Origin of the sequence: Aquincola agrisoli (assembly GCF_036621135.1) — a bacterium.
GTDB lineage: Bacteria > Pseudomonadota > Gammaproteobacteria > Burkholderiales > Burkholderiaceae_C > Aquincola > Aquincola agrisoli.
Genome location: NZ_JAZIBG010000028.1, coordinates 1 through 111,427, shown reverse-complemented (window position 1 = coordinate 111,427; position 111,427 = coordinate 1). Strand labels below are relative to the sequence as shown.

Below are 111,427 nucleotides of genomic sequence, written 5' to 3'. Positions count from 1 at the left end.
CCAGACGCCGAAGCCGATCGGCCCGCCGCCGGTGGCGGCCAGCGCGGGCTCGAGCCGCCGGCATTCGGCGGCCTCGACGAGCGACTGCTCGCAGCCCCAGTCGCGCTGCCAGGCGAGCTGGCGCTGCACCGCGGCGCGGGCCTCCGGCTTGCGATAGATGACCAGCTTGCCCGGGCGCGCGTGCAGCGTCTCGGCGGCGCCGCCCGGCACCGCCGCCAGCCAGCGGTGGAGGGTGCGCCGGCTTTCCGCGGCGAGCGACAGCAGCGACTCGCTCGTGCTGCGCACCGTGCGCCAGCGGCAGGCGGTGATGAAGTCGGCCAGCCAGCGCACGTGGCTCCAGCGGGGCTGTGGGTGCCAGCGCAGGGGGCTGTCGGCCGAGAGCAGCCAGCGCGGCAGCGCGCGCAGCGCATCGGGCGTGGCCAGCGGCTCGACGTAGCTGTAGCTGAGCTGCGCACCGTTGCCCAGGCTCTCGCCCTGTCCGGGATGGCCGTGCGCGTCGACCAGCGTGACCTGCCAGCCGCGCTCGGCCAGCGCCTGGGCGGTGGCGGCACCGACGATGCCGGCGCCGATCACGCAGGCGCGGCGGTGCGGCGCGGGGGCCGCGGGAGAAGCGTGCATAGGGGTCCTCAGGCCGCCAGCGGGGCGCGCTGCGCGAGCGACCAGGCCACCGCACGGCGCGCCAGCGCGCCGGTGGCGTCGATCACGGGCAGCGGCGCGCTGTCGGCGTCGATGACAAGGGGGATCTCGGTGCAGCCCAGCAGCAGCGCCTGCGCGCCGCGCCGGGCCAGCGCGTCCGCGGCCTGGCCGAGCAGCGCGCGGCCTGTCGGCAGGTCGCCCGCCTTGACCGCGGCGATGCCCGGCATCACGTGCTGCAGCATCTCGCCGGCCGTGGGCAGCAGCCACTGCAGCCCGCTGCCCGGCGGCGTGCGGTTGGGGTAGAGGCCCGAGGCGATGGTGGCATCGGTGGCCAGCAGGCCGACCCGCGCGCCGGCGCCCGCCCGGTCGACCACCTCGGCCAAAGCGGCATCCACCAGGTGCAGCATCGGCAGGCCGAGCGCGGGGCCGAGCTCGTCCCACCACAGGTGCGCGGTGTTGCAGGGCATCACTACCAGGCCCGCGCCGGCCTCGACCAGCCGGCGGCCGCTGGCCACCATCGCGGCCAGCGGCGAGGCGCCCTCGCCGCGGAAGGCGGCGGTGCGGTCGGCCACCTGCGGGATGGAGCTCACGACCACCGGCACGTGCTCCTGGTCGGAGGCTGCCGGCGTCGCCTTCAGCATCTTGTGCATGAAGTCGATCGTGGCGAGCGGCCCCATGCCGCCGAGCACGCCCACCACCCCCAGGCCTTCGCCGTGCTGCATGGCCGTTCAGAGCGCCGGCTTGTCGGAGAGCGCCTTGATGTTGTCCGCGAGCTCCTTGCTCAGCGGCGCGCCCAGGTTGATGCCCTTGGGCGGGATCGGCGACTCGAACCACTTGCGGTACAGCGTCTCGAACTCGCCGCTCTTCATCATGCCGGCCAGCGTGTCGTCGACCAGCTTCTTGAACGGCGCATCGTCCTTGCGCACCATGATCGCGTAGGGCTCGACCTGCAGCGCCTCGCCCACGACCGCCAGCGCCGCCGGGTTCTGCGCGCCGGCCCGCAGGCCGTACAGCAGGATGTCGTCCATGCCGAAGGCATCGGCGCGGCCTGTCTGCACCATCAGGGCGGATTCCGCGTGGTCCTTCGCGCCCAGCAGCTCAAAGCCGAGGTTCTGCTCGGTGTTGAGCTTGCGCAGCAGCTGGAAGTTGGTGGTGCCCGTGGTCGAGACCACCTTCTTGCCCTTCAGGTCGGCCAGCGACTTGATGCCCGAGTCGGCCTTCACCAGGAAGCGCGTGCCGGTATAGAAGTAGTTGATCGCGAACGACACCTGCTTGCCGCGGTCGCTGTTGTTCGTGGTGGAGCCGCACTCGATGTCGATGGTGCCGTTCTGCAGCAGCGGGATGCGGTTGGCCGAGGTCACGGCCTGCGTGGCGACCTTCAGGTCCGCGCGGCCGGTCGCCTTCTTCACCTCGCCCACCACGCGCTGGCAGATCTCCCAGCCGAAGCCCACGGGCTGCCCTTCGCCGCCCAGGTAGGAGAAGGGCACGGAGGAATCGCGGTAGGCCACGGTCATCGAGCCGCTGGCCTTGACCTTGTCGAGCGTGAGCGGCGTCTGGGCGCCTGCGGAGCCGCAGAGCACGGCGGCGGCGAGGGTGAAGACCAGGCGGGACGGGGTGTGCATGCGGGAGGTCCTTTCGGTGCCGGCAGCCGGCAAGGTGGAACAGGAGGCCTCATCCTAGGGATGCGCACGCGGGTGTGTCATCGTGATTTGCCCCGTCCCCATAAGGCTCGCTTATGGAGGCCGCCAGGCTGCCGGGCGGTCAGGGCTGCCGCGGCGTGCGGAGTTTCTGCAGCTTCGCCGACGGCTGGGTGATGCGGGCGTCGAACGGGTGGGCCGGCATGCCGGCCAGGCCCAGCACGCGGCGCACGTAGGCGCGTGTCTCGTTGTACGGTGGTACGCCCTGGAAGCGCTCGACCGTGCCTTCGCCGGCGTTGTAGGCGGCCGCCACCAGGCTGACGTCGCCTTCGAAATAGGCGAGCAGCCAGCGCAGGTAGGCCAGGCCGCCGCGGATGTTCTGCCGCGCGTCGAAAGGATTCTTCACCGCGAAGCGCTCGGCCGTCTCGGGGATGAGCTGCATCAGGCCCATCGCGTTCTTCGGGGAGAGGGCCTGGGTGTCGAAGTTGGACTCGGCCTTGATGATCGCCAGGGCCAAGCCCGGGTGGACGTCGAATTCCGGCGCCAGCTTCATCACCATGTCGACGATGGGCTTGGGCGCCGTGGCCTTCAGCCGCTCGGCGGCCTCCGCGGCCGCGGCGGCGGCGTCGGCCACCGCCAGCGCCGCGGGATCGGCCGGCCGCGAGGGCTCGCGCAGGCAGTCGGGCTGCTCGGGGGACGCGCCCCCCAGCAAGCGCAGCATGTTGGGCGCCTGCGGCACGCCCTGCGCCGCGGCGGCCTCGAAGAAGTAGGCGGCCCAGCCGTCGTGGCGCTCGACGCCTCGGGCGTTGGCGTACATCCAGCCGAGGTGGAATTGCGACTCGGCATCGCCGAGCTTGGCGGCCCGGCAGTAGAGGGCCGCGGCGAAGGCCGGATCCCGCGCGACGCCGTTGCCGATTTCGTGGCGCTGCGCGTCGCTGCGCAGCATCGCCGTCATCTCGGCATGGCCACCGGCCGCCGGCGCCTGTTGCACCACCGCGCCGGCCGTGGCCGCCGTCATCGCGGCAGCGGCCAGCCCCGCATGCAGGGTGCGGCGCAAGGTGGTCGGGCGGCAGGGCGTGGGAAGCGGCACGGCGGGAGGAACGAGTCGACGGGCCGGGTATTCGATGCCCATCCCCCGACCCTGTCGACCCCGACCTCCGGGGGATGGCGGGCTTGACGGGCGCGCCGGGACATCCTTCACGCCGGCACTGCAGCGCCGGCGCCACGCCCTACACCACGCTGCGGTGCCGGGCGATGCAGGTGTCCAGCACCTCTTCGCCGGGCCGCTGCCACCAGTCCTGCTCCGAAAAGATCTCTACTTCGCTGAATCCGGCGTAACCTGCGTCTTCCACCCAGCCACGCAGTTTTTTCAACTCGATCACCCCGTCGCCCATCATCCCGCGGTCGTTGAGCAGGTCCCGCGTGGGTGTGAGCCAGTCGCACACATGGAAAGCGAGCAGCCGCTCGCGGCCGGCACGGGCGATCTGCTGCTGCAGCTTCGGATCCCACCAGACGTGGTACGCGTCCAGCGCGACGCCGAGCGCGCCGCTGCGCGCGGGGTCGAGCTCGTCGCAGACGTCCAGCGCCTGCTCCAGCGTGTTGATGCAGGCGCGCTCGGCGGCCTGCATCGGGTGCAACGGCTCGATTGCGAGCGGCATCCCGGCGGCGCGTGCATGTTCGAGCGACGCGGCGATGCCGTCGCGCACCTCGCCGCGCGCGCGGGCGAGGTCGGTGTAGTGCGCTCGGCCGTCGAGCGCGCCCGGCAGGGAGCCGACGACCAGCACCAGGCAGGGCGCGCCGAGCGTCTTCGCCTCGTCGATCGCCCGGCGGTTGTCGTCCAGCGCGGCGCGCAGCCCGGCGGCGTCGGGCGCAGGGTAGAAGCCGCCGCGGCAGTAGCCCGACAGGCCGATGCCGTGCTCGCGCAGTTGCCGCGCCACGCGCTCGAGGCCGGTGGCCGCCACCTGGTCGCGCCAGGGGCTGATCGCGCGGATGCCGCGCCGGGCGCACTCGTCGATGATGCGGTCGAGCGCCCACTGCCTGCGCACCGTGGCGGTGTTGATCGACAGCCAGGCGTGGTCGTTGGAGAAGTCGCGCATGCCCTCAGCCCTCGATGCCGTGCAGGGCCAGCAGCGTCTTCATGCGCTGCACGGCCAGGTCGGGCTGCCCCAGCAGGTTGGCGGCGTCGGCGAGCCGGAACAGCTCGGCGAGGTGCTGCAGCGAGCGGGTGCTCTGCTGGCCGCCGACCATCGTGAAATGGCTCTGGTGGCCGTTGAGCCAGGCCATGAACACCACGCCCGTCTTGTAGAAGCGCGTGGGCGCCGCGAAGATGTGGCGCGACAGCGGCACCGTCGGCCCCAGGATGGCGTGGAAGCGCGCCTCGTCGCCTTCGGCCAGCGCGCCCAGCGCGGCGCTGGCGGCCGGCGCGATGGCGTCGAAGATCCCGAGCAGCGCGTCGCTGCGGCCGTGCACCGGCGCGCTGCCGAAGCCGTCGCCGGCGATCAGCTCGGCGTAGTTGAAGTCGTCGCCGGTGTACATGCGCACGCCCCGGCCGTCGGCGCCGCCGGTGGCGGGCAGGCGGCGGCGCATCGCGATCTCCTTGTCCTTGTCGAGCAGCGAGATCTTGATGCCGTCGACCTTGTCCGGGTGGGCGGCGATGATGCCGAGCGCGGTGTCCATGGCCGCGGCGACGTCGGCCGTGCCCCAGTAGCCGGCCAGCGCCGGGTCGAACATGTCGCCCAGCCAGTGCAGCACCACCGGCTGGCGCGCCTGGGACAGGATGCGGTCGTACACGCGCTCGTAATCGGCCGGGCCCTTCGCGACGCGGGCCAGCGCGCGGCTGGCCATCACGATCAGCCGGCCGCCCAGCGCCTCGATGGCCGCCATCTGCTCCTCGTAGCCGCGGATCACGTCGTCGACGCTCTTCACCTCGTCGAGCGCCAGGTGGTCGGTGCCGCAGCCCGACGCCACCAGCGCGCCGGGGTGGTCCTTCGCGGCGTCGAGGCTGCGGCGGATCAGCTCCAGCGAGGTGGGCCAGTCGAGCCCCATGCCCCGCTGCGCGGTGTCCATCGCCTCGGCCACCCCGAGGCCGAGCGACCACAGCCGCTGGCGGTAGGCGATGGTGGCGTCCCAGTCGACGGCGCATTGCAGCCAGGGGTCGATGGACGCGAGCGGATCGGCCACGACGTGCGCCGCGGAATAGGCGATGCGGTTGAAGGAGGTGCCACGTGCGGGGTGCACCGGGGCCGTGCCGCGCAGCGCATAGGGCTGCGGCGCGCCCGACGCGGTGGGCAGCCGCAGGGTCAGGGCTGCCATGTCAGAGGTCCAGCGCGGGCACGTCGACCCAGCGGCGGTCCTTCCAGCTCTTGAGCGCGGCCTCCACGAGCTGCACGCCCTTGGCGCCTTCGGGCAGCGTCCACTGGTAGGGCGCGTCCTCCACCACGTGGCGGATGAAGTGCTCCCACTGGATCTTGAAGCCGTTGTCGTAGACCTGCGTGTCGGGCACCTCCTGCCACTGGTCGAAGAACGGCATGGTCTGCTTCACGTCGGGGTTCCACACCGGCCGCGGCGTGTTCACGCGCGACTGGGCGCGGCAGTCGGTGAGGCCGGCCACCGCCGAGCCGTGCGTGCCGTCGACATGGAAGGTCACCAGGTCGTCGCGGCGCACACGGGTGGCCCAGCTCATCGTGAGCTGCGCGATCACCGGCTCGCCATTGTGGCCGACCAGCTCCGCGGTGCCGTAGGCGGCGTCGTCGGCCGTCGCGTCGTACGGCTTGCCGGCCTCGTCCCAGCGCGTGGGGATGTGCGTGGCGCCGATGCACGAGATGCTCTTCACCTGGCCGAACAGGTTGTCCAGCACGTAGCGCCAGTGGCACATCATGTCGAGGATCATCCCGCCGCCGTCTTCCTTGCGGTAGTTCCAGCTCGGGCGCTGGATGGGCTGCAGGTCGCCCTCGAACACCCAGTAGCCGAAGTCCAGCCGCACGTTCAGCATGCGCCCGAAGAAGCCGGCGCGGCGCAGCATGTCGAGCTTGCGCAGGCCGGGCAGGAAGAGCTTGTCCTGCACCGCGCCGTGCTTCAGGCCCGAGGCCTGCGCCGTCCGGGCGATCTCCAGCGCCTCGCCGAGCGTGGTGGCGATGGGCTTCTCGCAGTACACGTGCTTGCCCGCGCGCAGCGCCTGCGCGAGCAGCTGCGGGCGCATCTGCGTGGTGCCGGCGTCGAAGAACACGGTGTCGTTCCGGTCGGCCAGCGCGGCGTCGAGGTTGGTGCCCCAGCGGCCGATGCCGTGGGCCCGGGCCAGCGCCTCGATCTTCTCGGCGTTGCGGCCGATCAGGATCGGGTCGGGCATCACCTTGTCGCCGTTGGAGAGGGTGACGCCGCCTTGCTGGCGGATCGCGACGATCGAACGGATCAGGTGCTGGTTCATGCCCATGCGTCCGGTGACGCCGTGCATGACGATGCCGAGCCTGTGAGTGGCCATGGAAGGGATCTCCTGTCTGGGAAGGTGTGCGGTCGGGGGCGCAGGCCTACTGCGGCGAGAGGCCGGCGGCCTTGACGAGCCTGGCGTTGCTCGCGATCTCGTCCTTGATGTAGGCGTCGAACTGCTCGGGCTGCAGCGTCCAGGCGTCGGCACCGAGCTTGGCGAAGCGGTCCTTCACCTCGGGCGACGCGAGCGCCTTGACGACCTCGTCGTGCAGGCGCTGGACGATGTCGCGCGGGGTCTTGGCCGGGACCATCATCCCGATCCAGAAGTTGAACTCGGAGCCCGGCACGCCGGCCTCGGCGGTGGTGGGCACGTCGGGCAGCGCGGCGGAGCGCTTGGGCGAGCCCACGGCGAGCGCCAGCAGCTGGCCCTCCTTGATCTGGCCGATCACCGGCGAGATGGGCGAGAAGTAGTAGTCGACGCGGCCGCCCAGCACCTCGGTGACCGCCTCGGCGGAGCCCTTGAACGGGATGTTGGTGGCTTCGATCTTCGCGGCGAGCTTGAACTTCTCGGCGTTGAGGTGCGTGGCACTTCCCTGGCCCGCCGAGGCGAAGTTGAAGCTGCCGGGCTTGGCGCGTGCCGCCGCCAGCAACTCGGGCAGCGAGCGGATGTTCTTCTGCGGCGAGATCACCATCACGTTGGCCAGCGACGCGATCGGCGTGATGCCGGCGAAGTCGGAGACCGTGTCGAACGGCAGCTTCGCGAAGGTCCAGGGGCTGACGGTGTGCGACGAGGAATGCAGCAGGATCGTGTAGCCGTCGGGTGCCGCCTGCGCCACCAGCGCCTGGCCGATCGTGCCGCTGGCGCCGCCGCGGTTGTCGACGATGAGCTGCTGGCCCAGGCTGGCGCCCATCTTGTCGGTGATCGCCCTGGCGATGATGTCCGTCGTGCTGCCGGCTGCGAATGGCACGACGACGCGGATCGGCTTGCTGGGGTAGCCGTTCTGCGCAGCCGCGGGCAGGGCGGCGAGCAGGCCGAGCGAAAGCGCCAGGGCGGCGCGGCGGGCAGGGTTCATCGGAGTCTCCATGCAATCTAATTCACTGATTGGTGAATTGATTCTAGTGACGGCTTTTGTGCCTGTCGCGGGTCGGCGCGTCGGTAGTTACCCGGGACCTTGCGGCGCAGCGCCTGCTCAAGCGCGCGGCGATGCTGCCGATAGGGGGGCATGAGCTTCGATCTGTTGCCGATTCCGCCGTGGCTTGTCCACGCCTGGCAGGCTGTGCCGCCGTCCGTGCTGGCGCTGCTGGCCGGGGCGGGGGTGCTCGCGGTCTGGGGACTGTGCCTGGGACGCTCCGCGAAGTCCCGCCGCGCGCCGCCCGCCGCTGCGCAGCGCGGGGCCATGGTGCCGCCGGCCGCGCGCCCGGCGGCCGATGCCGCCGCCGTCGAAGCGGCCCCGCCGGTGGCGCCGCCCGCACCGCCCCGCCCGGCCCTCGCCACCGCGCGGCGCCCCGCGCTGATGCTGGTCGACGACTCGGCGGTCGTGCGTGCCAAGCTGCGCAAGCTCTTCGAGGGCGCGGGCTACCGCGTGCTGCTCGCCTGCGACGGGCAGGAGGCGCTGCCGGCGGTCCGCGGCGGCGCCTTCGACCTGGTGATCACCGACCTGGAGATGCCGCGCATGGGCGGCCTGGAGCTCGCCGAACGCCTGAAGGGCGACCGCAAGACCGCGGCCATCCCGGTCATCGCCATCACCGGCAACGACGAGCTGCGGGCAGACCTCGACGCGGCCCGCCTCGGGCTTGCGGACATCTTCCGCAAGCCCTGGGTCGACCACGAGCTGGTGGCCCGCGCCGCGCTGCTGATCGCCGCCCGGTCCTCAGTCGGCCAGCACGTAGCCCAGGATCACGTCGCACATGTGTGAGAGGCGCTGCTGATGCGCCTTGGGCGTCATCAGGTCGCGGCCGAAGATCGCGGACAGCGTGTAGTTGTTGGACAGGTAGAAATACGCCATCCCCGCGATCGACACGTACAGCTGCAGCGGATCGACGCCGCCGCGCAGGCTGCCTTCGCGCCGGCCCCGTTCCAGGATCTCGCCCAGCGTGGCGATCAGCGGCGAGTTCAGCTCGCGCGCGCGCTGCGAGTCCGCCAGGTGCCGGGCGCGGTGCAGGTTGGCGCTGTTGAGCAGCGTCAGGAACTCGGGGTGCGCGAGGTAGTAGTCCCAGGTGAACTCCACCAGCCGGCGCACGGCGTCGGCCGGCGCCAGGTCGAGCAGGTGCAGCTGCTTCTCCTCCTCGCGGATGTCCCGGTAGGCCTGCTCCAGCACCGCCTGGAAGAGGCGCTCCTTGTCGACGAAGTAGTAGTAGATCAGCCGCTTGTTGAGCCCGGCGCGTTCGGCGATGCGGTCCACGCGCGCGCCGCCCAGGCCGTACTCGGCGAACTCGTCGCGCGCCGCCACGAGGATCGTGGCCTGCGAGCGTTCCGCGTCGCGCAGGCGTTCGTCGGCGGGGACGGGGGTTGCTGGCTTCATGGCTCTCAATTAACTGTAATGTTAATTGACGGGTGTCGACTAGTGGGGGCCTGCCATGTGCTGCACGCGCAGCAGGCTGAGCGCGCTGGCCACCGCCGCGAACACGGCCGCCAGCACCAGCGCCGCCACGGGGCCCCGGCCGTCGTGCGCGCTGAACAGGCTGAAGATCACCGCCAGCAGCACGGCGCCGAGCGTCTGCCCGGTGAGCCGTGCGGTGCCCAGCATGCCGCTGGCCGCGCCGGAGCGCTGCGGCGGCGCCGAGGTCACGATGGTGTGGTTGTTCGGCGACTGGAACAGCGCGAAGCCGGCGCCGCACAGCAGCATCCGCCACACGATGTCGGCGTTGCCCGGGTCGTCGGGCAGCAGCGCGAGCAGCACCAGGCCGGCGGCCATCAGCGCCAGGCCCAGGCCGCCGAGCAGGCCGTTGTGGAAGCGGCCGATCAGCCGGCCTGCGATGGGCGCGACCACCACGATGGCCAGCGGCCACGCGGTGATCAGCAAGCCGGCCTGCAGGTGCGAGCGGCCGTAGGTCTCGAGCAGCAGGAAGGGCAGCGAGATGAACGCCAGCATCTGCGCGGCGAAGGCCGTGACCGAGGTGCCGATGGACAGCCGGAACAGCGGGATGCGCATCAGGTCGATCGGCAGCAGCGGCATCGGCTGCGCCCACTGCCGGCGCACGTAGAACGCACCGACCGCGATGCCGGCCGCCAGCAGCAGCGCGCCGGCGGCCCAGGGGCCCGGCGCGTCGCCGTGCCGCACGCCGAGCAGGTCCGCTCCCAGGAAGACGAGGCTGAACATCGCCACGTTGAGCAGCACGTCGGCCGGCGACAGCGGCGCGAGGGGCGGGGCGCCGGGCGGGCGCGCCGGGTTGTGCGGCAGCGCGCGGTAGCCCAGCGCCAGCACCAGGGCCCCCAGCGGCAGGTTGAGCACGAAGAGCCAGGGCCAGGGCGCGACGGAGAGGATCGCCGCGGCCACCGTGGGCCCGGCCACCGAGGCGGCCGCGACGGTGAGCGAGTTGATGGCCACGCCGCGGCCGAGCATCGCGCGGGGGTAGATCAGTCGCACCAGCGCGGTGTTCACGCTCATGATGCCGGCGGCGCCCATGCCCTGCACGGCGCGCGCCGCGGCCAGCGCCGGCAGCGTGGTGGCGAGCAGGCAGGCCAGCGAGGCCGCCATGAACAGCGCCAGCCCGCCGAAGTAGACGCGGCGGTAGCCGATGCGGTCGCCCAGCGTGGCCAGCGGCAGCAGCAGCGCCAGCGTGGCGAGCTGGTAGCCGTTGACGACCCAGACCGACTGCGCGGCGCTCGCGTTCAGGTCGCGGGCGATGCTGGGCAGCGCGAGGTTGACGATGGTGCCGTCCAGCACGGCCAGCACGAGGCCGAGGACGATCGCGGACATGGCGTGTTGGCGCGCCGGCGCGGGCAGGCCGTCATCGGTCATGGGCGGGCATTGGATAAGAACACGGGGTGTAAAGTGCTTGCGGGGGCGCATCGTAGCGGCGATGCCGTACCGCAAGGGTGTGGTGGTCATGCAAGGATGCGCAGATGAGTTCCAACCGCGGGCGTACCGTCGTCGCCGTCGACGGCCTCGACAAGACCTATTACCTGGGCAGCGTGCCCGTGGCCGGGCTGCGCGACGTCACCATGCGCATCGAGGCCGATACCTTCACGGTGCTGAGCGGCCCGTCGGGCAGCGGCAAGACGAGCCTGCTGAACCTGATCGGCTGCATCGACCGGCCGGACAAGGGGCGCATCCGCGTCGGCGCCACCGACGTGGGCACGCTCGATGACGACGCGCTGTCGGATTTCCGCGCGCGCTACATCGGCCACATCTTCCAGACCTTCAACCTGATCCCCGTGCTCAGCGCCTACGAGAACGTCGAGTACCCGCTGCGGCTGCGCAACGTGCCGCCCGGCAAGCGCCGCCGGCGGGTGATGGACCTGCTCGATGCCGTCGGCCTGGCCGACAAGGCGAAGAACCGCCCGGGGGAGATGTCGGGCGGCCAGCGCCAGCGCGTGGCCATCGCCCGCGCGCTGGCGCCGCGGCCGCGCCTGGTGCTGGCCGACGAGCCCACGGCCAACCTCGACAGCCGCACCGGCGACGCGATCATCGAGCTGATGCGGCGCATGCAGCGCGAGCGGCAGGTGTCGTTCATCTTCTCGTCGCACGACCACCGCGTGCTGGCCGCCGCGGACCGCGTCATCCACATCCACGACGGCCGCATCGCCGGCGTGCCGCCCGCGGCCGACAGCGATCCGGGCATGGTCTCCGGCACCGGGGAGGACGACGACGAATGAGCCCGACGCTCGATTTCCGCCTCGCGCTGCGCAACCTGCTGCGCAACCGCCGGCGCTCGATCACCACCCTGCTGGCGCTGATCGTCGGCGTGTGCGCCATCCTGCTGTTCGGCGGCTACAGCAAGGACATCACCTACGGACTGCAGACCGACTTCGTCCAGCGCAGCGGCCACCTGCAGATCCAGCGCCAGGGCTATTTCCTGCGCGGCAGCGGCAACTCCTCGGCCTACGGCATCCCGGACTACGACGCCCTGATCGCGCGCGTGCGGCAGGATCCGCAGCTGGCGCCGATGCTCGTCGTCGTCACGCCGACGCTGCAGCTCGGCGGCATCGCCGGCAACTTCCCCGCGGGCATCTCGCGCACAGTGATGGTCCACGGCATGCAGGCGCAGGAGCAGTCGCGCATGCGGCTGTGGAACGACTACGGCTTCCCCGTCCAACCCAAGCCGGTGGCGCTGGCCGGCACGCCCGAGAACGCCATCGTCGTCGGCCAGGGCGTGGCGCGGGTGCTGCACCTGTGCGAGGCGCTCAAGGTGCCGGACTGCGACGACGGCGAGGCCGCGCCCGCCGCGGCGGCTTCCGCGCCCGGCGGCGAGACGCCCGACGACATCGCGGCGCTGACGCAGCTCGAGGCCGCCGCAGCGCCCCAGGCGGCGGCGGGCGGCACGCAGATCGAGATCCTGGCGGCCAGCACGCACGGCGCGCCCAACGTCGGCAGCTTCAACGTCGCCAGCGCCGAGTTGCAGGGCGTCAAGGAGCTGGACGACGTGCATGTGGCGATGCACCTGCCGCGTGCGCAGCGCCTGGTCTACGGCAGCGAACGGCCCCAGGTCACCGCGATCCTGGTCCAGCTGAAGCACACCTCGCAGATGCCCGCCGCGCAGGCGAGGCTGCGCGAGCTGCTGGACGCCTCGCCGGGCGGCCGCCAGCTCGAGATCCTTGACTTCGCGACGCTGAACCCGTTCTACGAGCAGACCAACCGCATGTTCGGCGCGATCTTCGGTTTCGTCTTCGTGCTGATCGGCGTCATCGTGCTGTTCATCGTCAGCAACACGATGAGCATGTCCATCGTCGAGCGCACGATCGAGATCGGCACGCTGCGTGCGATCGGCACCCGCCGCGCGGGCATCCAGGGCCTGTTCCTGTGCGAGGGGCTGCTGCTGGGCCTGGCGGGCGCGGCGCTGGGCGTGCTGGTGGCGCTGGCCGTGGGCTGGGTCATCAACCGCAGCGGGCTCACCTGGATGCCGCCGGCGCGGGTCGACGCCGTGCCGCTGACCGTGCGCGTGTGGGGCGAGTGGGCGCAGATCGCCGGCGCCTTCGCGGGGCTGGTGCTGGTGGCCGCGGTGTCCGCGTGGCTGCCCGCACGGCGCGCCGCGCGCATGCACATCGTCGATGCCCTCCGCCATGCCTGAGCCGAAAGACCTGCCATGAACCCGAACCGAGCCCGATTCCTGAGAACCTCCCTGCGCCTGGCGGGCACGGCGCTGCTGCTCGGCCCGGCGATGCGCCTGGCCCATGCCGCGCCCGATCCCCAGGAGCTGCTGCGCACGAGCGACGCGATCCGCAACCCGGTCAACTCGTTCTCGCTGACCAGCACGCTGACCGAGTACCGCGGCGGCAAGCGCGTGGACAGCAGCACGCTGGCGATCTACTCCAAGCCCGACAAGGCCAGCGGCCTGTACGGCACGCTGATCCGCTTCCTGGCGCCGGCGCGCGACCAGGGCAAGCTGATGCTGAAGAACGGCAACGAGCTGTGGTTCTACGACCCGGCCAACCGGGCCGGCATCCGCATCTCGCCCGAGCAGCGCCTGCTCGGCCAGGCCGCCAACGGCGACGTGGCCACCGTCAACCTGGCGCGCGACTACAAGGCGCAGCTCGTCGGCGAGGAGGACACCGCCGACGGCGAGCGCAAGCAGCGCCGCTGCCACAAGCTGCTGCTCGACGCCGCGGCGCCCGACGTGACCTACCGCCGCATCGAGATGTGGCTCGACGTGGCCGACGCCCGGCCGGTCAAGGCCCGCTTCTTCGCCGACGGCGACCGCCTGCTGAAGACGGCCTACTACCGCCGCTTCCAGCAGGAGCTGGGGGCCGAGCGCCCCACCGAGATCGTCATCATCGACGGCATCGACACCGGCTGGGTCACCGTCATGCGCTACAGCGACTACGCCTGGCGGGACGTGCCCGACGCCTGGATGCAGCGCGACTACCTTCCCCGCTTCCGACCCGAATGACACTGCCCATGCCGCTCCACGCCCTGCGCCGCCTCGCCGCCGCCTGCCTGCTGGCCCTGCCCGCCGCCGCGCTGCAGGCCGCCAACGATGGCATCGACGCCGCCCTCGACCTGGCCGACGAGGCGCCAGCGCCCGCGTCGCCCGCCGCGGCGCCCGTGGCGGCCAAGCCGTGGGCGCTGCAGATCGAGGCGTCCGCCCTCGACACCACCCGCCGCGACGACGGCCGCTCGCCCCACAGCCTGCTGGCGCTCGACTTCAGCCTCGACCAGTCGCTGGCCCGCGACTGGCGCGGCGTGCTCGCCTGGCGGGCCGACGTCTCCGACCCGCTGGCCGACCGCCGCAGCACGGCCTCCACGCTGAAGGAGGCCTACGTCCGCTGGCAGCCGCAGCCCCAGGCGCTGCTCGAGCTGGGCCGCGTCAACCTGCGCAACGGCTCGGCCTACGGCTGGAACCCGACCGACTTCTTCAAGACGCAATCGGTGCGCAGCCTGGTCTCGGCGGAGCCGGAAAGCCTGCGCAAGAACCGCTTCGGCAGCGTGATGCTGCGCGGCCAGGTGCTGTGGACCGGCGGCTCGGCGAGCCTGGCCCTGTCGCCGCGCCTCGCGGGCAGGCGTCCGGACGGCAGCCTGCCGACCAGCGACCTCGCCGGCCGCTCGCTCGACGACGATTCGCTGGCGCGCACCAACGGCAGCGACCGCTGGCTGCTCACCGCCAGCCACCAGCTTGGCGAGCGCTCGCAGGTCCAGGGCCTGCTGTTCGGCGGCGAAGGCCAGTCGGTGCAGGCCGGCATCGACTTCAGCGCGCTGGTCGGGCAGGCGACCACCGTGCATGCCGAATGGGCCGGCGGCCGCCTGGAGCCGCTGCTCGACCGTGCGCTCGCCACCGATGGCGGCCGGCGGTTCCGTTCGCGGGCCGCGCTCGGGCTGACGCACACCTTCCCGATCGACCTCTCGGTCACCGTCGAGGCCTACTACAACGAGGCGGCACCGAGCCGCGGCCAATGGCGTGCGCTCGGCGCCGCCTCGCCCTCGGCACTGGGCCATGCGCTGCTGTGGTCGTGGGCGCAGCAGGAGCAGCCCAGCCGCGAGGCCGTGTTCGTGCATGCGATCTGGCGCAACGTGGTCCGCCACCGGCTGGACCTCTCCGGCTTCGTCCAGGCCGACACGGATGCCGGCGGCCGGCAATACTGGCTCGAGGCCCGCCAGCGCTTCGACGCGTGGGACCTCGCGCTGCGTTGGCAGCAGCAGACCGGCCCGGCCTGGACGCGTTTCGGCGCCGTCCCCGAGCGCCGGACGGTGCAACTGCTCGCGGCCTTCTACTACTGAACCTCCAGGAGCCTGTGCACACCATGACCCTCGTCACCCACGCCACCCGGCCCTTCGAAGGCCAGAAGCCCGGGACCTCCGGCCTGCGCAAGAAGGTCACGGTGTTCCAGCAGCCCGGCTACCTCGAGAACTTCGTCCAGGCGCTGTTCGACGGGCTGGAAGGCTCGCAGGGCCAGACGCTGGTGCTCGGCGGCGACGGCCGCTTCCACAACCGCGCGGCGGTGCAGACCATCCTGCGCATGGCGGCGGCGCACGGCTTCGGGCGGGTGCTGCTCGGCCGCGGAGGCATCCTGTCGACACCGGCCGCGAGCTGCGTGATCCGCGCGCGCGGCGCGTACGGCGGCATCGTGCTGTCGGCGAGCCACAACCCCGGCGGGCCCGACGGCGACTTCGGCATCAAGTACAACGTCGGCAACGGCGGGCCGGCGCCCGAGAGGGTGACCGACGGCATCCACGCGCGCACGCAGGCGATCACCGCGTACCGCATCAGCGATGCCGGGCCCGTCGACCTCGACACGCTCGGCGAGCAGCGCATCGAGCAGATGGTGGTCGAGGTCATCGACCCGGTGGCCGACTACGCCGCGCTGATGGCGCGGTGCTTCGATTTCGACGCGATCCGCAAGCTCTTCGCTGGCGGCTTCCGCATGCGCTACGACGCGATGTGGGCGGTCGGGGGCCCCTACGCCAAGGCGCTGATCGAAGGTGAACTCGGTGCGCCGGCCGGCACCGTGGTGAACGCCGAGCCGAAGGAGGATTTCGGCGGCCTGCATCCCGATCCCAATCCGGTCAACGCCGAGGACCTGATCGCCCACATGGCCGCCGCCGACGCGCCCGACTTCGGCGCCGCCTCCGACGGCGACGCCGACCGCAACATGATCGTCGGCCGGGGCTTCCCGGTCGCGCCGTCCGACAGCCTCGCGCTGCTGGCCGCGCATGCACGCGTCGCACCGCGCTACGCGGGCGGCATCGCCGGCATCGCGCGCTCGATGCCGACCTCGATGGCTGCCGACCGCGTCGCCGCCGCCCTGGGCGTGCCCTGCTACGAAACGCCCACCGGCTGGAAGTTCTTCGGCAACCTGCTCGACGCCGGCAAGGTCACGCTGTGCGGCGAGGAAAGCTACGGCACCGGCTCCGACCACGTGCGCGAGAAGGACGGCCTGTGGGCCGTGCTCTTCTGGCTCAACGTGCTCGCCGCCACCGGCCAGTCGGTCGAGGAGCTGGTGCGCTCGCACTGGGCGCGGTACGGCCGCAACTACTACTCGCGCCACGACTACGAGGGCATCGACACCGCGGCCGCCGACACCCTGATGAGCGGCCTGCGCGCGCAGCTCCCGACGCTGGCGGGCCAGGTGCTCGAAGGCCGTCGCGTCAAGCAGGCCGACGACTTCGGCTACGTCGATCCCGTCGACGGCGCCAAGTCCGCGAAGCAGGGTGTGCGCATCCTGTTCGACGACGGCTCGCGGGTGGTGTTCCGCCTGTCCGGCACGGGTACCGAAGGCGCCACGCTGCGGGTGTACCTGGAGCGCTACGAGGCCGACGTGGCCCGGCAGTCGGAGGACACGCAGGCCGCGCTGGCGCCGCTGATCGCGGCGGCCGGCCGCGTGGCGCGCATCGCCGAGCTGACGGGCCGCAAGGCGCCGACCGTGGTGACCTGAGCCGCGCGGCTCAGCGGGCCGCGGGGGGGCCGGCCTGGGGCATCGTGGCGGCCGCATCCGCTACCAGCAGCCGGTGGTAGAAGCCCACCAGTTCCGCGAGGTTCGCCGTCGAGATGCGCTCGTTGGTGCCGTGGAAGCGCGGCAGGTCTTCGCTGCGGGCGCGCACCGGCGAGAAGCGGTAGACCTGGTCCGCGATGGGCAGCATGTGGCGGGAGTCGGTGGCGGCGATCATCAGCCCCGGCGCCACCACCGTGCCGGGGAACAGCTCGCGCACCGTGCGGGCGATCAGCCGGTAGGAGGCCGAGTCGCTCGGCGACACCGGCGAGGCCTCCGCGCGCGGGCCGGACGCCTGCGCCACCGCGACGCCGGCATCGCCGATCGCCCGGTGGGCATGGGCGGCAGCGGCCTCGGCCGTGTCGCCCGGCAGCAGCCGCACGTTGACATGCGCCTGGGCCTGGCCCGGCAGCACGTTGACCTTGTTGCCGCCGGCCACCATCGTCAGTGCCGCGGTGCTGCGCAGCATCGCGTTGGTGCTCGTGCCCTGCTCGAGCTGGCGGCGCACCAGCGGGCCGAAGAGCCACAGGTTGGACAACAGCACGCGCGGGCCGGGCTGCATCTCCGGTGCGATCGCGGCGAACATCTCGGCCGATACGCCGTCGATCTGCGCCGGCATCGGCCGGGCCTCGAGCCGTGCCAGCGCGCGGGCCAGCGTGCCGATGGCGGTGTCGCGCGGCGGCATCGAGGCGTGGCCCGGCGTGCCGTGCGCGGTGAGCGAGAGGTTGACGTAACCCTTCTCGGCGACGCCGATCAGCGCCAGCGGCGCATCCAGCCCCTTGAGCACGCCCTCGGTGATCAGCAGGCCCTCGTCGAGCACGAACTCCAGCCGCACGCCGCGCGAGGCCAGCAGCGCCGCGATCGCCTTGGCGCCGCGCTCGCCGCCGGTCTCCTCGTCGTGCCCGAAGGCGAGGTAGACGGTGCGGCGCGGCCGGAAGCCCTCGCGCGCCAGCAGTTCCACCGCCTCCATCATCGCGACCAGGTTGCCCTTGTCGTCCCAGGCGCCGCGGCCCCAGACGAAGCCGTCGTGCACCGTGCCGGCGAAGGGCCCGGCCTGCCAGTCGCCCTCGGTGCCTGGCGCCACGGGCACCACGTCCTGGTGGGCCATCAGCATGATCGGCGGGGCCGACCGGTCTGCACCCTCCCAGGTGTAGAGCAGGCTCAGGCCGCCGACCTGCTCGCGCCGCAGCGCCGCATGGGCCTGCGGGTACGCGCGTTCGAGCCAGGCGTGCAGTTGCCGGAAGGCCTCCGCGGAAGCGTCGGGCCGGCCGTCGTGCGACACGGTGGGGAAGCGCACCGCCGCCGACAGGCGCTGTGCGGTGGCGGCGGCGTCCACCGCCACCGGCGCCACGGCCGGCACGTCGATCTGCCGCGAGCCCTGGCGCACCGTGTTCGCGGCCACGGCCGCGGCCAGCAGCACGAGCACCGCCAGCGCGCCCCACAGCAGCCTGCGCAGGCCCTGCCGTCTCCGCGTCGCCATGCCGGGGCTCAGCGCGGCGCCGCGAGGGCCGGCGGCGCCGAGGCCGCCACCGGCGGCGGACCGGCGCGCTCGAGGTAGCGGTCGATCAGCGCGAAGAACCGCTCGTAGAAGCTGCCGTCGGCGATCGTCTCGCTCGCGACCTTGACCATCGAATCGTCGCTGGCCGAGAACGGCAGCGACAGCGAGCCGATGGCACCCACCCCCAGGCTGGCCGAGCTGCTGCTCTTCTTCAGCGTGTAGCGGTCCTGCAGCGCGCTGACGAACACCACGGCCGTCTCGCCCTGGTCGCCCTCCCGCGCGCAGACCACGCGCAGGTCGATCTCGACGTGCGTCTCGCGCTCGGGCTGGAAGTTCTTGCGGCCGTTGACGAAGTCCGTCCTCGCCGTACCGACGAGGTAGCCCTGGCTCAGCAGCGCACGCCGCGCGGCCTCGCAGGCCTGTGCATCGGTGGCGTCGTACTGGCGGGCATGGGTGTCGTCGGACTGGAAGGTCTCGTAGGTGGTGTTGTGCGGCTTGCGCAGGCCGGCGCAGCCGGCGAGCACCAGGCACGACGCCAGGGCGAGGACGATGGGGAAGGGCTGCATGCCGAAATGCTAGTCCAAAGTGGTAAACGCCACGTTGCGCCGGCGCACGGCGGCCTTCAGCGCGGCGTGCGGGCCGCCTGCGCCCGCAGTGCGGACGGGGTCGACGTCTCGTGGCGGTCCCACTGGGCGCGCAGGGCCTGGACGCTGCCGAAGCCGCAGCGCTCGGCGATGCGCTCGAGCGGCAGGGCGGTGTCGACCACGAGCCGCCGCGCCAGGTCCATGCGCAGCGCGGTCTGGTAGCGCTTCATCGTGATGCCGGTCTCCGCGCGGAATAGCCGCGCCAGGTGCCGGTCGCTGAGGCCGAAGGCGGCGGCCAGCGCGGCGCAGGAGTCGCCGGCGGCGAGGCCGGTCGCCATGGCGTCCTGGACCCGGTGCACGAGGTCGTTGCCGTGCGACCGGTGGTCCATGCGGGCACTCAGTGCCGGGTCGCCGCCGAAGCGGCGCAACGGCACGACGTTCTCGCGCGCCACCTGGATCGCCGCGTCTTCCCCGTGGCGCTCGGCCACCATGCGCAGCGCCAGGTCGATGCCGGAGGCCACGCCTGCCGATGTCCAGATGGGCCCATCGTTCACGCACAGGCGGTTGTCGGCCACATGGGCCTGCGGGCAGCGCCGGCGCAGCATGTCGGTGAACCGGTGGTGCGTGGTGCACAGCCGCCCGTCCAGCAGCCCGGCATCGGCCAGCACGAAGGCGCCGGTGCACACGCCCGCGATCCGCACGCCGCCCGGCGGCTGCACCTTCAGCTCGCGCAGCCAATCGACCGCCTCGCGCCAGGGCCGCGAGGCCATCAGGCGCTCGTCGAGCTTGCTGCCGATCACGAACAACAGGTCGCCGCCGGCCAGGCGGGCCGGCAAAGGTTGAACCTGGCGCAGCAGCAGGTGCTGGAAGGCCGGCACGGCCTCCTGCGGCCCGATGCATTGCACGGCCAGCGGCGCGATGCCGAGCTCCTGCACCGTCGCCATGACCTGCAGCGGGCCCGCCAGGTCCAGTATGTGCAGATGGGGCAGCACCAGGAAATGGACGTGGTTGGTCACGGGTCGATCCGGCGGCAAATGTTTGTCGTGGCCCGGTTGTAACCCAGCTGACCATGGTGTCGGAGGCGATGTCCGATTTTTTGTCCCTGCCGCACGTTTCGTTGCTAGGCAGCCGAGGTAGGGCTGGCTAGGCTGTCACTGATGCAAGAACTGCCGTTTCAGTGCTCCGGATATGACATCTCTCCAACCTGACGTGACGCTGCGCTGGGTCACCGAGTTCGATGCGGCGACGTCCGCGTCGGTCGTCGCGCTGGTCGACTGCGCCGCCGCGGGCGACCGCGGCACCTTGGGTTATGCCAGCAGCATGACCGCGGGGCAGGCGCAGGACTTCATCGCAGGCCTGCAGCGGCGGGTGGCAGCGGGCGACGCGCATGCGCTGTACGGCCAGGTCGGGGGCATGCCTGCGATGTCCGGCGTCATGGCGTTGACGGCGATGCCCAATTGCCGCCACCGGGCGGAGTTGAGCAAAGGCGTGATCCGGCCGGAGTTCCGCGGCCTGCGCTACCTCCAAATGGGGTTGCGTGAGATGGTGCGGCGCGCCGAGCGACTGGGCGTCGAGCAGTTCGTGCTCGACGTGCGCGAAGGCAGCCGTGCACAGGCCCTGTGGAAGCGGCTGGGCTTTCGCACCTACGGCATCCTCGACGACTACGCGCGTGTCGGCGGCGTCCGCTACAACGGCCACTTCATGGTGCAGGAGGTCGCGTCGCTGCGCGCGCGGCTGATGGCCGGCGATGCGACGCCGGTGCGCCGCCAGGGGTGCCTCCATGCTTGAAGAGAGGGCCTTCAAGGAGGAGCTGCGCCAGGTACTGCATCGGCACCTCACCCTGTCGCACCCGATCTTCCGGGAACTGCTGGACCCGAGCGGCGGCCGCATCGACCTGCTGCGCCAGGTGACGCTGCAGGGCTACCAGCTGACGAAGCATTTCCTCGACTACGTCGAGCACCTCTTCTTCCACTGCCCGCTGCCGCGGTTCAAGCGGGCGCTGCTGATCAACGTCTACGAGGAGGAGACCGGCCGGCTGTCGAAGACCGACAACCACGTCGTGCTGATGCAGAACTTCATCCGCGCGCTCGGCATCCCCGACGGGGTGCGCGACGCCGCGACGCCGCTGCCGGCGACACGCGCCCTGATCGACTACCGCCTGGCCGCCGTGCGGGATCCGGCCCGCTACCACATCGGCGCGGCCGCGGTGATGATCGCCAGCGAAGGCCAGAACCTCGAGACCCACGCCGGCGAGGCCCGGCACGAACTGCTGGGCAAGGTCTATGGGCTGTCCGAGGCCGACCTGCTCTTCTTCTCGGTGCACCAGCAGGAGGACGTGGGCCATGTCGAGCAGGGGCTGAACCTGGTCAGCGAGCTGTGCAGCTCGGCCACGATGCAGTACGAGGCGCTCGACGCCGTCGACCACACCTGCCGGCTGTTCTACGCCATGTACGACAACATGCACCGCGAGTTCTGCGGCGCGGGCGGGCCGGGCGGCGCCGTGCGGAGGGGCGCATGAACCGGGGCGTGGTCTACCGGCTCGTGGCGCTCGGCTTCGCGGCGATGTTCGTCTCGACGGCGATCAAGAGCGTCTACCAGGTCTACTTCGTCGAGATCGCCGGCCACTTCGGCCGGGGGCGCGCCGACTTCGCCTTCGCCGGCGCGCTGTTCATGCTGGCGACGGGCCTGATGTCGCCCGTCGTCGGCCGGCTGAGCGACCGGCTGGGCCCACTGCGCACCGTTGCCCTCGGCGCGCTGGCCGCCGGTGCGGCGCTGCTGTGCGTGGCGCTGGGCAGCACGTCGCTGGCCGTGTTCGTGCTCGCCTACGGCGTGGGCGCCGCCTTCGGCTTGGCGGCCATGACCTACGTGCCGATGGGCGTGCTGGTGGATCGCCTCTTCGACAGCCGCAGGAAGGGCCTCGCCTACGCGGTCGTCACCAACGGCACCGCCATCGGCTTCATCGTGCTGTCGCCGCTGTGGATCGTGCTGCAGCCGCAGTTCGCGTGGACCACCACCTTCCTGGTGACCGGCCTGCTCTTCGCTGGGCCGGTGGCGCTGCTCGCCTGGCTGGCCGCACGGTCGGCCGATGCCGCCGGCCTGGGCGGCCGGGCTCCTTCGCCCCAGCCGGGGCAGGGCGTGTGGGCCCAGGTCCGCAAGGATCCCGTCTTCTTCGTGCTGGCGCTCGGCTTCTTCGGCTGCGGGGCGACGATGGCCTTCATCGACGTGCACCTCGTCGCCTTCTGGCAGGACGCCGGCATCTCGCGCGCGCGCATGGGCCTGAGCCTGAGCCTGCTCGGCGTGCTGGAACTCGTCAGCGGCCTGGCCACCGGCTGGCTGGCCATGCGCTTCGGCAAGCACGGCCTGCTCGCGCTGTTCTACCTGCTGCGATCGGCGGCGATGCTGATGCTGCTCGGCACCGGGGTGGCGGGCATGGAGTCGCTGGGCTTCGCGGCGGTGTTCGGCGCCAGCTACCTCGGTACGGTGGTGCTCACGTCGATGTACTGCTTCGAGCGATTCGGCGCCGCGGTCAAGGGCCAGGTGTTCGGCATGCTGTTCCTCGTCCACCAGCTCGGCGCATTCGCCTCGGTGCAGTTCGGCGCCATGGCCTACGACGCGTTCGGCAGCTACCGGCCCGTCGTGCTCGCGCTGTCAGCCCTCACCGTGGCCGCCGCCGTGCTGAGCTGGGTCGGCCTGCGGGGCGCCGGCAGCCCCGCCCCGCGCGGCGCACGCCCGGCCCCGGCCGCTGGCAACGTGGCGGTCGGCGAATGAGGGGCGCCGACCGCCGGGTGCCGGGGGCCTCGACCCTCGCAGTGCGCGTGGGCCGGCAGCAGGACCTGACCGACGTGCATTGCGAGCCCATTGCGCTGACGTCCGCGTACGTCTTCGCCTCCGCGGCGGAGGCGGCGGCCCGCTTCAGCGGTGCCTCGCCGGGCAACGTGTACTCGCGCTTCACCAACCCGACCGTGCGCGCCTTCGAGCAGCGGCTCGCCGCGATGGAGGGTGCCGAGGACGGCGTTGCCTTCGCGTCGGGCATGGCGGCGATCGCGGCCATCGGGCATGCGTGGCTGCAGGCGGGGCGCAACGTCGTCTGCTCGCGCGACGTGTTCGGCACGACGCTCGGCGCGTTCCGCCGCTACTTCGGTAAGTTCGGCGTCGGCGTGCGCCTGGTGGACCTGACCAGCCTGCCGCAGTGGCAGGCGGCGATCGACGAGCGCACGGCGCTCGTGTTCGTCGAGTCGCCGTCCAACCCGGTGCAGCGGGTGGGCGACATCGCCCGCATTGCGCGGCTGGCGCATGCGCACGGCGCGCTGCTGGTCGTCGACAACACGATGCTGACGCCGATCCACCAGCTGCCGCTCGGCCTGGGGGCCGACCTCGTGCTGCACTCCGCCGGCAAGTACCTCGACGGCCAGGGCCGCTGCGTGGCCGGCATCGTCGTGGGCCGCGAGTCCCTGATGGATGAGCTGCGCGGCGTCCTGCGCACGATGGGCGCGAGCCTGAGCCCGATGAACGCGTGGCTGTTGCTCAAGAGCCTTGAGACCCTGCGATTGCGCGTCGACGCCATCCACCGGGCCGCCGGCCAGCTGGCGCAGTGGCTACAGGCGCACCCGCGGGTCGGCCAGGTGCACTACACCGGCCTGCCCACGCACCCGCAGCACGAACTGGCCTTGCGGCAGCAGGCGGGGCATGGCGGCGTCGTCAGCTTCGACGTGGGCCGCTGCCAGGCCGATGCCTGGCGGATGATGGATGCGCTCAAGGTGGTCGCGATCGCGACGAACATCGGCGAGACGCGCACGATGGTCACCCACCCGGCGTCGACCACCCACGGCAAGCTGTCGGTGCAGGATCGGCTGGAAGCGGGCATCGGTGCCCAGCTGGTGCGCATCTCGGTCGGGCTCGAAGACCCGGCCGACCTGATGGCGGACCTCGATGCCGCGCTGGCCAGCGCGCCGGTGGCCGGCCTGCCCGTGCCGCAGGGCACGCCCGCGTGAGGCCCGCGATGCCGGCCGCGCAGGTTCTTCAGCTGCTGCTGGTCGCCGCCTGCATCGCCCCGTTCGTCGCGCAGGCGCTCAGCGGGCGCCGAAGGGCCTGGCCGTGGTGGATCGGCGTGCTGCTCGCGGCAGCGGTGGCGGCGCAGGGGGATCCGCTCGCGCTGGCCCTGCAGCGTGTCGACGGCCGCCTGCTGGGCGGCTGGTGCGGCTAGCGCGGCCGGGGCGGGCCCCGGTCGCTCAGCCGTTCGGGGCGCGGTCGTTCCAGCCGCCGCCCAGCACGCGGTAGAGCGTCAGCCGGTTGGTCTGCTCTGCCAGCCGCAGCGTGATCAGCGTCTGCTGCGCCGCGTAGAGCGAGCGCTGCGCATCGAGCACCTCCAGGTAGCTGTCGGCGCCGCTGCGAAAGCGCGCCTGCGACAGCTCCAGGGTCCTGCCCGTGGCGTCGGCCAGCGACTGCTGCGCGGCCAGCCGCTCGCCCAGCGTGCTGCGCTGCGCGAGCGCGTCCGCCACTTCGCGGAACGCGGTCTGCAGGGTCTTCTCGTAGGTCGCGAGCTGGATGTCGCGCTGCACCTCGGCCACGCGCAGATTGGCCTCGTTGCTGCCGGCGTTGAAGATCGGCAGCGTGATGCTCGGGACGAAGCTCCACGCGCCGTTGCCGCCGTCGAACAGCGCCGACAGCCCGTTGCTCGCGACACCGGCGGCGGCCGTCAGCGTGATGCGCGGGAAGAAGGCCGCCCGGGCCGCGCCGATGCTGGCATGGCTGCCCTGCAGCTGGTGCTCGGCGGCGATCACGTCGGGCCGCTGCTGCAGCACGGTGGAGGGCAGGTCGGGCGGCACCTCGATCAGCGCGGCCACCGGGGCGATGGGGCCGCCGGGCAGCAGCTCGGCCGGCACCGGCGCGCCGGCCAGCAGGTTCAGCGCGTTGCGGCTTTGCTGCACCTGGGCGGTGTAGGCCGCCACGTCGACGCGCGCGGTGTCCACCGTGGTCTGCGCCTGGATCAGCGTCAGCCCCGATTGGCCGCCGAGCTCGTAGGCGCGGCGCGTCAGTCCGTAGCTGTCCTCGCGCGCCTTGAGCGTCTGCTGGGCGAGCGCGAGCCGCTGCTGGTCGGCGGCCAGCGTGAGCCAGGCCGCGGCCGTGTCGGCGACGAGGCTGATCTGCGTGCTGCGGCGGGTCGATTCGCTGGCGAAGAAGCTCTGCAGCGCCGCCTCGCTCAGGTTGCGCACCCGGCCGAAGACGTCGATCTCGTAGCTGGCCAGCGCGAGCTGCGCGCTGTACTGGCCGGTGGTCCGTGCCTGTCCGGTGCTGGAGACGCTGGCCGGCTGGTGCTGCCGCGTGGCGCTGCCGGTGGCGTTGACGGCGGGCAGCTCCGCGGCCGCCTGGATGCGGTACTGCGCCCTGGCGCGCTCGATGTTCAGCGCGGCCACGCGCAGGTCGCGGTTCTGCACGAGCGTCAGCTCGATGAGCCGGCGCAGGCGGTCGTCGATGAAGAAGTCGCGCCAGCCCAGCTCGGCCGCCGCGGCGCCCGGCACGACGGCGGTGCCCGGGGCGGCCGGCGACGCCGCGGGCAGGGCGGGCCAGGCTGCGGGCACCGGTGCCTCGGGGCGTGTGTAGCCGGGCGCCAGGTTGGCGCAGCCGGCCGCCAGCACGGCGGCCAGGGCGATGGCGGCGAGCGCAAGGTGCCTCATGTCTGCCCCTCGCCCGCCGGGTACGTCGGTCGATCCCCCGGGGGGATGCGGGCCGGCTGGGGAGCGGCCCGGTGCTCGGCCCGCGTATGGATGGACACAGGGGGTCTCATGCGGCGCTCCCTTCCAATGCGGCCGGCGGCGTGGGCGGGCCGGCCGGCGCCTTCTTCTTCGAGAAGAAACTGCGGATCAGCACGAAGAAGAGGGGCACGAAGAAGAGGCCGAGCGAGGTGCCCATGATCATGCCGCCCAGCACCGCGGTGCCGATCGCGTGCCGTCCGCCCGCGCCGGCACCGGTGCCGATCGCCAGCGGCAGCACGCCGAAGCCGAAGGCCAGCGAGGTCATCAGGATCGGCCGCAGCCGCAGGCGCACCGCGGCCATCGTGGCATCGATGACGCTGCGCCCCTGCTCCTGCAGCTGCTTGGCGAATTCCACGATCAGGATCGCGTTCTTGCTCGCCAGGCCCACGGTGGTCAGCAGCCCGACCTGGAAGTACACGTCGTTCGACAGCCCGCGCAGCGTGGTGAACAGCACCGCGCCCAGGATGCCCAGCGGCACCACCAGGATCACCGAGAAGGGCACCGACCAGCTCTCGTACAGCGCCGCCAGGCACAGGAACACGAAGAGGATCGAGATCGCGTAGAGCAGCGGCGCCTGCGAGCCCGACAGCCGCTCCTGGTACGAGGCGCCGGTCCATTCGTGCGCCAGCCCCGGCGGCATCTGCTGCATCAGCCGCTCGATGGTGTCCATCGCGGTGCCCGAGCTGACGCCCGGCGCGGCATCGCCCACCATCTCGTCGGCGGGGCTGCCGTTGTAGCGCTGCAGCTGCGGCGAACCGAAGCCCCAGCGGTTGCTCGAGAAGTTGGAGAAGCGGACCATGTCGCCGTCGTTGTTGCGCACGCTCCAGCGGTCGATGTCGGCAGGCAGCATGCGGAACGGCGCATCGCCCTGCATGTACACCCGCTTCACGCGGCCGTTGTTCAGGAAGTCGTTGATGTAGGTGCCGCCCATCGCGCTGGTCAGCGTGCTGTTGATGTTGGCGGTCGACAGGCCGAGCGCGCCGGCCTTGCGGTCGTCGATGTCGACCAGGAACTCGGGCGTGTCCTCCAGGCCGTTGGTGCGGGTGCGCGACAGCGAGGGCTCCTGGCTGGCCAGCTCGACGAACTGCCGCCGCGCCGCCATCAGCGCGTCGTGGCCGAGGCCGCCCACGTCCTTCAGGAAGAAGTTGAAGCCCGCGTTCGAGCCCAGGCCGCGCACCGCGGGCGGCATCATCACGAAGATCTGCGCGTCGCGGATGCCCGACAGCTCCTGCGTCGCGCGCCGGGCGATCGCCGAGGCGGTCTGCTCGGGCCGGGTGCGCTCGCTCCAGTCCTTGAGCCGGATGAACGCGCGGGCCGAGGCCTGGTCGCCGTCGGCGCCGCTGATGGAGCCGAAGGTGATCACGTCCTCCTGCTTGGCGAAATAGGCCTCCACCTGCTGCAGCACCGCCTGCGCGCGCCCCGCGGTGGCGCCCGGGGGCAGCTTGACCTGCGCCATCAGGATGCCCTGGTCCTCGTCGGGCAGGAAGGAGGTCGGCAGGCGCAGGAAGAGCAGCGCCATGCCAGCGCCGATCAGCACGTAGACCAGCAGCGTGCGCCGGGGGCGGCGGATGATGCCGCCGACGGTGCGCTGGTAGCGGTCGGCGTTGCGCTCGAAGCCGGCGTTGAAGCGCATGAAGAAGCGGTCGACCAGGCCCAGCAGGCCGCGGCGCGGCGCGCCTTCGCCGTGCTCGCCGTGCGGATGGGGCTTGAGGATCGTCGCGCACAGCGCGGGCGTGAGCGTCAGCGCGACCAGCACCGACAGCACCATCGACGAGACGATGGTGATCGAGAACTGCCGGTAGATGACACCGGTGGAGCCGCCGAAGAAGGCCATCGGGATGAACACCGCCGACAGCACCAGCGCGATGCCCACCAGCGCCGGCGTGATCTCGGCCATCGACTTGCGCGTGGCCTCCAGCGCCGGCAGGCGTTCCTCGCGCATCACCCGCTCGACGTTCTCGACCACGACGATCGCGTCGTCCACCAGCAGGCCGATGGCGAGCACCAGCCCGAACATCGTCAGCGTGTTGATCGAGTAGCCGAAGACCGCCAGCACGCCGAAGGTGCCCAGCAGCACCACCGGCACCGCGATCGCCGGGATCAGCGTCGCGCGGAAGTTCTGCAGGAACACGTACATGACCAGCACGACGAGGATCATGGCCTCGAACAAGGCCTTGACCACCTCCTCGATGGAGGCGCTGACGAAGGGCGTGGTGTCGTAGCTCACCACCGGCGTCAGGCCCGGCGGGAAGAACGGCTGCATCTCGGCCACCTTGGCCTGCACCGCCTCGGCGACCTTCAGCGCATTGGCGCCGTTGGCCAGCATGATGCCGAGGCCGGCCCCCGGCTGGCCGTTGAGCCGCGAGGTGATCGAGAGGTTCTCGGCGCCCATCTCGACGCGCGCCACGTCCTTCATGCGCACCAGTGCGCCGTCGGGCGTCGACTTGAGCACCACGTTCTCGAACTGCTCCACCGTCTGCAGCTTGCTGCGCGCGGTGATGCTCGCGTTGAGCTGCTGGCCGGTGACCGCCGGCAGCGCGCCGAGCTGGCCCGCCGACACCTGGGCGTTCTGCGCGTTGATGGCGGTGCTGATGTCCGAGGGCATCAGCGCGTACTTCTCCATCTTGGCCGGGTCGAGCCACAGCCGCATCGCGTAGCCGGTGCCCAGCGTGCGCGCCTCGCCGACGCCGTCGAGCCGGCTCACCACGTCCAGCAGGTTGCTGGTGATGTAGTCGCCGATGTCGATGTTCGACATGCTGCCGTCGGCCGAGATGAAGGTGATGATGATCAGGTAGTCGTTGCCCGCCTTGGTCACCGTCACGCCCTGGCTCTGCACCGCCTGCGGCAGGCGCGACATGGCCTGCTGCAGCTTGTTCTGCACCTGCATCTGGGCCACGTCGGCGTCGGTGCCGGCGTTGAAGGTCAGCGTGGTGCGCGAGGTGCCGTTGGAGCTGCTCGACGACTGCATGTAGGTGAGGTTGTCCAGCCCCTTGAGCTGCTGCTCGATCACCTGGGTGACCGAATCCTCCACCGTCTTGGCCGAGGCGCCGGTGTACGTCGCGTTGATCGAGATGCGCGGCGGCGCGATGTCGGGGTACTGCTCCAGCGGCAGCGTGCGGATCGACATCGCGCCGGCCAGCATGATGACGATCGCGATGACCCACGCGAAGATCGGGCGGTCGATGAAAAAGCGGGCCATGGCGAGGCCTCCTTCAGCGGGCTGCGGCGGCGGGCAGGGTGGCGGCGGCCGCCGCCGCGGCGGCGCTGCTGCTGCCGGCGGCGGACGCGGCGCCGCCCGGGCTGCGCGGTGCCTGGCCGCCTTCGGCCATCGCGACCGCGCGCACGGTGTCGCCGACCTTGACGCGCTGCGAGCCTTCGACGATCACGCGGTCGCCGGCCTGCAGGCCGCCCGTCACCTGCCAGCGGTTGCCCACCGCGCGGTCGACCGTCAGGGTGCGGCGGGCGACCTTGTTGTCGGGCTCCACCACCAGCGCCGAGGCCGAGCCGTTGGCATTGCGCGTCACCGCCTGCTGCGGCACCAGCAGGGCGTCGTCCTGCACGCCCTCCTGCAGCTGCGCGCGCACATACATGCCGGGCATCAACAGGCCCTGCGGGTTGGGCACCAGCGCGCGCAGCGTGATGCTGCCGGTGCCGGGGTCGACGTTGACGCCGCTGAAGGCCAGCCGGCCCTCGTGCGTATAGCGGCTGCCGTCCTCGAGCACCAGGCGGATGCGGGCCTCGCCCTCGCCGCCGCGCTGCAGCCGGCCTTCGGCGAGGTCGCGCTTCAGGCGCAGCAGCTCGGTGCTGGATTGCGTCACGTCGACGTGGATGGGGTCGAGCTGCTGCACGGTGGTCAACGCGGTGGCCTGGTTGGCGGTGACCAGCGCCCCCGGCGTGACCGTCGACAGGCCCACCCGCCCGGCGATGGGCGCGGTGATGCGGGTGAAGCCGAGGTTGATGCGTGCCGTCTCGAGCGCCGCGCGCGCGATGCCCAGGTCGGCCTGCGCCTGCTGGAGCGAGGCCTGCGACTGCTCGTTCACCTGCTGGCTGATCGCGTCGATCTTCACCAGCTCGGCGTTGCGCTGGGCGGTGCTCTGCGCCACCGCGACGGTGGCCTCGGCCTTGCGGACCGTGGCCTGCGCGCTGGCGAAGGTGGCCTGGAAGGTGGAGGGGTCGATCTGGTAGAGCACCTCGCCGGCCTTGACCAGCGCGCCTTCCGTGAAGAGCCGCTTCTGCACGATGCCGCCGACCTGCGGCCGGATCTCGGCCACCATGCGCGCCGTCGTGCGGCCGGGCAGTTCGGTGGTCTGGGCCAGGCGCTGCACCTGCAGCGTCACCACGCCGACCTCCTTCGGCCCCGCGGGCGCGGCGGCGGGCTTGTCTTTGCTGCCGGAGCAGGCGGCCAGCGCCAGCGCGGCGCACAGCACGGCGGCCGGCCACAGGCGGCCGGAAGGGGGGCAATGGCACTTCATGCGGGCATGCTGTCGTGAGAATGTGGAGGGAGTTTGAAGAGCCGTTATCGGCACCGGCATCACCTTGCCGCAGGCGCCGGAACGCGGTTTCATTGCCGCATCGTCCGTCTCGACAGCATGAAGATCAGCATCACCGCCCGATTGTTCCTGGCCGTGCTGGCCACCGCCGCCTTCGCCGTGCTGGCGATGGGCGTCGCAGCGCACTGGAGCTATACGCGGGGCTTCATCGGCTACCTCAACGAACAGGCCTTGCTGCGCATGGACGCCGCGGTGCCGCGGCTGGCCGAAGCGTACCGCGTCCACGGCGGGTGGGATTTCCTGCGCGGCAACCGGTCGGAGTGGTTCCGGGTGCTGCGCACCTCGGCCGATGCAGCTTCCGTGCCCGCCAGCGGGCCGAGCCGGCCGCCGGCCTCGGTATCGGACCTCACCGGGGCACTCCTGCGCTTCTCGTTGCTCGACGCAGGGCAGGCGCTGCTGGTCGGCTACCCGGAGGTGCATGACGACTCGGTGCGCAGGGAGATCGTCGTCGGCGGCGAGCGGGTGGGCTGGCTGCTGATGGCGCCGTTCCAGACCGTCAGCGGCGGCGGCGACGTGCGCTTCGAGCGCCACCAGGTCCGCGCCAGCTGGATGATCGGCGCGGTGTGCGTGCTGCTGGCCGCGGTGATCGCGCTGTGGGTCGCGCGCCGGCTGCTGCGGCCGGTGCGCCGCGTGGCCGATGCGACGCACCGGCTGGCGGCGGGCGAGTACGCGAGCCGTGTCGCGGTCGATTCCGACGACGAGGTCGGCCAGCTCGCGCGGGATTTCAACACCCTGGCCGACACGCTGCAGCGCAACGAGCGCATGCGGCGGGACTTCCTGGCCGACGTGTCGCACGAGCTGCGCACGCCGCTGGGGGTGCTGCACGGCGAGCTGGAGGCCATCGAGGACGGCGTCCACACCCTCAGCGCCGCGACGGTGAAGTCGCTGCAGGCCGAGGTGGCCACGATGAACAAGCTGGTCAGCGACCTCTACGACCTGTCGCTGGCCGACGTCGGTGCGCTCGCCTACCGCAAGGAGCCCATCGACGTGGTGGAACTGCTGCACACCACGGTCGACGCCTTCGCGGGCCGGCTCGCCGAGGCCGGCCTGGCGCTGGAGGAGGGCGAGCTGTCGGAGCGGCTGACGGTGCTGGCCGACGAGCGCCGGCTGCAGCAGCTCTTCAACAACCTGATGGAGAACAGCCTGCGCTACACCGACCGCGGCGGTGCGCTGCGGGTGCGGGCCCGGCCCGATCCGGCGGGCGGCGTGGAGGTCGTCTTCGAGGATTCGGCGCCCGGCGTGCCGGCCAGCCGCCTGCCGCGGCTGTTCGACCGCTTCTACCGGGTGGAGGCCTCGCGCAACCGTGCCAGCGGCGGGGCGGGCCTGGGCCTGGCGATCTGCCGCAGCATCGTGCAGGCGCACGGCGGGCGCATCGAGGCGATGCCCTCCGCGCTGGGCGGGCTGGCGATCCGGCTGCACCTGCCCGCCGCGCCGGCGGACTGGTCGAGGACGCTGCCATGACGGCCGACGCCGCCGCCGCGGTGCGGCCTGCTCGCATCCTGGTCGTCGAGGACGAGCCCAAGATGGCGTCGCTGATCAGCGACTACCTGCGCGCCGAGGGCCATGCGCCGCAGTGGATCGTCGACGGCCGCGAGGTGCTGCCGGCGATGGCCGCCGAGCCGGCCGACCTGGTGCTGCTGGACATCATGCTGCCGGGGCTGGACGGCCTGTCGGTGTGCCGCGCGCTGCGCGCGGCCAGCGACGTGCCGATCGTGATGCTGACGGCCCGTGTCGAGGAGGCCGACCGGCTGCTGGGCCTCGACCTGGGCGCCGACGACTACATCTGCAAGACCCCGTTCAGCCCCCGCGAGATCATGGCGCGGGTGCGGGCGATCCTGCGCCGCACGCGCCGCGGGGCGGTGCCGGCGCCCAACTGGCTGCAGATCGACGAGGCCGCCTGGCGCGCCAGCTACCGCGGCGTGCCGCTGGAGCTGACGCCGGTGGAGTTCCGGCTGCTGCGGGCGCTGGCGGCGGCGCCCGGGCGCGTCTTTGCGCGCGACAGCCTGCTCGACCGGCTGCACGGCGACGGCCGTGCCGTGACCGACCGCGCGATCGACAGCCACGTCAAGAACCTGCGGCGCAAGCTGGAGGCCGCCGCGCCGGGGCACGATCCGATCCGCTCGATCTACGGCGTGGGCTACAAGCTCGAGCTCTGAAGCATCGGCGCCCGGGCAGTTTCAAGCGGCGGGCGCTTGCAACTAGGGAGGGCTTTTCCGGACCGTGCCCGCTATGCTCCGCGCCCGGCGAGCCGCTATGCTCGGCACTGCTGTTTCTATCAGTTGTTTCAGAGCCCGCGAGGTGCCATCCTGCCGCCTCGTGCCCTTCCTCCGGCCCCATTCCGCTTTCGATGTCTCCGCAGGACTCCAGCTTCACGCTCGATCCCGCCGAACTGCTCCAGCGCAAGGCGGACAACGCGCGCCGCGTGCATGCGCTGCAGATCCCGCTGATCCGCCTGCTCGGCTTCGTCATCCTGAGCGTGATGGGCTTGCTGCACCCGCTGGACGGCCGCTCGCCGGCCGGCCTGGCGCTGCCGCTGCTCGTGGCCGCGAATCTCGGCTACGCGCTGCTCAGCTGGGCCGTGCTGTGGCGCTGGTACGGCCGCAGCGGCCGGCTCGACCTGAGCAGCCTCTTCATGCACCTCGACGTGCTGATGTGGTTGCTGACGTTGCAGCGCCTGGAGCAGACGCACCTGTTCTTCGGCTACCTGCTGCTGGTGCGCGTCGGCGACCACATCGGCTACGGCTTCCGCAGCGCGTTCTACTTCAGCAACGTCGTCGTCGCGGTCTACCTCGGTTACACGGCGCTGCTGACCGTGCTCGACCCTGGTGGGGCGCGGTGGCAGGAGCGGCTGGTGATCGCCGCGGTGATGTACATGATCGGCGGCTACCTGGCATTCACCGGCTTCGTGACCGAGCGGCTGCGCAACCGCACCCGGGCCGCGGTGCGCACCGCACGGCAGCTCGTCGACTCGCTCGAAACCAAGACCGGCGAGCTGGAGGCGCAGGCCCAGGAGCTTCGGCTGGCGCGCCGGCTGGCGGAGCAGGCCAGCGTCGCCAAGTCGCGGTTCCTCGCGATGATGAGCCACGAGATCCGCACGCCGATGAACGGCGTGCTCGGCGCGACGGAGCTGCTGCTCGGCACGCCGCTCAAGAGCGACCAGCGTGCCTTCGCCGAGACGGCCCGGCAGTCGGGCCAGGTGCTGCTGTCGATCCTCGACAACGTACTCGACCTCTCGCGCATCGAGGCCGGCCGCCTCGACGTCGTGGCCGAGCCGGTGCACCTGCGCTCGCTGCTGGGTGAATCGCTCGCGGTGGTGCAGCCGGCGGCGCTGGCCAAGGGGATCGCGCTCGATGTGCGCATCGCCGCCGACGTGCCGCCCCACGTGGTGGCCGATGCGCTGCGCCTGCGCCAGGTGCTGCTGAACCTGCTGGCCAACGCGGTGAAGTTCACCGAGCGCGGCGCCGTCACCGTCAGCGTGGGCCGGATGCGCGAGGCGGCCGCGGACGGCAGGCTCATGTTGCGGTTCGAGGTGGCCGATACCGGCATAGGTATCCCGGAATATCAGATCTCTCATCTCTTCGAGCCCTTCATGCAGGCAGATTCCTCCACCACACGGCAGCACGGCGGCAGCGGGCTGGGGCTCGCCATCGTGCGCCAGCTGACGCGGCTGATGGGCGGCGAGGTGCAGGTCCGCAGCGAGCCGGGCCGGGGCACCTGCTTCAGCGTCACCGCGCCGGTCGGCGAGGCGGCCGCGCCTGCGCCGGGGCCTCGGCCGGACGCACCGGCCGAGGTCCCGGTGGTCCCACCCAGCCATGTGCTGCTGGCCGAGGACAACCTCGTCAACCAGCTCGTGCTGCAGGAGATGCTGTCGCGCCTGGGCTGCAGCGTCGACGTGGTCGCCGACGGCGACGCCGCCTTCGATGCCGTCTCGCGCCGGCGCTACGACGTGGTGTTCATGGATTGCCACATGCCGATGACCGACGGCTTCGAGGCGACGCGGCGCATCCGCGCCGGCGAGCCCGCCGGCGGCAGCCGCCTGCCGATCATCGCGTTGACGGCCGCGACGATGCCCGAGGACGAGGCGGCCTGCCGCAGCGCCGGGATGGACGATTTCGTCAGCAAGCCGGTGACGATGGCGCAGCTGGCCGGCACGCTGTCGCGCTGGCTGCCCGGTGCCGGCTGAAGCCGCTCACTGGCGGCGCGTCAGCGCTCCGCCAGGTAGTGCTGCATGGTCACCGCCTCGCCGGGTGCGAGGAACGAGCGCACCCGTGTCTCCACCTGGTGGTCGGCCTGCGTCGCGCGGGAGCGCTGGTGCAGGTAGTCGGCCCACGAGGTGACGATGAAGCGCTCCACGTAGCGCGCCGGGTCCGAGAGGTCGCGGTACACGCGCCAGAACGTGGCGCCGTCACGGCGGCGCGGCCCGCGCAGGCCGGTGATGGCGTCGAGGAAGGCGGGCGCCGATTCGGGCAGGATGCGGTAGCCGATCTCCACCGCGACCGGGCCGGCGTCGGGGGCCGGCTCGTTGGCCAGCGACAGCACGTCGCTGACGGTGGCGGGCGTCACGTCGGGCCGCTCGCCCATGCGCAGCGGGAAGGGGCGCGCCAGCAGCACGCCCGCGGCCATGCAGCCGGCGGCCAGCGTCAGGGTGAACGGCAGGCCGAACAGGTCCGACAGCGCACCCCACAACGCCGAGCCGATCGCGAACGAGCCCAGCGCGCTCACGGTGTGCAGTGCCATCGCGCGGGCCCGCACCCAGGGCGGCGCGCTGGTCTGCGTGGCCGTGTTGAAGGTCGACATCGCCGCCATCCAGCAGGCGCCGCCGACCACCAGCGCCGCATAGACCACCGGCGGCCAGCGCACGAAGGCGGCGACGAGCATGACGAGGCCGTAGACGATGCAGCCGCCGTTGACGATCTTCTCCAGCCCCAGCGCGGCGCGCAGGCGGCCGATCGCCAGGCCGATGGCCACCGCGCCGCCGCCCAGGCAGCCCATCAGCAGACCGTAGCCTTCGGCGCCCAGGCCGAGCTGGCGCTGGCCGATGGTGGGCAGCAGCGCCCACAGCGCCGACCCCACGCCGCTGTAGGCGACCGTGCGCACCAGCTGCGCGAACACCGGGTGCGAATGGCGCGCGAAGCGCAGCGCGCTCAGCATGCCGCCCCACAGCCGCTCCGCCGGCAGCCGCGACGGCGGATGCGGCCGCGGCGGGTGGCGCAGTACGATGCCCAGCATCACCAGCACCGTGAGCACCGCGAGCGCGAAGTTCCACGAACCGCCCACCTGCGCGAAGACCAGGCCCGCCAGCGCCGGCCCCAGCGCCCGCGCGGCATTGAAGGCGATCGACACGCAGGTGATGGCCTGCGGCATCTCCTCGCGCGGGATGGCGTCGTTGATCGTGGAGTTCCAGGCCGGCGACAACAGCGCGGTGCAGCAGCCGGCCACGAAGATCAGCATCAGCATCGTGGCCGGGCCGGCCCAGCCGGCCAGCAGCAGCGCGGCCAGCACGCTGCCGGTGACGGCCTGCGTGATCAGCGCGCCGACGATCAGGCGGCGGCGGTCGGTGATGTCGGCCAGCACGCCGGCCGGCAGCGCGAGCAGGAACATCGGCAGGAACACGGCCGTCTGCACCAGCGCGGCGAGGAACGACGAGCCGGTGAGCTCGACCATCATCCAGGCGGCGGCCATCGTCTGCATGGCGTTGCCGATGAAGTAGAGCCCCCCGGTCAGCCAGAGCGCCCTGAACGTGTCGTGGCGCAGCGTGGTCCAGATCGAAGCGGGGGCCGTCATGTCGGGCGCGATTGTCTTCGCATTGATTGGAAATAGCTGCGGCACTGGTCATTCCGTTGCCACCTAAGACAAATCGGGATAATTGGCATCCACCCATTGGTGGATGCCTGTCGATTCCAACAACCTGACGTTGCCCATGACCAAGACCTACGCGCAATTGAAAAAGCAGATCGCGGCCCTTTCGCAACAGGCCGAGACCCTCCGGCGCAAGGAAATCGCCGATGTCGTGGCGCGCATCAAGGAAGCGATCGAAGCCTACGGGCTGACCGCGGAGGACCTGGGCCTGCAGGCCGGTCCGCGCCGGGCCGGACGCAAGACGGCGGCGGCGAAGCGCAAGACCGGCCGCTCGCGCGCCGCGGCGGCCCAGCCGCGCTACCGCGACGGTTCGGGCAATGTGTGGGGCGGCCGGGGCCCGCGCCCCCGCTGGCTGCGCGAGGCGATCGCCGCGGGCCACTCGCTGGAAGAGTTCGCGGTCTGAAGCGGTCGGCCGCCGGCGCGGGCGATCAGTACGTCACGCGGAAGCGGTAGGTGCGGTAGCGCAGCACGGCCGATTTGAGCGCGATCTGTTCCAGCACCAGGTCGGGCGCGAGCACGTCCTTTTCTCGGAACACCTGGCCGTTGACGATCAGCATGCGGTTGGCCGGGGATTCGGAATACATCGCGCCGCCCATCGTGAGCGCCGGCAGTCCGCGGCGCGCTTCTTCGGGCAGCGCCTGCATGCTGTCGTAGATGCGGGTTTCCGGCGCTTCGGCGGGGGCTGCGGCCGTCGCCGGCGGCGGCGGGGCCGCCAGCGTCTCGGCAGCCGGTGAGGGCTGCGCCGCCGGCCGCGGCGCAGGCGGCGGAACAGGTGCCCGGGGAGCGGCCGGGGGCGCGGGGGCCCGGGCGACGGTCGGGGGGGGCGCCGGCACGGCGGCAGGCGCCACCGGCGACGGCACCGCGGCCGGCGGGGGGGCGGCCGCCACGGCGGGCGACTCGCGGCGCATCGCCTGCCATCCCAGCGCCGTTGCCGCGATGACCGCCACGCCCGCGACGCTCCAGGCCACGACGGCCGGCCGATGCCGTTCGGGCAGCGGGGCGGCCGGCAGCTGGCGCGCGTTCAGGTCGGGCACGGCCGTGCGTTCGCGCTCCCGCTCGGCGTCTGCTTTCTTGAGGGCTTCGAGCACCAGCGACATCGTCTATTTCCCGCGGGCCAGGCGCGGCTCCTCGACGCCGGTGGCGCGGTTGAGCTGCATGATCGTCATGGGGCCGGCAACGCCGTCGGCCCGCAGGCCCTGGGCGCGCTGGAAGGTCTGCACACGTTCGCGCAGCGTGGCGTCGGAGGCGCGCGCCGGACCCTGCGCGGCATCGAGCCGGTGCGCCAGCGCCGCGGCCTGGGCGGCAGCACCGCCTTCGGCGGGCGGCACGCGCCACAGCGTCGAGAACTCGCCCGTCCAGGCTTCAGCGAGCGCGCCCAGCGGGACGGCGGTGACGGCATCGCCCACCCGCAGCTCGGCGCGGTCCGCCGTCAGGCCCGTCAGCAGCGCGTAGGCGGTGGTGCCCCGGCCGTCGGCCAGCGTGAGCAGGCCGGGGCGGTCGAGCAGGCGCACCTGCGCAAGGTTTGCGGTGCCGCGGAAGCACTGCACCTGCTGCTGCGCCCAGGCGGTGCACGGCTGCGCCGCATCGGCCGGCAGCGCCCACGCGGGCGCGAGCAGCCGCCAGGCGGCCTTCTCATCCTGGGGCAGCGACGCGAGCAGCCCGGCCATGTCGAAGGCCGCGGCAGCCGACGCCGCTGCCGCAGCGGCCGGGGGGCTGGCTGCGGGCGACGGCCCGATGGCGGCCACCACCGGCCCCAGCGCCCGGCGCAGCGGTCCCTCGCCCAGCACCAGCACGCCCCCCGCAGCGGCCGCCGTCGCGGCGAGGCCCAGGCCCCACGCCCAGCGGTGGCGGTGCACGCCGCGCGTCGCCACGGGCGGGCCGAACACCTCGCGCGCGGCCTGGTCGATCAGCGCGCGGTCCACGCGCGTGCTGCCGCGGGCATAGGCGCCCAGCAGCGCCCGGTCGCACAGCAGGTTGATGCGGCGCGGCACGCCCCGCGTGCGGCGGTGGATTTGCGCCAGTGCACGGCGGTCGAAGGGCAGCGCCGTCGCGAGCCCGGCCACCGCGAGGCGGTGCGCCACGTACTGCTCGGTCTCGGCAAGCGACAGCGCCTCGAGGTGGAAGCGGGCGACGACCCGTTGTGCCAGCTGCTCCAGCGAGGGGCTGGCGAGCATGGTGCGCAGCTCGGGCTGGCCGATCAGCACGATCTGCAGCAGCTTGCGCTCGTGGGTCTCGAGGTTGGTCAGCAGGCGCAGCTGCTCTAGCACGTCGGCCGAGAGGTTCTGCGCCTCGTCGATCACCAGCACGCTGTTGCGGCCCGCCGCATGTGCCTGCAGCAGGAAGGCGTTGAGCCGGTCGACGTAGTCCTTCACCGAAGCCGCGGGCGATGCCTCGGCCGGGGCCTCGATGCCGAACTCGTCGCACACCGTCTTCAGCAGCTCCACCACGGTGAGCTTGGGGTTGAAGATGTAGGCGACGCTGCAGTGTGCGGGGATCTGCTCCAGGAAGCAGCGGCACACGGTGGTCTTGCCGGCGCCGATCTCGCCGGTCAGCAGCACGAAGCCGCCGCCGCCGCCGAGGCCGTACAGCAGGTGGGCCAGCGCCTCGCGGTGGCGCTCGCTCATGAAGAGGTAGTGCGGGTCCGGCGCGATCGAGAACGGCGCCTGCTTCAGCCCGAAGAACTTCTCGTACATGGCAGCGGGGCGTCCGGGGTCAGGGGCCGGGCACCATCGGCGCGCGCGCGGCATCCGCGTCGCGGCGGCGGAAGCGCGCGGCGCGTGCCAGCAGCAGGCTGGTGATCGGCGCGGTGATCGACAGCAGGATCGGGATCAGCCACGCCGCGAGCACCGGCCGCGACTCCAGCGCCGAAAAGTACAGCACCGAGGCGAGCGACACGCACCAGCTGCCGAGCGTGATCGCCAGGGCCGGCGGGTGCAGCCGGTCGAAGAAGTCCTGCAGGCGCAGCAGGCCCAGCGCGCCGGCCAGCGCCAGCACGCCGCCGGTCACCAGCAGCACGGCCACGGGCCATTCGATCCACCAGGGAAGGGCATTCATTCGATGATCTCGCCGCGCAGGAGGAAGCGCGCCAGCGCCATGGAGGTGATGAACCCGAGCATCGCGACCAGCAGCGCCGCCTCGAAGTACATGCTGCTGTGGTGCCGCATGCCGAGCACCAGCATCAGCAGCAGCGCGTTGACGGTCAGGTAGTCGAGGGCGAGCACGCGGTCCTGGGCCGACGGCCCCTTGAACAGGCGCAGCATGGTCAGCAGCATCGCCAGCGCAAAGCAGCCGAAGGCGATGAGCATCGCCGTCCAGAGCACGGGCGTCATTCGAAGATCTCCATCAGCGGTTGTTCGTAGCGCTCGTGGATCTGGGTGACCAGCGCGGCCTCGTCCTCCAGGTCGAAGACGTGCAGCAGCAGCTCGGTCCCGTCGGGCGACAGCCGGCACCACACGGTGCCCGGCACCACCGCGAGGATGATCGCGAGCGACGCCAGCGCATGCGGGTCGCGCAGCGTGATGGGCACGCGCACGAAACCGGAATTCGGCGGGCGTCCGCCGGGAGGCACCGCCCGCAGCACGCCGCGCAGCACGTCGAAGTTGGAGCGCAGCACGTCGCCGCCCACGCGCAACACCAGCGCCAGCAGCACGCCGGGCCGGCGGATGCGCACCGCCTCCGGCCGCAGCGTCGCGGTCAGCAGCGGCATGCCCACGGCGACCGCGGCGCCCAGCAGCCACTGGCCGGCGCCCAGCGAATCGGCCAGCAGCAGCCACAGCACCAGCAGGGCCGCCGACAGCAGCGGCGAAGGCAGCAGCCGCCGCATCATCGCGGCACCTCCGGCAGGCTGCGCGGATCGGTCGGGCTGGGCAGCGGCTGGGTCGACATCACCGCCTCGATGTAGAGCGACGGCGTCTGCAGCGCCTCGGTCGTCGCGCGGGTGTAGCGCAGCACGGCCTCGGCGTGCACCGTCAGCAGCACGCAGGCCAGCAGCAGGCCGGCGATCGGCAGGCATTCGATGACCTTCAGCCGCGGTGCCGGCCGGTGCAGCGGCGTCCAGAAGTAGCGCACGCCGGCGCCGGTGAGCGCCACGAGCGACAGCAGGCCGGAGCCGATCAGCAGGCCCAGCACCAGCCAGGCATGGCGCGACGTGGCCTGCCAGTCGAAGCCGCCCAGTCCCAGCGGATTGGCCAGCGCCGACAGCAGACTGAACTTGGCCACGAAGCCCGACAGCGGTGGCATGCCCGCCACCAGCAGCGTGCAGGCGATGAAGCTGACGCCGAGGAAGGCCATCGCCGCCGGGATGGCGCGGCCGGTGATCGCCTCGCCCTGCGCGTCGAGTTCGGAAGGTTCGAGGTCCTCGACCGGGAAGTGCACCCGGTGCGCCTCGGCGTGCTCGGTCTCGGTGTCGATCTGGCGCGAGCGCTCGATCAGCTCGGCGAGCAGGAACAGCGCCGACAGCGCGAGCGTGGAGCTGACGAGGTAGAACAGGGCCCCCGCGGTGACGGCCGGTTGCGCGAAGCTGACGACGGCCATCAGCGTGCCGGAGGACACCACCACGGCCAGCGCCGCGAGCCGGTCGACCTTCTGCGACGCCAGCATGCTCAGCGCGGCCACCGACAGCGTCAGGATGCCGCCCACCAGCAGCCACCGGCCGCCGAAGAAGGCCGACACGCCGGCGGTGGCTGGGAACATCAGCGACCACAGCCGAAGCACCGTGTAGATGCCGACCTTCGTCATGATCGCGAACAGTGCCCCGACCGGTGCGCTCGCCGCGGTGTAGGCCGGCACCAGCCAGAAGTTGAGCGGCCACATCGCGGCCTTGGTGAGGAATGCGATCGCGAGGATGGCCGCGCCCGCATGCAGCAGCCCGCGGTCTTCCGGCGCGACCAGGGCGATGCGCTGCGCCATGTCGGCCATGTTCAGCGTGCCCGTCACACCGTAGAGCATCGACACGCCGACGAGGAACAGCGCCGAGGCCGCGAGGTTGATCACCAGGTAGTGCAGCCCCGCGCGCACCCGCCAGCGCCCCGAGCCGTGCAGCAGCAGCCCGTAGGAGGCCGACAGCATCACCTCGAAGAACACGAAGAGGTTGAAGAGGTCGGCGGTCAGGAACACGCCGTTCAGCCCCATCAACTGGAGCTGGAAGAGCGGGTGGAAGTACACCCCCGCGCGGTCCCAGCGGGCGATGGCGAAGACCAGCGCCGCCAGCGCGACGCCGGAGGTCAGCACCAGCATCAGCGCCGAGAGCCGGTCGGCCACCAGCACGATGCCGAAGGGCACGTTCCAGTTGCCCGGCAGGTAGACGCCGACGGCGCCCGGCGCATCGTTGTGCTTGACCCAGTGCAGCAGCATCAGCGCGAGGGCCATGCCGCCGGCGGTGGCGGCGAGGTTGATGGCCAGGTGCCAGCGGCGGCGGTGCTGGGCGGCCAGCATCAGCACCGCCGCGATCATCGGCAGCAGGACCGGGGCGATCAGCAGCGGCGTCACGGCGTGCTCCCCGGGGATTCCTCGCCGTCGACGTGGTCGGTGCCGTTGAGCCCGCGCGAGGCGAGCAGCACCACCAGCAGCAGCGCCGTCATCGCGAAGCCGATGACGATGGCGGTGAGCACCAGCGCCTGGGGCAGCGGGTCGTCGTAGTGCAGCAGGTCGAGCGGCACGCCCGGCTGCACGATCGGCTCCTTGTCGATCGACAGCCGGCCCATTCCGAAGATGAACAGGTTGACCGCGTAGGACAGCAGCGCCAGGCCCATCACGACCTGGAAGGTGCGGGGCCGCAGCAGCAGCCACACGCCCGAAGCGGTGAGCACGCCGATGGCGATGGCGAGGGTGGCTTCCATCAGGAGGTCCTCCGCGTCATCGCTTGCGGCCGTCGGCCAGCGGGCCGGTCAGCGGTTCGCGCGCGGCACGGTGGCTGCGCAGCGACTGGTGGGCAAGGGCGATCAGTATCAGCATCGTGGCGCCGACCACCAGCGAGAACACGCCGATGTCGAAGAAGAGGGCGCTGGCCACGTGCATCTCGCCGACGATCGGCAGGTGCAGGTGCGCGGTGTGGGTGGTCAGGAAGGGGTAGCCGAGCGCCAGCGCGCCCAGCCCGGTGAGCCAGGCCATGCCCAGGCCGGTGGCGATCCAGCGCTGCGGGCGCAGCCAGAAGTGCGTCTCGACCCACTGGGTGCCGGCGACCATGTACTGCAGCACCAGCGCCGAGGCGACGACCAGCCCGGCGACGAAGCCGCCGCCCGGCTGGTTGTGGCCGCGCAGGAAGAGGTGCACCGCGAACACCATCGCGATCGGCAGCAGCAGCCGCGCCAGCACCGCGGGCACCAGCATGTAGCCGAAGGCGAGCGGCGACCCGGCTGTCTGTGCGTCGGTGGGCGGCGCGAGCAGGTCGGTGGCGCCGGGTTCGGTGGGCAGGTCGCGCTGCTGGGGCGGCAGCTCGATGCTTTCCGCCGCGGGGCGGAACCGGCGCAGCAGCGCGTACACCGTGAGCGCGACGATGCCCAGCACGGTGATCTCGCCCAGCGTGTCGAAACCGCGGAAGTCCACCAGCAGCACGTTGACGACGTTGGTGCCGCCACCTTGCGGCAGCGCGCGCTCCAGGAAGTACGGCGAGATGCTCTGGGGGAAGGGGCGGGTCATCACCGCGTAGGCGAGCCCCGCCATGCCGGTGCCGGCCGCGGCCGCCAGCAGCAGGTCGCGCGAGCGGCGCAGGCGGATGCGCAGGCGGGGGCCCTGCGCCGCGTCCGGCTCGATGCGCCGCGGCAGCCAGCGCAGCCCCAGCAGCAGCAGCACGGTCGTGACGATCTCCACCGACAGCTGCGTCAGCGCGAGGTCGGGGGCCGAGAACCAGACGAAGGTCAGGCAGGTCACGAGCCCGGCGCCTGCGGCCAGGATGAGGGCGACCAGGCGGTGGTACTTGGCCTGCCACGCGGTGCCCACCGCGCAGGCGCAGCCCACCAACCACATCAGCACGAAGGTGGCCGCGGGCGGCAGGGTGGCGCGGTCGCCCCAGTCGATGCCCAGCGGCGCGACGGCGAGCGCGGCCGCCAGCACGGCGACCCCGAACAGCCACAGCATCTGCGGCTGCAGCCGGCGCGTGCCGAAGCTGCGGGTGCCCCAGCGGGCGAACCAGGCCAGGCGCGTCAGCACGCGCTCGAAGACCTCCTTGCCGTGCAGGCCGCCCGTCATCGGGGTGCGGGCCAGGCGGCCGCGCTGGAACTGCCGGCGCAGCGTCAGGTACAGCAGCGCGCCGCCCACCAGCGCCACCAGGCTCATCAGCATCGGTGCATTGAAGCCGTGCCACACGGCCAGGCTGTAGACGGGCAGCGTGCCCCCCACGACCGGCGCGGCCGCGGCCGCCAGGAAGGCGCCCACCGAGATCGACGGGAACATGCCCACGACCACGCAGGCCAGCACCAGCAGCTCGACCGGCACGCGCATCCAGTGCGGCGGCTCGTGGGGCGTGCGCGGCAGGTCCGCCGTCGGCGGGCCGAAGAAGATGTCGTAGGAGAAGCGCAGCGAATAGGCCACGCTGAACACGCCGGCCAGCGTCGCGACCACCGGCAGCCCGATCTCGACCCAGGGCAGCGAGCTGATGTAGACCGTCTCCGCGAAGAACATCTCCTTCGACAGGAAGCCGTTGAGCAGCGGCACGCCGGCCATCGATGCGCTGGCCACCATTGCCAGCGTGCCGGTGATCGGCATCGCCTTGAACAGGCCGTTGAGCCGGCCGATGTCGCGCGTGCCGGTCTCGTGGTCGATGATGCCGGCCGCCATGAACAGCGAGGCCTTGAAGGTCGCGTGGTTCATGATGTGGAACACCGCCGCCACCGCGGCCAGCGGGCTGTTCAGGCCCAGCAGCAGGGTGATGAGGCCGAGGTGGCTGATCGTGGAATAGGCGAGCAGGCCCTTCAGGTCGCGCTGGAACATCGCGGCGTAGGCCCCGAACAGCAGCGTGGCCGCGCCGGCGCCCCCGACGATCCAGAACCAGTGCTCGGTGCCCGACAGCACCGGCCACAGCCGCGCCATCAGGAACACGCCGGCCTTCACCATCGTGGCCGAATGCAGGTAGGCCGATACCGGCGTCGGCGCCGCCATCGCGTGCGGCAGCCAGAACTGGAACGGCACCTGCGCGCTCTTGGTCAGCGCACCCAGCAGCACCAGCACCAGCATCGGCAGGTAGAGCGGGTGCGCGCGGATGCGGTCGCCCTCGGCCAGCACCTCGCCCAGGTCGTAGCTGCCGGCGATGTGGCCCAGCACCAGCACGCCCGCCAGCAGCGCGAGGCCGCCCGCGCCGGTGACGGTGAGCGCCATGCGGGCGCCGCGCCGGGCGTCGCTGCGGTGGTGCCAGTAGCCGATCAGCAGGAAGGAGAACAGGCTGGTCAGCTCCCAGAACAACACGAGCTGGATCAGGTTGCCCGAGAGCACCACCCCCATCATCGAGCCCATGAAGCCGAGCAGGAACGAGAAGAAGCGCGGCACCGGGTCGGCCGGGTTCATGTAGTAGCGCGCGTACAGCACGACCAGCGTGCCCACGCCCATCACCAGCATCGCGAACATCCACGCGAAGCCGTCCATGCGCAGCACGATGTCGACGCCCAGGCTGGGCACCCAGGCGATCTGGTGGCGCACGACGCCCCCGTCGGCCACCTCGGGGAACAGCATCGCGACCTGCACCGTGCCGACCAGCGCGACGATGCCCGCGAGGGTGGATTCGGTGTTGCGGGCGTTGGAGGGAAGCAGCGCGGCGAGGGCGCTGCCCAGGAAGGGGAGGAGGACGAGAAGTGTGAGGGTATGGGGCATCGGCCGGCCGATTCTAAGGACGGGGGAGCGGTAGGCCGGCGCCTACAGAACGATTCGGCCCAGGCTGCCTGCGCCGGCCGGACCCGCGCGCGACGATCACCCCGACACAGAAATGCAGGAGCAGTGCGATGCAGGAACGGAATCCCTCCGACCCCGGCCTCGGCCGCGGGTTCCAAGATGTTTCGGTTGACGCATCAGGGAATCACCGGGTGGACAGCGGCCGCGTGCGGTCCCGTTGGCTCGCTGGCGCCGGCGGCGCCGCTGCGGGCCTCTTGTTGTGGACCTTCTACGGTGTGGTCGACGGCGCGGTAGATCGTGCGCAGGCCCGGGCCGAACAGGCGCCTTTCGCGGCGGCGGTGCAGGCCGAGGCGTCGGGCGGCGAGGAGGGCCTTCAACGGGCCCATGCGGTGTACACGCTCCCCGCGAGCGCCGAGCCGCTGCACTACACCCGCTGGCCCTGAGGATCCGCGCCGGCGCGCGCCAGCGCGCCGATCTCCACCGCCACCGCGGCGCCGAACAGGAAGATCTGGCTCGACCAGTACACCCACACCAGCAGCGCGGCGAAGGAGCCTGCCGCGCCGAGCGCCGATTGCGTGGCCGTGGTGGCCACGTACAGGCTGATCCCGTAGCGGCCGAGCATGAACAGGCCGGAGGCGACCGCAGCGCCGATCAACGCGTGGCGCTTGGGCAGCCGCGTGATGGGCAGCCAGTGGATCATCCCCGCGAAGAGCACCGTGATGACGGCCCACGACCACACGCTCTCCACCAGCGCCAGCAGCGGCGCCAGCAGCGGCCAGCTGCCGGCCAGCCAGCGCAGACCGACCAGCGCGGCCGTCTGCACCACCATCGCCACCGACAGCAGGAAGCCGCAGCCGAGCACCATGCCGGCGGCCAGCAGCCGCACGCGCAGCAGGCGCCACCAGGCGGCGCCGGCGGGCTTCTCCTCGAGCATGGCCTGCAGCGCGGCCCGCATCTCGACGAACACCCCGGTCGCGCCGACGAGGGTGGTGGCGAGCGCGAGCCAGGAGCCCCAGGCCGTGTTCTGCTGCGACAGCCGCGCGGCGGCCTGGCTGAGCAGGCCCTGCAGCACCTCGGTCTCCCGCGGCCCGATCAGGTTGGCCAGCGTGTCGAGCACGGCGGCCTGGGCGCTGCTGTCGCCCAGCACCCACACCATCACGCTGGTGACGACCACCAGCATCGGCGCGATCGAGAACGCCGCGTAGAACGCCACCGCCGCGCCATGGCTGGCGCCGTTGGCATCGCTGAAGCGGTTGAACGCCGCCAGCGCGATCCGCACGGGCAGCCACGCCATGCCGCGCTCGAGCAGGCCGCGCCAGCCGGCGGCCGGCGCGTGGGGGGTGGAGGGGGCGGGCGGTGCGGCGGCTCGGGTGTCGTGTCGGTCGTTCATCGAGGAAGAGGGTCGTTCAACCTTTGAGCAGGTGGGCGAGACGCATGCCGCAGCGGGTGTGGCCGGCGACCGTCTTCAGCAGCGCAACCAGCACGGGGCCCAGGAACAGCCCCCACACTCCCCAGAGCGCACCCCAGAACACCAGGCCGATGAAGACTGCGGCGGGGTTCATTTTGGCCGCCCGGCCCTGCAGCCAGGCCGTGACCAGCATGCCGAGGACGGTGGAGAGCACGACGACGAACGCCGCCATGCCGAACATCGCGGTCCAGGTGCCGTGCGCGAGGAAGGCCTCCGCACCGGCGAGCCCGGTCATCAGCGCCATGCCGAGGTAGGGCACCATGTGGAGCACGCCGGCCGTCACGCCCCAGCTGCCGGCGTCGGGCAGGCCGGCAGCCGCGAACGCGATCCAGATGGCCACGCCGGTCAGCACGTTGGTGATCATCAGGACCACCACGTAGCGCCGCACCTGCTGGGCGCACTCGAGCATCCCGATTTCCACGCGCCGGCGGGTGGCCGGGCGGTGGCCCCACAGGTCGACCACCCGCAGCCGCAGACGCCGGCCCCCCGCCAGCACGAAGAAGGCCGTGAAGAAGATGATGACGAGGTCGGCGACGAACTCCAGCACGACGCCGGAGCCGCTGACCGCGGTTTCCTGCAGCGCGGCCGTCGCCCGGTCGGACAGGGCGGGGGAGGAGGCGGCGGCTTCGGCGCTGCTGGCCGCGGCGGCCGGTGCCGGCCGCGTACGGGTCGGCCGGGGCGCGGTGTTCGCCGCGGGCGGCGCGGCCCCCATCGCACGGTTGGCGGCGCGGTCCAGCTCCCGCAAGGCATTGCGCGCGCGGCTGAACAGCGTGTTGCTCGCCGGTTCCATCTCGGCCACCCGGTAGGCGGCCAGGGAGATCATCTCCGGCACCCGCTCCGCCATGCGCAGCAGCTGCCCGCCGAAGGCCCCGACCGCCGCTCCCAGCAGCGCCAGCGTGAGGACCAGGGACAGCGCCGCCGCGGCGGCCTGCGAACGCAGCAGCCGCGCCAGGGCGCCCACGGCAGGGAGCAACAGCATGGCCAGCAGCACGCCGGCGACCACCGGAATCATGAAACGCTGGCCCCACCACAGCACCGCGATGACGGCCAGGGTGGCGATCGTCGCGGCAGCGACGCTCGATCTGGGGCGTTCGGTCAGGGCGGACCAGGGAGGATCGACAGGCTTCATGGCAAGGCAGCGGGGCTGTCCTCGTGGACTTCACGCAGAAAGGGCCCGATGTCCGGGGCGGAACATCGGGCCCTGCAGGTTGCCGGGGCGGGCCGGCACGCGCCGGCCGCCCGGCGGGCAGCGCTTCGTCAGATGCGGTCGCGCTCGTTGACGAACCAGCTGTCGGTGGCACTGCGTTCCCAGCTCGCCACCTGCCGTTCCGCCTCGTCCTTGGCGACGCCGTAGCGTTCCTGGATCTTGCCGGCCAGCTGGTCCCGCCGGCCGTTGACGACGTCGAAGTCGTCATCGGTCAGCTGGCCCCATTGCTCCTTGACCTTGCCCTTCAACTGCTTCCAGTTGCCTTCGATGCGATCCCAGTTCATTGGCTTGCTCCGGTAGGGTAGGGGGTGTTAGGGACGGACGACGATCGAGTTGCGGACGCTCTTGACGTTTTTCACGCCGCTCGCCAGCGTTTCGGCGGCCGCCTTCTCGGTCGCGCTCTTGGCGAAGCCGGCCAGCTGCACGGTGCCGTTCAGCGTCTCGACGCTGATCGCGCCGGCGTCGACCTGCTTGCTCTCCACCAGCTTCGCCTTGACCGCGGTGGTGATGGCCGCGTCGTCGATGTAGGCGCCAGGCGTCTGCTGGTCGCGCACCACGGCACATCCGCTCATCACGGTGAGGGCGACGGCGGAAACAACGGCTGCAAGGGTGGTACGGGCATTCAACATGGTGCTTCTCCTTCTTGTGGATAGGTAATGGTTGTCGTGGGTCACTGCTGCATCAGGTCGGCCAGTTCGTCGGCGTGCTCTTCCTCGTCGCGGAGCACATCCTCGAGCAGCCGGCGGGTGGTCGGATCCTTGTCGCCGATGAGGTCGATCATTTGGCGGTAGGCCTCGACGGCGACACGCTCGGCGATCAGGTTGGCCTTGACCATGGCCATCAGGTCGGTGTTCTCGTCGTAGTCGGCGTGGCTGCGGCGCGTCAGCGTGTCGGGTGAGAAATCGGGTTCGCCGCCCAGTTGCACGATGCGTTCGGCCAGGCGCTCGCTGTGGGCGGTTTCTTCCTGCGCATGGACGAGGAACTCTTCAGCGATCTTCGGGGCCGCCAGGCCCTTGGCGGTGAAGTAGTGGCGCTTGTAGCGCAGCACGCAAACCAGCTCCGTGGCCAGCGCATCGTTGAGCAGCTTGACGATCTGGTCGCGCCAGGGGCCGTAGCTGGGGGTGACGGCGCCTTCGTCGAGGCTGCGCTTGGCAGCCTCGAGCGCCTCTTCGTTCAGCACCAGTTCCTGGCTGGCGTCCGTGGCACCGAGCGGGAGCACGTTGGCGGGCTTGCGTTCTGACTTCATGGATGTTCTCTGGGTGGCTTCTGGCGAGAGGGAGGGAGGTGCGGTCGATCAGAGCTTCTTCGCGGCGCCGATACCCAGCAGCGCGAGGCCGACCACCACGATGAACAGCACCAGGAACACCACGAAGAGGACCTTGGCGATGCCGGCCGCACCCGCAGCGATGCCAGTGAAGCCCAGCAGGCCGGCAACGAGCGATATGACGGCAAAGATCACGGCCCACTTCAGCATTCCTGTTTCTCCTGCGAGGCCTGGTGAAGGCCGGTGAAGTCACTTTAGGTTTCGCCGATTGCGCGCCGAATCGGAAGTCGGGCCCTCGTGCTGTAGGACGGAGCCGCGTGCAGGCGCGGCATGGGCAAGGCAAAAAAAAGCGCGCCGAAGCGCGCCTGGAAAAGCCCATCGCTTGAACCGAAGTGCTGAGGGAGGAGGGAGAGATGCACTTCGAACGATGGGCGTTGGGGTGGGTTGTCAGGCCGGCGGAGCGGCGGCCGCGGAAGGTTGCGGCGGCGCGGGCTGCGGGGCCGCGGCCTGGGGGTCGCCTGCCTGGGGTTCATCGACCCGGCCACGGCGGTTCGCAAAGCGCATCAGCGTCGCGACCACGGTGTCCAGGGGCACTGCCGATACCAGCCGCGACGCCACCTGCGAGGCCAGACCGGCGAAGAGGGCGGACTTCAACACGAAGCGCCAGGGCTTGATGCGGACGACGATCGCTCCGGCGACGAGCGCCGCGCACACCATCGCCAACGGGTACCGCCGCACGAGCGGGCCTGCCGCGTCGCGCGCAGCGGCCCCGGCGATGACGCCGAACGCATGCACGGGGTGGCTCTTCCACCAATTGGTGACGGCGTCGTAGACGGCGGCAGCCACCGGATGCTCCTTGAGCTTGGCCATCAGCAGGTCGATGCCGGGCAGCCCCGAGGCGTCGCCGACCGTGGCCTTGCGACGGCGCTTGCTGCCGCCCTCGGTGAGGAAGCTGCGCATGCGCGCCCGGGAGAGCGCGAGCCGCTCGGCCGGCGTCTGCGGCGGCAGGGCCGCCACGCCCGGCTCGTGGGCCGTTGCCTCGGCCTCGAAGGGGTCTGCAGCCATGCCGCTCATGAGGCGCTCACTTCACGCAGCATGGCCATGTCGGCTGCGAACTGTTCACGCAGCGTCTCGAATCCGTTGCCCTTGGCCTCGTTGCTCAGGGCGATCCAGCAGCCCAGCGCCACCACCGTGGGCACCCCGGGCACCACGAGCAGGAGCCAGGGTGCACGCATCGCGGCATCGGGCGTCACGGCCCAGAGCATCGCGGCCACGCCGATCAGGACCAGCGCCACGCCGAACGAGGCCAGCGCGACGATGCCCAGCACCAGCCGCCGCCGCCACCGCGCGCTGGCGGCCTGGACCTCCTGGGCGACGAGGTCGGCGTAGGCCTCGGCATGATCGGCCAGCATCTGCGGCTGCGATGCGATGAGTCGGAACAGCGCATGGAACATGGTGCGGCGTGGGCTGGGGATCGTTGAAAGAACGTTGCCGGCGCAAGCCGGCAAGACGACGCAGGCCCGCACCGCTCACGGGGCCTGCTGGAAACGGGTCGCCACGAGGCCGTGGCGACCGACGGGCTGCGCCTCGGCGCCGGCCCGTACCGTCAGTCGCGGCGCGAGCGGCTGATGAGGGACACCAGCGCCATCAGCGCCGCACCGGTCGCCGCGGCGATCAGCATCGACTTGACGGGTTCGTCCTTGATGTAGCCGACGGTGTTGTCGGACACGCGGACCGCGCCGTCGCGGATCTGGGCGGTGCGCTCACGCACCGAGTCCAGGCCGCGCCGCGCCAGCGATTCCGCTTCGTTGGCCAGGCGGTTGATGGCCGGCACCGCGGAGTCGCGCAGCTCGTGGATCTTGTCGGACAGCTGATCCAGCGATTCGTTGGCCACGCGCTGCGTCGACCGGATGGCACCGTCGGCAGTCCTGGCCGCTTGGTCGGCGATGTCCGTGGCGCTCTTCGAGGGCGTTGCAGAAGCGGGGGAGACCATGGTGGATCCTTTCTGTGGGGTCAATGGAAAGTGTGTTCGTCAACCGTCGGAACAGCCTCGCGGTGGGCTTCTAGGTTAACGGCTGTCATCGGCTCGTCAACCCTTTCGGATCGCACCCATGATGAAGCTGGCGACGGCCAGGATCACGAACACGAAGAACAGGATCTTCGCGATGCCCGCGGCACCGGCAGCGATGCCGCCGAAGCCGAACAGCGCGGCGACGAGGGCAATGACGAAGAAGACGACGGCGTAGTGCAACATGAGTTTCTCCTGAAGCGGGCCGGGCCCGTGGTTCTCTGGGATCGACGCCCGTGTTGCCTTTGGTTCAGCGGGTTGCGGGCTGCGATGGAAGGAGATTACGGTTCCCGCCCCGCACCCGCCATGAGAGCGCGGGCCGCGCGGCTGTCGGTCGACTCGGGCGCCGACTGTAGGAGGCGGCTGACGCCACTCAGGTGGCTGTGCTCGCGGGCTGCTCCGCCGGCTGCATCGGCAGCTGCGCCGTCACCTGCGTGCCCAGGCCCGGCGCCGACTGGATGGACAGCTCGCCGCCTGCAGCCTCGACCCGGTAACGCATGCCCAGCAGGCCGTGCGCCGAGGCGTGGCGGCGTCCGGCCTCGAAGCCCACGCCGTTGTCCCGCACGCTCACCTGCACGTGGCCGTCGGCTTCCTTCAGCGTCAGCTCGACGCGTGTGGCCTGCGCATGCTTGGCGATGTTGGTGAAGGCTTCCTGCACGACGCGATAGGCCGTCAGCTCGTCCGCCGGCTTCAGGTGCACCGGCGTCAGCTGGTTGCTGACGTCGAGCTGGCTGCGTTCGCCGAATTCGCGCGCCAGGATCTCGAGCGCCGGCACCAGGCCGAAATTGCTCAGCGTCGACGGCCGCAGGTCCTCGATGATCCGGCGCTTGAGGGCGATGCCGCTGTTGAGCGTTTCGCTGAGGTGCGCGAGCCGCTCCGATGCTTCGGGCGACGTGGTGCCGAGCCTCGACTTGATGCGCGCCGCGTCCAGCTTGGCTGCGGTGAGCAGCGCCCCCAGTTCATCGTGCAGCTCGCGCGCCAGGCGGCTGCGCTCGTCCTCGCGCGCGGTCTGCAGATGCTGGGCGAGCTCGGTGAGCTGGCGCGTGCGTTCCGCGACCTCGCGCTCCAGGTCGTCGCGCTGGCGCAGCATCGCCATCTGGCGCTCGTGCTGCTGGGCGTCGAGGGCGCGCGTCTGCCGCAGGTACATGAACAGCGCCAGCAGGCTGACGGCGCTCATCGCCGCCACGCCAATGCGATGCAGCAGGAGCGTGTCGTAGATACCCTGCCTTCCGGCCTGCACACGTTTGGATTCCATCGCCAGCAGTTGCTCGGCGGCGTTGCGGATCTCGGCCATTTTTTCCCGTCCGATGTCGAGGAGCAGCAGTTCCTGCCACACCTGGTGCTTGCCTTCGCGATAGAGCGAGAGCACGGTGGACAGTTCGGAGAGCTTGGCCTCGACAAGTTCATTGAGCTTGCGGATCGCGGCCACTTCTGACGGACGGTGGCCGTAATAGTCGGTCAGAAAGCGTTGCGAAGCGTGTATCTCGTCTAGCGCGGTGCGGTAGGGCTCGAGGTACTGCTCGCGTCCGGTCAGCAGGAAGCCGCGCTGGCCGCTCTCGGCGTCGACCGTGCGGCGCAGCAAGGACTGGATGTGGGTCTGCGCGGCCGTCGCCCGCCCGAGTTCGTCGAGGGTGCCGGTCGCCTGCAAATAGGCCGTCTCGGTGATCAGGATCATCGCCACGCCGGCCAGCAGGGCCAGCGGAAAGGCGAAGGGACTGCGCTTGACCCGCGCCAGGATGTTCAGGGCCGCGGCTTGCATCTACACTCGCCTTCGACTTTTCAGATGTTTGTTGGGGTTGTATCGAGCATGATCAGAATCGCGATCGTCGATGACCATGCCATTGTGCGCTCCGGTCTCAAGCAATTCTTCTCCGAGCAGGTGGATCTTCGTGTCACCGGAGAAGCGGCCAACGGGCGCGAGGCGCTCGATCTCGTGCGCAAGGGCGAAGTGGATGTGCTCGTCATGGACCTGTCCATGCCGGACCAGAGCGGGGTCGATGCGCTGGCGGCCATCAAGGCGCGGGCGCCCGACCTGCCGGTGCTGATCCTCAGCGGCTTCCCGGAGGAGCACTACGCCACCACGCTGCTGAAGCAGGGCGCCAGCGGCTACCTCAACAAGGAATGCGACCCCGAGGAGATCGTCACGGCGATCCGCACGGTGTACCGTGGCCGCAAATACATCACCTCGGGCGTGGCGCAGCTGCTGGCCGACGGCCTGCAGGGCGGCGGCGACAAGGCGCCGCACGAAACGCTGTCGGAGCGGGAGTTCCAGGTGTTCCTGCGCCTGGCCAAGGGCGAGACCATCGGCCACATGGCCGACAGCATGTCGCTGAGCGTCAAGACCGTCAGCACCTACCGCTCGCGCGTGATGGAGAAGATGAACCTGTCCTCCAACAGCGACCTCACCTACTACGCCTTGAAGAACGGCCTTATCCAGTAGGCTCGCGGGTGCGTGGCCGCCTCGGCGGCCGCTTCGGGCCTGCTGCGGGCGACGGGAAGCGCGGGACTCGGTCAGACGAGGTCGCCGTGGTGCGTGTCGCCACCGCCGCCGGCCGCCAGCCGCTCGCAGTAGTTGATCAGCGCATCGATCTCGTTGGATTTGTCGAACACCTTGTCGGCGCCCAGCTCGAGGCACTTGCGGCGCATGTCGGGCGTTGCGTAGTTGCTGAAGACCACCAGCTTGCAGCGTCCGCGCGCGTTGACCGTGGAGCGCAGCACCCCGAGGCCCGAGCCGCCCTTCAGGAAGATGTCGATGATCACCAGGTCGCATTGCTGCGCATGCTGCGTGAGCCAGTAGACCGCGGTGGATTCGTCTTCCGCCGTGCCGACCACTTCGAGCGGCACCATCTCTTCCAGCGTCGCTATCAGGTTCTCACGGATGACCGGGCTGTCTTCAACGATGTAGGTCTTGAGATTCGCCATCGACTGCGGCGGCATCTGGCCTTTGCTGGACGGTGCGGCTTGCTGTCCTGCGGAAGGATTACGGCCCGGAGGGGGATGGGTGGTGATGATGGACGGCACGATGGGGATCCCGGCGCTCGCAAAACTCTAACAGGCACCCGCACAGCAGGCCGTCAGAAGAATCCTACAGGAGCGCCGGCTGCAGGCGTCTACGGCATCGGGTGGCATCGTTCAGGCGTATTGAGCACGAGCCATTGCGATCCGCCCATCGGTTGGCGGCGCATGGCCCTGTCGGACGGCGCTTGCATCGACGGACACAGTAGGACACCAACTACGCCACGTGGCGGCGCAGTCCGCTGCGACGGCCCAGGGGGGCTCCAGATACTGCGTGCACTGCAGACCCATGCAGACCAACCACAGAACGGTCCACCGTTCCCTGCTGAAGGAGCTACCGACATGACTTCCTCCCCCCTGACACTCAAGACCGTTTTCATCGCCGGCGTGCTCGCCATGTGCGGTGCCGCCCAGGCTGCCAACAACATGCCGGATGCCGAATACAAGGCCGGCAAGGACCGCATCGCCGCGGAGCACAAGGCCGCCAAGGCCGCATGCGACCGCCTCGCCGGCAACACCAAGGACGTCTGCGAGGAAGAAGCCGAGGCGAAGGAGAAGGTCGCCCGCGCCGAGCTGGAGTACGCCCGTACCGGCAAACCCTCGGATGCCGAGAAGCTCGCCATGGTCAAAGCCGATACGGCCTATGAAGTGGCCAAGGAGCGCTGCGACGACAAGGCCGGCAACGAGAAGGACGTGTGCGTGAAGGAGGCCAAGGCCGCGCAGACGAAGGCCCACGCCGACGCCAAGGCGATGCGCAAGACCGGCGACGCACGCCGCGACGCGACGCAGGACAAGCGTGACGCCGACTACCAGGTCGCCGCGGAAAAGTGCGACGCCATGAGCGGCGACACCAAGGCCCAGTGCATCGCGGCCGCCAAGGCCCGGTTCGGCAAGAGCTGACCATGGAGGCCGCCAAGCCTGTCGCCCTGCCCGGCTTGGCGGCCGACGAGGCGCGGCTGCAGCGCCTGATCGAGACCTATGCGGTCGTGGCCGGCCGCGCCGATGCCGTCGGCGAAGCGCAGGCCCTGGCGGAGCAGCTTTCGCTCGAGGTCCATTCCTACGGACTTGCATTGCGCCAAGCGCTTTTTCCCGCCCTCCCGGCCGGCGCCGCGGACGAGGCGGCGCTGGCGCGCTGCGAGCGCATCGCTGCGCGTGCGGCCGGCGCGCCGCTGCTGCCGGAGCAGCGCGACGCGCGGGTGGCCGAGTTGGCGGCCGCGCTGACCGATGTGGTCATGCAGCAGCGGCTGCATTTGTGGCCCCGGTTGCCCGAAGCGCAGTGCGCCGTGCTGGACCGGGCGTATGCCGACAGCGTCGACGTGGCGCGCACGACATGGCAGCGCCTGCGTACGCGCGGCGAAGCCCCGGAGAACGAGGATGCCGACCCGGTCGGGCCGCGTGGCGGCGGCGACGGCGCGTGACACGCGCCGGTGGCGGGTGCGCCGTCAGGGCTCCAGCTCGAGGCGGGGCAGGATGTCGATGACCATGTCCGCGGCGGCCACGCCTGCCAACGACACCACGGCATCGACGTCCGCCTCGTTCAGTGCGAGGCCGTAGCTCATCGGATGGTCCGGCAGGCGCCTCGGTCCGACGCGGGTGGCAGCGTGGAGGCGCCGGAATTCCGTGTGCCGGCCGTCCTCGGCGATGCGCAGGGCCAGTGCATGCACCGCGTCGGGCGGGCCTTCGATGTAGTGGCAGAACCGCGCGCCGTCGAAGACCAGCACGCTGGTGATGCCCTCCTTGGCGTTGCGGGCACGTGCAAGGCGCACGATATGGGCGATGGCCGAGACGGGCACGCCCGGTTCGAGTTCGCTGGTGTAGAGAATCTCGTAGAGCTGTTGTTCAGACACACGGTGCCCGGTTGTTCAATGGCCGGCCGCAGCGTACCGGGCAGGCCGGCGGCGCGCTACGTCAAAAGACATACATGCTGATCCCCATCCCCGCCCGCTCCGTCGCACCCGCCGTGTCGTGCCTGTCGTGCCCGCTGCGCGCGACGGGGGCCTTCAAGCGCAACACGCCAGAGGAGCTGGCGTTCCTGCAGTCGTTCAAGCAGGCCCATGTGGCGGTCGCGGCAGGGCAGGCCATCGTGTGGCAGGGCCAGCCGGCGCCGCTGAGCACGCTGTTTTCCGGATGGGCGTTCCGCTTCAAGCTGATGTCCGACGGCCGGCGGCAGATCCTCAACTTCGTGCTGCCCGGTGACCTGATCGGCCTGCAGGACCAGAGCCACGAGCTGTCGCCGCACGGCGTGGAGGCCTTGACCGACGTCGAGCTGTGCCGCTTCGACGAAGACCGGCTGTGGACGCTCTACCGGCGCTTTCCCAAGCTCGGCTACGACGTCACCTGGCTCGCGGCGCACGAGGAAAGCCTGGTCGACGAAAACCTGCTGTCGGTCGGCCGGCGCAATGCCGCCGAGCGCATCGCGGCCTTGATGGTGCACCTCTACAAGCGCGCGGTGTCGCTGGGCATGGCCCGCGAGGGGCGGGTGCCGTGGCCCGTCACGCAGCAGCACATCGCCGATGCGGTCGGGCTGTCGCTGGTGCACACCAACAAGACGCTGCGCCGCCTGTACCGGCAGGGCCTGTTCGCGGTGGACGAGGGCTGGCTTTACCTGCCGGACCCGAACATGCTGCACCAGCTGGCCGACTACTACGCCCAGCCCGTGCCGCAGCGGCCGCTGATCTGAGGCGCGCGGCCGCCGGAGTCCTATTCGGCCCGGCCGGCGGCGCTGGCGGCGACCTGCGCCGCCCATTGAGCGATCGCCGAGCGCATCGCGCCCACCAGGTCGTCGCTGCCGGCCCCGTTGGCGGCCACGGTCGTGTCGAAGGTCCGCAGCGCGGCCGGGGCCGCTTCCCCCGCCGTGGACTGCAGCGACCACACCACACGCAGCCGGGCGCCCGCCGGCGCGCGCACCAGATCGAAGCGCTGCACGTCGGCGGCCAGCCGCCATTGCGGGTTGCCGGAGACCGCGGCCGGCCAGGCGCTGACCGCGGTGCCCGGCAGCCGCTCGGCCAGCAGCAGGGCGACGGCGCGCGGCAGCTGGGCCTTGACGGGTTCGATCCAGCGTTGGCCGTCCATCACCGCGAGCCCGCTGCCGGTGGCGACGACCAGGGCCGGCCGGTCGATGGCCTCCGGCACCGAGATGCGCCCCACGGCGATCGACGGCCCGGGCGAGACGGAGGCCGGCACCGGCGCCGCGGCGTTGGCCGGCGGCAGCACGCTGTGCCAGGCGGGCGGCGGCGAACTGGCGCAGCCGGCGAGGGCGATCAGCAGCGCCGGGGCCAGCAGTGCACGCCGCGGCAGGGCTGGCGGGCGAAAGGGCGGGCGCTGCAGAGGGGGCAGGTTCATCGGGCGGGCTCCGGTTCGGTAGGGGCGGCGCGCTTGCCGCGCAGCAGCGCCTCGGGTTGGCGCTCGATCGTGTCGGCGAGCTGGCGGATCGCATCCGCCGCGCGCGACAGGTCCTGCATCGCGCCGCGCACGTCCTGCGGCAGCGGCGCGTCCTGCGCCAGCAGGCCGCGCACGTCCTGGATGGCGCGGCGCGCCTCATCGAGCGTCTGCCGCACGCCGGGCAGGAGGTCGCGCGACATCCCGCCCATCGTCGTCTCGACCGACTTGGCCGCGCCTTCGATGCGGTCGAGCGTGCGGCGCAGGTCGCTGGCCAGCTGCTCGAACGGCACCTCCTCCAGCCGCTTCGCGATGCGCGCCACCTGGGCCTGCAGTTCGCCGAAGGCGTCGCGCACGGTCGGGATCTCGTGCTGGCCGGCCGCCAGGTTCACGACCGACTCGCCGCGGTGCTCCGGGAAGAAGTCGATCGCCACGTAGCGCTGGCCGGTCAGCAGGTTGGCGCTGCGCAGCTGGGCGCGCAGGCCGCGCTCGACCGAACGGGTGGACAGCAGCCGCTCGATCGGGAAGCGTGCGCCGTTGTCGTCGCGCTGGCGGGCGGCCTCGCGGGAGACGACGGTCGCCGCGGTGTCGCGGTAGATGTGCAGCTTGACGGGGAAGGTGAAGCCGCCGCCCTCGCGGTCGAAGCGGATGTTCAGCGAGGCCACCTCGCCGATCACGAACCCCTTGAACTCGACCGGCGCGCCGACCGACAGGCCGCGCACGGAATCGGTGAAGACCGCGGTGTACTCCAGCACCTGGGCCGCGCCCCGCCGCAACGCCGCCGCCTGGCCCTCGAACAGCGTGAAGTCGCTGCCGGCCTCGGCGGGCGTGCCGGCATCGAGCTCGGCCGGGGTCTCGAACGCCACCCCGCCGACCAGCACCGACAGCAGCGATTCCGTGCGCAGCCGCAGCCCGGTGCTGGCGTCGAAGGACACATCCACCCCGCTGGCATGCCAGAAGCGGGCGTTGCTGCTGACGAAGCGGTCATAGGGGGCGCGCACGAACACACGCAGCCGCAGCCCCTGCCCGTCGGGCGCGAGGTCGGTGGACAGCACCTGCCCGACACGCACGCGGCGGAAGTACACCGGCGAGCCGATCTCCAGCGAACCCAGGCTGCCCGCGTGCAGCACGAACTCCTTGCCGGCCTCGTCGACCGAGACCACCGGCTGCGTCTCCAGGCCGACGAAGTGGCGCCGCGTCTCGGTGCTGCGGCCGCCATCGATGCCGATGAAGGCGCCGGACAGCAGCGTCGTCAAGCCGGAGACCTCGCCGCCCGCCACCCGCGCGCGCACCACCCAGAAGCGCGTGTCGTCGACCAGCAGCGGCGCCGCGTCGCGTTCCATCTCCGCGGTGACGAGCACACCCTTCAGGTCGGGCGCCAGCCGCACGGCGGTGACCTGGCCGACATTGACGTTGCGGTACTTGATGCGCGTCTTGCCGGCCTCGATGCCTTCGCCGCTGGCGAAGCGGACGGTGATCGTCGGGCCGCGCTGCAGCCATTCGCTCGCCGCCAGCCAGCCCACCGCGAGCACGGCTACCAGCGGCACCAGCCAGATGGCCTGGGCCATCGTCCACCAGCGGCGCCGCGGCGCCGCGACGGCCTCTGGGATGTCGGCGGGCAGCGGCGGCGTCGGCGGAGCGGCGGGGGCGTCAGCGGGGTTGGTCATGGGCATCTCGCCAGATCAGGCGGGGATCGAAACTCTGCGTCGCCCACAGCGTGAGCCACACGACGGTGCCGAAGGCCACCACGCCGGGCCCGGCCGACACCTGTGCCGCCGGACCGAGCTGCACCAGCGCGGCCAGCATGCCCACCACGAACACGTCGAGCATCGACCACCGGCCCACCAGCTCGATCAGCCGGTACAGCGTGGTGCGGTGGCGCCGTCCGCGCTCCCAGCGCAGGTGCACCGCCAGCACCAGGTAACTCAGCACCCCGAGCTTGAGCAGCGGCACCAGCACGCTGGCGACGAAGACGATCGCCGCCAGGGGCCAGGAGCCGGCCTGCGCCAGCGCCACGATGCCGGACAGGATGGTGTCGCTGCGCTCGCCAACCGCGGAGCGGGTGACCATGATGGGCAGCGTGTTCGACGGGACGTAGAGCGCCGCGGCGGCCAGCAGCAGCGCGGTGGTGGATGCCGCGGTGCGCCGTTCGGCACCCCGCAGGTAGGCTTCGCAGCGGGGGCAACGCGCGGGCGCGGCGGCATCGCCCTGCCGGGGTTCGGCCATCAGCAGCCGGCAGGCCGGGCACTGGCGCAGGCCGTGGGCCGCCAGCGTCGGCGGTGGCGGCGGAGGTGCCGGCAGGGAGCGCGCGGCCGTCATGTCGCCCTGACCTCGGCGGGTGCCAGCAGCGACCAGGCGTCGACCGGCGACAGCCAGCGCATCGCGGCCAGGCGCAAGGCCATGAAGGCCATCAGCGCCACCAGCCCGGGGCCCACGATCAGCGTGGCCATCTGCCCCAGCTTGACCAGCGAGACCGCGGTGCCGAGCACCAGGATCTCCGTCATGTTCCAGTCGCGCATGCCCTGCCAGAGGTGCAGCACGGGCGGGAGCCAGCGCGGCAGCGGACCGGCGGGCGCCGGCCGGCGGGCGCGCCACCAGAGCGTGGCGGCGACCAGCAGCATCGCCGCCATCTCGGTGGCCGGCGCGGCCACGGTCGTGATGAAGAGGGCTGCCGCCAGCGCGAGCTTGCCCTGCTGCCAGAGCGCCACCGTGGCGCCGCTGAGGGTGACCGAGCTCTCGAGGCCGCGCAGCGCGAGCGAGACCATCGCCTCGGTGTGGGTCACGGTGATGCAGACCCAGGCCGCGACCAGCAGGGCCACCACGGCGCCGAGGCGGCTCGCCACCTCGGCGCGGGCGGCGCTCGAGGACGTGTGCAGTGGAGATCCGCAGCGCCAGCAGGAGGCGGCCTGGCCGGCGCGCACGCGGCTCAGCGCATCGCACCACTCGCAGCCGGCGAGCAGGGCGTCGTGTGCGTCGATGGCGGGGGCGGCCGGAGGCCGGGCGTGCGAGGCGGACAAGTCAGGCAGCGGGCTCAGACGGGGAAGGGGCGCGGCCGAGGCCGGCGACCGCCCATGATGCCGGGGGCGGTCGCCGCCGAGTGTAGGTGGAGTCCCACGGGGCTTGTCGGCCCGGTACGACCGAGCCCCGGCCTCGCGCTGCCGACAATGGCCCCATGGTCGATACCGCAGCCTCTCCCCCTGCCGCGCACCCGGCGCCGCCCCGGCCCCGGCGCGGCTTCGGCGGCTGGGCATGGCGCGTGTCGGCGGCGCTGCTCGTGCTCCTGGTGCTGGTCGTGCTGGTGTCGGAGGCCATCGGCTGGCGTTACCTGCGCGGCCCGATCGAACGCCAGGCGGCGCAGTCGCTGGGCGTGCCCGTTCGCATCGACGCCCCCTTCTCGCTGCACCTGCTGCGGCCGCCGCAGGCCAGCGCCGGCGGCTTGTGGGTGGGCGCGGCGCCGGGCACCGAGGTACCGTTCCTGGTCGATGCACGCGACGTGCGGCTGCGCTGGCGCTGGAGCGACCTGCGGGCGTTCCGCAACGGCGAGGCGCTGCGGCTCGCGGCGCTGGAGGCAGGCAGCCTCGAGGCCTACCTGCGCCGCGACAAGCAGGGCCGCGCCAGCTGGCTCTTCCGCACCGAACCGCCGGCGGCCGAGGAGCGCGACGCGCCGATGCCGCAGGTCGACCGGCTGCGCCTGCGGCAGGCGACCCTGCATGTGGATGACGAACCGCTCGCCCTGCAGCTCGAAGCGCGGGCACGGCTCAACGAAGGCGCGGCGCCTGGCGCGGCTTCCACGCAGGAGGCGGCGTCACGGCCGGCCACGCCCGCCTCGGCGGCATCGCCGTCCGCCGGCCCGGACGCGATGGGGCTCTGGGCGGAAGCCCGCGGCCGCTACCAGGGCATGCCGGTGCGCATCACCGCCACCTCCCCGCAGGTGCTGCCGTCGCTGGACGATGGCAACCCGGCGCCGCTGCAGGTCACGGTGGACGCTGTGGTCGGCCGTGCGCGCCTGGCCTACGACGGGCAGGTGCACGATCCGCTCGGCGCCCGGGGGATCGAAGGCGCCTTCCGCATCAGCGGCCCCTCGCTGGGCGCCGTGGGCGAGGCGCTGCGCGTCACGCTGCCGACGACGCCGCCGTTCGTGCTGCGCGGACAGCTGCGCAAGACCGATCCGGTCTGGCACGTGGCGGTGGCCGAGGCGACGGTGGGCCGCAGCGCGCTGCGTGGCGACTTCGCGTACGACCCGCAGCCCGCCACGCCCCGGCTCACGGGGCGGCTGGAGGGCCGGCGGCTGGCGCTGGAGGACCTGGCCCCCTCGGTGGGCGCCGACGGCGCCCCGTCGGCCCCGCCGCCGAACACCCGCAACGGCGGCCCGCGCGTGATCCCGGACCGGGCGTTCGATCTGCCTTCGCTGCGTGCAATGGATGCCGACGTGCAGGTCGCGCTCGACGAACTGGACCTGAACACCACGGCGGTCGAGCCGCTGCGCCCGCTGGCCGGCCGCGTCCGCCTGGACGGCGGCGTGCTGCGCATCGAGGCGCTGCAGGCCCGCACCGCGGGCGGGTCCATCGAGGGCAGCACAGGCCTCGACAGCAATGCGAAGCCGCCCCGATGGACCGCCGACCTGCGCTGGCGCGGGGTCGATCTGGCCGGCTGGCTGCGCGGTGCCCGCAAGGACAATGCCGAGGTCACCGCCCGCAGCGGCGCGGGCAAGCTCCAGCGCGAGCGCCAGGCGGCCCGCAGCGGCGACGCGCCGGTCAAGGCCTACGTCACCGGCGAGTTGCAGGGCGAGCTGAAGCTCTCCGGTGCCGGCACCTCCACCGCGCAACTGCTCGGCTCGCTCGACGGCCAGGCGCGTGCGGTGGTGCGCGACGGCACCCTGTCGCACCTGGTGGTGGAGGCGATGGGCATCGACGTGGCGCAGGCCCTGGGCATGGTGATCAAGGGCGACGAAAGCCTGCCGCTGAACTGCGCGGTGGTGGCGGTGGAGGCGCGCAACGGCGTGGTCACGCCCAAGGTGGCGGTGTTCGACACCACCGACAGCACGCTGGCCGTGAGCGGCCAGGTCGACCTGCGCAACGAACTGCTCGACCTGCGCGGCAACGTGCGGCCGAAGGACTTCAGCTTCCTGTCGCTGCGCACGCCGTTGCGTGTGACGGGCTCGTTCAACGCGCCGAACGTGGGCGTCGAGCCGGGACCGATCGCCGCGCGCGTGGCGGCCGGCGCCGCACTGGCGGTGGCGGTGGGGCCGCTGGCTGCGCTGCTGCCGCTGCTCGACCCGGGCAGCGGGGCGGGCGACGGCTGCAAGGCGCTCGTCGACCAGGCCGCGCGTGGTGCGCCGGAGGCCGCAAAATCGCGGCCATGAACAAGGCGTTCACCAAAGAGACCGACCGCGACGACGAGGACGACGCCGAGGGCGGCGGGCTGCCGCCGCTGCCGGCCGGCACCAAGAACTACATCACCCCGCAGGGCTACCAGCGCCTGCGCGCCGAGCTGCTCGACCTGATCGACAACGAGCGACCGAAGATTGTCGAGGTCGTCTCCTGGGCCGCGAAGAACGGCGACCGATCCGAGAACGGCGACTACCTCTATGGCAAGAAGCGTTTGCGCGAGATCGACCGGCGCATCCGCTTCCTGACGAAGCGGCTGGACATCGCCGAGGTGGCCGACCCGTCGGCGCACCACGGCAACGACCAGGTGTTCTTCGGCGCCACCGTGACCTACGCGAACGCGAAGGGCGAGGAGCGGACGATCACGATCAAGGGGATCGACGAGGTCGACAACCTGGCCGGGGAGGTGAGCTGGGTCTCGCCCATCGCCCGTGCGCTGCTGAAGGCGCGCGAAGGCGACGAGGTGCAGCTGACGACCCCCGGCGGCGCCGAGACGATCGAGGTGCTGGAGGTGCGCTACCCGCCGCCCGGCGGCTGACGCCGCGGCGCCGGGTGCCCCCATCCCTTATGGCTTGACGCGTGCCACGCGCAGCACGGCGGGGGCCCGCTTGAGCATGCGCAGCACGTCGGCCAGGTGCAGCCGGTCGCGCACCGACAGCGTCAGCCGCATCTCCACGGTGTGCCCGTCGCGCTGGTCGTCCATGTCGATGTGCGTGATGTCGGCCTCGGCGCTGTTCACCGATTGCGCCACGCGGGCCAGCGCGCCCTTGCCGTTCTCGAGCAGCAGCGTGACGACGGTTTCGAAGGAGCGGCTCAGCTCCTCGGCCCAGCCGACGCGGATGAACCGGTCGGCGTCGCGCTCGAAGAGCCGCTTGCCGATGCTGCATTCGGCGGTGTGCACCGTCAGGCCTTCGCCGCGGCCCAGGTAGCCGACGATCGCGTCGCCGGGGATCGGACGGCAGCAGCTGGCCAGCTGCACCGAGGCGCCTTCGGTGCCGTCGATCATCACCAGGCCCTGGCTCGGGATGCTGTCGTCCACGGCGTAGCGGCCGATCGACAGCGTGACCGCGTCGGGCCGCGTGCCGCGCTCGACGAGGTTCTGCGCCAGCCGCTTGGCGACGATGTTGGCGATCTTCTTGCCCAGGCCGATGTCGGTCAGCAGCTCCTCGCGGTTGCGGTTGCCGCTCCAGCGCGTGAGCTGCTGCCAGGTGGCGGCGGCCTCGGCGTCGCCGGCGTCGGCGGAAGGCATCAGCATGCCTTCGGCGCGCAGGGCCTGGGCCAGGAGCTTTTCGCCCAGGGCCTCGGACTCCTCGTGCTCCATGTTCTTCAGGTAGTGCCTGATCTTTGAGCGTGCACGGCCGGTGCGCACGAAGTTGAGCCACGCCGGATTGGGCCGTGCGCCGGGCGCGGTGACCACCTCGACCACGTCGCCGCTCTTCAACTCGGTGCGCAGCGCCACCGGCTCGCCGTTGACGCTCGCGGCGACGCAGTGGTCGCCGACGTCGGAGTGGATCGCGTAGGCGAAGTCCACTGCGGTGGCGCCGCGGGGCAGGGCGAGGATCTTGGACTTGGGCGTGAAGACGTAGACGGCGTCCGGGATCAGGTCGATCTTGACGTGCTCGAGGAACTCCGCGGAGTCGTTGTTCTCGTCCTGGATGTCGAGCAGCGACTTCAGCCACAGCGCGCCCAGGCGCTGCGCCTCCTCGGGCTGGTGGACGTCCTTGGTCTTGTACATCCAGTGCGCCGCGATGCCACTTTCGGCCACCGCATGCATCGGCTCGGTGCGGATCTGGAATTCGACCGCCGTGCCCAGCGGGCTGACGAGCGTGGTGTGCAGGCTCTGGTAGCCGTTGGCCTTCGGGATCGCGATGTAGTCCTTGAAGCGCCCGGGCACCGGCTTGTACAGCTGGTGCAGCACGCCGAGCGCCAGGTAGCAGTCCGACAGCGTCGGCACCACGATGCGGAAGCCGAAGAGGTCGCTCACCTGAGCGAAGGTCGTGTGCTTCTCGTTCATCTTGCGATAGATCGAGTACACGGTCTTCTCGCGGCCCGAGACCTGCACGCGCACCTTTGCGCTCGCGAAGGCCTTCTCGACCTCGCGCTGCACGCGGTCGACGATGTCGCGCCGGTAGCCGCGCGAGCGCTGCACCGCCTTCTGCAGCGCGCCGTACCGCCACGGGTGCATGAACTGGAACGCGAGCTCCTGCAGCTCGCGGTAGGCGCGGTTCAAGCCGAGCCGGTGGGCGATGGGGGCGTAGATCTCCAGCGTCTCGCGGGCGATGCGCATGCGCTTGTCGGGCGCCATGGCCGTCATCGTGCGCATGTTGTGCAGCCGGTCGGCCAGCTTGATCAGGATCACGCGCACGTCGCGCGCCATCGCCAGCAGCATCTTGCGGAAGGACTCGGCCTGCGATTCCTCGCGCGTGCTGAAGTGCAGCTTGTCGAGCTTGGTGAGGCCGTCGACGAGGTCGGCGGTGGCGGCGCCGAAACGCTCGATCAGCTGCGGCTTGGTGACGCCGCAGTCCTCCATCGCGTCGTGCAGCAGCGCGGCCATGATGGCCTGCGCATCGAGCTTCCAGTCGGCCACGAGGCCGGCGACGGCGATCGGGTGGGTGATGTAGGGCTGGCCGCTCGCCCGGTACTGGCCGAGGTGCGCTTCGTCGGCGAACTTGTAGGCCTCGCGGATGACCTTGACGTCGTTCTTGCCGAGGTAGCCCAGCTTGTCGACCAGCGCGGCGAAGGACGCGGCCTCCACCGGCTCGGCGGTGCGCTGCGCGGCGGTACGCGCGGCAACCAGCGCGCTTGGCAACAGTTCGGCGGCGAACGATCGGATACCCATGCCGCCGAATCTAGCAGGTGTGCACCGGGGCGGCCGCCGCGCGGGGGCTTAGCCCGACTGCGGGCATGTGACCCGGAGAAACGAAAACGGGCGCCGCAGCGCCCGTGGGAGGAACCAGACACCTCGCGGGGCCGGTTCGCAGGTTCAGACCGGCACTTTGCGCAGCATCTCGATGCCGACTTCGCCGGCGGCGATCTCGCGCAGCGCGGTGACGCCGGGCTTGTTCTTGCTGTCGATGCGCGGCGTGTGGCCCTGGCTCAGCATGCGGGCGCGGTAGGTCGCGGCCAGCACGAGCTGGAAACGGTTGGGGATCTTTTCCAGGCAGTCTTCGACGGTGATGCGGGCCATGGGGGAGTAACTCCGGTTTCGGATGCTGCAGTGGTTCAGATCAGGTCCAGCGCAGCAAAGACCTGGGATTTGTTTCGCCGCTGGGCGGCGTACTTGAGGCGCTGCGAATGCACGACCGTTTTCAGGTCGAAGAGCGCCGTCTCAAAGAGGGCGTTGATTATAACGAAATCGAAGTGCCGGGCCTGGGCCACCTCGGCGCGTGCGTTCTCCATACGCTGGGCGATGACGTCGGGCTGGTCCTCGCCGCGCCGCTGCAGCCGCTGTTGCAGCTCGTTCCAGCTTGGTGGCAGGATGAAGATCAGCACCGCATACGGGAAGATCTTCTTGATCTGGAGGGCACCTTGCCAGTCGATTTCGAGCACCACGTCCTCGCCGCGGTTCAGGCGGTCCTCGATCGCGGTGCGCGAGGTGCCGTACAGGTTGCCGTGCACCAGCGCCCACTCGAAAAACTCGCCGCGGTCGATCATCGCGCGGAAGGTCGCCTCGTCGGTGAACACGTATTCGCGGCCCTGCTGCTCCTGGCCGCGCGGCGTGCGCGTGGTGTGGGAGATCGAGACCGCCAGGTGCGAGTCGAGCTCGAGCAGCGCCTTGACGAGGCTGGACTTGCCGGCACCGCTGGGCGCGGCGACGACGAACAGGTTGCCGGGGGTTTCCATGGGCGCAGGATGGTAGCAGCGGCGCTGTGCCTGCCGCTCGCGGCGCTGGCGGCCGAGGTCATCGAGAACAGCATCGGCATGCGCTTCGTGCGGGTGCCGGCGGGCGAATTCCTGATGGGCAGCGACGAGGCGCCCGCGTCGCTCGCGCGCAGCTACCCGCAGCTGGAGCCCGGCCGCTTCGAGCGGCTGGACGACGAGCGCCCCGTCCACCGCGTGCGCATCACCCGCGACTTCTACCTGGGCCAGCACGAGCTCACCGTCGACCAGTTCCGGCGCTTCGTCGAGGCCTCGGGCTATGTGCCGGAGTCGATCGCCGACGGCAGCGGCGGCTACGGCCACAACCCGGCCTACGACCCGGCCGCCACCGCGCGGGGCGATGCGTTCGAGGGGCGGCTGCCGCGCTACTCGTGGCGCGACCCGGGTTTTGCGCAGGCCGGCGATCACCCTGTCGTCAACATCACCTGGCACGACGCCCAGGCGCTGGCGCGCTGGCTCACGCAGCGCGAGGGCGTGGCCTACCGGCTGCCGACCGAAGCCGAATGGGAATACGCCTGCCGCGCCGGCACCCGCACCCGCTACCACGCGGGTGACGATCCGCGGGTGCTGCTAACGGTCGCCAACGTGTTCGACGCCGATGCGCTGCCGCACTGGACGGCGCGTTGGCCGCAGTGGGCGGCACAGGCACTGCCCGGCCACGACGGCCATGCCTTCACCGCGCCGGTGGGCCGCTTCGCGCCCAACGCCTTCGGCCTGTTCGACATGCACGGCAACGTGTGGGAATGGGTGGCCGACTGGCACGGCGACGGGTACTACGCGGTGTCGCCCACCGACGACCCTGCCGGCCCCGACACCGGCGAGGTGCGGGTGCGCCGCGGCGGCTCCTGGCACAGCTGGCCGTTCTACGCGCGCTGCGCCTTCCGCAACTGGAACAGCCCGCAGACACGCTACACGCTGGTCGGCGTGCGGCTGCTGCGGGAGGCCGGGCGCTGACTCAGTGGTTCTGCGAACCGCGGTGCGCCCACGCGGTGGTGCGCTTCTCGATCACCGAGAACAGCTCGTACATGATCATCGCCATCACGCCCACGGCGAGCAGGCCGGCGAAGGCCAGGCCCATCTGCATCGAGCTGCCGGCGCTGATGAGCAGGTAGCCGATGCCCTCGTTGCTCGCCGTCATCTCGCTGACCGTGGTGCCGACGAAGGCCAGCGTGATCGCCACCTTCAGCGAGCCGTAGAAGTACGGCATCGAGCGCGGCAGGCCGACCTTCATCAGCACGTCCCAGCGCTTGGCGCCGAGCACCCGCAGCACGTCTTCCAGCTCGGGCTCCAGCGTCGCGAGGCCGGTGGCGATGTTGACCATGATCGGGAAGAACGAGATCAGGAAGGCGGTGAGGATCGCCGGGCCGACGCCGATGCCGAACCACACGACGAGGATGGGCACGAAGGCCGCCTTGGGCAGCGCGTTGAAGCCGGTCATCAGCGGGTACATCGCGTCGTACGCCAGCCGGGAGCTGCCCATCAGGAAGCCCAGCAGCACGCCCACGACGATCGCGATCGCGAAGCCGACCACCGTCACCCAGAAGGTGTGCCATGCGTGGCCGAGGATCACCGTGTGGTGCTCCCACGCCTGCTCCGCGATGCGCAGCGGGCTCGGGAAGATGAATTCGCTGACGTTGAAGCCCGTGCAGATCAGCTGCCACAGCAGCACGATCCCGATGCCCAGCAGCAGCGGCGCGCCGCGGTAGAGGACGCCCTTCTTCATTGCGCCACCTCCGCGCCGCTCTTGCGCATCGCGCCGATGTAGCCGCGCAGCTCGTGCACGATGGCGGTGAACTCGGGCGTGTAGGTGATCTCCAGGTCGCGCGGGCGCGGCAGGTCGATCTCGCGGCGCACGACGAAGCGGCCGGGGCTCTTGCTCATCACATACACCGTATCGGCGAGGAACACGCTTTCGCGCAGGTCGTGGGTCACGAGGATGACGTTGAACTTCTGCTGCGCCTGCAGGTCGCGCAGCGCGCACCACAGCTCCTCGCGGGTGAAGGCGTCGAGCGCGCCGAAGGGCTCGTCGAGCAGCAGCATCTTCGGCTCGTGCACGAGCGCGCGGCAGATCGACGCGCGCTGCTGCATGCCGCCCGAGAGCTGCCACGGGAACTTGTCCTCGTAGCCGGCCAGGCCCACGCTCTTCAGCAGCGCACGGGCCTTGGCCTCGTACTCCGCCTTCTTCGCGCGGAAGTTGGAGCGGTACGGCTCGACGATCTCCAGCGGCAGCATCACGTTGGCAAGGGTGGTGCGCCACGGCAGCAGGCTCGGCGCCTGGAACGACATGCCGGTGATCTTCAGCGGTCCCGTCACCTCCTGCCCGCCGATGATCACGGTGCCCTTGCTCGGCCGCTTGAGGCCGGTTGCGAGCTTCATGAAGGTGCTCTTGCCGCAGCCCGAAGGGCCGACGATGGCGATGAACTCGCCCTCGCCCACCTTCAGGTTGATGTCCTCGACGGCGTACTGGCCTGCGGCCTGAAGCTCGTCGTTGTACGCCAGCCAGACATCGTGGAAGTCTACGAAGGCGGTCATGTCCGTCCCTCGCCCGACGGGTACGTCGTTCGGTCCCCCGGGGGGACGCGGGCCGGCTGGGGAGCGGCCCGGCGCTCGGCCCGCCTCACTTCTTGACTGCCGCAAAGATGTTGCGGTCGGCGGCGGGGGGCAGGTAATCGCCGTTCCACACGGTGGCGGCGTTCACGCGCTGCTTGGTCGCGAAGGCGTCCGACACCTGGCTGGCCATCAGCGTCAGGCGTGCGGGGTTGACGGCACCGAAGCCTTCGGCCTTGGCGTCGGCGGTCAGCACGGTCTGGTCGAGCGCCAGCTTCAGGCGGCGCGTCTCCAGGTCCACGTTGACGATGCCGTCGCGCGCCTTCACGTCGGCGATGGCAGCCTTGGGGTCGGCGATCACGTCCTTCACGCCCTTGGTGAAGGCGCGCAGGAAGGCCTTCACCTGCTCGGGGTTCTTCTTCAGGAAGTCCTCGCCCGCGATGACCACGTTGCCGTACAGCTTCACGCCGTACTGCGGGTACGGCAGGATCACCACGTCCTCGGTCTTCACGCCGCGTGCCTCGAGGTTGAGCAGCGAGGTGAACGAGAAGCCGGTGATCGCGTCGATGTCGCCGCGCACCAGCATCGTCTCGCGCAGCGGCGGGTCCATCGCCGTCCAGGCGACGTTGCCGACCTTGTTGGCCTGCGCAAAGATGGGCCACGCGCGGCGGCCCGCGTCGAACACCGGGGCGCCGAGCTTCTTGCCGTTCAGGTCGGCGGGCGCCTTGATGCCGCTCTTCTTCAGCGCCAGCACCGCGGCCGGCGTGTTGTTGTAGACCATCATCACCGCGACCGGCTTGTTCGGCGCCGTCGGGTTGTTGGCGTGGAACTCCATCAGGGCGGCCAGGTCGGCGAAGCCCATGTCGTAGGTGCCCGAGGCCACGCGCGTGACGGTGCCGCCCGAGCCGTTGCCGGCGTCGATCGTCACGTTGAGCTTCTCGGCCTTGAAGTAGCCCTTGGAGGCGGGCGTGAGGAACAGGGCGGCCGGGCCTTCGAAGCGCCAGTCGAGCTGGAACTTGATCGGCGTCTCCTGGGCCAGGGCCGGGCCGGCGGCGAGCAGGGCCGCGGCGGCGGCGCCGATGAGACGGCGCCGGGCGCTAGAGAACAGGGGGGCGGCAACGGTCATGAGCGGAAACTCCAAAGCTGCAGAGGTCGGGGACGGTGTATCCGCTTGTTCTGCAACTTCCGTGCGCAGGCTGATGCACCAACCTGGGTCAGTGCACCGTGAATTGGCGACGAGTTCCAACACGGTGCCTGACGAGGCACCGATATTGTGCATTCCGCTCTGCCGGCCGGGGAGCGCTCAGCTCAGCAGGTCGTACAGCGTGCGTGCCACCACCTTCGTGGCGCGGCGCAGGTCTTCCAGCACCAGGTGCTCGTCGGCGCGCTTGGCGTTGCTTTCGAACACGGTGCGCGGGCCGGCGCCGTAGATCACCGCGGGGATGCCGCGTTCGACGTACAGGCGCACGTCGGTGTAGAGCGGGGTGCCCGAAGTGGGGATCTCCTCGCCGAACAGCGCGCGGCCGTGCTTCTGGATCGCTTCGACCAGCGGCGCGTTGCCCGGCAGCGGCTTCATCGAGTTGGCCAGCAGCAGGCGCTTGATCTCGACCGTGATGCCGGGGAACGTGGCCGCCGCCTCGGCGATGACGCGGCGCACGTCGGCCTCGACCTCGACCGGGTTCTCCTCGGGAATCATCCGGCGGTCGAGCTTCAGCACCACCTTGCCCGGCACCACGTTGGTGTTGGTGCCGCCTTCGATGCGGCCGACGTTGAGGTACGGGTGGTTGATGCCCTCGACCTTCGACTTGACCTGCTTGTAGCGCTGGTTCTGGGCGTACAGCGCGTTGAGAATCGCGACCGCACCCTGCAGCGCGTCGACGCCGGTCTCCGGGATGGCGGCGTGCGCCATCTTGCCGTGCACCGTCACTTCCATCTGCAGGCAGCCGTTGTGCGCGGTGACCACCTGGTAGCTGAAGCCGGCGGCGATCAGCAGGTCGGGCTTCGTCAGGCCCTGCTTCAGCAGCCAGCCGGGGCCCAGTTCACCGCCGAACTCCTCGTCGTAGGTGAAGTGCAGCTCGACGCCGCCCTTCAGCGGCGCCTTCAGCGCTTCGAGCGCGCGCACCGCGAAGATGTAGCTCGCGAAGTCGCTCTTGCTCACGGCCGATGCTCGGCCGTAGAGCTTGCCGTCGACGATCTCGCCGCCGTACGGGTCGTGCGTCCAGCCGTCGCCCGGAGGCACCACGTCGCCGTGGGCGTTGAGCGCGACGGTGCGGCCGCTGCCGGCCGGGCCGTAGGGCCGGCGCACGATCAGGTTGGTGATCGACGTCAGGCCGTAGTCCTTGACCTCCTGCGCCGGCACCGCGTGTTTCTCGACCTCGAAGCCGAAGCCCTGCAGCAGCTCGGCCGTGCGTTCGGCATGCGGCGCGTTGTTGCCGGGCGGCGTGTCGGTGGGCACCTGCACCAGCGCCTGCAGCGTCTTCACTTCCTCGTCGAAGTGCGCGTCGATCCAGGCGTCGAGTTGTTCGTAGGCGTTGCTCATGCTTGTTCCTTCGCGAGATCGTCGAGCAGGCGCTGGAAGGCCTGCACGCAGAGCTCGGTGTCGTCGTTGGTGATGCTTTCCAGCGGGTTGTGGCTGATGCCGGCGTTCAGGCCGCGAACGAAGAGCATGGCCTGCGGCATCACCTCGTGCAGCTTCATCGCGTCGTGGCCGGCGCCGCTGGGCATGCGGAAGAGCGGCAGGCCGAGCGAATCGACCGCGCGCTCCCAGCGCTGCTGCCAGGCCGGGTCGCTGGGCGCGGCGGCGGCGCGCATCGTCTCCTCGGCCTTGAAGGCCACGCCGCGGCGCTCGCAGATGGCGGCGATCTCGGCCAGCGTGTCGGCCGCGCATTCGTCGCGCACCTCGTTGGTGGTGGCGCGGATGTCGAGGCTGAAGAGGCAGCGCCCCGGCACCACGTTGATCGAACCGTTGGGCACCTGCAGCATGCCGACGGTGCCCACCAGGTCGGGCACGCTGGTGGCGCGTTTTTCCAGGTACAGCACCACTTCGGCGGCCGCGGCGGCGGCGTCGCGCCGGCGGTCCATCGGGGTGGTGCCGGCGTGGCTGGCCATGCCGGTGATCTCGCACTGGTAACGCACGCTGCCGTTGATGGAGGTGACGATGCCCAGCGGCAGGTCCATCTCGTTGAGCACCGGGCCCTGCTCGATGTGCACCTCGACGAAGCCGAGGTACTTCGACGGGTCGCGCGCCTCGGCGGCGATCTTCGCCGGGTCCAGGCCCGCATGGGCCATGGCCTGGCGCATCGTGATGCCGTGGGCATCGGCCTGGTCGAGCCAGCGGGTGTCGAACTGGCCGATCACGGCGCCCGAGCCGAGGAAGGTGGCCTTGTAGCGCTGGCCTTCCTCCTCGGCGAAGCCGATCACCTCGAAGCCGAATGGCAGCCGGCGGCCCGCGCGGTGCAGCTCGCGCACGCAGGCGATCGGCACGAAGATGCCGAGGCGGCCGTCGTACTTGCCGCCGTTGCGCACGGTGTCATAGTGGCTGCCGGTCAAGAGGCGCCGGGCCGCGGGATCGCTGCCGTGGTAGACGCCGACGACGTTGCCGACCGCGTCGATGCGCGTCTCGTCGAAGCCGCATTCGTCCATCAGCGTGCGGATCTGCGCGGCGCAGGCGCGGTGCGCGTCGGTCAGGTAGGTGACGGTGAGCTGGCCGAGCTCGGCGTAGCCCGGGTCGGTGTGCACCGAGAGCTGCTCGTGCCAGTCCCACACCAGGTTGCCGAGCGTGGGCTCCACGCCGAACTTGTCGTTCAGCCGGATCTCGGCGATGCGGTGGATGTTGCGCAGCGCCTCGGCCAGTTCGTAGTCGGCCGGGTGGCCGAGGCGGCGTTCGAAGGTGGCGATGATCTCGCGCCGGTGCAGGCCCTGGCCGCGCGGGCCACGCACGGCCATCACGAACGGGAAGCCGAACTTCGTGTTGTAGGCGGCGTTGAGCTGCTGGATGTGCGCGAACTCCTCGGGCGAGCAGTCGGTGAGGCCCGCCTTGCCCTGTTCGTTCGTCGACTCGGCGGTCAGCGTCTTGCTCACCATCGCCTTGCCGGCCAGCTCCGGGTGGGCGCGCACCAGGCCGAGCTGCGGCTCGGCCCCGGCGTCGTGCACCGCCTGGGCCAGCGCGCGCTTCAACTGCGGCAGGCTCTGGAAGCCGCCGGCCGGCTTCAGGGCATGGGCCGCCTCGGCGATCCACGGCGAGTGCTCGTACACGCCGTCCAGCAGCGTGACGAACTCGGCCTTCGAGGCCGCGTTCAAGGTGTCGAGACTGAGCATCGAAGAACTCCTCGTGGTGCGGCTCATCGCCACGTGTGGGCCGTGGCGGCGTCGAAGGGGTGCACCTGCTTCCAGTGGCGCGCGATGTCGACGCGGCGGGGCACCCACACCTTGTCGTGGCTCGCCACGTGGTCGAGGAAGCGGCGCAGCGCGCTGATGCGGCCGGGCTTGCCGAGCAGGCGGCAGTGCATGCCGATGCTCATCATCTTGGGCCGGTCCAGGCCGGCCGGGTCGCCCTCGGCGTACAGCGCGTCGAAGGTGTCGCGCAGGTAGGCGAAGAAGGCGTCGCCGGTGTTGAAGCCGTTGGCCTGCACGCAGCGCATGTCGTTGGTGTCGAGCGAGTAGGGCACCACGAGCATCGGCGCCTTGCCGCCGTCGGTCTTCACGACGTTGAGCCAGAACGGCAGGTCATCGCCGTAGTAGTCGCTGTCGTACTCGTAGCCGCCCTGGTCGGCGACGAGGCGGCGCGTGTTGGGGCTGTCGCGGCCGGTGTACCAGCCCACGGGCCACTGGCCGCCCGTCATGTCGCGCACCACGTGCGTACCCAGGCCGATGTGGCGGCGTTCGGTCGCCTCGGGCAGGTTCTGGTAGTGGATCCAGCGCAGGCCGTGGTTGGCGATCTCGTAGCCGGCATCCATGAAGTGCTTGACCAGTTCGGGGTAGCGCTGCATCGCCATGCCCACGCCGAAGATGGTGAGCGGCCAGCCGCGCTGTTCGAACTCGCGCAGGATGCGCCACACGCCGGCGCGCGAGCCGTACTCGTACATCGACTCCATGGTCATGTGCCGGTTCTCGAACGCAGCCGCGGTGACCATCTCCGACAGGAAGGTCTCGGTGCTCGGGTCGCCGTGCAGCGGGCTGTTCTCGCCGCCTTCCTCGTAGTTCAGGACGAAGGAGACCGCGATGCGCGCGCCGCCCGGCCACTGTGCATGCGGCACGTCGCGGCCGTAGCCCTTCATGTCGCGGGCGTACTCGGCGAACGTCGCCTCGCCGGTGCGGGGATCGACCGGCGAGCTGCCGGTCAGGGGCTGGGGATGGCTCATGGCGTAGCTACTCGAGGGGTGGGGTGGAGGGCCGCAGCGCGGCCTGGAGGTCGGTCACGCGGGGATGCAACCGCAGGTTGCGCTCCACGTTGCCGAGGTGGGCTTCGGTCAGGCGCACGGCGGCGCGGGCGTCGCGGCGCTCCAGCGCGTCGACGATCTCGACATGCTCGGCGCGCGAATGCTCGGCGGAGTGCGAGGACTGGTACATCAAGGAGATCAGCGAGCTGCGCGACAGCAGGTCGGCCAGCAGCTGGGCCAGCACCTCGTTGCCCAGCATGCGGGCGAGCACGAGGTGGAAATCGGACAGCAGCCAGGTGCGGCCCGGCACGTCGGTGCGCGCGATGGCGTCGGCCTCGGCCTGCAGGTGCCGGCGCAGCTCGGCGATCTGCGCCGGCGTGATGCGGGCGCACAGCTGCTTGATCAGGGCGCCCTCGATCAGCTTGCGCGCATCGAAGACCTGGCGCGCCTCTTCCACACTCGGCTGGGCCACGAAGGCGCCGCGGGCGGGCTCCAGCGTGACGAGCCGGTCGCGGCTCAGCTGGTTGAGGGCCTGGCGCACCAGCGTGCGCGAGACGGAGAACACGTCGGCGATCTGCTGCTCGACCAGCTTGGTGCCCGGCATCAGCCGGCGCTCGACGATGGCCGCAGTGATCGCGTCGACGATGCGCTGCGTGCTGCCGCCCTTGTCGGCGGGCGGGCCCGCTTCCTGCACGGACGGCTGCGCATCCTGCAAGGGTGCGAGCTTGAGCGGTGTGCGGCTGCGGGGCATGGGGTATCTCAGTACTTGAACTGCACGCCAAAGTGTATACAGTTGAGAACACAGTTCAAGCGCTGATTTACCCGAACCGAGGAACCCGCAGGCCATGGGCAAGCTCACCACCCACGTTCTCGACACCGCCAGCGGCGGCCCTGCCGCCGGCATGGCCGTCACGCTCTATCGGCTCGACGATGGGCTGCCGCTGCAGATCCAGCGTGTGGTGCTCAACCACGACGGACGGGCCGATGCACCGCTGCTCGCCGACGACACGTTCGTGGCGGGCCGCTACCGCCTCGTGTTCGAGGTGGCGTCCTATTTCCACGCGATGGGTGTCGCGCTGCCCGACCCGCCGTTCCTCGACCAGGTGCCGCTGGACTTCGGCATCGCCGACGCCTCGGCCCACTACCACGTGCCGTTGCTGGTCAGCCCATGGAGCTACTCCACGTACCGCGGCAGCTGAGCGCCGCCGGCTGATCCTTCCTGCAACTTCGGAAAACGGTGGCACGTCCGTTGCATTAAACCCTTCCTGACTTTCGTCGCAGTGGGCCGGCATCCGCCGAGGCCGCGACAGCTACGAACAGACGGCTCGCAGCGCCCGCGGTGGCGAGCCTCGGAGAACGAGGAGAACTCCGAACATGGAAGCGTACTTGCTCGATTGGGCCAACCTGCTGCTGCGGTGGGTGCACGTGATCACGGCCATCGCCTGGATCGGTGCATCGTTCTATTTCGTGATGCTGGACAACAGCCTCACGCCCCCTGAAGACGAGGACCTGCTCGCCCGCGGCGTCAACGGCGAACTGTGGGCCGTGCACGGCGGGGGCTTCTACAACTCGCAGAAGTACTTCGTCGGTCCGAAGAAGATGCCCAAGGGCAGCCTGCACTGGTCGTACTGGGAGTCGTACTCCACCTGGATCTCGGGCTTCGCGCTCTTCGCGGTGCTCTACCTCTGGCAGGCACAGACCTTCCTGGTCGATCCACGGGTGTTCCAGTGGACGCAGGGCGGGGCGGTGGCCGCGGCGCTGGGCTTCCTCGTCGTCGGCTGGATCGTGTACGACCTGATCTGCCGCGTGTTCGGCCGCAACAAGGACGGCTCCATCGGCGGCGACCTGCGTGTGGGCATCCTGATCTTCGTCTACATCTGCGCGGCGACCTGGCTGGCTTGCCACCTGTTCGCCGGCCGCGCGGCGTTCCTGATCATCGGCGCGATGCTGGGCACGATCATGAGCGCCAACGTGTTCTTCTGGATCATCCCCGGCCAGCGCAAGGTGGTGGCCGACCTGAAGGCCGGCCGCCAGCCCGACCCGATCCACGGCCAGCGCGGCAAGCAGCGCAGCGTGCACAACACGTACTTCACGCTGCCGGTGCTGATCGCGATGCTCAGCAACCACTACGGCATGCTGTACCTGCACGAGCACAACTGGCTGGTGCTGATCGGCTTCATGCTCGTCGGCGCGATGGTGCGGCAGTTCTTCGTGCTGCGGCACCGCCACAAGGAACGCTGGGAGCTGGTGATCATCGCCGTGGGCCTGGTCTTCACGCTGATGTACTTCGTTGCCCCCGAACGCAGCCCGCTGCCGCCGCCCGGCGCCGCCAAGCCCGAAGGCCCGCCGCTGCAGGGCTTCGCGCGGATCGAGCAGATCGTCAACCAGCGCTGCGCGATGTGCCACAACGCCGCGCTGGCCAGCAAGAACGTGCAGCTGCACACGCCGGAGCTCATCCTCGAGCAGGCGGCGCAGATCCACCAGCAGGCGGTGATCGGCAAGCAGATGCCGATGAACAACGCCACTGGCATGACGGCCGAGGAGCGCGCGCTGCTCGGCAAATGGTTCGAGGCCGGCGCAAAGCGAGATTGACGGCCCGCCCCCCGGAGCGCCCTTGGCGGCCGGGTTGATGAAGGTCCAGTGTCCAGGGCCGGGGCGCATCGGGCGCCTGGGCCGCATGGAGGAGACAGGGCGGCTGCCGCAGCGGGACCACCCGCGCACCAGAGCAGCGCCATTCCACGATCCCTGAGTGATGAAGGAGAAGCGCATGACCACGACCACGGTCCACCCGGTGGACGAAAAACCGCCCCTGCCGCGCCTGGCCGCGCTGGGCCTGCAGCATGTGCTGGTGATGTACGCCGGCGCCATCGCGGTGCCGCTCATCGTGGGCCGTGCCTTGAAGCTGTCGCCCGACCAGGTGGCGCTGCTGATCTCGGCCGACCTGTTCTGCTGCGGCATCGCGACGCTGATCCAGAGCTGGGGCCTCACGCAGTGGTTCGGCATCCGCCTGCCGGTGATGATGGGGGTGACCTTCGCGGCCGTGGGGCCGATGGTGGCGATGGCCGAATCGACGCCGGGCACGGACGGCGCGCGGGCCATCTTCGGCGCCATCATCGCGGCGGGGGTGATCGGGGTATTCATCGCGCCGCTGGCGAGCCGCATGCTGCGGTTCTTCCCGCCGGTGGTCACCGGCACCATCATCGCGGTGATCGGCGTGAGCCTGATGCGGGTGGGCATCGGCTGGGCGATGGGCGGGCCGGCCCACCTGGCCAAGATCCCCGACCCAGCCTTCCTGCAGGCCGTGGCCGATGCCAAGGCCGCCGGCACCGCCCTGCCGCCGGGCGCGCCGCCGATGATCGCCAACCCGAACTACGCGTCGCTCGACCACATGGCCATCGCCGCCTTCGTGCTGGCGGTGATCCTGCTGATCGCCAAGTACACGCGCGGCTTCGTGCAGAACATCTCGGTGCTGCTGGGCATCGTGGCCGGCGGCGTGGTGGCCACCGCGCTGGGCGAGATGACGTTCGAGAAGGTCGGCAAGGCGCACTGGTTCGATGTGGTGCTGCCGTTCTCGTTCGGCCCGCCGACCTTCGACCCGGTGCTCATCGCCACGATGGTGCTGGTGATGATCGTGACCTTCATCGAATCGACCGGCATGTTCCTCGCGCTGGGCGACCTGACCGATCGCAAGGTGACGCCGAAAAGCCTGACCGCTGGCCTGCGGGTCGACGGCCTGGGCACCATCATCGGCGGCGTGTTCAACACCTTCCCGTACACGAGCTTCTCGCAGAACGTCGGGCTGGTGGGCGTGACGGGCGTGCGCAGCCGCTTCGTGTGCGTGGCGGGCGGCATCATCCTGATCGTGCTGGGGCTGATCCCGAAGATGGCGGCGCTGGTCGAGTCGCTGCCGCAGTTCGTGCTGGGCGGCGCGGGGCTGGTGATGTTCGGCATGGTGGCGGCCACGGGCATCCGCATCCTCGCGGGCGTCGACTACAAGACGAACCGCAGCAACCTCTACGTCGTGGCGGTATCGATCAGCGTCGGCATGGTGCCGCTGGTGGCGCCCAACTGGACGCAGCACATGCCGCACGGCCTGCACCCGCTGCTGGAGTCGGGCATTCTGCTGGCGACCATCAGCGCGGTGGTGCTGAACCTGTTCTTCAACGGGGCGGGCAGTGCGGGTGCGGATGAGGCTCGGGAGGCGGCTTTGGCTGCCGATGGCGGGCATTGAGTTTTTCGGTTCGTGAGCTTTGCTGGCGGTCGATCGCTAGGTCGGGCGGGGCGCGGCAGGCGGGGCCCGGTAGGGGCTCATGCTGGGGTGGTCGGCCCTGCGGGCCGACTGCGCTGCGATGCTCGGTCCGAGGTCGTGCTGCAGAACTCGCTTCGTTCACTGGCGTTCACTGCGCTCAAACAGGCTGCGGCAAGTCAGATGTGGAAGCGCGCTGCGCGCGCCGACCTCGGCCCTGCGCTTCTCGCCACCCCAGAAATCGCCCCCACCGGGCCCCGCCTGCCGCGCCGGCACCGGCGTTTCTGTTTGCGGAGAACCCCCTTCGTGCGCTCTGGGGTGTACGAGGCGAAGCGAGTACACCCGTGGCCACAGCACCATCGTGCAAGTGCTGGGGGGAGGGCGGCTGCGTGTGAGCGTGCGTGTGAGGCGCCGAGTAGCGCAGGGCGCCTGGGGTGCGCGCGCAGCGCGCTTCGTGATCTGACTGGCCGCAGCCTGTTTGAACGCAGCGAACGCCAGTGAGCGAAGTGAGTTCTGCGGCCACCCCAGGCGACCGAGCAACGCAGGGCAGTCGGCCCACAGGGCCGACCGCCTCGGTCGCACGCTCACACGCAGCCGCCCTCACCCCAGCACCCGGCCCTCACGCACCCCAAGCACCCCCAACGGAGCAACAACATGCCAACCCTGCTCGTCAAGAACGCCCGCGTCGTCGTCACCATGGACGACCAGCGCCGCGAGATCGCCGACGGCGCGATCTACGTGCGCGACGGCGTGATCGAAGCCGTCGGCACCACGGCCGAGCTGCCCCCCAGCGCCGACGACACGCTGGACATGCGCGACCAGATCGTGATCCCCGGCCTGGTCAACACGCACCACCACATGTACCAGAGCCTGACCCGGGTGATCGGCCTCGCGCAGGACGCCGAGCTGTTCGGCTGGCTGCAGTCGCTCTATCCCATCTGGGCCGGCCTCACGCCTGAGATGGTGCGCACCTCCACGCTCACCGCGATGGCGGAGCTGCTGCTGTCGGGCTGCACCACGTCGAGCGACCACTTGTATATCTATCCCAATGGCGTGAAGCTCGAAGACAGCATCGAGGCGGCGCAGCAGATCGGCATGCGCTTCCATGCCGCGCGCGGCTCGATGAGCGTGGGCCAGAGCCAGGGCGGCCTGCCGCCCGACCGCGTGGTGGAGCAGGAGCCGGCGATCCTGAAGGAGACGCAGCGCCTGATCGAGCGCTGGCATGACCCCCAGCGCCACGCCATGTGCCGCATCGTCGTGGCCCCGTGTTCGCCGTTCAGCGTGAGCCGCGGGCTGATGCGCGATTCGGCGCTGCTGGCGCGGCAGTACGGCGTGTCGATGCATACACACCTGGCCGAAAACGACAACGACATCGCCTACTCGCGCGAGAAGTTCGGCATGACGCCTGCCGAATACGCCGAAGACTTGGGCTGGGTCGGCAACGACGTGTGGCACGCCCACTGCGTGAAGCTCGACGAGCCCGGCCTGCAGCTCTTCGCGCGCACCCGCACCGGCGTGGCGCACTGCCCATGCTCGAACATGCGGCTCGGCTCCGGCATCGCGCCGGTGCGGCGCATGCGAGACCTGGGCGTGCCGGTGGGCCTGGGCGTGGACGGCTCGGCATCGAACGACGGCGCGCACATGCTCGGCGAGGTGCGCATGGGCATGCTGCTGCAGCGGGTGACCGGCGCCGCGATGACCGCGCGCGAGGCGCTGGAGATCGCCACCCGTGGCGGCGCGCAGGTGCTGGGCCGCGACGACATCGGCGTGCTGGCGCCCGGCATGAGCGCAGACTTCGCCAGCTTCGACCTGAACCACGTCGGGCTCGCCGGCGGTCAGGGCGACCCGCTCGCCGCGCTGGTGTTCTGCGGTGCACCACAGGTCACGCACAGCGTGGTCAACGGCCGCGTGGTGGTGCGCGACGGCGCGTTGACGACGGTCGAGCTGCCCCAGGTCGTCGCGCAGCACAACCGCTTCGCGGCACTGCTGGCCGCCGGAGGCTGACCGCGGTTCAGGTGCCGAAGGGGCGTGTGAGCCGCTGGCTGATCGCCTGCGGCGTCGCGAGCAGCGCCCCATCGGTCGTCAGGAAGTTCGCGCACAGGAACTCTTCGCTGGGTGCGAGCAGCCGGCTGTAGAGGTGCTCGCAGAGCTGCCGGGCCCGCACGCCCGGCCAGTCCTCGGGCAGCAGCGCCTGCGGGAGGTTGGGATCCCTCAGCAGCACGCGGCGGTACTCGTGGATGAGCAAGGTGCGCGCATAGAAGGCGTCGGACGGGCCCAGCCGTTCCACCTGCGCGTCGAGCGGCGCGAACCGCGCGATGAACTGCAGCCACGCCTGCTCCACCTTCGCCAGCTTGAAGGTGTCGTGCATCAGCGTCTGCAGCGGCTGCTGCGCGTAGCGCTCCAGGCTTTGCGCGGTGAGCACCGCCACCTGCGCCTCGGCCCCCGCCGCCGCGAGGATCTCGCGCAGCGACCGGTGGTTGGCATGCGGGTGCGCGAACATCCCGACGGACAGCTGGCCGAAGCTTTCCCACAGCAGCTCGCGCTTGAGCTGCTGCCGCATGCTGGCGCGCATCCGCGGGTCGAGCAGCAGCAGGGTCCAGCGGCCGTCCCACGTCGGCAGGTTGAATTCATAGATCCTGCGGTCGGCGTGCTGCACCCGCAGCACCCCTTGCGGCGACAAGCCGTAGAAGCTGCGACGCCCCACGCGCGTCACGTCGAACCAGTTGTCCGCGGTCAGCCGGAACACGCTAGTGCGCACCAGCCGGGCCGACAGGCCGAAGAGCATGGCCACGCCGATCAGGCTGCCCAGCCAGACCGACTGCGCTCGCGGCGCGATGGCGTCGCCGTACACCGTGACGACGAGCGAATTGGCCCGCAGCACCAGGCCGCGGCGCAGGCCGGCCAGGGAGGCCGGCGGTGGCTGACGAGGGGATTTCACGCGGACAAGGGCTCCCAAGTGATACATCCTGCGATGTTGAGGGAGTCTACTTGTATCTCTAACATATCCGCCTTCCTGAGGGGGTGCGACGATATGAAGCCTTGCCATGTCCTGGGATTGCTGCAGAACCTGCCCCTGTTCCAGGGCCTGGACGACGGCGTGGTCGCGACGATCGCGTCGCAGGCGGACGTGGTGCGCGTGCTGAAGCGCGACGTCATCTACCGCAAGGGCGACGCGTGTGTCGGCTTCTACGTCGTGTCTTACGGCCGCGTCCGTCTCTCGCTGTTCTCGAGCAAGGGGCTCGAAAAGCCGATCCAGATCGCTGGCCGAGGCAACAGCTTCGGCGAGGCCACGATGTTCCAGGAGCTGCCGCACTACACCACCGCCATCGCGGCGGAGGATTCGGGTCTGGTCTTCGTCCCGCAGGCGGTGGTGGTGACGCTGCTGCAGGCCGACTGGCGCCTGGGCATGCGCATGCTCGCCAATCTCTCCTACCGGCTGCACCTGATGGTCGACGACATCGACGACTTCCTGCTGCAGCCGCCCGGTGCGCGGTTGGCGAGTTACCTGCTGCGCCTGTCACCAGCGGATGGCGGGGGGCCCAGCAGCATCCGGCTCGAGCTGCAGAAGCGGCTGGTGGCCGCGCAGCTCAACCTGACGCCGGAAACCCTGTCGCGCTATTTCCGGGAGTTTTCCGATGCAGGGTTGATCACCCTGGAGGGCAGCCACGTCACGATCCACAGCATTGATGGACTGCGCTGCTACGTGGCCGCCGAAACTCACGCGGCGACCAGCCTGGCGGAATGAATCCGCCGCTCGCGCAGCCAGACGGCCCCGGCGCACAGGCCGATGACGACCTGCGTGCCGATGAGCAGCGCAAACCCGACGAAGAACCCAGACTTGGCATCGCCGCCGCTGGATGCCGCACTGATGGCCCAGCCCATCAGCAGCGGCATCAGCCCTGAGACCAGCCCGGCGCAACCCAGTGCCACGCCGCACGAGCTGGCGGTGTACTCCGGCTTGGAGAAATGCTGGATCAGGCACAGGCAGCACGGGTAGCTCAGCCCCCAGAAGAAATTGGCCGAGGTCAGGAAAGCGACGGCGGCGTATTTGTTCTCGCTGTTGATGGCGAGATACACCGATGCCGCGACCAGGACGGCCGCGACGATGAACTGCAGCGGCACGTCCTTGCGCTGGATGCGGTCGAGGATGACGCCGCCCAGCAGGATCGAGAACACCGACGCCCATTGCGGCAGTGAGGCGAGCGGCCCCATTTCCTTGAGAGAAAAGCCGCGGGCCTCCTTCAGGTAGGAAGGCAGCCAACTGCCGCTGCCCCACAGGTATGCCAGCGTCATGGTCGTGATGACGGCCATCAGCCCGATGTTCCGGGTTTGCAGCGCGCCGCGGATCATCGCGGGGATCTTTGCTGCCGCTTCCTGCATCGTCGGCGCCGCCTTGGCCAGCGAGGCCGCGGGCATGCGGATGAACGCGAGCACCAGCGGGATGCCGACCACCAGGTTGATCGCGCCGAGCACGAAGAACGAGGTCTGCCAGTCGAAATTGACCATCAGCGCACTGACGAACGGATACCCGATGGCCAGTCCCACGCCGGTTCCTGTATTCAGGATGGCGTTGGGTTTGCCGTTTTCGGCCGAGTCGTAGTAGCTCTTGATATAGGACGAGGCGAGCGCAAACAGCGGGCCTTCGCTCAGGCCGAGCACGATGCGCGAGCCGAGCAGCATCGCGTAGCTTTCGAAATAGGGTGTGGCCAGGGTGACGGCGCCCCATAGCACCAAGCCATACACCAGGCTGCGACGCACGCCGAACAGCGCTTCGCAGAACGGCGTGAAGACGAAGGCTGCCGCGCCATACCCGATCATGAAGGCGGTGGCCAGCAGGCCTTGCGCGGCGCGGTCGGTCGGCGCCATGCCCATGCGAGCCAGGAAATCTGCGTTGGTGATCAAGATCGACAGGTTGATTCTGTCGATATAGGCGATGACGACGATGGCAAACAGCGTGAATACGCCGTACCACCGATGGGTGCTTTTCATCCGCGTCTCCTGATTATTGTGGTTCGGGCAAAAAAAAGCAGCTCGATGGGATATCGAGCTGCTTGATCAAGCGTGATCAGCTTGTTTCCGCTTCAACAGGTCATGCGGTGATCCAGGCGTGTTCCTCGACGCTCTGGAACACGCCGGCGGGCGCCGTCGGAATCTTGTGCTCGATGCTGTCCTTGATGGCGGCCTGCTTCATTTTCTCCAGCGCAGCCAGGCTTTCGAAGCTTTCCAGCATCACGACCTGACCCACCGGGCCGCCAAAGCGCACATACACCTCGGCATTCAGCGCATAGGACTTGTTGACGGCCTCCTTGCGCGCCTTCGCATATTCAAGCGCCTGGGCTTGCTGGCCGGGGTGGGGGGTGCCGATGCGGGTGAACAGAACAGGCATGTCTATCTCCAGAAGTTGATTTCATGGCGAGCACAAAAGGCTCGGATCGGGCTCGTCGGATACGGGTCGATCGAAGTCCATGCTAGGTGGGCTATTTGGGCCGCACAAGGAACTGTTTCAGCCGAAAGATTTTTCTTGATTCTGGTCAATGGGAATCAGGCCGCATCAAATGATAGGGATACTACCGATTGACTGTACTTCGTCCAAGAAAAGTAAGTTTCGAAACAACATCGACAGAAGTGATACAAAGTGTCTTGTTGTGTGAGTCCTATGGTGTCATTAGCATCTGTTTACGGGATTGACTTGATCTTTTTATGGCATTTGCCGAGCAAGACGAGAGCGGACAAATGGCTTGAGAGTCGTGGGCGGTGAGGAGGAATGAAGTGGGGCAGAGCCGCGGGCATCAAGCGCTTGTCCTCGTCGCGACATCGTCCTGCCGCAACGGCTTGCAGCACCGAGTTCGTCAACGCCGCTGAGGTTGGGCGTGTAGCGACAGCCGGCATGTCGATGCGTCGCTGGTGCCCCGCGACAGGTGACCGGCCTGTTTATCAACGTGTTCCGCGCGATGTGGGTCTGGTCGTGCGCGCGGAGCCGCTTTCAACCACCAGACCCGAAGAACTATTTCAATCGAGGAGTGCAAATGATCCCGAGTTTTTACCCGGTACGTGACAAGCTGGATGCTGACGCGAAGGAGCGCGCGCATCGCAATTTATCGCCGACTCAGCTGGAAATTTTGCGGGGCGGACGGCCTCAGCCGCTTGTCGACCGCAACTCCGGTCTCGAAACAAGAACGATCTCACAATTGCTCGCGTCATCTAGGAGGGTTCGTTATCCGGATGCGCCGCATTTCAGTTATGCGGATCTGCTGGCAGGGGAGGCCGCTAACCAAAATTCGTCGCCGTTTACCGCCAATGGTGTCGCGTTCTGGAATGCGGGCAATAGGCCGCGCATCGCCGTTATCGGTGGAGGGATGTCGGGTTTGTTGAGCGCTTGGCAGCTCGGCAAGCTCGGGGCAGTAGTGGACCTGTGGGAGGCCGGGGCCCCCCCCTCTGGAAATGCAGGGATTCCGAATGGGGCAGGCCGCATTCGCCCTGTCAACGTCGTGCCGAATGACCCGAACACGCGCGTCGAATTGGGCGCCATGCGCTTTCCTGATACATCCCATTTGTTTTGGCACTATCTAAGTCTCGTGCTGCCTAACCTTACTCAATTCACGGAATTCCCGAATCCTGGAAAAATACCGACGTATCTTTCAGGGGAGACGACACTGTCGGCCACTTGGGATAGGGGTGGCCTTGGCCTTGATGCACTCGGCGACAACGGGTTGAATTATGCTGCTCTGCAGCAGAGGCATCTCAGTGCATTTTTGAACGTGCAGGCGAACGGACTCACACTGAATCAAGTGAGTAGCATCATGCTGAGTGGCACCGCGAATCTTGCGCAGCTCAACCAGGTCGAGGGGTTCTGGGGAATAGTCTCTGGCAGTTTCCACCACATAACTTATAGGCAGTTCCTTGAACAGCGATTTAATCAGCATGAAATTCGAGCAATTGGCTTTATTGGCCTGGGGACTGGAGGGTTCAGTCCCTTGTTCGATACCTCGGTGCTTGATGTCATGCGACTTGTCGTCTGGAACTACGCTGCCGAGTATGCAGTTCCCGATCTGCTTATGTATCCTTTCCAGTTGAGGCAAAGAGTAGCCAGTTCGAACAACGGCGGATCGTTCAATTACTTCAGTCAGATCAGGGGGGCGATCTGGGAGGCGTCGAGCGGGAGGTACTTCCTGGTCCAGTCCAACGGTACTACAACACCAACGCGGTACGACTATGTGGTGCTGGCTATGTCACACAGGGCTGCTGAAAACTTTTTTACGGGCACGGGTGTTACGGCTACTCCACCGAACAGGCGACCGTATTCTACGGAGCGGTCCAGCGAATTCCGCTACGATATCCAGTTTCAGCAGCGAATATCGTCAGTCAAAATATTTCAAGCTGCAGGCGGTCCTGCAGGAAATCCGCAGGGCCAGTTTGGTTTGGTAAATCCGCTCCTAAGGAATTATGATCGCTTCGTTCGAGCTATTTTCGGCATGGCCGGCAATATCCCGGTGGGCGTCACATATATACTGCCGCGTTTAAACGAAAATTTTGCTAGCGCCCGGCTTGTGATGGGTCTTCAGTATTCGTGGGGTATCGATTCCGTGAGGGTCAGAAATGAATTTCTTGTCAGATACCCCAATTTGAATGCATTACTCAATACTACCGGCACCTTCTCTGGGCGCGATACAAACCCCGCTAACGGCGTGGCTGAGATACTTGATAATCGAGTAAGGGATAAGCGCACAAGGAACCAAGTCATCAACGGCCGCACGCATCCAAACTTTTTCTCGCCAACCCGTAGTCAGGCTGATGGGCAAGAGGGGCATCTCGCCATCGTCGACTGGGATAGGGTGCCTCATATCAACATGGGATTCAAGCTTGATGCACCCAACAGAGGCTTGCGGAGCATCTACCAATTCCGGCTCACCGCGCAGACTGATGGCGAGCACCTCACCGGTACCTGGGATGTGGGAAACCGGGTGGACGTTAGCACCGCGCGGATCTACTTCTGTGGCTGTTCGTTCAGTCACTACGGCGGTTGGGTCGAAGGCGCGTTTCAGTCGGCCTTGAATGCCACGGCCGGTATCGTCTACGACGAAGCGCGCAGGACGCATCAGTTGAATCGCCTCTCCATGCCTGCGAAGGAGCTTGTCTTAGGGCGTATCAATCGGTTTCAGGCCGGTCGTGATCAAGATCACGGCAAAGGCAAGGGTCATGAGCATGACCATGCTTCACAGAGCTGAGCGTTCTGACCAGTCAACCCATTGACCTCTGTTATCAATATCGACCCAACACGCTTAAGGAATCCCAAATGGTTTCACGTCGCAACTTTCTCAAGTCCACGTCGTCCGGCGCGCTCGCCGGGGCTTTGCCGATCGCTGGAGCGTTGGCAGCGTCCGATGCCGCGGCCGCGGAGATCTCCGCGCCAGGCATTCCCCTGTCCCTTTGCGGCCTGGACGTTCAGTCCGATCGCCCCTTTCTCCAGAGCATCCGAACGTCCCGGTTCTGCAGTCCGGCTGCGGCGCAGGAGATCGATCTCCGCTGGGGAACCGGCCAGCCACAGATCTGGCACGGTGATTCGCTGATCGTCCACTCGCGCTATGCCCCCGCCGCCGAAGGCGCGCTTCTGGAAGCGCAGCGCCGCTGGCCTGATGCTTCACCCGACTACGCGGCCTTTGAAAATTTCCACGGGGATCGCCGTGCAGTTGCCGTGGGCATCGAGCCGGGTGCCGTGCTCGTCAACCAGAAGAAAGTGCCTGGCGCAGGTGGGCGTTCCACGCTGGCCGATCTGGAACGCCATCAACTGCGCGCGCGGTTCGTGCTGACCGACTGGCACAACACGGGCGCCAGTGCCTGGGCGCTGCCTCTCGTGGCGCACCACCTGCCCCTGGCCTCGGGGAAAGGGGATGCCGGTTCGACCTTCCTCACGCCGGAAACGCTGGCGGGTCTGGAGGCCATTCAACGGGACTTCCTCGCGCGGGTGGACGTCGAGCTTCATCCCCTGCTGCCCGGCGACCAGGCCTATCGCGACCTGATCGATCCCGGCAACACGAAGACGGCCGCCCTCTATGGCAATCCCCTCGCGCTGTCACGCATCCTGAAGGAAGCAGGTCGCGCCTCTGAGGAAAGCGCGTTCGTGCAGGTCTCGCTGTCGGAGTTCCTGGGCTACCGCCTGCCGGCCATGCCGAGGTTGCAGGCGTTCCAGTACGGGGCCCAGGTGACCCATGCGGCTGCGATGGAGGTGGCGCAGGGCACGCTCGACGTATTGAGCTCGGCCCCGCGCTACTTCACGGGGTGCACGGGCTTGTCTTCCCAGGCCGAGTCGCTGCCGGGCAACCGCTACGACTTCGCGCACTACGCAGGCTTGCCGAACCTCGCGCTGTTGAGCGACGGTGGCTTCGCGGCGCGCACGCTGATGCGCTTGCACCAGGCCGTGCCCGTTGCCGAAGGGCCGGCGCATGCTGCGCGCATGGCAGCGGCCGAGGCGTTCTATGAATGGAGCGCTTTTCAGCAGGTGTAGCGGCGCCGAGGGCCAGCGCCGCGCAGGCTACACGCGCGGTGCGGGCAGCGCGCCGAGCACCGCCTCGATCGCCAGCCCGATCGCGATCAGCCGCGTGTCGCTGCCCACCGGCCCGTCGAGCTCCAGCCCCACCGGCAGCCCGCCGGCCGTGAGGCCCACGGGGATCGACAGCCCCGGCAGCCCCGCGTTGCTGCCGGGGTCGGTGTTGCGGATGTAGGTGCCGAAGGTGTCGGCCGGCGGCCCGCCGTTGATCGACACGGTGGACGAGCCGTTGGCGAGGTCGATCGTCGCCGCCGGGGCGATGGTGGTGGGGAACAGCAGCGCGTCGATGCGGTTGTTGGCGAAGCAGGCCGCGTACATCGCCTGCATCTGCGGGCGATACACGTTGATCGCATCGGCGTACGCGCCGCCGTAGGCATCCGCCAGGATGGCGCCGAACGCGCCGCGCACGTCGGGGCTGGCCACGCCCGCGGCCACGTCGGCCAGCGTGATGCCGGTGACGCCGGTGGCCGCCAGGTAGGCGGGGATGTCGGCGATGGGCTCGTGCAGCGCGATCTGGAACGACACCTGGTCGTTGAGCGCCGCCAGGCCCGAGAGGTCCACATCGAGCAGCACCACGCCGGCCGCGGCGAGCTTGTCCTTCGCGGCCTGCACCACGGCGGCCAGGCCGGTGTCGAGCCCGGCCCAGAAGCTGGCCGGCACGCCCAGCCGCAGCCCGCGCAGCGGGGCGGCCGCGGGCACGGCGCCGCCGGTGATCACCGCGTCCAGCAGTGCCACGTCGGCCACGGTGCGGCCCATGGGGCCGACGGTGTCGCGCGTGTGGCTGATGGGCACCACCGCGCCGTCGTCGTGGTAGCGCCGCTGCGCGCCGCCGTTGCCGACCGAAGGCCGCAGCCCGGCGATGCCGCACAGCGCAGCCGGCACGCGCGTGGAGCCGCCGGTGTCGGTGCCCAGGCCGGCGGTGGCGATGCGCGCCGCGATGGCCGCGGCCGTGCCGCCTGAGGAGCCGCCGGGGATGCGGCTGCGGTCGTACGGGTTGTGCACCGGCCCCGCGAACGGCGACAGGTTGGTGCTGGTGATGCCGAAGGCCAGCTCGTGCAGGTTGGCCTTGCCCAGCACGATGGCGCCGGCGTCGATCAGCTTCTGCAGCGAAGGCGCGTTGGCCGTGGGCCGCACGTTGCGCAGCGCCGGCGTGCCGCCGGTGGTGGGCAGGCGGGTGGTGTTGATGTTGTCCTTCACCACGATGGGCAGGCCCGCCAGCGCGGGCAGCGCGGTGCCGCTGCGGCGCTGCGCATCCACCTGCCGAGCGGCGGCCAGCGCGCCGGCCTCGTCGAGCACGATCAGCGCGTTGAGTTCGGCCAGTGCCTTGGCGCGGGCGATGAGCGTGGCGGTGTAGGCCTCGGCGGAGAGCCGGCCCTGGGCGATGGCCGCGACGGCCTGTGCCGAGGTCAGCGAGAGTTGTTCGGTGGTGTTCATGTCGTCGTCGTCGGAGCCGCAGGCGCCGAGCGCACCGAGCAGGGGCACGGCGGCGAGGCTGCTGGAGGCTTTCAGGAAGGTTCTGCGATCGGGCAGGGGGCGCATGCGGTACTCCGGTGGTCTGGGGGTGAGGGGTCGGTTGCAGCGAAGTTAGCCGCGCGCCCGGCCCGCGCCCATCCTCGTGAATGAGGATGCCGCAAGAGGCCCGCGCCTCAGCGCCGGAGCTTGTGCGCCAGGGCCACGCGGTTGGGCACTTCCAGCTTGCGGAAGGCGTGGTCGAGGTGCGTGCGCACGGTGGTGAGGGAGATGCCCAGGCGGCGCGCGATGTCCTTGTCGGGCAGGCCTTGCGCGGCCAGTTGTGCCACCTCGCGCTCGCGGGCGCTCAGCAGCGCGGCGGCGCCAGGGGTCTGCGGCTCGATGGCTGGCGGCGCGGAGGCGGCCTGGCTGCGGCGCAGCGCCGCCACCAGCGCGGGCCGCACGATGTCGAGCAGCGCGCGGTCGTCGGTGCTGAAGTTCTCGCGGCGCCGGTCGCGCCAGATGCGCATGTCGCCGATGTTGTCGTCGCCTGCCCAGGCGTAGAGGTTGATGCCCCAGTGCAGCCCGTCGCGCGCGAGGAAGTCGTTGAAGAACTCGGTGCGCTGCAGCGCGGCCTGCGGCATCACGTCGGTCACGCGCACTGCCGTGCGGTGCCGCTGCATCGTCAGCGTGATCGGGTCGTGGAACTGGTAGTGGCGGTCGTAGCGCGCCAGGTTGGCGGGGTCCATGTGCAGGCACAGGCCGTCGCCGAAGCGCTGGCTGCCGGCGTTCCACACGTAGCTCGCATAGTGCTGCGCGCCCAGCAGCTGCAGCATCAGCTCGCCCACGTGCAGCCGCACGTCGCGTTCGTCGTAGGGCTCGGCCAGCGCGGCCATCACACGGGCCAGCACGTCGGCCTGGCAGCGGCTGAGGTACATCGGGCTTCCTTGGCGCAGCAGGGGCGGACAGTGTGGCCGAAGCCGGGGCCGGCCGGCACCCCCATGTGCCGCAGGGTCCGGCCGCCGGCCGCGGCGCACGTGCCAGGCGCCCGGCGCCCGGCGCAGCGTACCTACACCTTCGGCGCGGGCAGCGGGCCGAGCACCGCTTCGATCGCCATGCCGATCGCCAGCAGCCGGCGGTCGCTGCCGATGGGGCCGTCGAGCTCCAGGCCCACCGGCAGGCCGCCGGCCGTCAGCCCCGCGGGCACCGACAAGCCGGGCAACCCCGCCACCGAGCCGGGATCGGCATTGCGGTTGAGCGTCGTCAGCGTGTTGGCCGGCGTGCCGTTGATCACCGAGACCGAAGAGCCGTTGGCGGCGTCGATCGGCACGGCGGCGAGGATGGTGGTGGGGAAGAGCAGCGCGTCGATCCCATGGTCGGCGAAGCAGGCCGCGTACATCGCCTGCAGGGCGGGCCGGTGCACGGCCAGGGCATCGGGGTAGCCCGCTTCGAAGGCGCGGCCGGCCACGACGTCGAACACCGCGCGCACGTCCGGGCTCGCAATGGTGGCGCGGATCTGGTCGAAGGTCAGGCCGCCGCCGTTGCTGGCAGCCAGGTAGGCCGGCATGTCGACGAGCACCTCCTCGCCGAAGAGGAAGGAGATGTGCTGGCTCAGCGCCATCGCGTCCGACAGGTCCACGCCGACCATCACCACGCCGGCCGCGGCCAGCCGCGCCTTGGCCGCCAGCGCCACGGGCTCCAGCGCACTGTCGAGTCCTTGCCAGAAGTTGAGCGGCACGCCCAGCCGCAGTCCCCGCAGGTCGGCCGCCTGCGGCACGCTGCCGCCGGTGATCGCGGCATCGAGCAGCGCCACGTCGGCCACGGTGCGGCCCATCGGCCCGATGGTGTCGCGCGTGTGGCTCAGGGGCACCACGGCGTTCTCGTCGTGGTAGCGGCGCTGCGCGAGGTTGTCGCCCACCGAGGGCCGCAGCCCGGCGATGCCGCACAACGCCGACGGCACGCGCACCGAGCCGCCGGTGTCGGTGCCCAGGCCGGCCGCCACGATGCGTGCCGCGATGGCCGCCGCGGTGCCGCCCGACGAGCCGCCCGGCACGCGGGTGGTGTCGTAGGGGTTCTTCACGGGGCCGGCAAACGGCGTGAGGTTGCTGCTGGTGATGCCCATCGACAGCTCGTGCAGGTTGGCCTTGCCGATCACGATCACGCCGGCATCGAGCAGCTTCGCCAGCGTCGGTGCATTGGCGGAGGGGCGCAGGTGCTGCAGCGCCGCGGTGCCGCCGGTGGTGGGCAGGTGGGCGGTGTTGATGTTGTCCTTCACGATGATCGGCAGCCCCGCCAGCGGGGGCAGCGCGGCGCCGCTGCGGCGCCGGGCATCGACCGCGCGGGCGGCGGCCAGCGCCCCCGCTTCGTCGAGCGTGATCACCGCGTTGAGGCCGGCCAGCGCCTGGGCGCGGTCGAGCACCGTGCGGACATAGGCCTCGGCGGTGAGGCGGCCTTGCGAGAGTGCCTGCACGGCCTCGGTCGCGGTGAGGGCGAGCTGCTCGTCGCTGTTGATGCCGCCGTCGTCCGAGCCGCAGGCGGCGAGGGTGGCCAGCGGCAGCGTGGCGAGCGTCGTGGAGGCCCTGAGGAAGGCCCTGCGGGAAGTGGTCGATGAGAACAAGTGCGGTGCTCCGTTGCACGTTATTGGGGAGTGAAGGCAGCCCGGCGCGGCCTGGAAGGGCGCGCAAGCCCGGCTCCCCGTTTCGTACAAGAAACATGCCCCATTTCCGGTCATGAACGCACACCGCGTTGGTGCGTTGGCGCGGCCTGGGCGCTTCACAGCGCAGGCTGGCAGCGGCGCGAGGGCCGCTGCCAGCGGGTCAGAGCAGGGCCAGCAGCAGCGGCACCAGCAGCGCAGTGGCGATGCCGTTGAGCGCCATCGCCAGCGCGGCGAACGCGCCGGCCTGCTCATGCACCTGCAGCGCGCGCGCGGTGCCGATCGCGTGCGAGGTGATGCCCACCGCAAAGCCGCGCACCGAGAGGTCCTTCACCCCCAGCACGTTGAACAGCGCGCGCGCCATGATGGCGCCGGCGATGCCCGTCACCGCAACGGCCACCGCGGCCAGCGAGGGCAGGCCGCCGATGCGCTCGGCCACGCCCATGGCGATCGGCATCGTGGCCGACTTGGGCGCCAGCGAGCGCAGCGTTTCGGGCGTGGCGCCCAGCAGCCAGGCGATGCCCACGGCCGAGACGATGGCCGTGGTGGAGCCGGCCAGCAGCGCGATGCCGATGGCCGGGCCCATGCGCTTCAGCCGCTCCCACTGGTTGTAGAGCGGGATGGCCAGCGCCACCGTGGCCGGCCCGATCAGGAAGTGCACGAACTTCGCGCCATCGAAATACTGCGGGTAGGGCGTGCGCGTGAGCAGCAGCACGGTGACGATCAGCGCCACCGAGATCAGCACCGGATTGACCAGCGGGTTGAGCCCGCTGCGGCGGTACAGCCACAGCGCGCCCAGGTAGGCCAGCACCGTGAGCGTGAGCCACAGCAGCGGCGATTGCGCGAGGAAGACCCAGATCTGGAAGAACTCGTGCTTCATGGCTGGGCGCCTTCGTCGGTGCCCTCCTCGGCGGTGCCGCCGCGCCGGCGCAGCAGCGCCTGCAGCACCATGCCGGTGACGGCCAGCGTGATGGCCGCGCCGCCGATGCAGGCCGCGAAGAACGGCAGCCATTCGCCGGCGACGCGGTCGAACAGCATCATCACGCCGGCCACCGCCGGGATGAACAGCAGCATCATGTTCTGCAGCAGCACGTCGGCCACCTGCTTGACGCCCGGCGGCACGCCGCCGCGCCAGACGAAGAAGCCGAACAGCAGCAGCATGCCGACCAGCGGGCCGGGCAAGGGCAGCCCGAGGGACTGCACGAGCAGCTCGCCCACGAGTTGCAGCACGAGGAGGAGGGCGAAGGCGGGAATCATGGGCGGCGCTCAGGGTTGCTGCTGCGACGGGTGCCAGAGCTGGCGCAGCAGCAGCCGCGCGCCCGCGACGTTGGTGGCGCAGGGCACGTCGTGCACGTCGCAGGCGCGCACCAGTGCGTTGATGTCGGGCTCGTGCGGCTGCGCGGTCATCGGATCGCGCAGGAAGACGACGGCGTCGAGCGACCCGACCGACAGCCGCGCGCCGATCTGCAGGTCGCCGCCCAGCGGGCCGCTGAGCAGGCGCTCCACCGTGAGGCCCACCTCGTCCTGCAGCCGCTGGCCCGTGGTGCCGGTGGCGCACAGCGTGCACTGCTGCAGGAAGGCGCTGAATTCCGTCGCCAGCGCGACCATCGCCCGCTTGCGGCCGTCGTGTGCGATGAGGGCGATGCGGATGGGCGTGGTGGCCATGCGGGCTCCTTCGGCGGATCAGGCTTTGGGGGGGAGGGGCATGTCGCGCAGCAGGCGCGCCAGCGCCTCGCCGCCGAGCAGCGTCAGTCCGTTGTCGCGCGCGAAGGCGCGCGCCGCGTCGGTGGGTTCGCCCAGCGCCACGGCGATGCCGTAGTGCGCCTCCTGCTTGTCGATGGCCTGCAGCAGGTCGCGCAGCGCCTCGGCGCCCACGCGCGCGGCCTTCCAGCGCTTGGCGCTGACCAGCGTGGTGCGGCCCTGGCGCTCGAGCGCCAGGTCGGCCCCGGGCCCGTCGACGCGGCGCACCGCGTAGCCCTCGCGGCGCCACGCGGTCGCCAGCGCCTCGGCGAACTCGTTCCAGCCCATCGTGCCGGCCGCCGTGAGCAGCGCCTGCACCTTGGCGGGCCCCGGCAGGCCCCACTGGCGGCGGGCGGCCATCACCGAGATCACGACGAAGGGCGCGCCGCCCAGCGCGCCGATCACGCGCAGCGACTCGGGCAGCATCGCAAACGCCACCACCACGAAGCCCAGCGCGACCAGGGCGCTCACCCACCAGCGCGAACGCAGGAGGATGGCAAACAGGGAGTTCTCGGCCATGCGCAGTTTCATGGGCGCGCATTGTGATCGACGGCGCGGCGCCATCCCCTGTTTCGCACACGGGTCTGCCCGGATGGGAGCCTCGCGCGCCCCCATGCATCCTGCACCGCCAACGCCTGCAACGAGGAGACGCCGATGACCCGATGGACTGCTGCTGCCTTCGTGAAACCTGCCGCGGCGGCGCTGCTGCGCCTGGCGGCCGTGCCGGCGGCCTGCGGCCTGCTGCTGGCCGGCTGCGGCAGCTCGTCGAGCAACGATCCGATGGCCTGCGCCGAGCTCGCCGGCATGGAGATCGCTGCCCGGCACATCGGCCTGCCCACCGGTGGCGCCAGGGTGACCAGCGCCACCGTGGAGCCCGCGGGCGGCACGGCGCCCAAGACCTTCGGCGAGTACTGCAAGGTGCTGGCCGAGATCGCGCCGGTCGACCCGGCCGCGCCCAAGATCATGATGCAGCTGAACCTGCCCACCGAATGGAACGGCAAGGCACTGATGTTCGGCGGCGGCGGCTACAACGGCACCATTCCCAACGTGGCCGGCAACGTGCCGGCGGGCCCGGCCGACAGGCCCAACCCGCAGGGCCTGGGCTACGCCACCTTCGCGAGCGACTCCGGCCACCAGGCCGCCGCCGATCCGCTCAACCCCGGCGTGTTCGCGCTCAACGCCGAGGCGCTGAAGAACTTCTCGTTCGAAGCCCTGAAGAAGACCCGCGACACCGCCGTCCACCTGATCGACAAGCGCTACGGCGAACGCCCGAAACGCAGCTACTTCGCCGGCGGCTCCACCGGCGGGCGCGAGGCGCTGGCCGTGACGCAGAAGTGGCCGCAGGACTTCCACGGCGCCATCGTGCTCTACCCGGCCTACGCCGCGGCCAGCCTCGACCTGCAGTTCGGCCGCATCACCCGCGCACTGGCGCAGCCGGGCGCGTACCCCAACCTCGCCAAGCGCCAGGCGCTGTTCGATGCCGCGATGGCCGCCTGCGACGGCGCCGACGGCGTGGCCGACGGCGTCATCAGCCACCAGGCCGCGTGCAACGCCAGCTTCGACCCGGCCACGGCGCTGCTCAACGGCGCGCCGCTGCGCTGCGCGGGCGGCGCCGACACTGGCGACACCTGCCTGTCCGATGCGCAGATCGCCGCGATGAAGGTGATCGACACGCCCATCGTCTTCGGCTACCCGGTGGCCAGCGGCGAGACCGGCTACCCCGGCTTCAACACCTGGGGCACCGACTTCGGCCGGCCCGGCACGGGGGTGCAGCAGACGGTGACCTACCTGGGCCTGAACACCGTGCAGCCCACCTACCCGATGCCGAACTACACGCTCGCCGGCGGCGTGCCTTACCACTCGGGATTCTGGAGCCAGTGGGCCAAGTACTTCGTGACGCGCGACGCCAACTTCGATGCACTGACGCTCGACCCGCAGAGCCCCGGCGCCTACCAGGCCCGCATCAGCGAGTTGACGGGCCTGCAGGACATCAACCGCACCGACCTGTCGGCCTTCGAGTCGCGCGGCGGCAAGATCCTGATGGCGCACGGCACGTCCGACCAGCTCGTCAGCACACGCGCCACGGCCGACTACTACCGCCGCATCCAGGCGACGATGGGCGCGGCGCGCACGCAGGGCTTCCTGCGGTACTACGAGATCCCCGGCTACGGCCATGCCGCCAGCACGGTGTTCAACGCCGCCTGGGATTCGCTGACGGCGCTGGAGAACTGGGTCGAGCGGGGCGTGGCGCCGCCGGCCCAGACGGTCGCCGACACGGTGGGCGTGCCCGGCCGCACCCGTCCGCTGTGCGAGTACCCGGCCTGGCCGCGGTACAGCGGCACCGGCGACGTCAACGCGGCCGCCAGCTTCACCTGCACGGCGCCCTGACAAAAAGTGATGACGGGTGGACGACAGGGTCATTTCTATCGTTATTTGCCTCAATTGTCGATTTCTGGTGACGAAAAGGCCTGGGAGGCGTGCACCTGCACGCCAGGCCTTCTTCTGTCATGCAGGTTTCTCCTCCTTCTTCGAGCGGCACGGAAGCCGGCGTCGGCACGCTGCACGCCGGCGCGGATGGGCGGGTAGCACGCGTCAATGGCGCGATGGCGCGCATCCTGGGTTGCACGCCCGAGGCCTTGCTCGGCCGCGAGCTGGCCGGGCTCGCCTGCGAGGACGACGCCGATGCGCAGCGCCGCGTCGTCGAGGCGCTCTACGCTGGCGAATGCACCGCCGCCCGCCTGGAGCTGCGCTACGAGCCCGAGCTGGACCGCAGCGTATGGCTCGACACCGCGCTGGCCGCGCGCCGCGACCGGGCCGGGCGCACGGTCGGGGTGCGTGTGACCGCGCTCGACATCGGCGAACGCAAGCGCCACGAAGCGCTGCAGTTGCAGCGGCACAGCCTGGCCTTGCAGGCGGCCGGGCTCGGCCTGTGGGAGTGGCGGCCGCAGACGGGTGAATTCATCGTCGACGTGTTCTGGGCGATGACGCTGGGCTACGCCGTGTCGCAGCTGGCGCCCAGCATCGACGGCGTGCGCCAGCTGTGGCATCCCGAGGACCGCGAGCGCATCGGCGCCGCGCTGGACCGCTGCCTGCGCGGCGAGGCGGCGGAGTACAGCAGCGAACACCGCCTGCGCCACCAGCAGGGCCACTGGGTGTGGCTGATGGAGCACGGCATGGTGGTCGAGCGCGATCCCGACGGCCGGCCGCTGCGGTTCATCGGCACCGCCCAGGACATCACCCAGCGCAAGCTCGCCGAGCAGGAGCTGCGGGCCGCCAAGGAGGCAGCCGATGCCGGCAACCGCGCCAAGAGCATGTTCCTCGCGAACATGAGCCACGAGATCCGCACGCCGATGAACGCGGTGATCGGCCTCACGCGGCTGGTGCTCGATACCGAGCTGGGCCCGCGCCAGCGCGACTACCTGCAGAAGGTGCATGCGTCGTCAAAGTCGCTGCTGGGCATCCTCAACGACGTGCTCGACCTGTCGAAGATCGAGGCGCAGCGCCTGGCGCTGGAGTGCATCCCGTTCGCGCTGGAGGAGCCGCTCAACAACGTCGCCAACCTGTTCGGCGCCCAGGTCGAGCAGAAGGCGCTGGACCTGTTCTTCGACGTCGCGCCCGACGTGCCGATGGAGGCCGTCGGCGATCCGACGCGCATCACGCAGGTGCTCACCAACCTGGTGGGCAACGCCATCAAGTTCACCGAGCAGGGGGAGGTGCACGTCAAGCTCGACGTGGCCGAGCGCGGCGACGCCGGCCTGCTGCTGCGCTTTGCGGTCCGCGACACAGGCATCGGGCTGTCCGAGGGCCAGATGAGCAAGCTGTTCGAGGCGTTCACGCAGGCCGACAACTCGGTCACCCGCAAGTACGGCGGCACGGGCCTGGGCCTGACCATCAGCCGCAACCTGGTGGAGCTGATGGGCGGCCACCTCGCGGTCGCGGGGCAGGAGGGGCGCGGCTGCACCTTCACCTTCACGGTGCGCGTGCAGCCCGCCCCGGGCAGCGGGCTGGCGCTCGACCTGCAGCGGGTGCGCGGCCTGCGCGCGCTGGTCGTGGACGACCAGGAGACCTCGCGCCAGATCATCGGCCGCCTCTTCGCCGCCTGGGGCATGGAGGCCGACGTGGTCGACAACGCGCCGCTCGGCCTGCAGTGCCTGCGCGAGCGCCGGGCCCGCGGCCAGCCCTATGACGTGGTGCTGCTCGACTGGCGCATGCCCGGCATGGACGGGCTCGCGATGGCGCGCCGCATGCGTGAGGAGGCCGCGCCGGGCGCCTGCCCGCCGTTCGCGGTGATGGTCACCGCCTTTGGCCGCGAGCAGCTGCTGCGCGAGGGGGGCGACCTGCCGCTCGACGCGGTGCTCACCAAGCCGGTGGTGCCGTCGGCGCTGTTCGACATCCTCACCCGCCTGCGGCACCCGGTGCCTGCCGCGGTGGCGGCGCAGGCCGTGCCGCCGCTGGGCACCTGCCGCTTCGACGGCGCGCGCATCCTGCTGGTCGAGGACAACCTGCTCAACCAGGAGGTCGCCGGCGGTTTCCTGCGCGGCCTTGGCGTGGCGCTCACCGTGGCCAACCACGGCGGGGAGGCGCTGCAGGCGCTGTCGCACGAGCGCTTCGACCTCGTCCTGATGGACCTGCACATGCCGGTGATGGACGGCCTCACCGCGACGCGGGCATTGCGCGACCGGCTGCAGGGGGAGGCGCCGCCCGTGGTGGCGATGACCGCGGCGGTGCTGAGCGAGGACCGCCAGCGCTGCCGCGAGGCCGGCATGGCCGATTTCGTCGCCAAGCCGGTCGACCCCGACGAGCTGGTGCAGGTGCTCCGCCGGCTGGTGCCGGCGCGCGCGTCGGCGGCGCCGATGGCCTGCGCGCCGGCCGCCGCGCCGGCCGAGGGCGTCGCGCTGCCGGTCGCACTCGCCGGCTTCGACAGCGCCGGTGCGCTGCGGCGCCTGCACGGCGACCGCGCGCAGCTGGCGCGCCTGCTGCAGGCCTTCGCGGCGGCCAACCGCGGCGTGTCGCAGCAGCTCGCCGCCCTGCTGGCCGGCGGCGAGCGGCGCGCCGCGCAGCACCTGCTGCACACCCTCAAGGGCAGCGCCGCGATGCTCGGGCTGGTCGACTTGTCGCAGCAAGCCGCCGCGCTCGAGGCGGCACTCTGCAGCGCCGGCGCCGGTGGGGCGGATGGCCCGGCGCTGCCGGCCGTCGCCGCCTGCCTGGACACGGCGCTGGCGGCCATCGACGCCACGGCGCCGGTGGCGCCCGCCGGCGCCGAGCCGGGCACGGCCGCGCCGGCCGCCGCGCTGTCCGAGGTCGACCGCGCCGCGCTCGCCGGCCTGCTGGCACAGCTCGGGCGGTTCCTCGACGAGCAGGAGCTGATCCCCGACGACCTGCTCGACGCGCTGCGCGGCTGGTCGCAGCGCCTGCCGGGCGAACGCATCGAGGCCCTGCTGCAGCACCTATTCGACTTTGACCACGCGGCCGCGCAGGCCGATGTCGAGCACCTGACCGCCACCTTCCGAGTCCCCGCATGACCCTGATCCTGCCCGCCAGCCCGCCCGCCACCGCCAAGCCGCTGGTGCTCGTCGTCGACGACGTGCCCGCCAACGTGCACGTGCTCGCCACCGCGCTGCGCGCGGACTACCGGATCAAGGTCGCGCTCGACGGCGCCACCGCGCTGGAGATCGCCAACCGCGAGGGCGACCAGCCCGACCTGATCCTGCTCGACGTGATGATGCCCACGATGAGCGGGCACGACGTGCTGCGCCGGCTGCGCGAGGTGGACGACACGGCCGACATCCCCGTCGCCTTCGTCACCGCGGACACCTCGCAGGGCGGGCAGGTCGCGGGGCTGAAGCTCGGGGCCTTCGACTACCTCACCAAGCCGGTGGACATCCCGGTGCTGCGCACGCGTGTGCACAACCTGATCGAGCAGCGGCGCCTGCAGCGGCAGCTGCGCGAGAGCGAGCTGAAGCTGCACGCGATGCTCGACAGCAGCATGCAGTTCATCGGCCTGCTCGACACCACGGGCCACGTGCTGCACCTGAACCGGCAGGTGCACGAGCTGCTCGCGCAGCCGTTGAAGTCGATGCTCGGCCTGCACTTCTGCGAGCTGCCGCTGTGGACGCAGCCGCGCCAGCGCACCGCGGTGCGCGAGGCGGTGGAGCGCGCCGCGGCGGGCCTGGCCAGCCGCTTCGAGACGCGGCACACCCGGCCCGACGGCAGCACGCTGGTGCTCGACTTCTCGATGCGGCCCATCCTCGGCGAGCACGGCGGGGTGGCCTTCCTGCTGCCCGAGGCGAGCGACGTCACGCAGCAGCGGGCGGCGGAAGAGAGCATCCGCCACATGGCCAACAACGACCCGCTCACCGGCCTGCCCAACCGCACGCTGCTGGCCGACCGGGTGAACCAGGCGGTGCGGGCCGCCGAACGCAGCAAGGAGCCGCTGGCGCTGATGTTCGTCGACCTGGACCGCTTCAAGTACATCAACGACACGCTGGGCCACGGCGTGGGCGACAAGCTGCTGAAAGAGACCGCGCGCCGGCTGGAGGCCAGCGTCCGCCAGTCCGACACCGTGGCGCGCGTGGGGGGCGACGAGTTCGTCGTGATGCTGCCCGAGACGACCGTGAGCGGCGCCATCGTCGTCGCGGAGAAGGTGCTGGCCAACATCGGCCAGGCCTGCCTGATCGACCAGCACGAGCTGATGGTGACGCCCTCCATCGGCATCGCGATGTACCCGGTGGACGGCCGCGACTTCGGCGCGCTGTCGAAGTGCGCCGACGTGGCCATGTACCGCGCCAAGCACGACGGCCGCAACGGCTACCGCTTCTACACGCAGGAGATGCACGAGCGGTCGTCGCGCCTGCTGCGCATGGAGACGCTGCTGCGCCAGGCCGCGGCGCGCGGCGAGCTGCACCTGCACTACCAGCCGCAGATCGACCTCGGCAGCGGCCGCTGCGTCGGGGTGGAGGCGCTGCTTCGCTGGAACAACCCCGAGCTGGGCGCGATCTCGCCCGCCGAGTTCATCCCGCTGGCCGAGGAGACGGGGCTGATCTCGCAGCTCGGCCAATGGGTGCTGCGCCACGCGGTGCAGCAGGCGCGCCGCTGGCTCGACGACGGCGTGCCCTTCGGGGTGATGGCGGTCAACGTCTCGACCATCCAGCTGCGCCAGAAGGACTTCATGCAAACCGTCGCCGACAGCCTGCGCGAGGCCGGCCTGCCGAGCGACCGCCTGGAGCTGGAGATGACCGAGAGCGCGGCCTTCGGCAACGCCGAAGCCGCCGTCAAGCTGCTCGACGAGCTGCACCGCAGCGGCGTGCGCATCTCGATCGACGACTTCGGCACCGGCTACTCGTCGCTCAGCTACCTCAAGCGCATCCACATCGACAAGCTGAAGATCGACCGCTCGTTCGTGCGCGACCTGGGCCAGGACAGCGAAGGCGAGGATGAGGCGATGGTGGAGGCCATCATCCACATGGCGCGTTCGCTGAAGGTCACCGTGATCGCCGAAGGCGTCGAGACGCTGGAGCAGCTGGAGAGTCTGCGCCTGCGGCGCTGCCACGAGGTGCAGGGCTACTTCTTCAGCCGCCCGCTGCCGCCCGGGGAGCTGGAGGCCTGGCTGCTGCGGCAGGCGCCGGGCGGCTGATCAGCCCGTCAGCCCTCCAGCGCGGTCCACCACCGTTCGCCGAACTGCTGCTGCAGGAATTCGATGAAGGTCCGAACCTTGCCCGGCACGAGCTTGGGCGAGGGGAACACAGCGTTCATCTCCTGGGCCGGCAGGTCGTAGTCCTCCAGCAGCGGCTGCAGCGCCCCCGCCTCCACGGAGGGGCCCGCCACGTACCAGGGCAGGGCGGCAAAGCCCAGCCCGGCACGGCAGGCCGCGAGCACGGCCGACAGGTTGTTCGAGCGCAGCGGCCCCTTGACGGGGACCACCAGCGTGTCGCCGCCGCGGGCGTGGAACTGCCAGCGGTCGTCGCCCATCACGCTGCTGTAGACGAGGCAGTCCTCTCCTGCCAGCGCCTGCGGGTCCGCGGGCAGCCCGCGCTGCGCAATGAGCGCCGGCGCGGCGACGAGCACCCACGGGTTCATGCCGAGGTAGCGGGCGCCCAGCGTCGAATCGGCCAGCCGCCCCATGCGCACGGCCACGTCGATGCCCTGCTCGACGAGGTTGACGTAGCGGTCGTCGAAGCTCAGGTCCAGCGTGACGCCAGGGTGCTCCCGCATGAAGCGCAGCACCAGCGGCACCAGCACCCGCCGGCCGAACGCCACCGAGCAGCTCACCCGCAGCGTGCCGCCCACGCCGCTCTGCAGCAGCGAGGCGAGGTTGCCGGCCTCCTCCAGCTCCAGCGCGATGCGCTTGCACTTGTCGTAGTAGAGCTGCCCCACCTCGGTGGGCGTGACGCCGCGCGTGCTGCGGTGGAGCAGGCGCGCGCCCAGCTGCGCCTCCAGCGCGGCGACGTGCTTGGTGGCGGTGGGCTGGGTCACGCCGAGGTCGACGGCCGCCTTGCTGAAGCTCGCGGTCTCCACGACGCGCAGGTAGAGCTGTATGCCGGTGATGCGATCCATGTGGCCACTGTAGGCGGGGGCGGCGCCCGCGGCCGGCGCGCGGGCCGGCCGCGGCGATCAGGGTTTTCGAGGATCGTGTGGCCGTTCTGCTTGACTACATTGCTTGCATACAAGAGATGCAGTCCATTTGAACGAGGAGTGACTCCATGCCGCGGTTCTTGCGTTCCCTGTTCGGCCAGGTCGTCCTGGCGCTCGTTGCCGGGGTGCTCCTCGGCTTCCTGATGCCGGAGACGGCGGTGAAGCTCAAGCCCCTGGGCGACGGCTTCATCAAGCTGGTGAAGATGCTGATCCCGGTGATCGTGTTCTGCGTCGTGGTGCACGGCATCGCCGGCGCCGGGGACCTCAAGCGCGTCGGGCGGGTGGGCATCAAGTCGCTCATCTATTTCGAGGTGGTCACCACCATCGCGCTCGCGCTGGGGCTGTTCCTCGCGTTCTGGTTCCAGCCCGGCGTGGGCATGAACGTGGACCCGAACACGCTGGACGCCAAGGCGATGAGCGCCTACGCGGACAACGCCAGCAAGCTCACCGGCGGCGGCTTCACCGAGTTCGCGATGAAGCTGATCCCGACGACGGTGGTCAACGCCTTCGCCACCGGCGACGTGCTGCAGGTGCTGCTGTTCGCCATCCTCTTCGGTTGCGCGCTGGCGCTGCTGGGCGAGCGCGGCAAGGCGGTGGCCGGGCTGATCGACGACCTCGCGCACGTGATGTTCAAGATCATGGGCCTGATCATCAAGCTGGCGCCGCTGGGCGTGCTGGGCGCCATCGCCTTCACCGTCGGCCAGTACGGCGTGGGCTCGCTCAAGCAGCTCGGCATGCTGGTGGTGCTGTTCTACGGCGCGGTGCTGGTCTTCGTGTTCGGCATCCTCGGGCTGATCATGCGGGTGTCGGGCTTCAGCCTGCTGAAGCTGCTGAAGTACCTGCGCGAGGAGCTGACGGTGGTGCTCGCCACCACCTCGAGCGACAGCGTGCTGCCGCAGATCATGGCCAAGCTGAAGCGCATGGGCATCCGCGACTCCACGGTCGGCCTGGTCATCCCCACCGGCTATTCGTTCAACCTCGACGCCTTCTCGATCTACATCACGCTGGCGGCGGTGTTCATCGCGCAGGCCACCAACACGCCGATCTCGATGAGCGACCTGCTGACGATCCTCGCGATCTCGCTGGTCACCTCCAAGGGCGCGCACGGCGTGCCAGGCTCGGCGATCGTGGTGCTGGCGGCCACGCTGCACGCCATCCCGGCGATCCCTGCGATCGGCCTGGTGCTGGTGCTGTCGGTCGACTGGTTCATGGGCATCGCCCGGGCGCTGGGCAACCTGATCGGCAACTGCGTGGCCACCGTCGCCATCGCCGCATGGGAGGGCGACATCGACCGCCAGCGTGCCCATGCCGTGCTCAACGGCGAGGCGCCCGCGCTGCCCGAGGGCGAGATCGACGAGCCCGCGCCCGTCGGCGCCGCGCCGATGGTGGCCAACCCGGCCGTGCGCTAGAGTCGCGCGCCATGTCGAACAGCAGCAGCCAGTCCGCGATCGCCGAGAGGATCGTCGAGTCGATCCTCGCGCAGAAGCTCAAGCCTGGCGAGCGGCTGGGCGAGCAGGACCTGGCCGAGCTGTTCGACGTGAGCCGCACCCTGGTGCGCGAGGCGCTGATGCAGGTCCAGGCCCGCGGCTTCGTCGAGGTGCGCAGCCGCAAGGGCTGGTACGTCGTCGAACCGTCGATCGAGGAGGCGCGCGATGCCTTCGCGGCGCGGCGGGCGGTCGAGGCGGGCATCCTGCGGCAGACCGCGGGCCGGCCGCTGCAGCAGGTGCTGCAGCGCCTGCGGCGCCACATCGCCGACGAGCAGGCTGCCATCGACGGGGCCGACCCGGCCACCCGCGCCTTCCTGCTCGCGGATTTCCACGTGTGCCTGGCCGAGTGCCTGGGCCACCGCCTGCTGGCCGACATGCTGCGCGACCTGACGGCCCGCACGACGCTGGTCGCCACGCTCTACCAGAGCACCCACGAAGCGCGTGAATCCTGCGCCGACCACGAGCGCATCGTCGCCGCGCTGGCCCAGGGGCGCATCGACCAGGCCGAGCAGCTGATGCTCGACCACATCGGCAACGTCGAATCGGCGATCGGCCAGCACGCCGAGGAGCAGGAGAGTGCGCAGGAGCGCCTGCGCGCGACCCTCGCGCCGGTGGCGCCGGTGCGCGCGCGCTGAGCTTCAGTCGCGGTCCCACCGCCCGGGCCGCTCGCGCCAGCCGGGGCCGCGGCGGTCCCACCGGTGCGGCGACCAGTGGTAACCGGGCCGCGGCCGATCCCACCGGCCCGGCACCCAGTAGTGCCCGCCGCCGCGCCAGCCCCAGTAGCCGTTGATCCAGATCGCGCCGGGGAAGGGCGCCACGCCCACCGCCTCGATCCGGACCGGCGGCGGCGCGACGGCGACCACGTCGCCGTAGTACGGGCCGGCCGGATACACCGCGCAGCCGGCCAGCAGCAACGCCGCGGCTGCCGCGGCAACCGCACCGGCACCGCGGCGCCGGGACAAGGGCAGGACGTTCATGCGCGTCTCCCGAATGGACCTGTGCTTCCAACGGCGGCCCTGCCGCGGCCGATGACCTCCGGCGTGCTTCGGTTTGTGGCTTTCTGTGAAGCGGCGCGGCGGCCGTGCCGGGCCGCCTCGCGGGTACGATCCGCACCCGTTCCCGCTGGTCCCCTCCCGCCCGTCCCCCCGTGAAGCGTTTCCGAACCCTGGGCCTGCTGCTGCTGGCTGCGCTGGCCGCGGCGCTGGTGGCCGCCGCCGTGATCGGCGCGCACGCGGCGGGCCGCCGCGCGGCGCTCGAGCGGCTGGATGCCGCCGCGCAGCACCGGCTCGACATGATCGCCAGCTCGCTCGACAGCGAACTCGCGCGGTTCGACTACCTGCCCTCGGTGCTGGAGATGACGCCCAGCGTGCTGGACCTGCTCGAGCGCCCGGCCGACGCGGCGCTGCGCGACGAGGTCAACCGCTACCTGCGGGGCGTCAACGCCACCGCGGGCGCCGACATGCTCTACGTGGTGGACCGCCGCGGCGTCGCGCTCGCCGGCGCCGACTGGGACCAGCCCGGCACGCCGGTCGGCCACGACCTCTCGTTCCGGCCCTACGTGCGTGCCGCGCTGGCGGATGGGCGGGGCCGCTTCTACGGCGTTGGCGTGACGAGCCGGCGGCCGGGCTACTACCTGTCGTTCGCGCTGACGCGGCGCGAGCGCCTCCTGGGCCTGGCCACCGTCAAGGTGCGCCTGGCCGACGCGGAACAGGCCTGGCGGCGGCTGCCGGGGCAGGTGATGGTGCTCGACGAGAACGGCGTCGTCGTGCTGTCCACGCAGGAGGTGTGGCGCTTCCGGCCGCTGGCGCCGCTGCCGGACACGCTGCGCACCGAGATCGAGCGCGGCCGGCCCTACGGCGACGCCTCGCTGACGCCGCTCGACTGGCGGCCGCACGATGCCGGCCACGGCGGCGCGCAGGGGGTGTCGCTGCATGGCGTGCGGTACATCGTCGCCGAGCGCCGCATGCAGCGCACGGGCTGGCGCATCCTCGTGCTCGACGAGATGTGGCCGGTGGTGGACCAGGCCCGCACGCTGGCGCTTGCCGCCGGCATGGGCAGTCTGGCGATGCTGATGGCGCTGGCGATCTTCTGGCTGCGCCGCCGCACGCTGCGCCAGCGCCTGGCCAACCAGGCCGCGCTGCAGGTGGTGCTGAAGGCCGCGCGCGACAACCTCGAGGCCAAGGTGCAGGAGCGCACCGCCGAGTTGCGCGCGGCGCAGAGCGAGCTGATGCATGCCGAGAAGATGGCCGCGCTCGGCCAGATGTCGGCCGGCATCGTGCACGAGCTCAACCAGCCGCTGGCGGCGATGCGCACGATGTCGGACAACGCGCTGGTGCTGCTGGAGCGCGGCAAGGCCGAGGACCTGCAGTACAACCTGTCGCGCATCGGGCAGCTGGTGGACCGCCTGGGCCGGCTCACGCAGCAGCTCAAGGGCTTCGCGCACAAGGGGCCGCCGGTGCTGGCGCCGGTGGCGGTGCACCGGGTCCTGCAGGATGCGCTGCTGCTGGTGCAGCCGCGGCTGCGCACGCAGGGCGTGGTGTTCGAGCAGCGCATCGATCCGCCGGACCTGCAGGTGCTGGCCGACGGGCTGCGGCTGGAGCAGGTGCTGGTCAACCTGCTGGGCAACGCGATCGACGCGATGGCCGGATCGCCCGAGCGGCGGCTGTGCTTCGAGGCCGTCGTGCGCGAGGGCCGCTGCCGCATCACCGTCAGCGACAGCGGCCCCGGCATCGCCGAGGAGATCCTGCCGCGCCTCTTCGAACCCTTTGCCACCAGCAAGCCGGCCGGTGCGGGGCTGGGCCTGGGGCTGACGATCTCCGCCCACATCGTGCGAGAGCTCGGCGGCACGCTGCGCGGCGGCAACCGCGCGGGGGGCGGCGCGGCCTTCACGCTCGAGCTGCCGCTGGCCGCAGAATCGCGGCATGGCTGAACCGTCCATCCGCGTGCTGTTCGTCGAGGACGACGAGGACGTGCGCATCGGCTGCCGGCAGGCGCTGGAACTGGCGGGCTTCGAGGTCGAGGCCTTCGCGCGCGTGGAGCCCGCGCGGGCGCGCGTCGCGCCCGGCATGCCCGCCGTCGTGCTGTGCGACGTGCGGCTGCCCGGCGCCAGCGGCCTCGAATGGCAGCGCGAGCTGCACGCCCTCGACCCCGAGCTGCCGGTGATCCTGATCACCGGCCACGGCGACATCGCGATGGCGGTGCAGGCGATGCAGGAGGGTGCCTACGACTTCATCGGCAAGCCGTTCGCTTCGGACCACCTGGTGTCCGTGGTGCGCCGCGCGGCCGACAAGCGGCGGCTCGCGCTGCAGGTGCGCTCGCTGCGCGAGCAGCTGGAGCACCGCCAGGGCATCGAGGCGACGCTGATCGGCCGGTCGGCGGCGATGGAGCGGCTGCGCCAGCGGGTGCTGGCGCTGGCCGCCACCTCGGCCGACGTGGTGATCTACGGCGAGACCGGCACCGGCAAGGAGCTGGTCGCGCGCTGCCTGCACGACCACGGCCCGCGCCGGCGGGCGCACTTCGTCGCGCTCAACTGCGGCGGCTTGCCCGAGCACCTGGCCGAGACCGAGCTGTTCGGACACGAGGCCGGCGCCTTCACCGGCGCGCAGCGCACGCGTGTGGGCAAGTTCGAGCATGCCGACGGCGGCACGCTGTTCCTCGACGAGATCGAGAGCATGCCGATGGCGGTGCAGGTGAAGCTGCTGCGCGCGCTGCAGGAGCGCAGCATCGAGCGCATCGGCAGCAACAAGCCGATCGCGGTCGACTGCCGCGTGGTGGCCGCGAGCAAGGAAGACCTCAAGGCGCTGGCCGAGCAGCAGAAGTTTCGCGCCGACCTCTACTACCGCATCGGCGTCGCGTTCATCGAGCTGCCGCCGCTGCGCGAGCGTCGCGAGGACATCCCGCTGCTGTTCGAGCATTTCTCGCTGGCGGCGCAGCAGCGCTTCCAGCAGTCGGCGCCGCCGCCTTCGCATGCGCAGACCGCGGCGCTGATGGCGCACACCTGGCCCGGCAACGTGCGCGAGCTGCGCAACGTCGCGGAACGCCATGTGCTCGGGCTGGCCGGGGACGACCTGGTCGCGGCCGGGCAGCCCGCCGGCCCGCCGCCCAACCTGCCGGCGCAGCTGGAGCAGGTGGAGCGGGCGCTGATCGCCGACGCGCTGCGCCGGCTCCAGGGGGACGCGGCGGCCGCCGCGCTGGCGCTGGGCGTGCCCAAGCAGACCTTCTACGACAAGCTCAAGCGCCTGGGCCTGCGGCCCGAGAACTTCCGCTGACCGGCGCCGGGCCCCCGCCCGTCTGGAAAACCGGACCTCCTGCGGCGTCCCGGTCCGACGCATCGGAACGCCTGCGCACGGGGCCGAAAGAATTCCTTTGTGAATCAACGGGTTGGCGCCGCCCGGCCGGCCGGCGCGGCTGGTCCCGGGATTGCAAATGACGAGGGCCTCACACAGCACATGAAGGAGACTGCGATGGATGCCCCGGCGAGCCCCAAGCCTTTCTACCGATCCCTGTACTTCCAGGTCATCACCGCCATCGTCATCGGCGTGTTGCTGGGCCACTTCTACCCCGAGACCGGCGCGGCGATGAAGCCGCTGGGCGACGGCTTCATCAAGCTGATCAAGATGATCATCGCGCCGATCATCTTCTGCACCGTCGTCGTCGGCATCGCCGGCATGGAGGACATGAAGAAGGTCGGCAAGACCGGCGGCCTCGCGCTGCTGTACTTCGAGATCGTCAGCTCGGTCGCGCTCGTCGTCGGCCTCTTGATCGTCAACCTCGTCAAGCCCGGCGCGGGCATGAACATCGACGTCAGCTCGCTCGACACCAAGGCCATCGCCGCGTACACGCAGCCCGGCCAGATGCAGGGCACGGTCGACTTCCTGCTGCACGTGATCCCCAACACCGTGGTCGACGCCTTCGCGAAGGGCGAGATCCTGCAGGTGCTGCTGTTCGCGGTGATGTTCGGCTTCGCGCTGCACAAGTTCGGCGGCCGCGGCACGCTGGTGTTCGACTTCATCGAGAAGTTCTCGCACGTGCTCTTCGTGATCGTCGGCTACATCATGAAGGTCGCGCCGATCGGCGCGTTCGGCGCGATGGCGTTCACCATCGGCAAGTACGGCATCGGCTCGCTGCTGTCGCTCGGCCAGCTGATGGCGACCTTCTACGCCACCTGCCTGGTCTTCGTGTTCCTCGTGCTCGGCGGCATCGCGCGGGCGCACGGCTTCTCGGTGTGGAAGTTCATCAAGTACATCAAGGAGGAGCTGCTGATCGTGCTGGGCACGTCGTCGAGCGAATCGGTGCTGCCGCGCATGATGGCCAAGCTGGAGAACCTGGGCGCGCGCAAGTCCGTGGTCGGCCTGGTGATCCCGACAGGCTACTCGTTCAACCTCGATGGCACCTCGATCTACCTGACGATGGCCGCGGTGTTCATCGCGCAGGCCACCAACACCGACATGACGCTGACGCAGCAGCTCACGCTGCTGGCCGTGCTGCTGCTCACCAGCAAGGGCGCGGCGGGTGTCACCGGCAGCGGCTTCATCGTGCTGGCGGCCACGCTGTCGGCGGTGGGCCACGTGCCGGTGGCCGGCCTCGCGCTGATCCTGGGCATCGACCGCTTCATGTCCGAGGCGCGCGCGCTGACCAACCTCATCGGCAACGGCGTCGCCACGCTGGTGGTCGCCAAGTGGACGGGCGACCTGGACGTGCAGCGCATGCAGGCGCACCTCGACGGCGAGACGGTGGCCGAGGCGGAGGAGCCGGAGCAGGTGCTGGACCAGACGACCTACCACCTGCCTGTCGCGACACGCTGAAGGTCAGCGATCCAAGGGTCTTCCCGCCCTTGGGATCGGGGCGTGCGGGCGGCCTCCCCCGCTGCCAGGGGATCAAGGCGCGCGCCGCGCGGAGGGACAGTGGCGCAGGCGCATCGCGGGGAGCGGTGCGCCGCTCTTCCGCTACTCGCCAAGGATCCCCATGAAGATCTCTCTTTCCCTGCTGCCCGCCGCCTCCGCCATCGTGATCGGCCTGCCCGCGCAGGCTGCCACGGCGTGCTCCGTCACCGACATCTCGCCCCAGGCCGCGGCCTGCGCCGGGTTCTACGACGGCAACCTGCTGAACAACAACGCGGCCAACGTGCAGGCGCAGAAGGATGCGCTGGCCTCGCTGGGGCTGGCGTGGGACGGCAACTTCACCGCGGCCGAGAAGCTCACCGGCCTCAACGGCAGCCACACGGTCGACTTCGCCAGCCTGCTCAACGGCACCACCTACGTCGGCATGCACTTTGGCAACGGGCAGGGCGGCCCGGGCCAGGCCACGGCGTTCTACCGCTTCGAGGCCGGCACCAACCTCGACACCTTCACGCTGGCCTACAACGCGAGCTCCAACGTCGTGCTGTACGCCACCGGCCCGGCGCCGGTGCCGGAGCCCGGGACCTACGCGATGCTGCTGGCCGGCCTGGGCTTCGTCGGCCTGATGACGCTGCGCCGCAGCCGCTGACACGCGCCCGCGTTCAGGGGGCGGGAAAACACCCCTGATCGTTCACTTCGCGTTAACGATGGATTTACCGCCGCCGTGCGCCCACGGCGGCCCGCGCTCCTAGAGTCCGCCTCGACAGACACCGAGGAGCGCCCATGAAGACCTACCGCATCGCCACCATCCCCGGCGACGGCATCGGCAAGGAAGTGATTCCGGCCGGACGACAAGTGCTGCAGCAACTGGCCGACGCTGGTGCCGGCTTCCGCTGCGAGTTCGAAGACTTCGGCTGGGGCGGCGACTGGTTCCGCGCCCACGGCGAGATGATGCCGGCCGACGGCCTCGAGGCCCTGAAGGACAAGGACGCGATCCTGTTCGGCTCGGCCGGCGACCCGCACATCCCCGACCACATCACGCTGTGGGGCCTGCGGCTCAAGATCTGCCAGGGCTTCGACCAGTACGCCAACGTGCGGCCCACCCGCATCCTGCCGGGCATCGACGGCCCGCTCAAGCGCTGCAAGCCCGAGGACCTCGACTGGGTCATCGTGCGCGAGAACTCCGAAGGCGAGTACGCGGGCGTCGGCGGCCGCGTGCACCAGGGCCACCCGATCGAGGCCGCAACCGACGTCTCGATGATGACCCGCGCCGGCGTCGAACGCATCATGCGCTTCGCCTTCAAGCTGGCCCGGTCCCGCCCGCGCAAGCTGCTCACCGTCATCACCAAGAGCAACGCGCAGCGCCACGCGATGGTGATGTGGGACGAGATCGCCGTGCAGGTCTCCAAG

General features: G+C 70.6%; 104 protein-coding genes (1 of these 104 cut by a window edge). 40 read left to right on the top strand and 64 right to left on the bottom strand.

The features are described from left to right. The 8 genes from V4F39_RS12180 to V4F39_RS12145 all read right to left on the bottom strand — a co-directional run. On the bottom strand, window positions 1-618 hold the start of the coding sequence (locus tag V4F39_RS12180) for an FAD-dependent oxidoreductase (RefSeq protein WP_332289704.1). It extends 672 nt beyond the left edge of the window; the window shows 618 of its 1,290 coding nt (coding positions 1-618); the start codon lies at window positions 616-618; the stop codon falls past the left edge of the window. Window positions 619-626: 8 nt separating this feature from the next. Further along, window positions 627-1,358: a cysteate racemase gene (gene cuyB, locus V4F39_RS12175; protein WP_332289703.1), complete on the bottom strand. Its 732-nt coding sequence runs from the start codon at window positions 1,356-1,358 to the stop codon at window positions 627-629. 6 nt (window positions 1,359-1,364) lie between these two features. Beyond that, window positions 1,365-2,258, bottom strand: a complete 894-nt coding sequence (locus V4F39_RS12170; protein ID WP_332289702.1) for an amino acid ABC transporter substrate-binding protein — start codon at window positions 2,256-2,258, stop codon at window positions 1,365-1,367. A 139-nt stretch (window positions 2,259-2,397) separates the two neighbouring features. Beyond that, a complete protein-coding gene (locus tag V4F39_RS12165) occupies window positions 2,398-3,330 on the bottom strand; it encodes a transglycosylase SLT domain-containing protein (protein WP_332289701.1) in 933 nt (310 codons plus the stop codon). 172 nt (window positions 3,331-3,502) lie between these two features. Further along, window positions 3,503-4,369, bottom strand: a complete 867-nt coding sequence (locus V4F39_RS12160; protein WP_332289700.1) for a sugar phosphate isomerase/epimerase family protein — start codon at window positions 4,367-4,369, stop codon at window positions 3,503-3,505. 4 nt (window positions 4,370-4,373) lie between these two features. Beyond that, entirely contained in the window at window positions 4,374-5,585 is a 1,212-nt protein-coding gene (locus V4F39_RS12155) for a dihydrodipicolinate synthase family protein (RefSeq protein WP_332289699.1), read from the bottom strand. A 1-nt stretch (window position 5,586) separates the two neighbouring features. After that, on the bottom strand, window positions 5,587-6,750 hold the full coding sequence (locus tag V4F39_RS12150; RefSeq protein ID WP_332289698.1) for a Gfo/Idh/MocA family protein: 1,164 nt from the start codon (window positions 6,748-6,750) through the stop codon (window positions 5,587-5,589). A 46-nt stretch (window positions 6,751-6,796) separates the two neighbouring features. Beyond that, entirely contained in the window at window positions 6,797-7,768 is a 972-nt protein-coding gene (locus tag V4F39_RS12145) for a tripartite tricarboxylate transporter substrate binding protein (protein ID WP_332289697.1), read from the bottom strand. A gap of 150 nt (window positions 7,769-7,918) precedes the next feature. On the opposite strand from V4F39_RS12145, the gene V4F39_RS12140 reads away from it, so the two are divergent. Next, window positions 7,919-8,611 (top strand): response regulator, encoded by a 693-nt coding sequence (locus V4F39_RS12140; RefSeq protein WP_332289696.1) that lies wholly within the window; start codon window positions 7,919-7,921, stop codon window positions 8,609-8,611. Here V4F39_RS12140 and V4F39_RS12135 read toward each other — a convergent pair. Both V4F39_RS12135 and V4F39_RS12130 read right to left on the bottom strand, forming a co-directional pair. After that, on the bottom strand, window positions 8,567-9,217 hold the full coding sequence (locus V4F39_RS12135; RefSeq protein WP_332289694.1) for a TetR/AcrR family transcriptional regulator: 651 nt from the start codon (window positions 9,215-9,217) through the stop codon (window positions 8,567-8,569). The genes V4F39_RS12140 and V4F39_RS12135 overlap by 45 nt on opposite strands. 39 nt (window positions 9,218-9,256) lie before the next feature. Next, window positions 9,257-10,708: an MFS transporter gene (locus tag V4F39_RS12130; protein WP_378234968.1), complete on the bottom strand. Its 1,452-nt coding sequence runs from the start codon at window positions 10,706-10,708 to the stop codon at window positions 9,257-9,259. Between the two features lie 53 nt (window positions 10,709-10,761). Between V4F39_RS12130 and V4F39_RS12125 the strand changes: the two genes are divergently transcribed. The 5 genes from V4F39_RS12125 to V4F39_RS12105 all read left to right on the top strand — a co-directional run bounded on the left by V4F39_RS12125 (window position 10,762) and on the right by V4F39_RS12105 (window position 16,725). Next, complete coding sequence (locus tag V4F39_RS12125; protein WP_332289691.1) at window positions 10,762-11,514, top strand: ABC transporter ATP-binding protein; 753 nt, start codon at window positions 10,762-10,764, stop codon at window positions 11,512-11,514. Continuing rightward, window positions 11,511-12,926, top strand: coding sequence for an ABC transporter permease (locus V4F39_RS12120; RefSeq protein ID WP_332289689.1), 1,416 nt, complete (start codon window positions 11,511-11,513; stop codon window positions 12,924-12,926). Before V4F39_RS12125 ends, V4F39_RS12120 begins: the two co-directional genes overlap by 4 nt. 90 nt (window positions 12,927-13,016) lie before the next feature. Next, complete coding sequence (locus tag V4F39_RS12115; RefSeq protein ID WP_332290543.1) at window positions 13,017-13,745, top strand: outer membrane lipoprotein-sorting protein; 729 nt, start codon at window positions 13,017-13,019, stop codon at window positions 13,743-13,745. Window positions 13,746-13,753: 8 nt separating this feature from the next. Then, window positions 13,754-15,070 carry a hypothetical protein gene (locus V4F39_RS12110; protein WP_332289688.1) on the top strand — a complete coding sequence of 439 codons (1,317 nt, stop codon included), beginning with the start codon at window positions 13,754-13,756 and terminating at the stop codon, window positions 15,068-15,070. Between the two features lie 23 nt (window positions 15,071-15,093). Then, window positions 15,094-16,725, top strand: coding sequence for an alpha-D-glucose phosphate-specific phosphoglucomutase (locus V4F39_RS12105; protein ID WP_332289687.1), 1,632 nt, complete (start codon window positions 15,094-15,096; stop codon window positions 16,723-16,725). A gap of 10 nt (window positions 16,726-16,735) precedes the next feature. Here the strand turns inward: V4F39_RS12105 and V4F39_RS12100 are convergent, their stop codons facing one another. From V4F39_RS12100 to V4F39_RS12090, 3 genes are read right to left on the bottom strand one after another with little or no spacing between them, the layout of a single operon-like run. Beyond that, window positions 16,736-18,259 carry a M20 family peptidase gene (locus V4F39_RS12100; RefSeq protein ID WP_332289686.1) on the bottom strand — a complete coding sequence of 508 codons (1,524 nt, stop codon included), beginning with the start codon at window positions 18,257-18,259 and terminating at the stop codon, window positions 16,736-16,738. Between the two features lie 8 nt (window positions 18,260-18,267). Next, window positions 18,268-18,843: a DUF2242 domain-containing protein gene (locus V4F39_RS12095; protein WP_332289684.1), complete on the bottom strand. Its 576-nt coding sequence runs from the start codon at window positions 18,841-18,843 to the stop codon at window positions 18,268-18,270. Between the two features lie 56 nt (window positions 18,844-18,899). Continuing rightward, on the bottom strand, window positions 18,900-19,877 hold the full coding sequence (locus V4F39_RS12090; RefSeq protein WP_332289682.1) for a GlxA family transcriptional regulator: 978 nt from the start codon (window positions 19,875-19,877) through the stop codon (window positions 18,900-18,902). 172 nt (window positions 19,878-20,049) lie between these two features. On the opposite strand from V4F39_RS12090, the gene V4F39_RS12085 reads away from it, so the two are divergent. The 5 genes from V4F39_RS12085 to V4F39_RS12065 are packed head-to-tail and all read left to right on the top strand — an operon-like array spanning window position 20,050 to window position 24,064. Then, window positions 20,050-20,649, top strand: a complete 600-nt coding sequence (locus V4F39_RS12085) for a GNAT family N-acetyltransferase (RefSeq protein ID WP_332289681.1) — start codon at window positions 20,050-20,052, stop codon at window positions 20,647-20,649. Further along, a complete protein-coding gene (locus V4F39_RS12080) occupies window positions 20,642-21,379 on the top strand; it encodes an iron-containing redox enzyme family protein (protein ID WP_332289680.1) in 738 nt (245 codons plus the stop codon). The genes V4F39_RS12085 and V4F39_RS12080 overlap by 8 nt, the downstream gene beginning before the upstream one ends. Continuing rightward, window positions 21,376-22,629, top strand: a complete 1,254-nt coding sequence (locus V4F39_RS12075; RefSeq protein WP_332289679.1) for an MFS transporter — start codon at window positions 21,376-21,378, stop codon at window positions 22,627-22,629. Before V4F39_RS12080 ends, V4F39_RS12075 begins: the two co-directional genes overlap by 4 nt. Then, complete coding sequence (locus tag V4F39_RS12070; RefSeq protein ID WP_332289678.1) at window positions 22,626-23,852, top strand: O-succinylhomoserine sulfhydrylase; 1,227 nt, start codon at window positions 22,626-22,628, stop codon at window positions 23,850-23,852. Before V4F39_RS12075 ends, V4F39_RS12070 begins: the two co-directional genes overlap by 4 nt. 8 nt (window positions 23,853-23,860) lie before the next feature. Beyond that, window positions 23,861-24,064 carry a hypothetical protein gene (locus V4F39_RS12065; protein WP_332289677.1) on the top strand — a complete coding sequence of 68 codons (204 nt, stop codon included), beginning with the start codon at window positions 23,861-23,863 and terminating at the stop codon, window positions 24,062-24,064. Between the two features lie 25 nt (window positions 24,065-24,089). On the opposite strand, the gene V4F39_RS12060 is transcribed toward V4F39_RS12065, so the two are convergent. The 3 genes from V4F39_RS12060 to V4F39_RS12050 all read right to left on the bottom strand — a co-directional run bounded on the left by V4F39_RS12060 (window position 24,090) and on the right by V4F39_RS12050 (window position 30,085). Next, window positions 24,090-25,535 carry an efflux transporter outer membrane subunit gene (locus V4F39_RS12060; RefSeq protein WP_332289676.1) on the bottom strand — a complete coding sequence of 482 codons (1,446 nt, stop codon included), beginning with the start codon at window positions 25,533-25,535 and terminating at the stop codon, window positions 24,090-24,092. 106 nt (window positions 25,536-25,641) lie between these two features. Beyond that, window positions 25,642-28,812 carry an efflux RND transporter permease subunit gene (locus tag V4F39_RS12055; protein WP_332289675.1) on the bottom strand — a complete coding sequence of 1,057 codons (3,171 nt, stop codon included), beginning with the start codon at window positions 28,810-28,812 and terminating at the stop codon, window positions 25,642-25,644. Window positions 28,813-28,825: 13 nt separating this feature from the next. Continuing rightward, window positions 28,826-30,085, bottom strand: a complete 1,260-nt coding sequence (locus V4F39_RS12050; RefSeq protein WP_332289674.1) for an efflux RND transporter periplasmic adaptor subunit — start codon at window positions 30,083-30,085, stop codon at window positions 28,826-28,828. A 117-nt stretch (window positions 30,086-30,202) separates the two neighbouring features. On the opposite strand from V4F39_RS12050, the gene baeS reads away from it, so the two are divergent. The 3 genes from baeS to V4F39_RS12035 all read left to right on the top strand — a co-directional run bounded on the left by baeS (window position 30,203) and on the right by V4F39_RS12035 (window position 34,346). After that, the gene (baeS, locus tag V4F39_RS12045; protein WP_332289673.1) at window positions 30,203-31,624 is read left to right on the top strand and encodes a sensor histidine kinase efflux regulator BaeS; all 1,422 of its coding nucleotides are present in this window, start codon (window positions 30,203-30,205) and stop codon (window positions 31,622-31,624) included. Further along, on the top strand, window positions 31,621-32,319 hold the full coding sequence (locus tag V4F39_RS12040) for a response regulator (protein ID WP_332289672.1): 699 nt from the start codon (window positions 31,621-31,623) through the stop codon (window positions 32,317-32,319). The genes baeS and V4F39_RS12040 overlap by 4 nt, the downstream gene beginning before the upstream one ends. A gap of 191 nt (window positions 32,320-32,510) precedes the next feature. Further along, complete coding sequence (locus tag V4F39_RS12035) at window positions 32,511-34,346, top strand: ATP-binding protein (RefSeq protein WP_332289671.1); 1,836 nt, start codon at window positions 32,511-32,513, stop codon at window positions 34,344-34,346. Window positions 34,347-34,366: 20 nt separating this feature from the next. Here V4F39_RS12035 and V4F39_RS12030 read toward each other — a convergent pair whose 3' ends face one another. Continuing rightward, complete coding sequence (locus tag V4F39_RS12030; protein ID WP_332289670.1) at window positions 34,367-35,947, bottom strand: MFS transporter; 1,581 nt, start codon at window positions 35,945-35,947, stop codon at window positions 34,367-34,369. Window positions 35,948-36,083: 136 nt separating this feature from the next. On the opposite strand from V4F39_RS12030, the gene V4F39_RS12025 reads away from it, so the two are divergent. Next, the gene (locus V4F39_RS12025; RefSeq protein ID WP_332289669.1) at window positions 36,084-36,425 is read left to right on the top strand and encodes an H-NS histone family protein; all 342 of its coding nucleotides are present in this window, start codon (window positions 36,084-36,086) and stop codon (window positions 36,423-36,425) included. A gap of 25 nt (window positions 36,426-36,450) precedes the next feature. On the opposite strand, the gene V4F39_RS12020 is transcribed toward V4F39_RS12025, so the two are convergent. From V4F39_RS12020 to V4F39_RS11985, 8 genes are read right to left on the bottom strand one after another with little or no spacing between them, the layout of a single operon-like run. After that, window positions 36,451-37,119 (bottom strand): general secretion pathway protein GspB, encoded by a 669-nt coding sequence (locus tag V4F39_RS12020; RefSeq protein WP_332289668.1) that lies wholly within the window; start codon window positions 37,117-37,119, stop codon window positions 36,451-36,453. A 3-nt stretch (window positions 37,120-37,122) separates the two neighbouring features. Next, window positions 37,123-38,715: an AAA family ATPase gene (locus V4F39_RS12015; RefSeq protein WP_332289667.1), complete on the bottom strand. Its 1,593-nt coding sequence runs from the start codon at window positions 38,713-38,715 to the stop codon at window positions 37,123-37,125. Between the two features lie 19 nt (window positions 38,716-38,734). After that, window positions 38,735-39,076: a Na+/H+ antiporter subunit G gene (locus tag V4F39_RS12010; protein ID WP_332289666.1), complete on the bottom strand. Its 342-nt coding sequence runs from the start codon at window positions 39,074-39,076 to the stop codon at window positions 38,735-38,737. Next, window positions 39,073-39,351: a K+/H+ antiporter subunit F gene (locus tag V4F39_RS12005; protein WP_332289665.1), complete on the bottom strand. Its 279-nt coding sequence runs from the start codon at window positions 39,349-39,351 to the stop codon at window positions 39,073-39,075. The genes V4F39_RS12010 and V4F39_RS12005 overlap by 4 nt, the downstream gene beginning before the upstream one ends. Next, on the bottom strand, window positions 39,348-39,848 hold the full coding sequence (locus V4F39_RS12000; RefSeq protein WP_332289664.1) for a Na+/H+ antiporter subunit E: 501 nt from the start codon (window positions 39,846-39,848) through the stop codon (window positions 39,348-39,350). Before V4F39_RS12000 ends, V4F39_RS12005 begins: the two co-directional genes overlap by 4 nt. Then, window positions 39,845-41,509 carry a monovalent cation/H+ antiporter subunit D gene (locus V4F39_RS11995; protein WP_332289663.1) on the bottom strand — a complete coding sequence of 555 codons (1,665 nt, stop codon included), beginning with the start codon at window positions 41,507-41,509 and terminating at the stop codon, window positions 39,845-39,847. Before V4F39_RS11995 ends, V4F39_RS12000 begins: the two co-directional genes overlap by 4 nt. After that, on the bottom strand, window positions 41,506-41,859 hold the full coding sequence (locus V4F39_RS11990; RefSeq protein ID WP_332289662.1) for a Na+/H+ antiporter subunit C: 354 nt from the start codon (window positions 41,857-41,859) through the stop codon (window positions 41,506-41,508). Before V4F39_RS11990 ends, V4F39_RS11995 begins: the two co-directional genes overlap by 4 nt. A 16-nt stretch (window positions 41,860-41,875) precedes the next feature. Continuing rightward, window positions 41,876-44,821 (bottom strand): monovalent cation/H+ antiporter subunit A, encoded by a 2,946-nt coding sequence (locus V4F39_RS11985; protein WP_332289661.1) that lies wholly within the window; start codon window positions 44,819-44,821, stop codon window positions 41,876-41,878. A 224-nt stretch (window positions 44,822-45,045) separates the two neighbouring features. Here V4F39_RS11985 and V4F39_RS11980 point away from each other — a divergent pair, with 224 nt between their 5' ends. Beyond that, window positions 45,046-45,282 (top strand): hypothetical protein, encoded by a 237-nt coding sequence (locus V4F39_RS11980; RefSeq protein WP_332289660.1) that lies wholly within the window; start codon window positions 45,046-45,048, stop codon window positions 45,280-45,282. Here the strand turns inward: V4F39_RS11980 and V4F39_RS11975 are convergent. The 11 genes from V4F39_RS11975 to V4F39_RS11925 all read right to left on the bottom strand — a co-directional run bounded on the left by V4F39_RS11975 (window position 45,264) and on the right by V4F39_RS11925 (window position 52,605). Next, on the bottom strand, window positions 45,264-46,229 hold the full coding sequence (locus V4F39_RS11975; protein WP_332289659.1) for a YihY/virulence factor BrkB family protein: 966 nt from the start codon (window positions 46,227-46,229) through the stop codon (window positions 45,264-45,266). The two genes, V4F39_RS11980 and V4F39_RS11975, sit on opposite strands and share 19 nt — an antisense overlap. A 16-nt stretch (window positions 46,230-46,245) precedes the next feature. Continuing rightward, window positions 46,246-47,436, bottom strand: coding sequence for an AI-2E family transporter (locus tag V4F39_RS11970; RefSeq protein ID WP_332289658.1), 1,191 nt, complete (start codon window positions 47,434-47,436; stop codon window positions 46,246-46,248). 128 nt (window positions 47,437-47,564) lie between these two features. Then, on the bottom strand, window positions 47,565-47,798 hold the full coding sequence (locus tag V4F39_RS11965) for a CsbD family protein (RefSeq protein WP_332289657.1): 234 nt from the start codon (window positions 47,796-47,798) through the stop codon (window positions 47,565-47,567). A 27-nt stretch (window positions 47,799-47,825) separates the two neighbouring features. Next, a complete protein-coding gene (locus V4F39_RS11960; RefSeq protein ID WP_332289655.1) occupies window positions 47,826-48,143 on the bottom strand; it encodes a BON domain-containing protein in 318 nt (105 codons plus the stop codon). A 41-nt stretch (window positions 48,144-48,184) separates the two neighbouring features. Next, window positions 48,185-48,760 carry a ferritin-like domain-containing protein gene (locus tag V4F39_RS11955; protein WP_332289654.1) on the bottom strand — a complete coding sequence of 192 codons (576 nt, stop codon included), beginning with the start codon at window positions 48,758-48,760 and terminating at the stop codon, window positions 48,185-48,187. Between the two features lie 48 nt (window positions 48,761-48,808). Then, the gene (locus V4F39_RS11950; protein WP_332289653.1) at window positions 48,809-48,988 is read right to left on the bottom strand and encodes a DUF1328 family protein; all 180 of its coding nucleotides are present in this window, start codon (window positions 48,986-48,988) and stop codon (window positions 48,809-48,811) included. 237 nt (window positions 48,989-49,225) lie between these two features. Beyond that, complete coding sequence (locus V4F39_RS11945) at window positions 49,226-49,843, bottom strand: hypothetical protein (RefSeq protein WP_332289652.1); 618 nt, start codon at window positions 49,841-49,843, stop codon at window positions 49,226-49,228. Between the two features lie 5 nt (window positions 49,844-49,848). Then, window positions 49,849-50,232, bottom strand: coding sequence for a hypothetical protein (locus V4F39_RS11940; protein WP_332289651.1), 384 nt, complete (start codon window positions 50,230-50,232; stop codon window positions 49,849-49,851). Window positions 50,233-50,384: 152 nt separating this feature from the next. Next, window positions 50,385-50,771 carry a hypothetical protein gene (locus V4F39_RS11935; protein WP_332289650.1) on the bottom strand — a complete coding sequence of 129 codons (387 nt, stop codon included), beginning with the start codon at window positions 50,769-50,771 and terminating at the stop codon, window positions 50,385-50,387. A gap of 96 nt (window positions 50,772-50,867) precedes the next feature. Then, complete coding sequence (locus V4F39_RS11930; RefSeq protein WP_046115482.1) at window positions 50,868-51,032, bottom strand: DUF1328 domain-containing protein; 165 nt, start codon at window positions 51,030-51,032, stop codon at window positions 50,868-50,870. A gap of 187 nt (window positions 51,033-51,219) precedes the next feature. After that, a complete protein-coding gene (locus tag V4F39_RS11925) occupies window positions 51,220-52,605 on the bottom strand; it encodes a CHASE3 domain-containing protein (RefSeq protein WP_332289647.1) in 1,386 nt (461 codons plus the stop codon). A gap of 48 nt (window positions 52,606-52,653) precedes the next feature. Here V4F39_RS11925 and V4F39_RS11920 point away from each other — a divergent pair, with 48 nt between their 5' ends. Further along, window positions 52,654-53,286, top strand: coding sequence for a response regulator transcription factor (locus V4F39_RS11920; RefSeq protein WP_332289646.1), 633 nt, complete (start codon window positions 52,654-52,656; stop codon window positions 53,284-53,286). Between the two features lie 71 nt (window positions 53,287-53,357). Here the strand turns inward: V4F39_RS11920 and V4F39_RS11915 are convergent, their stop codons facing one another. Beyond that, window positions 53,358-53,768, bottom strand: a complete 411-nt coding sequence (locus V4F39_RS11915; RefSeq protein ID WP_378234967.1) for a response regulator — start codon at window positions 53,766-53,768, stop codon at window positions 53,358-53,360. Window positions 53,769-54,203: 435 nt separating this feature from the next. Between V4F39_RS11915 and V4F39_RS11910 the strand changes: the two genes are divergently transcribed. Beyond that, on the top strand, window positions 54,204-54,761 hold the full coding sequence (locus V4F39_RS11910) for a hypothetical protein (protein ID WP_332289643.1): 558 nt from the start codon (window positions 54,204-54,206) through the stop codon (window positions 54,759-54,761). A 2-nt stretch (window positions 54,762-54,763) separates the two neighbouring features. Further along, on the top strand, window positions 54,764-55,279 hold the full coding sequence (locus V4F39_RS11905) for a hypothetical protein (protein WP_332289642.1): 516 nt from the start codon (window positions 54,764-54,766) through the stop codon (window positions 55,277-55,279). Window positions 55,280-55,303: 24 nt separating this feature from the next. On the opposite strand, the gene V4F39_RS11900 is transcribed toward V4F39_RS11905, so the two are convergent. Further along, complete coding sequence (locus tag V4F39_RS11900; RefSeq protein ID WP_332289641.1) at window positions 55,304-55,708, bottom strand: BLUF domain-containing protein; 405 nt, start codon at window positions 55,706-55,708, stop codon at window positions 55,304-55,306. Between the two features lie 74 nt (window positions 55,709-55,782). Here V4F39_RS11900 and V4F39_RS11895 point away from each other — a divergent pair, with 74 nt between their 5' ends. After that, window positions 55,783-56,541, top strand: a complete 759-nt coding sequence (locus V4F39_RS11895) for a Crp/Fnr family transcriptional regulator (RefSeq protein ID WP_332289640.1) — start codon at window positions 55,783-55,785, stop codon at window positions 56,539-56,541. Window positions 56,542-56,561: 20 nt separating this feature from the next. Here the strand turns inward: V4F39_RS11895 and V4F39_RS11890 are convergent, their stop codons facing one another. From V4F39_RS11890 to V4F39_RS11875, 4 genes are read right to left on the bottom strand one after another with little or no spacing between them, the layout of a single operon-like run. Beyond that, window positions 56,562-57,203 carry a PqiC family protein gene (locus V4F39_RS11890; protein ID WP_332289639.1) on the bottom strand — a complete coding sequence of 214 codons (642 nt, stop codon included), beginning with the start codon at window positions 57,201-57,203 and terminating at the stop codon, window positions 56,562-56,564. Further along, window positions 57,200-58,906, bottom strand: a complete 1,707-nt coding sequence (locus V4F39_RS11885) for a PqiB family protein (protein ID WP_332289638.1) — start codon at window positions 58,904-58,906, stop codon at window positions 57,200-57,202. Before V4F39_RS11885 ends, V4F39_RS11890 begins: the two co-directional genes overlap by 4 nt. Then, window positions 58,890-59,558: a paraquat-inducible protein A gene (locus V4F39_RS11880; RefSeq protein WP_332289637.1), complete on the bottom strand. Its 669-nt coding sequence runs from the start codon at window positions 59,556-59,558 to the stop codon at window positions 58,890-58,892. Before V4F39_RS11880 ends, V4F39_RS11885 begins: the two co-directional genes overlap by 17 nt. Next, window positions 59,555-60,256, bottom strand: coding sequence for a paraquat-inducible protein A (locus V4F39_RS11875; protein ID WP_332289636.1), 702 nt, complete (start codon window positions 60,254-60,256; stop codon window positions 59,555-59,557). The genes V4F39_RS11880 and V4F39_RS11875 overlap by 4 nt, the downstream gene beginning before the upstream one ends. 155 nt (window positions 60,257-60,411) lie before the next feature. Between V4F39_RS11875 and V4F39_RS11870 the strand changes: the two genes are divergently transcribed. Both V4F39_RS11870 and greB read left to right on the top strand, forming a co-directional pair. After that, on the top strand, window positions 60,412-62,601 hold the full coding sequence (locus V4F39_RS11870) for an AsmA family protein (RefSeq protein WP_332289635.1): 2,190 nt from the start codon (window positions 60,412-60,414) through the stop codon (window positions 62,599-62,601). Further along, on the top strand, window positions 62,598-63,164 hold the full coding sequence (gene greB, locus V4F39_RS11865) for a transcription elongation factor GreB (RefSeq protein WP_332289634.1): 567 nt from the start codon (window positions 62,598-62,600) through the stop codon (window positions 63,162-63,164). Before V4F39_RS11870 ends, greB begins: the two co-directional genes overlap by 4 nt. 27 nt (window positions 63,165-63,191) lie before the next feature. Here the strand turns inward: greB and V4F39_RS11860 are convergent, their stop codons facing one another. From V4F39_RS11860 to gmk, 3 genes are all read right to left on the bottom strand, one after another. Continuing rightward, window positions 63,192-65,465, bottom strand: a complete 2,274-nt coding sequence (locus V4F39_RS11860) for a RelA/SpoT family protein (RefSeq protein WP_332289633.1) — start codon at window positions 65,463-65,465, stop codon at window positions 63,192-63,194. 144 nt (window positions 65,466-65,609) lie between these two features. Next, a complete protein-coding gene (rpoZ, locus tag V4F39_RS11855; protein ID WP_332289631.1) occupies window positions 65,610-65,813 on the bottom strand; it encodes a DNA-directed RNA polymerase subunit omega in 204 nt (67 codons plus the stop codon). Window positions 65,814-65,848: 35 nt separating this feature from the next. Then, window positions 65,849-66,469 carry a guanylate kinase gene (gene gmk / locus V4F39_RS11850; RefSeq protein ID WP_332289629.1) on the bottom strand — a complete coding sequence of 207 codons (621 nt, stop codon included), beginning with the start codon at window positions 66,467-66,469 and terminating at the stop codon, window positions 65,849-65,851. Between the two features lie 9 nt (window positions 66,470-66,478). Here gmk and V4F39_RS11845 point away from each other — a divergent pair, with 9 nt between their 5' ends. Further along, window positions 66,479-67,459 carry a formylglycine-generating enzyme family protein gene (locus tag V4F39_RS11845; RefSeq protein ID WP_332289627.1) on the top strand — a complete coding sequence of 327 codons (981 nt, stop codon included), beginning with the start codon at window positions 66,479-66,481 and terminating at the stop codon, window positions 67,457-67,459. 1 nt (window position 67,460) lies between these two features. Here V4F39_RS11845 and V4F39_RS11840 read toward each other — a convergent pair whose 3' ends face one another. The 7 genes from V4F39_RS11840 to V4F39_RS11810 all read right to left on the bottom strand — a co-directional run bounded on the left by V4F39_RS11840 (window position 67,461) and on the right by V4F39_RS11810 (window position 75,181). Then, window positions 67,461-68,228, bottom strand: coding sequence for an ABC transporter permease (locus V4F39_RS11840; RefSeq protein ID WP_332289625.1), 768 nt, complete (start codon window positions 68,226-68,228; stop codon window positions 67,461-67,463). After that, entirely contained in the window at window positions 68,225-69,037 is an 813-nt protein-coding gene (locus tag V4F39_RS11835) for an ABC transporter ATP-binding protein (protein ID WP_332289624.1), read from the bottom strand. Before V4F39_RS11835 ends, V4F39_RS11840 begins: the two co-directional genes overlap by 4 nt. Before the next feature lie 85 nt (window positions 69,038-69,122). Further along, window positions 69,123-70,178 carry an ABC transporter substrate-binding protein gene (locus V4F39_RS11830; protein ID WP_332289622.1) on the bottom strand — a complete coding sequence of 352 codons (1,056 nt, stop codon included), beginning with the start codon at window positions 70,176-70,178 and terminating at the stop codon, window positions 69,123-69,125. Window positions 70,179-70,355: 177 nt separating this feature from the next. Further along, a complete protein-coding gene (locus V4F39_RS11825; protein ID WP_332289620.1) occupies window positions 70,356-71,591 on the bottom strand; it encodes a M20 family metallopeptidase in 1,236 nt (411 codons plus the stop codon). After that, window positions 71,588-73,369, bottom strand: coding sequence for a 2-oxo-4-hydroxy-4-carboxy-5-ureidoimidazoline decarboxylase (gene uraD, locus V4F39_RS11820; protein WP_332289619.1), 1,782 nt, complete (start codon window positions 73,367-73,369; stop codon window positions 71,588-71,590). The genes V4F39_RS11825 and uraD overlap by 4 nt, the downstream gene beginning before the upstream one ends. Before the next feature lie 23 nt (window positions 73,370-73,392). Next, window positions 73,393-74,328, bottom strand: coding sequence for an allantoinase PuuE (gene puuE / locus V4F39_RS11815; protein WP_332290541.1), 936 nt, complete (start codon window positions 74,326-74,328; stop codon window positions 73,393-73,395). Window positions 74,329-74,419: 91 nt separating this feature from the next. Next, window positions 74,420-75,181 (bottom strand): GntR family transcriptional regulator, encoded by a 762-nt coding sequence (locus V4F39_RS11810; protein WP_332289618.1) that lies wholly within the window; start codon window positions 75,179-75,181, stop codon window positions 74,420-74,422. Between the two features lie 94 nt (window positions 75,182-75,275). Between V4F39_RS11810 and uraH the strand changes: the two genes are divergently transcribed. The 4 genes from uraH (at window position 75,276) to V4F39_RS11790 (ending at window position 80,680) form a co-directional block, all read left to right on the top strand. Continuing rightward, window positions 75,276-75,629, top strand: a complete 354-nt coding sequence (gene uraH / locus V4F39_RS11805; RefSeq protein WP_332289616.1) for a hydroxyisourate hydrolase — start codon at window positions 75,276-75,278, stop codon at window positions 75,627-75,629. 175 nt (window positions 75,630-75,804) lie between these two features. Then, complete coding sequence (locus tag V4F39_RS11800) at window positions 75,805-77,022, top strand: urate hydroxylase PuuD (protein ID WP_332289614.1); 1,218 nt, start codon at window positions 75,805-75,807, stop codon at window positions 77,020-77,022. A gap of 175 nt (window positions 77,023-77,197) precedes the next feature. Beyond that, a complete protein-coding gene (locus V4F39_RS11795) occupies window positions 77,198-78,661 on the top strand; it encodes a nucleobase:cation symporter-2 family protein (RefSeq protein WP_332289613.1) in 1,464 nt (487 codons plus the stop codon). Between the two features lie 669 nt (window positions 78,662-79,330). Beyond that, complete coding sequence (locus tag V4F39_RS11790) at window positions 79,331-80,680, top strand: 8-oxoguanine deaminase (RefSeq protein WP_332289611.1); 1,350 nt, start codon at window positions 79,331-79,333, stop codon at window positions 80,678-80,680. Window positions 80,681-80,687: 7 nt separating this feature from the next. Here the strand turns inward: V4F39_RS11790 and V4F39_RS11785 are convergent, their stop codons facing one another. Further along, complete coding sequence (locus V4F39_RS11785) at window positions 80,688-81,614, bottom strand: PaaX family transcriptional regulator (RefSeq protein ID WP_332289610.1); 927 nt, start codon at window positions 81,612-81,614, stop codon at window positions 80,688-80,690. Between the two features lie 93 nt (window positions 81,615-81,707). On the opposite strand from V4F39_RS11785, the gene V4F39_RS11780 reads away from it, so the two are divergent. Further along, a complete protein-coding gene (locus V4F39_RS11780) occupies window positions 81,708-82,421 on the top strand; it encodes a Crp/Fnr family transcriptional regulator (protein WP_332289609.1) in 714 nt (237 codons plus the stop codon). Here V4F39_RS11780 and V4F39_RS11775 read toward each other — a convergent pair. Both V4F39_RS11775 and V4F39_RS11770 read right to left on the bottom strand, forming a co-directional pair. After that, entirely contained in the window at window positions 82,394-83,665 is a 1,272-nt protein-coding gene (locus V4F39_RS11775; RefSeq protein WP_332289606.1) for an MFS transporter, read from the bottom strand. The two genes, V4F39_RS11780 and V4F39_RS11775, sit on opposite strands and share 28 nt — an antisense overlap. A 100-nt stretch (window positions 83,666-83,765) precedes the next feature. Further along, complete coding sequence (locus V4F39_RS11770) at window positions 83,766-84,062, bottom strand: hypothetical protein (protein ID WP_332289604.1); 297 nt, start codon at window positions 84,060-84,062, stop codon at window positions 83,766-83,768. A gap of 532 nt (window positions 84,063-84,594) precedes the next feature. Here V4F39_RS11770 and V4F39_RS11765 point away from each other — a divergent pair. Both V4F39_RS11765 and V4F39_RS11760 read left to right on the top strand, forming a co-directional pair. Then, complete coding sequence (locus V4F39_RS11765; RefSeq protein WP_332289602.1) at window positions 84,595-86,901, top strand: FAD-dependent oxidoreductase; 2,307 nt, start codon at window positions 84,595-84,597, stop codon at window positions 86,899-86,901. 68 nt (window positions 86,902-86,969) lie between these two features. After that, window positions 86,970-88,178, top strand: a complete 1,209-nt coding sequence (locus tag V4F39_RS11760) for a hypothetical protein (RefSeq protein WP_332289600.1) — start codon at window positions 86,970-86,972, stop codon at window positions 88,176-88,178. 27 nt (window positions 88,179-88,205) lie between these two features. On the opposite strand, the gene iaaH (V4F39_RS11755) is transcribed toward V4F39_RS11760, so the two are convergent. The 7 genes from iaaH (V4F39_RS11755) to V4F39_RS11725 all read right to left on the bottom strand — a co-directional run bounded on the left by iaaH (V4F39_RS11755) (window position 88,206) and on the right by V4F39_RS11725 (window position 94,581). After that, on the bottom strand, window positions 88,206-89,654 hold the full coding sequence (gene iaaH, locus V4F39_RS11755) for an indoleacetamide hydrolase (protein ID WP_332290539.1): 1,449 nt from the start codon (window positions 89,652-89,654) through the stop codon (window positions 88,206-88,208). Between the two features lie 212 nt (window positions 89,655-89,866). Next, on the bottom strand, window positions 89,867-90,607 hold the full coding sequence (locus V4F39_RS11750; RefSeq protein WP_332289598.1) for a helix-turn-helix transcriptional regulator: 741 nt from the start codon (window positions 90,605-90,607) through the stop codon (window positions 89,867-89,869). A 131-nt stretch (window positions 90,608-90,738) separates the two neighbouring features. Then, window positions 90,739-92,220 carry an indoleacetamide hydrolase gene (iaaH, locus tag V4F39_RS11745; protein WP_332290537.1) on the bottom strand — a complete coding sequence of 494 codons (1,482 nt, stop codon included), beginning with the start codon at window positions 92,218-92,220 and terminating at the stop codon, window positions 90,739-90,741. Window positions 92,221-92,485: 265 nt separating this feature from the next. Continuing rightward, complete coding sequence (locus V4F39_RS11740; RefSeq protein WP_332289596.1) at window positions 92,486-93,202, bottom strand: LrgB family protein; 717 nt, start codon at window positions 93,200-93,202, stop codon at window positions 92,486-92,488. Continuing rightward, window positions 93,199-93,579 (bottom strand): CidA/LrgA family protein, encoded by a 381-nt coding sequence (locus tag V4F39_RS11735; RefSeq protein WP_332289593.1) that lies wholly within the window; start codon window positions 93,577-93,579, stop codon window positions 93,199-93,201. The genes V4F39_RS11740 and V4F39_RS11735 overlap by 4 nt, the downstream gene beginning before the upstream one ends. A gap of 9 nt (window positions 93,580-93,588) precedes the next feature. After that, the gene (locus V4F39_RS11730) at window positions 93,589-93,987 is read right to left on the bottom strand and encodes a methylglyoxal synthase (protein ID WP_332289592.1); all 399 of its coding nucleotides are present in this window, start codon (window positions 93,985-93,987) and stop codon (window positions 93,589-93,591) included. An 18-nt stretch (window positions 93,988-94,005) separates the two neighbouring features. Then, the gene (locus V4F39_RS11725) at window positions 94,006-94,581 is read right to left on the bottom strand and encodes a restriction endonuclease (RefSeq protein WP_332289591.1); all 576 of its coding nucleotides are present in this window, start codon (window positions 94,579-94,581) and stop codon (window positions 94,006-94,008) included. Window positions 94,582-94,716: 135 nt separating this feature from the next. Here V4F39_RS11725 and V4F39_RS11720 point away from each other — a divergent pair, with 135 nt between their 5' ends. From V4F39_RS11720 to V4F39_RS11710, 3 genes are all read left to right on the top strand, one after another. After that, window positions 94,717-96,450, top strand: coding sequence for a tannase/feruloyl esterase family alpha/beta hydrolase (locus V4F39_RS11720; protein ID WP_332289590.1), 1,734 nt, complete (start codon window positions 94,717-94,719; stop codon window positions 96,448-96,450). Window positions 96,451-96,569: 119 nt separating this feature from the next. Continuing rightward, window positions 96,570-99,584 (top strand): PAS domain-containing hybrid sensor histidine kinase/response regulator, encoded by a 3,015-nt coding sequence (locus tag V4F39_RS11715; RefSeq protein ID WP_332289589.1) that lies wholly within the window; start codon window positions 96,570-96,572, stop codon window positions 99,582-99,584. Then, on the top strand, window positions 99,581-101,695 hold the full coding sequence (locus tag V4F39_RS11710) for a putative bifunctional diguanylate cyclase/phosphodiesterase (protein WP_332289588.1): 2,115 nt from the start codon (window positions 99,581-99,583) through the stop codon (window positions 101,693-101,695). The genes V4F39_RS11715 and V4F39_RS11710 overlap by 4 nt, the downstream gene beginning before the upstream one ends. Before the next feature lie 8 nt (window positions 101,696-101,703). Here the strand turns inward: V4F39_RS11710 and V4F39_RS11705 are convergent, their stop codons facing one another. Next, window positions 101,704-102,615, bottom strand: coding sequence for a LysR family transcriptional regulator (locus V4F39_RS11705; RefSeq protein WP_332289587.1), 912 nt, complete (start codon window positions 102,613-102,615; stop codon window positions 101,704-101,706). A gap of 146 nt (window positions 102,616-102,761) precedes the next feature. Between V4F39_RS11705 and V4F39_RS11700 the strand changes: the two genes are divergently transcribed. Beyond that, complete coding sequence (locus V4F39_RS11700; RefSeq protein ID WP_332289586.1) at window positions 102,762-104,102, top strand: C4-dicarboxylate transporter DctA; 1,341 nt, start codon at window positions 102,762-102,764, stop codon at window positions 104,100-104,102. 11 nt (window positions 104,103-104,113) lie between these two features. Next, window positions 104,114-104,815: a GntR family transcriptional regulator gene (locus V4F39_RS11695; RefSeq protein ID WP_332289585.1), complete on the top strand. Its 702-nt coding sequence runs from the start codon at window positions 104,114-104,116 to the stop codon at window positions 104,813-104,815. A 3-nt stretch (window positions 104,816-104,818) separates the two neighbouring features. On the opposite strand, the gene V4F39_RS11690 is transcribed toward V4F39_RS11695, so the two are convergent. Then, on the bottom strand, window positions 104,819-105,157 hold the full coding sequence (locus tag V4F39_RS11690) for a hypothetical protein (protein WP_332289584.1): 339 nt from the start codon (window positions 105,155-105,157) through the stop codon (window positions 104,819-104,821). Window positions 105,158-105,327: 170 nt separating this feature from the next. On the opposite strand from V4F39_RS11690, the gene V4F39_RS11685 reads away from it, so the two are divergent. The 5 genes from V4F39_RS11685 to V4F39_RS11665 form a co-directional block, all read left to right on the top strand. Then, a complete protein-coding gene (locus tag V4F39_RS11685) occupies window positions 105,328-107,109 on the top strand; it encodes a sensor histidine kinase (RefSeq protein ID WP_332289583.1) in 1,782 nt (593 codons plus the stop codon). Then, window positions 107,102-108,448, top strand: coding sequence for a sigma-54-dependent transcriptional regulator (locus V4F39_RS11680; protein ID WP_332289582.1), 1,347 nt, complete (start codon window positions 107,102-107,104; stop codon window positions 108,446-108,448). Before V4F39_RS11685 ends, V4F39_RS11680 begins: the two co-directional genes overlap by 8 nt. Window positions 108,449-108,643: 195 nt before the next feature. Continuing rightward, entirely contained in the window at window positions 108,644-109,984 is a 1,341-nt protein-coding gene (locus V4F39_RS11675) for a dicarboxylate/amino acid:cation symporter (RefSeq protein ID WP_332289580.1), read from the top strand. 160 nt (window positions 109,985-110,144) lie between these two features. Then, the gene (locus V4F39_RS11670; protein WP_332289578.1) at window positions 110,145-110,666 is read left to right on the top strand and encodes a PEP-CTERM sorting domain-containing protein; all 522 of its coding nucleotides are present in this window, start codon (window positions 110,145-110,147) and stop codon (window positions 110,664-110,666) included. 134 nt (window positions 110,667-110,800) lie between these two features. Further along, a partial coding sequence (locus tag V4F39_RS11665; RefSeq protein ID WP_332289577.1) for an isocitrate/isopropylmalate family dehydrogenase occupies window positions 110,801-111,427 on the top strand: 627 nt, incomplete at its 3' end.

Bases quoted from the DNA above. Each gene is read 5' to 3' on its own strand.
- cuyB (WP_332289703.1), bottom strand. From the start codon at position 1,358: ATGCAGCACGGCGAAGGCCTGGGGGTGGTGGGCGTGCTCGGCGGCATG.
- V4F39_RS12170 (WP_332289702.1), bottom strand. From the start codon at position 2,258: ATGCACACCCCGTCCCGCCTGGTCTTCACCCTCGCCGCCGCCGTGCTC.
- V4F39_RS12160 (WP_332289700.1), bottom strand. From the start codon at position 4,369: ATGCGCGACTTCTCCAACGACCACGCCTGGCTGTCGATCAACACCGCC.
- V4F39_RS12155 (WP_332289699.1), bottom strand. From the start codon at position 5,585: ATGGCAGCCCTGACCCTGCGGCTGCCCACCGCGTCGGGCGCGCCGCAG.
- V4F39_RS12150 (WP_332289698.1), bottom strand. From the start codon at position 6,750: ATGGCCACTCACAGGCTCGGCATCGTCATGCACGGCGTCACCGGACGC.
- V4F39_RS12145 (WP_332289697.1), bottom strand. From the start codon at position 7,768: ATGAACCCTGCCCGCCGCGCCGCCCTGGCGCTTTCGCTCGGCCTGCTC.
- V4F39_RS12140 (WP_332289696.1), top strand. From the start codon at position 7,919: ATGAGCTTCGATCTGTTGCCGATTCCGCCGTGGCTTGTCCACGCCTGG.
- V4F39_RS12135 (WP_332289694.1), bottom strand. From the start codon at position 9,217: ATGAAGCCAGCAACCCCCGTCCCCGCCGACGAACGCCTGCGCGACGCG.
- V4F39_RS12130 (WP_378234968.1), bottom strand. From the start codon at position 10,708: ATGCGCCCCCGCAAGCACTTTACACCCCGTGTTCTTATCCAATGCCCG.
- V4F39_RS12125 (WP_332289691.1), top strand. From the start codon at position 10,762: ATGAGTTCCAACCGCGGGCGTACCGTCGTCGCCGTCGACGGCCTCGAC.
- V4F39_RS12120 (WP_332289689.1), top strand. From the start codon at position 11,511: ATGAGCCCGACGCTCGATTTCCGCCTCGCGCTGCGCAACCTGCTGCGC.
- V4F39_RS12115 (WP_332290543.1), top strand. From the start codon at position 13,017: ATGCGCCTGGCCCATGCCGCGCCCGATCCCCAGGAGCTGCTGCGCACG.
- V4F39_RS12110 (WP_332289688.1), top strand. From the start codon at position 13,754: ATGCCGCTCCACGCCCTGCGCCGCCTCGCCGCCGCCTGCCTGCTGGCC.
- V4F39_RS12105 (WP_332289687.1), top strand. From the start codon at position 15,094: ATGACCCTCGTCACCCACGCCACCCGGCCCTTCGAAGGCCAGAAGCCC.
- V4F39_RS12100 (WP_332289686.1), bottom strand. From the start codon at position 18,259: ATGGCGACGCGGAGACGGCAGGGCCTGCGCAGGCTGCTGTGGGGCGCG.
- V4F39_RS12095 (WP_332289684.1), bottom strand. From the start codon at position 18,843: ATGCAGCCCTTCCCCATCGTCCTCGCCCTGGCGTCGTGCCTGGTGCTC.
- V4F39_RS12085 (WP_332289681.1), top strand. From the start codon at position 20,050: ATGACATCTCTCCAACCTGACGTGACGCTGCGCTGGGTCACCGAGTTC.
- V4F39_RS12080 (WP_332289680.1), top strand. From the start codon at position 20,642: ATGCTTGAAGAGAGGGCCTTCAAGGAGGAGCTGCGCCAGGTACTGCAT.
- V4F39_RS12075 (WP_332289679.1), top strand. From the start codon at position 21,376: ATGAACCGGGGCGTGGTCTACCGGCTCGTGGCGCTCGGCTTCGCGGCG.
- V4F39_RS12070 (WP_332289678.1), top strand. From the start codon at position 22,626: ATGAGGGGCGCCGACCGCCGGGTGCCGGGGGCCTCGACCCTCGCAGTG.
- V4F39_RS12065 (WP_332289677.1), top strand. From the start codon at position 23,861: ATGCCGGCCGCGCAGGTTCTTCAGCTGCTGCTGGTCGCCGCCTGCATC.
- V4F39_RS12060 (WP_332289676.1), bottom strand. From the start codon at position 25,535: ATGAGGCACCTTGCGCTCGCCGCCATCGCCCTGGCCGCCGTGCTGGCG.
- V4F39_RS12055 (WP_332289675.1), bottom strand. From the start codon at position 28,812: ATGGCCCGCTTTTTCATCGACCGCCCGATCTTCGCGTGGGTCATCGCG.
- V4F39_RS12050 (WP_332289674.1), bottom strand. From the start codon at position 30,085: ATGAAGTGCCATTGCCCCCCTTCCGGCCGCCTGTGGCCGGCCGCCGTG.
- baeS (WP_332289673.1), top strand. From the start codon at position 30,203: ATGAAGATCAGCATCACCGCCCGATTGTTCCTGGCCGTGCTGGCCACC.
- V4F39_RS12040 (WP_332289672.1), top strand. From the start codon at position 31,621: ATGACGGCCGACGCCGCCGCCGCGGTGCGGCCTGCTCGCATCCTGGTC.
- V4F39_RS12035 (WP_332289671.1), top strand. From the start codon at position 32,511: ATGTCTCCGCAGGACTCCAGCTTCACGCTCGATCCCGCCGAACTGCTC.
- V4F39_RS12030 (WP_332289670.1), bottom strand. From the start codon at position 35,947: ATGACGGCCCCCGCTTCGATCTGGACCACGCTGCGCCACGACACGTTC.
- V4F39_RS12025 (WP_332289669.1), top strand. From the start codon at position 36,084: ATGACCAAGACCTACGCGCAATTGAAAAAGCAGATCGCGGCCCTTTCG.
- V4F39_RS12020 (WP_332289668.1), bottom strand. From the start codon at position 37,119: ATGTCGCTGGTGCTCGAAGCCCTCAAGAAAGCAGACGCCGAGCGGGAG.
- V4F39_RS12015 (WP_332289667.1), bottom strand. From the start codon at position 38,715: ATGTACGAGAAGTTCTTCGGGCTGAAGCAGGCGCCGTTCTCGATCGCG.
- V4F39_RS12010 (WP_332289666.1), bottom strand. From the start codon at position 39,076: ATGAATGCCCTTCCCTGGTGGATCGAATGGCCCGTGGCCGTGCTGCTG.
- V4F39_RS12005 (WP_332289665.1), bottom strand. From the start codon at position 39,351: ATGACGCCCGTGCTCTGGACGGCGATGCTCATCGCCTTCGGCTGCTTT.
- V4F39_RS12000 (WP_332289664.1), bottom strand. From the start codon at position 39,848: ATGATGCGGCGGCTGCTGCCTTCGCCGCTGCTGTCGGCGGCCCTGCTG.
- V4F39_RS11990 (WP_332289662.1), bottom strand. From the start codon at position 41,859: ATGGAAGCCACCCTCGCCATCGCCATCGGCGTGCTCACCGCTTCGGGC.
- V4F39_RS11985 (WP_332289661.1), bottom strand. From the start codon at position 44,821: ATGCCCCATACCCTCACACTTCTCGTCCTCCTCCCCTTCCTGGGCAGC.
- V4F39_RS11975 (WP_332289659.1), bottom strand. From the start codon at position 46,229: ATGAACGACCGACACGACACCCGAGCCGCCGCACCGCCCGCCCCCTCC.
- V4F39_RS11970 (WP_332289658.1), bottom strand. From the start codon at position 47,436: ATGAAGCCTGTCGATCCTCCCTGGTCCGCCCTGACCGAACGCCCCAGA.
- V4F39_RS11965 (WP_332289657.1), bottom strand. From the start codon at position 47,798: ATGAACTGGGATCGCATCGAAGGCAACTGGAAGCAGTTGAAGGGCAAG.
- V4F39_RS11960 (WP_332289655.1), bottom strand. From the start codon at position 48,143: ATGTTGAATGCCCGTACCACCCTTGCAGCCGTTGTTTCCGCCGTCGCC.
- V4F39_RS11955 (WP_332289654.1), bottom strand. From the start codon at position 48,760: ATGAAGTCAGAACGCAAGCCCGCCAACGTGCTCCCGCTCGGTGCCACG.
- V4F39_RS11950 (WP_332289653.1), bottom strand. From the start codon at position 48,988: ATGCTGAAGTGGGCCGTGATCTTTGCCGTCATATCGCTCGTTGCCGGC.
- V4F39_RS11945 (WP_332289652.1), bottom strand. From the start codon at position 49,843: ATGGCTGCAGACCCCTTCGAGGCCGAGGCAACGGCCCACGAGCCGGGC.
- V4F39_RS11940 (WP_332289651.1), bottom strand. From the start codon at position 50,232: ATGTTCCATGCGCTGTTCCGACTCATCGCATCGCAGCCGCAGATGCTG.
- V4F39_RS11935 (WP_332289650.1), bottom strand. From the start codon at position 50,771: ATGGTCTCCCCCGCTTCTGCAACGCCCTCGAAGAGCGCCACGGACATC.
- V4F39_RS11930 (WP_046115482.1), bottom strand. From the start codon at position 51,032: ATGTTGCACTACGCCGTCGTCTTCTTCGTCATTGCCCTCGTCGCCGCG.
- V4F39_RS11925 (WP_332289647.1), bottom strand. From the start codon at position 52,605: ATGCAAGCCGCGGCCCTGAACATCCTGGCGCGGGTCAAGCGCAGTCCC.
- V4F39_RS11920 (WP_332289646.1), top strand. From the start codon at position 52,654: ATGATCAGAATCGCGATCGTCGATGACCATGCCATTGTGCGCTCCGGT.
- V4F39_RS11915 (WP_378234967.1), bottom strand. From the start codon at position 53,768: ATGGCGAATCTCAAGACCTACATCGTTGAAGACAGCCCGGTCATCCGT.
- V4F39_RS11910 (WP_332289643.1), top strand. From the start codon at position 54,204: ATGACTTCCTCCCCCCTGACACTCAAGACCGTTTTCATCGCCGGCGTG.
- V4F39_RS11905 (WP_332289642.1), top strand. From the start codon at position 54,764: ATGGAGGCCGCCAAGCCTGTCGCCCTGCCCGGCTTGGCGGCCGACGAG.
- V4F39_RS11895 (WP_332289640.1), top strand. From the start codon at position 55,783: ATGCTGATCCCCATCCCCGCCCGCTCCGTCGCACCCGCCGTGTCGTGC.
- V4F39_RS11890 (WP_332289639.1), bottom strand. From the start codon at position 57,203: ATGAACCTGCCCCCTCTGCAGCGCCCGCCCTTTCGCCCGCCAGCCCTG.
- V4F39_RS11885 (WP_332289638.1), bottom strand. From the start codon at position 58,906: ATGACCAACCCCGCTGACGCCCCCGCCGCTCCGCCGACGCCGCCGCTG.
- V4F39_RS11880 (WP_332289637.1), bottom strand. From the start codon at position 59,558: ATGACGGCCGCGCGCTCCCTGCCGGCACCTCCGCCGCCACCGCCGACG.
- V4F39_RS11870 (WP_332289635.1), top strand. From the start codon at position 60,412: ATGGTCGATACCGCAGCCTCTCCCCCTGCCGCGCACCCGGCGCCGCCC.
- greB (WP_332289634.1), top strand. From the start codon at position 62,598: ATGAACAAGGCGTTCACCAAAGAGACCGACCGCGACGACGAGGACGAC.
- V4F39_RS11860 (WP_332289633.1), bottom strand. From the start codon at position 65,465: ATGGGTATCCGATCGTTCGCCGCCGAACTGTTGCCAAGCGCGCTGGTT.
- rpoZ (WP_332289631.1), bottom strand. From the start codon at position 65,813: ATGGCCCGCATCACCGTCGAAGACTGCCTGGAAAAGATCCCCAACCGT.
- gmk (WP_332289629.1), bottom strand. From the start codon at position 66,469: ATGGAAACCCCCGGCAACCTGTTCGTCGTCGCCGCGCCCAGCGGTGCC.
- V4F39_RS11845 (WP_332289627.1), top strand. From the start codon at position 66,479: ATGGTAGCAGCGGCGCTGTGCCTGCCGCTCGCGGCGCTGGCGGCCGAG.
- V4F39_RS11840 (WP_332289625.1), bottom strand. From the start codon at position 68,228: ATGAAGAAGGGCGTCCTCTACCGCGGCGCGCCGCTGCTGCTGGGCATC.
- V4F39_RS11835 (WP_332289624.1), bottom strand. From the start codon at position 69,037: ATGACCGCCTTCGTAGACTTCCACGATGTCTGGCTGGCGTACAACGAC.
- V4F39_RS11830 (WP_332289622.1), bottom strand. From the start codon at position 70,178: ATGACCGTTGCCGCCCCCCTGTTCTCTAGCGCCCGGCGCCGTCTCATC.
- V4F39_RS11825 (WP_332289620.1), bottom strand. From the start codon at position 71,591: ATGAGCAACGCCTACGAACAACTCGACGCCTGGATCGACGCGCACTTC.
- uraD (WP_332289619.1), bottom strand. From the start codon at position 73,369: ATGCTCAGTCTCGACACCTTGAACGCGGCCTCGAAGGCCGAGTTCGTC.
- puuE (WP_332290541.1), bottom strand. From the start codon at position 74,328: ATGAAGGGCTACGGCCGCGACGTGCCGCATGCACAGTGGCCGGGCGGC.
- V4F39_RS11810 (WP_332289618.1), bottom strand. From the start codon at position 75,181: ATGCCCCGCAGCCGCACACCGCTCAAGCTCGCACCCTTGCAGGATGCG.
- uraH (WP_332289616.1), top strand. From the start codon at position 75,276: ATGGGCAAGCTCACCACCCACGTTCTCGACACCGCCAGCGGCGGCCCT.
- V4F39_RS11800 (WP_332289614.1), top strand. From the start codon at position 75,805: ATGGAAGCGTACTTGCTCGATTGGGCCAACCTGCTGCTGCGGTGGGTG.
- V4F39_RS11795 (WP_332289613.1), top strand. From the start codon at position 77,198: ATGACCACGACCACGGTCCACCCGGTGGACGAAAAACCGCCCCTGCCG.
- V4F39_RS11790 (WP_332289611.1), top strand. From the start codon at position 79,331: ATGCCAACCCTGCTCGTCAAGAACGCCCGCGTCGTCGTCACCATGGAC.
- V4F39_RS11780 (WP_332289609.1), top strand. From the start codon at position 81,708: ATGAAGCCTTGCCATGTCCTGGGATTGCTGCAGAACCTGCCCCTGTTC.
- V4F39_RS11775 (WP_332289606.1), bottom strand. From the start codon at position 83,665: ATGAAAAGCACCCATCGGTGGTACGGCGTATTCACGCTGTTTGCCATC.
- V4F39_RS11770 (WP_332289604.1), bottom strand. From the start codon at position 84,062: ATGCCTGTTCTGTTCACCCGCATCGGCACCCCCCACCCCGGCCAGCAA.
- V4F39_RS11760 (WP_332289600.1), top strand. From the start codon at position 86,970: ATGGTTTCACGTCGCAACTTTCTCAAGTCCACGTCGTCCGGCGCGCTC.
- iaaH (WP_332290539.1), bottom strand. From the start codon at position 89,654: ATGAACACCACCGAACAACTCTCGCTGACCTCGGCACAGGCCGTCGCG.
- V4F39_RS11750 (WP_332289598.1), bottom strand. From the start codon at position 90,607: ATGTACCTCAGCCGCTGCCAGGCCGACGTGCTGGCCCGTGTGATGGCC.
- V4F39_RS11740 (WP_332289596.1), bottom strand. From the start codon at position 93,202: ATGAAGCACGAGTTCTTCCAGATCTGGGTCTTCCTCGCGCAATCGCCG.
- V4F39_RS11735 (WP_332289593.1), bottom strand. From the start codon at position 93,579: ATGATTCCCGCCTTCGCCCTCCTCCTCGTGCTGCAACTCGTGGGCGAG.
- V4F39_RS11730 (WP_332289592.1), bottom strand. From the start codon at position 93,987: ATGGCCACCACGCCCATCCGCATCGCCCTCATCGCACACGACGGCCGC.
- V4F39_RS11725 (WP_332289591.1), bottom strand. From the start codon at position 94,581: ATGGCCGAGAACTCCCTGTTTGCCATCCTCCTGCGTTCGCGCTGGTGG.
- V4F39_RS11720 (WP_332289590.1), top strand. From the start codon at position 94,717: ATGACCCGATGGACTGCTGCTGCCTTCGTGAAACCTGCCGCGGCGGCG.
- V4F39_RS11715 (WP_332289589.1), top strand. From the start codon at position 96,570: ATGCAGGTTTCTCCTCCTTCTTCGAGCGGCACGGAAGCCGGCGTCGGC.
- V4F39_RS11710 (WP_332289588.1), top strand. From the start codon at position 99,581: ATGACCCTGATCCTGCCCGCCAGCCCGCCCGCCACCGCCAAGCCGCTG.
- V4F39_RS11705 (WP_332289587.1), bottom strand. From the start codon at position 102,615: ATGGATCGCATCACCGGCATACAGCTCTACCTGCGCGTCGTGGAGACC.
- V4F39_RS11700 (WP_332289586.1), top strand. From the start codon at position 102,762: ATGCCGCGGTTCTTGCGTTCCCTGTTCGGCCAGGTCGTCCTGGCGCTC.
- V4F39_RS11695 (WP_332289585.1), top strand. From the start codon at position 104,114: ATGTCGAACAGCAGCAGCCAGTCCGCGATCGCCGAGAGGATCGTCGAG.
- V4F39_RS11690 (WP_332289584.1), bottom strand. From the start codon at position 105,157: ATGAACGTCCTGCCCTTGTCCCGGCGCCGCGGTGCCGGTGCGGTTGCC.
- V4F39_RS11680 (WP_332289582.1), top strand. From the start codon at position 107,102: ATGGCTGAACCGTCCATCCGCGTGCTGTTCGTCGAGGACGACGAGGAC.
- V4F39_RS11675 (WP_332289580.1), top strand. From the start codon at position 108,644: ATGGATGCCCCGGCGAGCCCCAAGCCTTTCTACCGATCCCTGTACTTC.
- V4F39_RS11670 (WP_332289578.1), top strand. From the start codon at position 110,145: ATGAAGATCTCTCTTTCCCTGCTGCCCGCCGCCTCCGCCATCGTGATC.